Raw genomic sequence first — 90,408 nt, 5'->3', positions numbered from 1 at the left:
GGCACCGCCCGGCCCGGGGCCGCTCCCGTCGTCGGCCGCGCCTCATCTCCAGAACCCGCATAGGATCACCGGATGACCCGCACGATCTACCTCACGGGGGAGGCGAAGTCCCCGAGCAACAATCCGATCACGACGCAGTGGGGATTGTTCTTCGTCGGCCTCGTCGTCGATACTGAGACCCACGTCATCCAGGCAGCCGACTGCACCGCCACACTGACGCTCACGGTCGAGTTCGTCCGCGAGCTGGTGGTCGGTCGATCCCTGCTCGAGGAGGACGCCCTGGTGGAGTCGATCACCGACAGGTACCACGGGTCCTCGCAGAAGGCTCTCGCCGCCGCCGTGCGCAGCGCCGCCGCGAAGTACCGCGACCTGTCGGCCCTCCCCGACCAGGAGTCATAACCGCATACACGCAGCCGTCCGCCCGGAACCTCACCGAACCGGATCCCGTCGGAAGCACCGCACCGCGCCTCGCCCGAGGCGCCGGTTCCCGGTGCTTCCGATTTTTTGTCCCCGGAGCCGCCGGGGGCACGGCCGCATCCCCTTCCCCACTCACCGAGGAGACCCCGTGATCACCGACGGACTGCTGATGCTCGGCGTCCTGCTGGCGCTCTCGTGCGCCCTGATCGTGCTCGAGCGCACCACCGGCTGGAAGCTGTTCAAGTACGTGCCCGGCATGGTGCTGATGTACCTGCTGTGCGCGGCGCTGAACTCCCTGGGGGTGTTCGGGCAGGACGACGCGACCCGCGCCCCCATCGCCGCCGTGAAGGACGTCGTCCTGCCGGCGATGATCCTCCTGTTCCTGTTCGGCTGCGACCTGCGCCGCATCATCAAGCTCGGCCCGCGGCTGCTGCTGACCTACGCCGTCTCCGCCGCCTCCCTGTTCGTGGCGATGGTGGGCGTGTTCCTCGTCTTCCAGAGCGCCCTGCACCCGGAGGCGTGGAAGGTGCTCGGCGCACTGCTGGCCTCCTGGACCGGCGGCAGCGCGAACATGGTCGCTGTGCAGGACATCCTCCAGGCGCCGGAGAACATCTTCGGCTACGCCCTGATCACCGACACCCTCATCTACTCGATCTGGCTCACCGTCGCCTTCTCCTCCGTCGCCGTCTCCGGCCGCTTCGACCGCTTCACGAAGGCCCGCTCGACGCACCTGACCGACCACGGCGACGACCTCGAGACCGAGCAGTCGCCGATCACCGTGCAGTCCCTCGCGACCGTCGTCTTCGGCTCGATCTTCGTCTCCGTCGTCGCGACCTGGATCGGCGGCCTGCTCCCGGAGCTGGGCGACGTCGTCAACGCCACCACCTGGACGATCGTCATCGTCTCGGTGCTCGGTCTCGTCATCGCCCAGACGCCGCTGGGCCGGATCGGCGGGTCCACGGAGATCGCGACGCTGATGCTGTTCGTGGTGATCGGTCAGATCGCCTCCGGCTCGGACTTCTCCGCGCTCACGCAGGCGCCCCTGTACCTGCTGATCGGCCTTCTGGTCGTGCTCGTGCACCTGGCGATCATGGTCGTCTACGCCAAGCTCACCCGCACCGACCTGTTCTCGATCGCTGTCTCCTCGACCGCGAACATCGGCGGGATCGCCTCCGCGCCGGTCGTGGCCAGCGCCTTCAACCGCCAGCTCGTGCCGGTCGGCGTGCTGATGGCGCTGATGGGCTCGTTCCTGGGCACCTTCCTCGGTCTCGCCGCCGCGCAGATCATGTCCGCCCTGTGACCGCCGGGACCACGGAGCACGGCGCCGACCGGGCGACGCTCGAGGTGGTGGCGGTGCGCCGCCACCGCCACCGGGCGCCGCTGCGCCACCCCTTCGTCACCGCCGCCCGCCGCACCGAGGCGGTCGAGTACGTGGTCGCCGAGGTGGAGCTCGCCGGCGGAGCGGTCGGGCAGGGCTCGGCCGCGGAGACCGTCGCGGTCACCGGAGAGGATGCCGCCAGCATCCTCGCCGCGCTCGACGGGCCGCTCGGCGCCGCGCTGCGCGGCGAGCGGGGCACGATCGGCGAGCTCTCCGCCCGGATCGCGGGGGCGATGCCCGGGGCGACGAGCGCGAAGGCGGCGCTCGAGGTCGCCCTCCACGACGCCTGGGCCCGTGCGGCGGGCCGGCCGCTCGTGGAGCTGCTGGGCGGGAGCGCCGAGGCGACGATGCGCAACGACATGACCGTCTCCCTCGAGGAGCCGGAGACCATGGCGCAGCGGGCGCGGGAGGCCGTCGCGGCCGGGCACGAGATCCTGAAGATCAAGCTCGGCCACGACATCGCCGAGGATCGCGAGCGGCTCGCCGCGGTCGTCGAGGCGGCCCCGTCGGCGCGGCTGCGGCTGGATGCGAACCAGGGCTGGCTGCCCGACCAGGCGGTCGAGATCATCACCGGGTTCGAGAAGGACGGACTGCCCGTCGAGCTCGTCGAGCAGCCCGTCGAGGCCGGCGACGTGGAGGGGCTCGCCCGCGTCACCGCCGCGACGTCGCTGCCGATCATGGCCGACGAGGCCGTGTGGTCGGCGGCCGATGCGCACCGGCTCATCGAGGCGCGGGCCTGCGACCTGTTGAACATCAAGCTCGCCAAGACCGGCGGGCTGCGCGGCGCGATCGAGGTCGCCGAGGCGGCACGTCGGGCCGGGATCGACTGCATGCTGGGGGCCATGATGGAGCCGCGCATCTCGATCACGGCCGCCGCGCACCTGGCGCTCGCGCACCCGGCGATCACGATGATCGACCTGGACCCGCCGGCCTGGTTCGCCTCCGCGCTGCCCCGCGGCGGGATCGTCCAGGAGCACGGCGTGCTGCGCCTCGCGGGCGGGCCCGGGCTCGGCCTCGAGCTGCTCCGCCCCGACGAGGACGCCGAGGGAGGTGATCGGTGAGCAGCCAGATGTCCGACCGTCCCCGATCCCTCACGCCCCTCCCCCGTCGGCGCCCCGGCGCCGACCCCCTGAAGGAGATGCCATGACCATCCGCCGATTCCCCGACCTCACCCGACGCGACGGGCTGCGCCTGGCCGCGACCGGCACCGCCGGCCTCGCCGTCGCCTCCCTCGCCGCGCTCGGTCCCGCCTCCGCCGCCCCCGCGCCGCGGCCCGCCGCCGGCACGGCGCCCGCGCCGGGCGATCGCGCCCATGTCGCCGTCTCCGCGACGACGCTGTGGGTCGATCCGCGCACGAACCGGCCCGGGATCGACGACCCGGCGGTGTCGGCCCCCGTCGACCTCGACGCCTGGAACGCGAACATGGAGGACACCGAGACCCGCCGCTGGCTGACGGGCGAGCTGGAGAGCCAGGCGGTGCTCGGCAGCGAGGTGATCGTCGACGAGATCGACGGGGAATGGGCCCACGTGGTCGTCACCGCGCAGTCCACCCCGCGCGATCCGCGCGGCTATCCCGGCTGGGTCCCGGTCTCCCATCTCGTGGTCGACGAGGGCTTCGCCCGCCGCGCCGAGACCTCCCAGACCGCGACCGTCACCGCGCTGACCAGCACCCTCACCGGGACGCCGTCCGGGAACCATCCCGGGATCGACGTCTCCTTCGACACGATCCTGCCGGTGCTCGGCCGCACCGCGAAGGCCGTGAAGGTCGCCGTCCCCGGCGGTCGTCCCGCCTATCTCCCGGCCGCCGACGTGGTGGTGCGGGCGCAGGGCGAGCAGCCGCCGGCACCGACGGTCGAGGACGTGATCGCCACCGGCGAGCGCTTCCTGGGCCTGCGCTACCTGTGGGCGGGCGTGAGCGCCTGGGGCTTCGACTGCTCCGGGTACACGTACACGCTCTTCCACCACCACGGCATCTCGATCGCCCGCGACGCCGGGGACCAGATGAACCACTCCGGTCTCGCGGAGGTGGCGCGGGAGGACCTGCGCCGTGGCGACCTGGTGTTCTTCGCGACGGAGCCGGGCGGCGACTCGATCCGCCACGTCGCCCTGTACCTCGGGGACGACCTGATCATGCAGGCCCCGAACGCGGCGCGCAGCGTGGAGATCATGTCGCTGACCGAGTACGACCCGACCGGGGAGTACGCCGGGGCGCGTCGCGTGATCGACGCCTGAGCCGCGTGCGGCCTGCCCTCGAGCTCCGCTCTCAGGCGGTGAGGCCGGGCAGGAGCTCCCTGGCGAGAGCCACGATCCGCGCATCGGCCTCGTCCTCCGCGAGTCCCGCGGTCATCACTGCGAGGATCCGGCGCCCGGCCCCGGCGGGATCCTCGACGTCGGCGACGTCGTGCCGGTAGCCGTCGACCCACCCGGACTTCGACCCCCATCGGACACCGTCGCGCAGCACGGTCCCGATGATCGGGATCGTCTGGGCGTGCAGGGTCGCGAGGGCGAGCTCGCGGGAATCGGCGGCGAGGCCGGTGCCCGCGACGAGGTGGTGCATGGTGCGGGCGAGGTCCGCGGCGGAGGTCTCGTTGGTGAGTCCCCGCTCGAGGGCCGCGGCGTCCCCGATCAGCCTCTCGACCCGGGTCGCCCCGAGCCCCAGCTCACCGACGACCGCCGCGATGGCATCGAGGCCGACGAGCTCGAGCAGCTGGTCGGTCGCCTCGTTGCTGGAGCGGTCGATCATTCTCGTCGCGAGATCGCGGAGCGCGATCGGGGCGCCGGGCTCGGGGTGGGTGGGATCGACGTGCTCGCCGGACAGGGTGAACTCCTCCCCGTCGGCGCCGGTGAAGGTGCGCGTCGCGGGCAGCTCCGCGTCGAGGTCGAGCTCGCCCTGCTCGGCGGCGCGCAGCACGGCCAGCAGCAGGTGCAGCTTGATGGTGCTCGCGGCGTAGAACGGCTCGTCGGCCCTCGCGGCGGAGAGCACGGCGCCGTCGGCGTCGAGCAGGCAGTGCGCGAGGCGCACCTCGGTCGGGGCGGCGGCGGTGGGCAGCGACATGCCCCGAGCCTACGACCCCGCCGGGTCAGCCCCGCTCGCGCAGCGTCACGGTCCGGGTCTCCCCGTCGGCGGTGGTGATCTGCGCACGCACCTCGGGGTGGGGGTCGGAGTCGTCCTCGATCGGCCACCAGGCGGCGAAGCGACCTTCGGCGAGACTTGCCTCGACCGGCCCTGCGCCGGTCTCGAGCACCACCCGTGTCACGTCCTCCCCGACGTCGCCGGCGACAGCCGTGGATCCCTCGGCCTGCCACCCGTTCTGCGGCATGGCCTCGTCGAATGTCGTGACGACGAAGGTCGTCGAGACCTCGTGCGGCGCGAGCCGGGCGATCGGAGGGTCCTCCACCGAGGTCCTCCCGCCGATCGGCTCCTGCCCGTCCCTCAGGGTCGCGGTGCACAGCAGCTCGCGGCCCTGATCGTCGGCGGCGAGGACCAGGGTGGTGTCCCCGCGGCGCTCCTGCAGGACCGGTCGGAGCTCGGAGGACTCGACCTGCCACCACTGCTCGCACTGCTGGACCCCGGGAGCATCGGCGGGAACTGCCTCCCCCACCGGTGTCCATGTCGCGGAAGCCGTCGTGGGCCGCAGGATGTCGACTCCGACCACGCCCGTCGTCACCATCAGCGTCGCCGCGGCGACGGCGACGAGCCCGGCGCGCCATCGCGCACGTCGAGGACGGCCGACGAGCGGGCGGGCGCCGACGGCAGGACGGTCGCCGACAGACGGGTGATCCGAGCGGCCGCCGCCGTCGCGCGGGGTGGCGAGGATCCGGTGGAGATCCGCATCGGCCCGTGCGGGGCGTCCGTCGCCTGTCGGCGGAGCCGGATCGAGCGTCCGCAAGGTGTTCTCGAGCGTCGTGGTCCTCATGAGGTCGCCTCCCAGGCGGTGTCGGCAGGGCGTGCGGTGCGGTCGGCGGCGGTACGGGGGCTCGGCAGAGGGCCGCCCTCCACCAGGCGACGCAGCCGTCGCCGGGCGCGGGAGAGCCGCAGCCGGTAGGCGACCGGAGTGGTGCCGAGAACTCGGGCGGCCTGCCTCGAGGTGAGACCGTCGAGCACGGTGAGCGCGATGACCTCCTGCTCCGTCTGGGTGAGGTGCGTCCAGGAGCGGCCGACATCGAGCCGCAGCGTCGCCGCGTCGTCGTTCGCCTGCCCGGCTCGGGCGTCATGGCCCGCGAGCCGCACACCGAGCGCGTCCCGGCGACGATCGCTGCGCCGCGAGTTCGCGAGCGTCCCCCGCGCGATGCCGAACAGCCAGGCCCGGGCGTCGCCGGGATCCTCGGGCAGGTCCTCGAGCCTGCGCCAGGCGACCAGGAAGGCCTCGGCGACGACGTCCTCCGCGCCCTCATCCCCGTGCCGACGGCAAACGAAGCGGAGGACGTCGCCGTATGTGCCGTCGAACAGCGCGATGAATCGCTGCTCGGGATCGGGACTCTGCGGTGTGCTCACATCCCTCTCCTGTCCGGCACCGGCACCGGTGTGTCAGAGCCCGACCCTAAGGCTGCGCCGCCCGCAACTTCTGTGACGCCACGACTCATGTCAGGGCGCAGATGAGTCCTCACGGCAGCAAAACCCTCCGCGGCCGGGCTCGTGGAGGCGGCCGGGCGGCGAGGGCATCACCCCGGCGGAGCCGTCCTCGCCGGGACCCGCCCCGCACGACGACGCGCCGCGCCTCCCTGCGGGGAGACGCGGCGCGTCGTGGCGTGCGGCGCGGCCGCGGCCGTACGGGTCGAGCTCAGGCGCCCTGGTGACCGGCGAAGGTGTCGGGGTCCGGGCCCTGGCGGCCGGCGGCGCCCTTGTCGAGGGCGGCGATCTTCGCGATCTCGTCATCGGTGAGCGTGAGCTCGAGGGAGGCGAGGTTCGCGGCGATCCGCTCGGGGGTGACGGACTTCGAGACCACCACGTTGCCGAGCGCGAGGTTCCAGGCGAGCAGCACCTGGGCGGGGCTCACGCCGTGCGCCTCGGCGACGGCGGTGACCACCGGGTCCTCGAGCTCGCCGCCGCCCTGGCCCAGCGGCGACCAGGCCTCGGTGACGATGCCCTTCTCGGCGTGGAAGGCGCGCAGCTCGGCGTTGCCGAGGTACGGGTGGACCTCGATCTGGTTCAGGACGGGCAGCACGCCGGTCTCGGCCTCGATCGTCTCGATGTCCTCGCGGCGGAAGTTCGAGACGCCGATGGAGCGGATCCGGCCCTGCTCCTTGAGCTCCACGAGCGCCTTCCAGGTCTCCAGGGCCAGGCCCTTGGACGGGGCGGGCCAGTGGATGAGGTAGAGGTCGAGCTCGTCGAGGCCCAGGTCCTCCATGGTCGCGTCGAAGGAGCGCAGGGTCGCGTCGCGGCCCTGGTCCTGGTTGGGGACCTTCGAGGTCACGAAGACCTCGTCGCGCGGGAGGCCGGCGGACTTCACGGCCTGGCCGACGCCGGCCTCGTTGTTGTAGCCGCGGGCGGTGTCGACGTGGCGGTAGCCGGCCTCGAGGGCCTTGACGACGACGTCGGCGGCGACCTCGTTCTCGACCTGCCACACGCCGTAGCCGAGCTGCGGGATGGAGCGGCCGTCGTGGAAGTCGATGCGGGGCGAGGTGGTCATGGGGCTCCTTGCTCTCGGGTCGCGGCGGACTCGACCGCCGCTGGACACTCCCCCAGGCTATCGCTCGCTCAGCTGCGGCACACTCCGAGGCTGAACGGTCGGGAGCCGGGGTCCTGCTCGAGCCAGCTGGCGAGCTCGGGCGGGTGGACGACGTGCTCGCCGAGCCGGTCCAGCGCCAGCCAGGCGGTGCCGGCCTGGCCGGGGTCCGGCTCGGTGCCCTCCCCGGGCTCCTCCCCCTCGGCCAGGCCGCACCAGTAGGCGATGTTGACCTGGTGGAACGGCGGGATCGGGGCGCCGTCGACCATGCGTCGGTCCATCATGATCTCGAACAGACAGGCGGGCTGGTGCACCTCGACCTCGGCGCCGATCTCCTCGCGGCACTCGCGGACCATCGCCGCGGTCTGGTCCTCGCCGTGCTCCTGCCCGCCGCCGGGAAGGGCGAACACCTCCCGACCGTCCGGTTCCAGGTAGCGGTTCATCAGCACCTGCCCCTCGCGGACGATCAGCGCCTTCACTCCCAGCCTGGGGTTCCTCATGCGATCTCCTCCTCGTCCTCGGCACGCCCCAGCAGCGCCTCGGCCCGTGCCCGCAGAGTCTCGGCGTCCTCGGCCTCGAGCAGCGCGGCGACCGCCTGCTCGTCCTGCAGCAGGCCCATCAGGCGCTGCAGGGCGGCGAGGTGATCGCGCGCGTCGGTCAGCAGCGGCATGGCCAGCAGCTGCACCGGGACCTCCCCGCCGCCGGCCCCCATCTCCCCGAAGGCGACGGGGCGGGCGAGGGTCGCGAGCGCCAGGCCCGGGACGAGCACGTGCTCGGGGTCTGCGTGCGGGATCGCGGTGGGGATCGGGGTGGGCAGGCCCGTCGGGTAGCGCTGCTCGCGCGCCTGCAGCGCTTCGGGGAAGGCGTCGGTGACGGCGCCGTCGTCCAGCAGGTGCCCGGCGAGGGTGCGCAGCGCGTCGGCCGCGTCGGCCGCCTCGAGGCGGGCGAGGACGAGGCTCAGCGCGAGCGGTGCGCGGGGCGTGCGCGGATCTGTGCTCATGGTTCCTCCCGGACGGCGACCCCCTGATTCTGGCACCCGTCGGCGCTCACCTGCGTACGCTGGACTCGTTCCGTCCGGCGCGTCTCGCGCCGCCGCCCGCCAGGAGAGCCCATGCCCGCCCCTCGAGACACCGCCCTCGTGGTGCGCGCGGCGCGCCTGTATCACGAGCAGGGCCGCTCGCAGACGGAGGTGGCGAAGGAGCTGGGACTGTCCCGCTCGAACGTCTCGCGGATCCTCTCCCAGGCCCGGGAGCGCGGGATCGTCGAGATCACGATCCACGACCCCGACGGCCCGCCGCGCCGCGACGTGGCGCTCGAGGCAGCGCTGCGGGCGACGTTCTCGCTGCGGGAGGCGCATGTGGTCTCCGCGCCGCGGGCTTCGGCGATGGAGTCGGTCGCGCGACAGGGCGCGGCACTGATCGCGGAGCGCGCGGGCCGGGTGCGCAGCCTCGGCGTCTCCTGGGGGCAGACGGTCCAGAGCGTCGTCGCCGCCCTGGACTCCCTCCGCCTCCGGCCGACGCCGACGGTGCTGCCGCTGGTGGGCGGGCACAGCGCCCTGGACCAGTTCGACTCCGGCGAGTCCGTGCTGCGGGTGCTCGCCTCGCGGCTCGGAGCGACGCCGCGGACGCTCTACGCCCCGGCGGTGCTGGAGTCCGCGACGGCGGTCGCCACGCTGCGGGCGGAGTCCTCGATCCGCACCGTGCTGGAGGCGGCCGCGCAGGTCGAGCTCGCGGTGGTGGGCATCGGCTCGCTCGGCGTGCACTCCTCCCCGCACGTGCTGGACCTGATGGCGCTCGGCGAGGAGGAGCGCGAGGCCTTCGAGGCGCAGCGCCCGGTGGGCGATGTGTGCGGCCGGTTCGTGGACGCCGACGGGATCCCGCTCGGGGCGCCGACGGATCAGCGGGTGCTCGCGGTGACCTTCTCGGAGCTGCTGCGGATCCCGGAGGTCCTGGGCGTCGCGGCCGGTGAGGAGAAGGCGCCCGGGGCGGTGGGGGTGCTGCGCAGCGGCGCGATCGACACCCTGGTGGTCGATGTCGACCTCGCCCGCGAGGTGCTCGCGCTCAGGTCCCGCGCCTGATCAGATCCCGCCCTTGAGCACGCGCTCGAAGCGGGCGGTGAGCTCGGCGTCGACGGGCAGCTCGTGCTCGTCGAGGTGGGTGATCGGGGCGGCGAGGCGGGTGGAGGACAGCAGCCAGGCGCCGTCGGAGCCCTTGACGTCCTCGATGGTCATGAGCTCCTCACCGGTGGCGAGGCCCTGCTGCTCGCGCAGCCATTCGAAGAGGGTCGCGACAGCGGTGCCCGCGAGCACGCCGGCGCTCGCGGGGGTGGTGAGGAAGGTGTCGCCGCGGCGCACGAGCAGGGTGGAGGTGGGGCCCTCGAGGGCGTAGCCGTCGCTGGAGACGAAGAGGACGTCGGCGGCGCCGCGGCGCTTCGCCTCGCGCACCGCGGCCATGTTCACGGCGTAACTGAGGGTCTTCGCGCCCTGCAGCAGCCAGGGGCTGGTCTCCGCGGCGGTGGTCGCCAGGCCCCGGTCCAGCACGGCCACCTTCATCCCGGCCCGGTACGGGCTCCAGTCGTCGGAGGCCTTGGCGTGGATCCAGCAGGTGGGCGTGCCGGTGCCCTCGACGCCGCGGGTGTACATCACACGCACGCTGAGCTCGGCGACGGCCTCGTGGGCGGCGATCGCGGCGTCGACCGCCTCGGCGAGCAGCGCCTGGTCCGGGGCGGGCAGGTCGATCATCTCGGCGCTGCGGGCGAGGCGGGCGAGGTGAGGGCCGACGTTGACAGGGCTGCCGTCGAAGGCGCCGATGGTCTCGAAGACGCCGTCGCCGCGGGTGGCGACGAGGTCGGTGACGGAGAGCTGCGGGACCGTGGGGTCGGCGAGGCGGTAGCCGGGTCCGCCGCCCGACGGGGCCCCGGTCGCGCCGGGGACGAGCACGAGCACCGGGGCGGGGGTACGGGGGCTGGTCGCGGTCATGTCACTGCTCCTTCACGGGGCCCGCAGGGGTGCGGAGCCGTCTCACCAGGGTAGACCTGCCGCGCCGACGGCTCAGCCCCAGCCGATCCCCTCGCCGATCGCCGAGGCGCCGCGCGGGCTCGGGGCGTCGCCGCCGGTGGCGCCGCCGAGCATCTCTCCGATCATGGCCACCAGGCGCTCGAACAGGGTGCCGTGCTCCTCGGCGCCGGGCGCCTCGAGCCGCCCCGCGGGCAGCGAGCCGGCGCTCTGCGCCGGGCCGTCCACGAGTCCCTGCAGACCCATCGCGCCGCCCTGCGCAGGGGCCTCGCTCCCGGTCCCCGCAGCACCCGCCTCGGCGCCGCCGGATCCACCGGCCCCCTCGGCACCGCCCCCGCCGGACCCGCCGCCCGACGACGAGCCGCCGTCGGAACCACCACCGGACCCGCCCCCGGCCCCGCCGGACGCGGACTCCCCCGCACCGCTCCAGGACCCACCGGAACCACCAGCACCCTCTACGCCGGCTCCAGCGCCCGCACCGGCTCCTCCACCGGCAGCGCCGTCGGCGCCACCACCGGCACCGCCACCGGACCCCTCACCCAGGCGCCCCTCCTCCCCGATCAGGTTCCCGAGCCCGCCGCCGGCGCCGAGCCCGGCCAGCAGCTCCTCGAGCAGCATGCCGAGGGCGAGACCGCGCAGGACGAGGTCGGCGAGCAGCCCGCCGAGCAGGCTCCCGAGGAAGGCGCCGAGCAGCGCGGCCCGCCCCTCGGGGGTGGCGAGCGCCTCGCGCAGCATGTCGGCGAAGCGGCCCGCGGGCCCGCCCTCGCCGCCTAGCGCGCCGCCGCCGAGCAGGTCCCGCAGCATCCCCTGCGCCCTCCGCGCCATGTCCGCGAGGAACTCGCCAGGGTTCGACCAGGGGCCGCCGAAGCTGTCGGGGCTCGAGGCGGCCTCCTGCTCCTCGGCGTGCTGGGCGAGGCGTCGCGCCTGCTGGCGCAGCTCGAGACCGCGGTCCTGGAGACCGGGGCGCACGCTCCCGGACCAGTCGGCGCGGAACCGCTCGGCGTCCTCCCCCACCCACTCGACGGTCTCGATCACCGCGGAGAGCCGCCCCTCGAGCTCGTCGAGCAGCTCCGCACGCCGGGCGCAGAACGCGCCCATCGTCCGCAGGGCCTCGGCGTCCGCCCCCCAGAATCCGTTCATGCCTCCCCGTTCCCCTCGCAGTGACCGTGTCGCAGTCCCCGCCTCGTGCCTCGCCGGGCACGCCCCCGAACCTATGCGTCCCGGCCCTCACCCCGCCATGGGGAGGACTCCCCATCACGGCCGCGACCGGCGGAGTCGGGGGTCTCCTAGGGGGACGCGCGGTGCTCGTCGGAGGTCCCGGACGTGCGCGATCCGCCCCTCGCCGTCGGTGTCACAGGTGCCGTGCCTGGGCGTCACCGCGCGCCCGGCTCAACCCCCGTGCACGGCGAGCACGAGGCCGTGCTCGCGCCAGCGCAGATGCATCTCCAGCGGGTCCCCGTCGGTCTCGACCTCCACCGGGTCCACGCGGGTGCCGAGCGCGGCGCCGCGCAGGTCGGCGAGCGCGAGCGCACCGTCCGCCTCCCCCGCGGCAGGGGCGACGAGCTCCGCCTCGGCCACGTCCTCGACCATGCCGAGGATCGCCGCGAAGAGGTGGGCGTCCATGAGCTGCTCGGCGGCCTCGGCGCGCTCGCCCTCGGAGTCGTCCTCGGCGGGGCCGCGGGAGGAGAGCTCGGCGAGTGTCGCCTCGAGCGCATCGGTGAAGAGGCCCAGGTAGGTGGGCAGGTCCGGGGCGGCGAGCTGCAGGGCGAGGTCCTCGCCGATGCCGTAGACCGCCCCGGGGGTCCCGAGCTCGTCGAGGGTCAGCACCACGGCGGTGTCCGGGGTCTCGTACAGGGGGTAGTAGCTGGTCGCCTCGCCCAGCAGCGTGTACGGCCCGACGTCGGTGCGGTTCTCGACCAGCAGGGTCAGCACCGGCAGGCCGCGCAGGGTGATCCCGCCGAGCTCGTCGACGAGCTGCTCGAGGGCGGGCGGCGGATCGGCGGCGACCTCCTCCTCGGTGACGGCGAGGCCGGGCACCATGGCGACGTCCTGCTCGTGGACGGTGACGAGGGAGGCCAGGCGGTCCAGGACCGGGCGCAGCGGGGCGATCGGCAGCACCTCGGCGCCGTCGGGCCAGGGCAGGGAGGTGTTCATCGGCGTGCTCACCCGCCCAGTCTGTCACGCGCCGCCGGGCCGGATCCTGCTCTCGAGCGCGTCGATGTACAGGTCACCGGCCTGGGACCGGGTGATCAGCTCCCGCGCGGCAGGCACCGAGCCCCAGGTGTTCCACAGCGGCACGGCCTCCACCACGCCCTCGTCGAGACAGTGGACCACCGCGGCGCGGTGCTCCTCGCCCCGCAGCGCGGGACCCGCAGTCCACCACGGCAATCCCGTCCCCGGATGTGCGCCATCTCCCGCGGGGCGGATGGACCCTGCCGCACCGCCCCCGCACGTGCTTGGATGAGCGAGCACACCCGTCAGGACCGGAGGTCACCCCCATGGGACGCGAGATCGGCAGCACCGAGTACACCCGTTCCCAGCGCACCCGCTATCGGCGGGAGCTGCGACGGAATCTCGACCTCTTCGAGAGCTTCCTGGACACGGCCGAGTTCGTGGACGAAGGGACCGTCGGCGTCGAGCTGGAGATGAACCTCGCCGACCGCGACTCGATGGCCCCGGCGCTGATCGCGGACACCCTGCTGGAGGACCTCGGCGACGAGCAGTACGTCCACGAGATCGGCCGGTTCAACCTCGAGGCGAACCTCCCGGTGACCCATCCGACGGGGACCGGGCTGCGCGAGCTGGAGACGGCGCTCGGCGCCGCCGTCGACCGGGCCGACGAGGCGGCGCAGGCCCGCGGGGCGCGCGTGGTCCCCGTCGGCCACCTGCCCACGATCTCCGAGGACCTCTTCGCCGACGAGGCGTGGCGCGCCCCGGGCGCCCGCTACGAGGCGCTGGAGTCCAGCGTGATGGAGGCCCGCGGCGAGAAGATCACCCTGCGGATCGAGGGCGAGGGCCGCGGCGTGGACACCACCTTCGACTCGGTCGCGCCGGAGAGCGCGTGCACCTCGATGCAGCTGCACCTGCAGGTGCCGCCGGAGCAGTTCGCGGCCGCCTGGAACGCGGCGCAGGCGATCGCAGGCCCGCAGGTCGCGCTCGCCGCGAACTCCCCGTTCCTGCTGGGCAGGCGGCTGTGGCACGAGACCCGCATCCCCACCTTCGTGCAGGCGCTGGACACGCGCCCGCCCGAGTACGCGGCGCAGGGGGTGCGGCCGCGGGTGTGGTTCGGGGAGCGCTGGATCACCTCGATGTTCGACCTCTTCGAGGAGAACGTGCGCCTGTTCCCGGCGCTGATCCCCGAGTCGCGGGAGATGGCGGAGGAGCCGCTGCTGACCGATGGCCACTCCCCCCGCCTGCACGAGCTGATGCTCCACAACGGCACGGTGTGGCGCTGGAACCGGCCGATCTACGACCCCGGCACGGACCTGCCCCATCTGCGGCTGGAGAACCGCCTGCTGCCGGCCGGCCCGACTCCCGCGGACATGGCCGCGAACGCCGCGTTCTTCTACGGCATCGTCCGCTCGCTGGTGCACGAGCGCCGGCCGCTGTGGTCGCGGATGAGCTTCGAGCAGGCCGACGAGTCCTTCCAGCAGTGCGCGCGCTGGGGCCTCGAGGCGCGGGTGCGCTGGCCGAAGGTGGGCCGGGTGCGGGTCGCGGACCTCCTCCAGGAGCATCTGATCCCGCAGGCGATGCAGGGGCTGCGCGAGCTCGGCGCCGACGCACAGGTGATCGCCCGCTACCAGGAGATCCTCACTGAGCGCGCCCGCACGGGCCGCAACGGCGCCCGCTGGCAGATCGACACCGTCACCTCGCTCGAGCTGCGTGGCGGCACCCGTGAGCAGGCGCTCGCGGAGATGACCCGCCTCTATCGCGCCGCCGTCGACTCGGGTGAGCCGGTGCACGCCTGGCAGGTCCCGGCGCGCCAGCGGGGCTGACGGCCGGCACGACCACCAGGCGTCCACATCTCGGACAGCCGTCTCACAGGGCAGTACAGTGCTCCCATGAGCACCCAGACCCCCTCCCCCGCGCCCGCGAGCACCGCGCGCGCCTCGGAGGACCGCTCCGCGCGCATCGCGGTGACGGTCTTCCCCGCCCTGATCCTCGTCGCCGCGGCGATCGGCTTCCTCGCCCCGCCCGTGGGCCAGGCCCTTGCGCCGTTCACGAGCATCTACCTGGGCGTGATCATGTTCGCGATGGGACTCACCCTCACGCTCCCGGACTTCGCACTCGTCGTGCGCCGCCCGCTACCGGTGCTCATCGGCGTCGTGGCCCAGTACGTGATCATGCCGCTGATCGGGCTCGGGGTCTCGCTGCTGCTGCAGCTGCCCCCCGAGCTGGCCGTTGGCGTGATCCTCGTGGGCTGCGCCCCCGGCGGCACCAGCTCGAACGTGATCTGCTATCTCGCGAAGGCGGACACCGCACTGTCGGTGACGATGACCTCGATCTCGACCCTGCTCGCCCCGCTGTTCACCCCCCTGCTGACCCTCTGGCTCGCCGGCTCGTACCTCCCCGTGGACGCGGGCTCGATGGCGCTGTCGATCGTGCAGATGGTGCTGATCCCGGTGGTCGGCGGCCTGGTGGTGCGCCTGATCGCCGGGAAGCTCGTGGACCGGATCCTGCCGGCCCTGCCGTGGGTCTCCGTCGCCGGCATCTCGCTGGTCGTCGTCTCCGTGGTCTCCGGCTCGACCGAAGCGATCGTCTCCGCCGGAGCGATCGTGCTGCTGGCCGTGGTGCTGCACAACGGCCTCGGCTACCTGATCGGCTACTGGGCCGCCCGCCTGCTGCGCCAGGGCGAGCGCGCCGCCCGCACCACCTCCGTCGAGGTCGGGATGCAGAACTCGGGCCTCGCCGCGACGCTCGCCGCGGCGTCGTTCAGCCCGGCCGCCGCGCTGCCGGCCGCGATCTTCTCGATCTGGCACAACCTCTCCGGCGCGGTGCTGGCGATGTACTACCGCCGCAGCGCGGGACGCCACCAGGTCGACCCCGCCTGATCCTCGGACGGGTCGGGCGCCTCAGCGCGACACGTCCCGCCCGTCCTCCGGCAGCGCCGCCCGTGCGCTGCCGGTGCGGGCCGGCAGCGTCCCGGCATCGGGCGCCGTGTCGAGCTCGACCTCCTCGATGTCCTCGTAGATGTCGCTCATGACCGGCACCTCGGTGGTAAAGGTCGGCTCGACGACGTAGTCGTCGGTGTCGTACTCCTCGTCCTCCTCGCGCCGCTCGTACTCCTCGGGCGGCAGCACCTGCGCCCATTCGCGGGTGCGGATCTGCGGCAGCTCGCCGGCGTCCTCCTTCAGCGCGCGCAGCAGGGCGTACATCTGGAACCAGCCCATGATGAAGAACGGCAGGCCGACGAGGATGATCGTGGACTGCAGTGCGGTCAGACCGTCCTCGCCGGAGAACACCAGCAGCGTCGCGGTGATCAGCCCGATCGCGACGCCCCAGAAGATGCGCTGGCCCAGCGGGTTGTAGTCCTCGTGACCGTTGGCCATCGAGTCGGTGACCAGGGCCGCGGAGTCCACGGAGGTGACGAAGAAGATCACCACCACGATGATCGCGATCATCGAGACGAAGAACGCGGCCGGGTAGTTGTCCAGGAATGCGAACAGCGCGCCGGGGATGTCCCCGTCGCCCACGACGCGGTCCACGAGCCCGCCCTCGCCGCGCAGCTCGATGTCGAAGCTCGCGTAGCCGAAGATCCCGAACCAGATCACGGAGAAACCGGCCGGCACCGCGAGCACGCCGGAGACGAACTGGCGGATGGTGCGGCCCTTGGAGATGCGGGCGATGAAGATGCCCACGAAGGGCGACCAGGTGATGGTCCACGCCCAGTAGAAGACGGTCCAGGTGTTCTGCCAGCCGGAGTCGGCCTGGGTGTCGTTCCACAGCGCGAGCTCCGGCAGGGCGACCAGGTAGTTGCCGAAGGACTCCAGGGTCCCCTTGATGACGAAGAGGGTCGAGCCGCCGGCGACCAGCACGAACAGCAGCAGCAGCACGGCCATGACGATGTTGAGGTTGGAGAGGACCTTGATCCCCTTCTCCAGGCCGAGGGACACCGAGATCAGCGCCAGCCCGCTGACCACGCCGATGATGACGAGGTTCCATACCGCGTTCTCCGGGACCCCGAACAGCTGGTTGAGGCCGCCGTTGATCTGCAGGGTGCCCAGCCCCACCGAGACCGCGACCCCGAAGACGGTGCCGATGATCGCGATGATGTCGATGATCTTGCCGATCGGCCCGTGGATGCTCTCGCCGAGCAGCGGCTGGAAGATCGAGCTCACGCGCGGGGGCAGGTTCCGCTTGTGGATGAAGTAGGCGAAGCACAGGGCGGGCAGGGTGAAGATCGCCCAGGTGTGCAGTGTGAAGTGGTAGTAGGTGAAGTTCATGGCGTCCCGGGCGGCGGCCCAGGTGCCGGCTTCGAGGCCGAGCTCGGTGGCGCGCGGCGGGTCGCCGAAGTGGCTGATCGGCTCGGCGACGCCCCAGAACATCAGGATCGAGCCGATGCCGGCGGCGAAGAGCATGGCGAACCAGGCCGTGCCGGAGTGCTCGGGCGGCTCGTCGTCGGGGCCGAGCTTGACGCGGCCGAAGCGACCGACGGCGATGAAGATCAGGAACGCCAGGAACACGGTGACGCCGAGGATGTAGAACCATCCGAGGTTGGTCATCAGCCATTGCGAGGCGCTGTCGGTCGCCGCCCCCATCGGCTCGGTGAAGGCGATCGTGGCGATCACGAAGGCGAGGATGATCGCCGCCGAGCCGAAGAAGATCGTGGGGGAAGTGCGCAGTCGCAGCGCGTCGTGGAGTCTCGTCAGCACGGTGCTCGTCTCCTCCTCGGACGGCACCGTCGCTCGGGTCTCGCTCGTCGGTCGTGCCGCCGCAGGGTGGGCTGGTCGTCGGACGCTCACCAGTATGGCGGATCCTCGGCCCGGGGTCCGACGGGGAGTCCTCCCCATCGCGCCCCGCCCGGCCCCGGGATAGCGTGGTCCACGACGCTCCCGGCAGAGGTGGAGGACCTTCATGAGCACCCCGTACGGCATGCCGCCGACCCCGCCGACCGGAGCGCCCCCGCTCCCGCCCGCGAAGAGCCGCACCCCGCTGTACATCGCGCTGGCCTGCGGCTGCGTGCTCGTGCCGCTGCTGGTCGTCGCCGGCATCGGCGTCGGCCTCTATCTCGTCGGCCAGGACGGCGGCGAGGAGCCGACGTCGCCCCCGACCTCGATCGTGGACCCTCCCCCGAGCGAGGACCCCTCCGACGATCCCACCGACGACCCGAGCACTCCCACCTCGGAGGCGCCCACCGAGATCGAGACCGACCAGCCGGTGGACAAGCCCACCGAGGGCCCCTCGGCCGATGCCACCTCGCCGAGCGACGAGATCTTCACGCTGACGGTCTCGAAGCCCGAGGAGGGGACCACCCTCGAGCTGGGCGGCGAGACGAAGACCCCGGAGAACGACAAGTTCATCGGCGTGGCGGTGACGATCCAGAACAGCAGCTCTGAGTCCATCGGGCTCGGCGCCGACCGCTTCCGCCTCTACGACGACTCCGGCGCGGAGATCGACATCCGCTACGGGGCCTTCTCGACCTCCGGCCCGGAGATCTCGGCCGGCGAGGAGGCGGAGGCGCAGCTGTACGCCGACGTCCCCGAGAGCACGGTGCTCGCGGAGATCAGCTACACCGACGAGGTCGGCACCGGCGGCAGCGAGTTCCGCGTCCCCGTCGGCGGCTGAGAGCGCACCACCGTCACCACCAGCACCGTGAGCGCCGCGGCGACCGCCAGCATCGTCACCACCACGATCAGCGGCTCGCTGCGCAGCAGCTGCGGGATCAGCCGCACGGGCACCAGCGCCGCGAAGGCGAAGGCGCTGAGGGTCCCGAGATAGGAGCCGACCATGAAGCCGCGGTGCACCTCGACGCTCCCGCTGCGGATGCCGACGATCGCCGCGACGAGGCAGACGAGGGTCCAGACCGACAGCCCGTGCAGCCAGCTGAGCCCGTCGTCGATCATCCCGAAGCTCGACAGGCAGGTGACCACCATCGCCGCCGCCCACACGCCGCCGAGGATCCGGTGTGCGCGGTCGCGGCGCCGACGGAGGATCTGGAGGGGCCCGAGCAGCAGGATGACGAGGGCGGAGACGGCGTGGAGGGCGAGCATCGGCGTGAGAGCGTCCATGCGAGAGACGATAGTGTCGCTATCCACGCCGGCGCCATCAAGATAGTCGCTGGTCGGCGCACTATCCGAGGGGAGAACGGGTCATGCTCCTGCACGAGCTCGCGGAGGCGACGGGGGTCTCCGCCGCCTCGATCAAGTACTACCGGCGCGAGGGGCTGCTGCCGCCGGGCGCGCGGATCACGACGACCCGGCAGGACTACGGCCGTGCCCACGTCGAGCGCCTCGAGCTGATCCAGGTGCTGCGCGAGGTCGCTGGCGCCCCGATCGCGCGGATCGCGCGGGTGACGGCTCTGCTCGACGATCCCGACGTGCCGCTGATCGAGGTGCTCGCCGAGTCGCAGACCCTCGCCCTGGGCCTCGAGGATCCGACCGACGGGGAGAGCGCAGCGGGCGGGGAGGACGGGGCGCAGGCGGCGGGCGGCGAACATCCCTCGATCGCCCCGCTGCTCGCGCACCTGGGCTGGCCGGACGTCGACTCCGCCCCGCGCCGTGCGCTGGATCGGCTGCTGCGCTCCCTGGAGGAGTGGGAGGCGCCGACGGATCTGGGGATGCTGCTGCGCTACGCGGAGCCGATGGCGCAGATCGCCCGTTCGGACGTGGACTGGATGAGCACCGGGGCGGTGCCGGCGGGCACCGGGCCGTCCGTCTCGCAGGACGTGGCGGTGATGCGCGCGGTGGCGGGCGCGATCGCCTTCGACCGACTGGTCCGGCTGCTGCGTCTGCTGGGGCACGCGAGCTTCTCGATCCTCGATGCGATGCAGGTCAGCGAGGACTCCGGGGCGTCCGTGCCCCGGATTACCAGGGAATGAACAGCCTCGGCACAGTGCTTTTCCCGGCAGCGCGTGTTCACTGTTCTCAACGCGTCACCGGAGGAACCCGCTGACTGAGGAGGAGGCGGGATCCGCTGATCCGGGACGCGGGGGAAAGGGATGGCCCCGGCTCGTGGGGACGAGCCGGGGCACTTTCCTGTGCGGGCCTCTCAGCGCCGCAGGTCGATGCCGAAGACGCGTCGGATCTGCGCGACGGCGTGCCGGGTGAAGCGGCGGTCCGAGGGGGTCGAGGCGAACGGCAGCACGAGGCCGGGATGGTCGGGATGGGTGACGCGGCCGTGCGTCGCCCCGGGGGTGATGACGAACCCCGCCTGCTGCATGCGGCCCAGCAGCTCGCGGCGCGAGGTGGGGTGGCGCGTGCCCTGCCCGCCGCGGGTGGAGGGGCCGGCGGCGTCCTCGGCGATGTCGAGGGCGGGCTCGTACTCGTCGGGGCGCACGCTGAGCGCGTAGCGGGCGGAGAACAGGCCGATCACGGCGTTGTCCGCGCGGCGCACCTGCACGACGAGATCGCCGCGGAGGAAGTGGTCGCTGGTCCCGGCGTCGGCGGTCCACGCGTCCTCGGGGTCGGCGACGGCCTGCACGATCCGCTCGCCGTCGGCCCCGGTCACGCCGACGGCGCGGATGTCCTCGTCGCGGATCCGCAGGGGTCGTGGGAGCGGTCGGGGATCGTCCGCGTCGAGCGTGTGCACGGCATCGCTCGGAGCGGCCGACGCGGCCCGCGGCAGCGGGACCGTCCTGGCCCGTCGGCGGGGCAGCGGGGCGGAGGGCAGGTCGGCCTGCTCGGGCCGCGCGGCCGGGTCGGGCCGGCGCCCCGGCACGGCGGTCCAGTCCACGGGCCGCACGGAGCGGGCGGGGTCCCTGCGTCCGGCGAGCGCCTTCGGGCTCGGGACGGGTCGCTCGGGCCTGCTCGTCATCGGTCCCTCCTCCGCGTGCTCGTCATCGCCCACCGGCCGGGCTCCCCCGATGGTGCCACGAGGGCACCGGTCCGCTAGCGTGTCGCCCGTCTCGTCCCGTCCTGCCGTGAGGATCCCCGTGGCCGTCACCGTCGCCCGCCGTTCCCGCTCCGCACGCTTCGCCGCCGTGCTGGCCGCCGTGCTCCTCGCCGCCGGGTGCAGCGGATCCCCCGAGGAGGAGAGCTCCTCCCCCGCCGCCCAGGGCACGACCGCCGAGGAGCCCGCCGCCTCGGACGGGGACGACTCCGCCGGGGACGACTCCGCCGGGGGCGCCTCCGACGAGGGCGGGAAGACCGCGGCCGTCGTGCCGCAGGAGTCCTACGAGGTCACGCCCGCACCGGACGGCTTCGTCCCGCCGGAGCCCTGCACGGGCGAGGGCGCCTTCTACGCGGAGCTGGGAGGGGAGGCGAACCCGGGCCTGCCCGAGCGCGGCGGGGAGTCCCTCACCGTCTCCCTCGAGAGCATCGAGGGCGACAGCGCGCAGCTCATGGCGCAGGTCGGCGACAGCCCCGCCCGGGAGATCGGACCGATCACCCTGGGCGAGACCGTCGCCGTGGACCTGTGGACGCTGTCGGTGACGAGCGTGTGCGCCGACACCGAGCAGGTCGAGTTCGACCTCATCGACTGAGGCGCGACCTCCGCACCAGGGATGATGGGGGCATGACGGACCGCGCCCCTGCCCTGCACCGCTTCGACCTGGACGTCGTCGGGGCGGGGCTGCCCGTCGCCGCGGCACGGGAGGAGCTCGGGGCCGCGGCGCGGACGGGCGCGATGGTGGTCACCGCCCCGCCCGGCACGGGCAAGACGACACTGGTGCCGCCGCTGGTCGCGAACCTCGTCGGCGGACTGACCCTGGTCACCCAGCCGCGCCGGGTGGCGGTGCGCGCGGCCGCCCGCCGTCTCGCCTCCCTCGACGGCAGCCCGCTCGGCGGCCCCGTCGGCTTCACGGTCCGCGGCGAGCGGACGATCGGGAAGGGCACGGCCGTCGAGATGCTCACCCCGGGCGTGCTGCTGCGGCGACTGCTCGCCGATCCGGAGCTGCCGGGCGTCTCGGCGGTGGTGCTCGACGAGGTCCACGAGCGCTCCCTGGAGACGGACCTGCTGCTGGGGATGCTCGCCGAGACGCGGCAGCTGCGGGAGGACCTGCTGGTCGGGGCGATGTCGGCGACGCTCGACGCGCGGGCGGTCGCGGAGGTGCTGGACGGCGCGGCGATCGTGGAGGTGCCGAGCGCCCTGCACCCTCTGCGCACCGAGCACGCCCCCTCCCCGTCCCCGCGCCTGGACGCCCGCGGCGTCACCCGCGAGTTCCTGGACCATCTCGCCCGCACCGCGGCCCGCGCGCAGCGGGAGGAGGGCTGCGACGCCCTGGTCTTCGTGCCCGGCGCCCGCGAGGTCGACGAGACGGTCGCCCGCCTGCAGGGACTCGTCGACGGGGTCGAGGTCCTCCCCCTGCACGGCCGGCTGCCCGCCGCCCAGCAGGACCGCGCGACCGGCGGGCGCCGCGCCGGGGAGCCGCCCCGGATCGTGGTCTCCACCGCGCTCGCCGAATCCTCCCTCACGGTGCCCGGGGTGCATCTGGTGGTCGATGCGGGGCTGTCCCGCGAGGTGCGCCGGGATCGCGGGCGGGACATGTCGGGCCTGGTCACGGTCAGCGCCTCGCGGGCCGCGATCGAGCAGCGCGCCGGCCGTGCCGCCCGTCAGGGCCCGGGCCGGGCGGTGCGGGTGTTCTCCGAGGCGGAGCTCGCGGGGATGCCGGCCCAGTCCCCGCCGGAGATCACCGCCGCGGATCTCACCGACGCGGCGCTCTGGCTCGCCTGCTGGGGGACGCCGCGCGGGGAGGACCTGCCGCTGCTGACCCCGCCGCCGGCCGCGGAGATCCGCGCCGCCGAGGAGACGCTGCGGGCGCTGGGCCTGGTCGACGAGGAGGGCCGCCCCACCCCAGCCGGTCGCCGCACCGCGAAGCTCCCGGTCGGGGTGCGCGAGGCGCGGGCCCTGCTCGCGGGCGGGCCGTCGGCCACCGAGGTCGTCGCCGCGGTCTCCGACGACCACCGCCCCACGGGCGCCGATCTCCCCCACCTCCTCGCCGATCTCCGCGCAGGCCGTGCCCCCGGCGCCGACCGCTGGCGCCGGGAGCGCGACCGCCTCGCACGGCTGGCCGGCTCCGGCGGTGGCCCGGCCTCCCCCGGCGCCGTCCTCGCCCTCGCTCGCCCGGAGCGGATCGCGCGGCGGGTGGCCGACGGCTCCCGCTCCTATCTCCTCGCCTCCGGCACGCGGGCGGCCCTGCCCGAGGGCAGCGGCCTGCTCGGCGCGCCGTGGCTCGCGGTCTGGGAGGTCCAGCGCGCGGAGGGGCGGGCCGCCGACGGCACCGGCGCGGTGATCCGCGCCGCCGCCCCGCTCACGGAGGACGAGGCCCTCGACCTGGGCGCCGGTCTGCTCGTCGAGGAGCGCACGGTGCGGCTCGAGAACGGCACCGTCCGTGCCCGCCGCCGGCGTGCACTCGGTGCGATCGAGCTGTCCTCCACCCCGGTCGCGACGACGGCCGAGGACACGGTCCCGGCGGTGCTCTCCGTGGTCCGCGAGAGGGGCCTGGAGGCGCTGACCTGGTCGGACACCGCCCGCAGTCTGCGAGGCCGGCTCGCCCTGATCCACCGCGAGCTCGGTGACCCGTGGCCGGCGATGGACGAGGACGCACTCCTGGCCGCGCTCGAGACCTGGCTCGCCCCGCACGTGAGGGCCCGCCTGGACGGCATCGACCTGGTCTCGGCGCTGCGCACCCTGCTGCCCTGGCCGGAGGCGTCCGAGCTCGATGCCCTCGCCCCCGAGCGGCTCCCTGTCCCCTCGGGATCCACCGCCCGGATCGACTATCCCGCGCCGGACGAGGAGGGCGGCCGACCCGTCGTCGCGGTGAAGCTGCAGGAGCTGTTCGGCCTCGCCGAGACGCCGCAGCTGGTGCGGGGCAGGGTGCCGGTGCTCTTCCACCTGCTCTCCCCGGCCCGTCGGCCGCTCGCCGTCACGGACGACCTGCGCTCCTTCTGGGACGGGCCGTACCGGGAGGTGCGCAAGGAGATGCGGGGCCGCTATCCGAAGCACCCCTGGCCGGAGGATCCGTGGACGGCGCCGGCCACCGCGCGGACCACGGCGCGGCTCAGGTCGAGCTGACCGTCGTGACCACGGTGGCCGCGGCGGGAGAGGTCAGGCAACCTGCCCTGCAGGGAGCCGAGGGCCCGTGCGATCGTCGCACCCCGCCCCTGCTCCCGGGTGGGATCCAGCGGGCCTCTGGCACCATGAGGACCATGCGTCTGATCCGGACCCCGTCCCGCCTGTACCGTCTGCTGGCCCTGGCCGAGATGGTCACCTGGACCCTGCTGCTGCTCGGCATGCTGCTGAAGTACGCGCTGCAGGTCACCGAGGTGGGGGTGCGGATCGGCGGGAGCCTGCACGGCTTCGTGTTCCTGTCCTACGTGGTGGTGACGGTGCTGGTCGCGGTCGATCAGCGCTGGAGCCTCGGGCGCCTGGCGATGGGCCTGGGCTCCGCCCTGATCCCCTATCTCACCGTCCCCTTCGAGCGCTGGGCGCACCGGAAGGGCCTGCTCGGGGACTACTGGCGGCTGCGCGAGGACGTCCCGCGCTCGTTCCCGGAGAAGGTGGTCGCCCTCGCGCTGCGCCGCCCGCTGCTCGCCGGCGTGATCGCGATCGTCGTGGTCGCGGTGGTGTTCTCGGTGCTGCTGCAGCTGGGCCAGCCCACGGAGTGGTTCGCCTGATCAGCCCGGCGAACGGGGTCAGCGCGGCCTGATGAGCGGGTCGATCCGCACGCTCCCGCCGCCGCGCAGGTGCAGCCGGCCCAGGTGCGTGACGGGCACCGCCTCCGCCAGGCGCGGCACCTGTGGCTGATCCGGCTCCGGCGGCAGCGCCTCCCCGAAGCACACCCCGCAGCCCAGCATCGCGACGGCCTGCGCACGCCGCGCCTCCCAGTCGAGCTGCGCCTCCTGCGAGGCACGGATCCAGGGGCCGCCGACGGGCCGGCAGGGCCCGCAGCCGTCCTCGCCCTGCAGCGGGCACTGCGCAGGCCGGGCCGTGACCTGCAGCGGGAGCCCCTCCAGCACGGGGACCCGCGGGTCCGCGCCGGTGGGGTGGACGTCGAGCCCGTCCGGCCCGATCCGCAGCACCGCCACCTGTCCGAGCTCCCGCGCGGCCGCCAGCGCGCTCTCGAGCGCCTGGTCCGGATGGGCGCCCAGCAGGTCCTCGCGCGTCGCGACGGCCGGCTCGTACCACTCCCGGCGAGGGCCGACGAGCGCTCCGCGACCGACGATCCCGCCCCTCGCCCGCAGCGCCGTCGCCACGGCGGGGACGCGGAACCAGCCCCAGCGCGGGGAGAGCGGACGCCGCCGAGGAGCCCCGATCGGAGCCCCGACCTCCGCCCCTTCCCGGCTGGGACGGGCCGGCGCAGCGCTCTCGCCCTGCACCTCCTCGGGCGGTCGCCGGCCGGACAGGTCGCCGACCAGCCCCACGCCCGCCTCCTCCACCGGCAGCACGGGCCCGAGAGCGGGCACCACCAGCCAGGCGTGCTCGAGCACGAGCGGCGGCCGTGCGGCGAGCGTGCGGCGCACCGTCTCCCGCGCCGGAGGCACCGTCGGCTCCCGCCGCCGGAATCCCTCGGCCGGCGCGCCGTCGGGCGCGGTGTCCGTCGGCCCCGTGTCCACCCGTGCCGTCACCGCCCCGACCCCGGGCAGGGACAGCTCGACGAGCTGGTCGCGCCAGGTCGCCGCGTGGTCGTCGAGATGCATGCGAATCACCTTCCGAGAAGGGCCCGCGGAGGCCCCGGGCCATCTGACCGGATGGGCGGACGCCCCCGGCCGGGTCTTCCTCGACGGGCACCGGGTTCGGTTCCGGTTGCCGCGCGGCCTCTGTCGAGGGAGTCCGGCCGCGTCTCGTGACCCGTCGGCGACGGTAGCGCGGGGGTGCGACAGCCGACGGCCGGGCTCGTAGACTCCTGGGGTGCGGTGCCACCACTTCGACTCCGGCGCGTGCAGGTCCTGCACGCTGCTGGACCTCCCCCGCCCACGGCAGGTCGCCCGCGGCCGCGAGCGCGTCGAGCAGCTGCTCGCCCCGCATCTCGCGCCGGGCACGATCTGGTCGGAGCCGATCGTCGGCGCGGAGCAGGGCTTCCGCGCCCGCGGGAAGATGGCCGTCGGCGGCACCGCCCAGGTGCCGCTGCTGACCCTGCCCGGGCAGTCCGCGGGCACCGACCTGTGCGACTGCCCCCTCTACCCGGACGGGGTCGAGGAGGTGCTCGAGGGGGCGAAGGCCCTGATCCGTCGGGCGCAGATCCCGCCCTATGACGTCGCCCGCCGCCGCGGCGAGATCAAGAACGTGCTGGTCACCAGCTCCCCGGACGGGGAGCATCTGCTGCGCTTCGTGCTGCGCAGCACCGCGGCGCTGGAGCGGCTGCGGGAGCACCTGCCGCGGCTGCTCGAGGCGCATCCCTCGGTCGTGTCGGTCAGCGCGAACATCCACCCCGAGCACACCACGCGCGTCGAGGGCGAGGAGGAGATCCCGCTGGCCGGGGCCGGTCGTCTCGCCGTGCGCACCGGGGACGTCACGCTGTTCTCCCGCCCGCAGTCCTTCCTGCAGACCCACACCGAGGTCGCCGGCGCCCTGTACCGCCAGGGCGCGGAGTGGGCGGGCGAGATCGCGGGGGCGCGGGCAGACCAGGAGACGGGCCCCGGCCTGCGGATCTGGGACCTGTACTGCGGTCTCGGCGGCTTCGCCCTGCATCTCGCCCTCGCCCTCCCCGCCGCGCGGGTCACCGGGGTGGAGGTCTCCGCCCAGGCGATCGACGGGGCGCGCGAGGGCGCGGAGGCCGCGGGCGCCCGGGTCCGCTTCCTCGCGGCCGACGCGACCGCCTGGGCCATCGAGGAGGCCGCCGGCCCCGCAGGCCCGCCCGATATCGTCGTGGTGAACCCGCCGCGCCGCGGCCTCGGGCCGGAGCTCGCCGGCTGGCTCGAGCGCTCCGGGGTCCGCGACGTCCTCTACTCCAGCTGCAATCCGGCGAGCCTGGCCGACGACCTCGCCGCGATGCCCTCGGTGCGCATCGTCGCCGGCCGCTACGTCGACATGTTCCCCCACACCGAGCACGCCGAGGTGATCGTGCGTCTGCGACGCATCGCCCCCGGCGAGGAAGGCCTCTCATGACTCCCACCCCCACCGCCCAGCTGACCGCCGTGACCCGCACGGTCACCCCTGCGAAGACCGGGAACACGGTCGCCCTCTCCCAGACCTTCGACGCCGCCCCCGAGCAGCTCTGGGAGGCGCTGACCACGGCCGAGCGGCTCGCCCGCTGGTTCGGCACCGCCAGCGGCGACGTGGTCCCCGGCGGGCGCTACGAGCTGCCCGAGATGGAGACCAGCGGCCGCCTGGTCGAGGTCGAACCGCCGCATCGTCTGCTGCTGACCTGGGAGTTCGGGAAGAGCTCGAGCGATCTGGAGCTGCTGATCACGGCGGCGGAGGAGGGGACGGACGGCGACGGCGGGGGCAGCACCCTCACCCTGCGCCACACCGTCCCCGCCGACGCGCACTGGGCGACCTTCGGCCCCGCCGCCACGGGCTGCGGCTGGGACGCGGCGCTGTACGCGCTGGCCCAGCACCTCGAGGATCCGGGCAAGGACCTGATGCGTCGCCTGGGCAGCTTCGCCGGCTCCCCCGACGGCGCGGAGTTCACGCGCGCCACGGCCGAGGCCTGGTACGAGGCGCACGTCGCCGGGGGCGCGGACCGCAAGCCTGCCCGCAAGGCCTCGGTGCGCACCGCCGCCGCCTATCTCGGCGAGGAGATCGAGACCGAGTGAGCGCCTTCGTGGAGGTGCTCTCCCTCGGCGGCACCATCTTCATGACCGAGGACGCCCGCGGCGAGAGCGCCCGCCCGGACCACGACACGGGGGCGCGGCTGCTCGCCGCCGTCGGCGGGGACGTCGAGCTGCGGCCCCGAGCGCTCGCGAACATCTCCTCCTCCGATGTGCGCCCGCACCACCTGCGCGCCGTGCTGGAGAGTGCGCGAGCCGCGGTCGATTCCGGCGCGGCCGGCGTGGTGCTCACCCACGGCACCGACACCCTCGAGGAGACGGCGTTCCTGCTCAACCGGTTCTGGGACCGGGAGGCGCCGCTGGTGGTGACCGGGGCGATGCGTCCGGCGAGCGCGCCCGGCGCCGACGGGCCCGCGAACCTCCGCGACGCGGTCCGCGCGGCGACCGCTCCGTCGGCCCGCGGCCTGGGCGTGCTGGTCGTGTTCGACGCCCACGCGCATCTCGCGGACCGGGTCGTGAAGGCCTCGTCCCGCGGGGTCTCGGCCTTCGCCTCGGAGCCCTCGGGGCCGCTCGCGATCGTCGGCGGGGAGGACCTGCGCCTCCTCCATCTCCCGCTGCCGCGTCCGGCCCGTTCCGGCGGACTCCCGCCGGACCGCTTCCCGGCGGTGCCGCTGCTCACCGCGGGCCTCGACGAGGACCTCGCGCTGCTGGACCACCTCCCCGCCGAGGCGCTGGCGGGGCTGGTGATCGACGGGGTCGGGATGGGGCACGTCTCCCCCTCCGCGATGCCGCGCCTGCGTCGCCTGCTGGGCGAGAGGGTGCCTGTCGTGGTCGCGGCGCGGCCCTTCGGCGGCGGCACCTCCACGCACCACTACGGCTATCCCGGCTCCGAGGTGGACCTGCTGAATGCGGGCGCCGTGATGGCCGGGCTGCTGCCCGCCCCGAAGGCCCGCCTGCTGCTGCAGGTGCTGCTGGCCTCCGGGGCGTCGGCCGACGGCATCCGCGCGGCCTTCGAGGCCTACGCGTCCTGACGCACCGCGTCCTGGTGCACGGGCGCGGGCCGCAGGATCTCCTCGAGCACGCGGCCGTCGGCGTCCGGGATCTCGAGGCCGAGCAGGTGCGCGAAGGTGACGGCCTCGTCGGTGACGGTGCAGCGGGTGATGCGGAGCCCGGGCTCGATGCTGGGTCCGGTCATCGCGAACACGGCCTGGATGTCCTGTTCGGGGAGGTGTCCGTGCTGGGAGAGCAGGAACTCGTACTCGGGGTCGAAGCGGTCGATCAGCCAGCGGCCGTCCCAGAGGTTCTGGAAGGCGGTGCCGCTGACCCCTTCGAGGATGCCGAGGAAGGGGCCTGACCAGCCGTAGTCCTCGTGCATGTCGGTCAGCGGGTGGAAGGCCTGGACGGGCACCTCGGGGTCGGCGACCCAGTCCTCGACCAGGGCGAGCACCTTCTCGCGCGTGGTCTCGTCGGCCTCGGGGTGCAGGTGGAGCTGGCCGGTGAGACCGCAGCCGTGCACCCAGGCGTCCCAGCTGCTGACCTCGCCGTCGGCGTCGAGGCGCACGAAGCCCTGCCGGGCCAGGAGCGCGTTGGCGCGCAGCACGCGCCCCACCTCGACGTGGCCGTGGTCGGAGACGATCGCGATGTCGGTCTCGGCGGCGGTGCCGGCGTCCTCGAGGGCGGCGAGGAGCTCGCCGAGCCAGCCGTCGACCCGCTCGAACGCCTCCTTGACCTCGGCGGTGAAGCGGCCGGTGGCGTGGCGGGCGGAGTCGACGTCGACGAGGTGGAGGAAGAGCACGTCGGGCGCGTCGGTGCGGAGGATGTCGGCGGCGACGGCGGTGTTGAAGCGGCCGAAGCGGTGCTTGCGGTCCCAGCCGATCTCGTGCGCATGGCGGTCGACGTACTCGCGGCCGCGCAGGGTGGCGGCCTCACGCAGCACGGCGAGGGTGGGCTCGAGGCCGGCGCGGTCCCAGATCTCGGGGACGGCGATGTCGAGCGAGGGCGACCAGCCGGTGGCGGGCCAGCCGACGGCGGCGGTGGTCAGGCCCTGCTCCTTGGCGAGGTCGAAGAGGGTGGGGCAGGCGATGTCGCGGGCGTCCCAGAACCAGTCGGGGATCCGCTCCCCGGGGGTGACCTTCTCGTTGGCGTAGATGCCGTGGCCGTCGGCGGTGCGGCCGGTGGTCTGCGAGGTGTGGTTCGGGTAGGTGACGGACGGGTAGATCGCCTCGGCGCTGCCCCAGCTGCCCTCGAGGATCCGGGCGAAGTGCGGGAGGGTGCGGGCGAAGGGCACGTCCACGACGCTCATCGCGTCGACGGAGATGACCAGGAGGCGTCGTCGGGGGCGGGCGGTCTCGGTCATGGCGGGGCTCCTCCGGGCAGGTGATCGTGGCGCCCTCACGCTAGGAGGCGCTCGTCTCCGCCTCCGGTCGCGGCGGTGAACCGCGGGCGAACAGCACGGTCGGCGCCGTTCATGGTCGACCTGGCGCCGCGGCGGGGCGTCCGGATCAGTACACGGCAGTCAGAACGACGGGTGGTCCACGTCGAGCGGCGGCCCGGGCGGGATGACGCGGCGCTTCGTCCGCACTCTGGTGAACTCGTCCTCGAGCTGGATCTCGGCGAGATGGTCCTCGGCCTCGTCGAGTGCTCGGCAGCGGGGCTCGTCGGGTCCGCGCTGCCTGGCCTCCCGGGCGCGGCGGTGCGTCCTCTCAGCCTGGTCGAGGCGGCGGGTCATCCGCGGGGTGAGCAGATCGGTGTTCTCCGCGGTGCGCACCCGGAGGTCCTGCTCGAGCTGCCAGGTCGTGACCAGCGGTTCGGCGCTGGTGCTGCGGTCCCCGCGGTCGGGGTCGTCCTGGGGATCCCTGGCAGGGTCGATCAGCCCGGCGGTCTTGAGCTGATGGTGGCGCCGGCACAGCCGGTGGAGGTTCCAGAGGGAGGTCGGGCCGCCTCGGGCGGGATCCTGGTGGTCGTACTCGATGATGTGGTCGTCCTCCGCGGCGAGCGCGGTGGGGCGGGTGCATCCGGGCGCCGCGCAGACGGGGTGGCGCAGCCGCAGCTGCATGCGCTGCTGTGCGTCGGGTCGGTAGGTGTCGATCCGGGCGGGGAGGTGGGTCCCGCAGATCGGGTCGGTGAGGATCCGGTACCAGACGGAGGAGGTCGCGGCGAGGTCCCGGGCGAGCTCGGCCGGGATCGGGGTGAGCCCGTCGAGCATCGCCGGGGAGTCGTCCATCCCGAGCAGGGTCGTCACGGGTACGGTGACGAGGATCTTGAACGGCTGCGCGGTCTCTTCGACCGGGTCGAGGTCGAGCATGGTGCGGGTGAGGATCGCGTAGCGCAGGGCCGACAGGCTGAGGGGGCGCTCCCGGTCGCGGACGTCGCCGTCGAGGTCGAAGGGGATCGGCTCCTCCTCCCCTGCCTCGAGCGCGACGCGCTGGGCGCGCTGGACGGCGCGGGCACTCGCGTCGAGCCGCAGGCCGAGGCTGCGGATCTCGGGGATCGGGCCGGTGATCGTGATCCAGGCGACGCCCTGCTCGGAGTCGACACCGTCGATCCGCACCTCGCGCGCCTCGCGGGGCGGCTTCAGCTCGTTCCCGACCGAGGCCACGGCCAGTCGCACCTGGGCCTCGAAGGTGCTGCGGGGGATCGAGGGGATCTCCACGCCGGCCAGGTGCTCGTCGACCAGGCGGATCTGGTCGGCGTCGAGCCGTCGCACCTGGCGCAGCAGGAAGCGGTGGTAGTCCTCCGGCAGGTCGCCGGCCTCGAGGTGCGCGAACATCCGGGGCAGGTCGACGACGGCGTGGTGGGCGTCGCGGATCTGCGAGGTGGCCTGCGTGATGGAGCAGCGCAGTCCCACGGCGACCTTCATCGCGGTCATGTCCGCGTCGACCAGCGAGCCCTCGTTGTCCGTGTCGACGGCGAAGAAGTCCGCGAGATGGCGGAGACGGCGGGCGTGGAGCTGCGCCTCCTCTCGCATGAGGGAGTGGAGCGCGAGCACGCGGCCCGCGTTCTTCCCCTCGATGCCGCCGACCTCCTCGAGGATCAGCTCTTCGGTGAGCTCCCGACGGGCGCGCACGCGCCATTCGCGCGCGGGACGGGCGGGAGCGGCGGGGCTCGACGGGCCCGGCCCTGAGGAGGCATCGCTCGACGGGGACTGTCGCGCGGTCTCGGACGATGCGTCGCGGCGCGCATCGTCGTCGATGTCGTCGAACTCCCCCACTGCCGCCACCTCCCCCGCTGTCCGGGCACTCACCGATGAGCGCTTCTTCGAATACCTGGACTCTACCGACCACACGCCCATTTCAGAACCCCCAGATCGAAATGTGGATCGATTTGTGGATAACCACCCCGCGGGGAGGAGAAGTCACTGTGGACGAGCCCTCCGCGCGAGGATCGAGCGGGGACTCATCCACCGGAACACACCCCGCTGTGGACGACGATGCTTCTTTGTCGCACCCTCCTGCTAGGCGCTCGACCTGCACTCTCCCCCGATTCCAGGTCGACGCATCCGGCGCCGAGGGCGGACCCTCGAGACGCACTGGACGCCATGCGCCACGACCACGGAAGGCCAGGCGACAGGCCACGAGAGGCGGCGGGCAGAAGGAATGGACGACACCCCCACCGAATACATCGAAGTCTCGGACGATTCAGAGAACCAGCATTTTTGAATTCCCCTCACCCTTCACCTGACGTCATGACGAAAGGCGACTCCCGAGGACGCACACAGGACCCTCGGCCGTGTCGGCACAGCACGGCGTCGGCCGCTCCCGGCGCCAGGGGGATCCTCGTCGGCCCCGCATCCCCGCCGGCCGCCCATCCCCGTCGGCCGCGCATCCGCGTCGTCCCCACCGCGCCGATCCCTTCACGACGCAGAGCGCCCCTCCGTGATCACACGGAGGGGCGCAGGGGCGGGAACCGGCGACGCGGGGGCGAGACCCGGCGACGCCGGCTCGTCAGGCGGCTGTCACACGGACCCAGTCCTCAGGCCGTCAAGCACAGGCAGAAGGGGTGTCCCGCAGGGTCGAGGTAGACGCGGAAGCTGCCCGAGGCGGAGGGCTGGTGCTCGTGGACGGTCGCGCCGAGGGCGAGTGCCCGGGGCTCGGCGCGGTCGATGTCGGTGACGGAGAGGTCGAGGTGGAACTGCTGGGGGTGGTCGCCGTCGGGCCAGGTGGGGCGGCGGAAGTCCGGCACCTTCTGGAAGGCGAGGGAGGCCTCGCCGTCGGGGTCGTCCTCGCTGCGACGGCCGCGGGGCGGGATCAGCTCCGCCCAGTCGGAGTCGCTGCCCTCCTCGACCCGCCAGCCGAGCAGCTTCGCGTAGAAGGTGGCCAGCTGGAGGGCGTCGGGGCAGTCGAGGACGGTGAGATCGAGGGTGGGGATGACGGGCTCTGTGTCCAGGTCTTCCATCATGGGGCCACCGTAGGAGCACGGACCCCGCGGGGGAAGCACATCGCGCGTGTCCGCGCACAGCGTCATCGCCGGATCCCCACTGCGCGCACGACGGTGACAGACTGGGGGCATACGTCGTGCGATATCGACCGTCGAAAGGTGAACTGATGACCATTCCCGCCGATCCGACTCCTTCCCTGCAGGACTACGCCCACCCCGAGCGGCTCGTGACCACGCAGTGGCTCGCGGACCGGCTCGCCGCGGGCGAGACCGAGGGACTCGTGGTCGTCGAGTCCGACGAGGACGTGCTGCTGTACGAGACGGGGCACATCCCCGGCGCGGTGAAGATCGACTGGCACCTCGACCTCAACGACCCGGTCACCCGCGACTACGTCGACGGCGAGGGCTTCGCGAAGCTCATGGACGCCTCCGGCATCACCCGCGAGACCACCGTGGTGATCTACGGCGACAAGTCGAACTGGTGGGCCGCCTACGCGCTGTGGGTGTTCAGCCTGTTCGGCCACGAGGACGTGCGCCTGCTCGACGGCGGCCGCGCCGCCTGGGAGGCCGAGGGTCGCGAGATGACGACCTCGACCGAGGGCCGCCCCGCGCCGACCAGCGGCTATCCCGTCATCGAGCGCGAGGACGCCCCGATCCGCGCCTACCGTGAGGATGTGCTGGACTTCCTCGGCGGGCCGCTGATCGACGTGCGCTCCCCGCAGGAGTACTCCGGTGAGCGCACCCACATGCCCGACTACCCGCAGGAGGGCACCGTGCGCGGCGGCCACATCCCCACCGCGCGCTCGGTGCCGTGGGCCCGCGCCGCCGCGGAGGACGGCCGCTTCAAGTCCCGCGCGGAGCTCGAGGCGATCTACCAGGGCGAGCTCGGCTTCGAGACCGGGACGCCGACGGTCGTGTACTGCCGCATCGGCGAGCGCTCCGCGCACACCTGGTTCGTGCTCACCCACCTGCTCGGCTTCGACTCGGTGCGCAACTACGACGGCTCCTGGACCGAGTGGGGCAACGGCGTGCGCCTGCCGATCGCGCAGGGCACCGAGCCCGGCGGGGTCCCCGCCCGATGAGCCCGACGCACAGCGCCGACGCCGCGACCTCCGCGCTGCCCGAGGGCTTCGCGGAGATCGCCGACGACTTCCACGCGCTCGGCGGGAAGGATCGCCTGCAGCTGCTGCTGGAGTTCTCGCAGGGCCTGCCCGAGCTGCCCGAGCGCTACTCCGAGCACCCGGAGCTGCTCGAGCCGGTGCCCGAGTGCCAGTCCCCGATCTTCCTGGCCACGGAGGTGGAGGGGCAGGGTCGCGAGGCGACCGCGCACCTGTTCTTCTCCGCCCCGCCGGAGGCGCCGACGACACGCGGCTTCGCCGCGATCCTCGCCGAGGCCCTCGACGGTCGCACCGTGGGCGAGGTGCTGGACACCCCGGACACGGTCACCGGCGAGCTGGGCCTGGCCGAGGTGGTCAGCCCGCTGCGGCTGAACGGCATGTCGGGGATGCTCGCGCGGATCAAGCGCCAGCTCTCCGAGAAGGCCGGGGTCTGAGCAGGCCCCTCCCGCAGCACTGCGGCGCCGTCCCCGAGGGGGCGGCGCCGCAGTGCGTCGAGGGGTGGGGCGACGTGCCGATCCGCCGACGGCGGGCCCGACCGATGGGCCCGGCCGACAGGTCCGGCCGCTGGGCCCGACCGACGCCCGATCAGTCCGATCGTGGGTCGTGCACCGTCTGCTCGGCTGTGCGGTGCTCGCCGGCCTGCTGCCCGCCCATCCGCTGCTTCCGGGCCCGGTCCGCGGCACCTCGCTCATCCCTGCTCCGCGCCTCCCCGCCCCGCACGTCCCCGCCGTCGTCCCCTCGGCCGTAGCGCTCGAAGGCGCGGCCGGCGCCGCTGCGCAGGGCGCCGAGGGCGGCACGACCGGCCTCGGCACGCGCGTGGTCCATCGCCGAGCGGGCGCGCTGCGAGAGGGCCTCGCGGGCGGCGGCGCCGGCACCGCTCGCGCCGCTCCCCGCCCCGCCGGCAGTCCCAGCACCCGTCCCGGCTCCGTGCGCGGTGCCCGCGGGATCGGGGGCGAGGCCGCTCGCGATCCGGTGGTGGCGCTCACGGGCGCTGCGCAGCTCGAGCGGCACCCGCACCAGGCGCACCAGCGCGCTGCGCATGTCCTCGCGGATCTGCCGCTCGTGCCGGTCGAGATAGGCGTCGAGGTCGCGCTCCTCGTCGCGCAGCAGGAAGGCGCGACCCAGCAGGTAGGACGCGAGATCGGAGGCGACCTCGGGCGAGAGTCCGTAGGCGTCGGACGAGGCGCGGGCGTCGCGCAGCGCGACCGCGTCGTCGCTCTCCAGCGGGCTCGGCACGATCTCGACGGCGCTGAGCACGTCCTCGACGACCGCGTGGAAGGCCGCGTCGGAGGCGAGGTCGGCGCGTCGCAGCTCGGCCCGTCCGGTCGCCTCGGGGACGGGGATCCTCGTGATCCCCTCGCGGGCGAACTCGTCCTGCGCGGCGCGCCGCACCAGGCGTCGGGCGGCCCGCTCGAGGTGGCCCGCATCGGCGTCGCGCGGCAGCTCGGGGACCACGGCCCGCGCCTGGGCGAGGACGTCGGCGCGGGCGCCCGCGATCTCGGCGCGTCGGCGCGCGGCGTGGAGCCGGTCGCGCAGCTCGTCGACGGGTCTCATGGGCGCTCCTTCCGCAGGGGACGCTGACGGGGCCATCGTACGGGGCAGGAGGGAGGACCCTGCCGGCGGCAGCGGGTCGAATGAGAGGATGGAGGGGAAGGATCCGCACGTCCCCGGCGCCGCCGCCCGGCCGCCGGGACCCGACCACGACTAGGAGCACTCATGACCGACCTCAGCTACACCGTCCCCGGCCTCGGCACCGACGACTCCCGCCGGCTCGTGGAAGCGCTGCAGGACCGCCTCCACGCCCTGAACGACCTGCACCTCACCCTCAAGCATGCCCACTGGAACGTGGTGGGCCCGCAGTTCATCGCGGTGCACGAGATGCTCGACCCGCAGGTGGAGCTCGTGCGCGGCTACGCCGACGAGGTCGCCGAGCGGATCGCGCAGCTGGGCGCCTCCCCCGTCGGCACCCCGGGTCGCCTCGTCGCCGAGCGCGGCTGGAGCGACTACGAGACCGGCAGGGCCGGCACCCAGGAGCACCTCGCCGCGATCGACCAGGTCTACGACGGCGTCATCGCCTCCCACCGCAAGGCGATCACCCTCGCCGGCGAGCTCGACCCGATCACCGAGGACATCCTGATCGGCCAGTCCGCCGAGCTGGAGAAGTTCCAGTGGTTCGTGCGCGCGCATCTCGAGCGTTCACAGTCCTGAGCCTCTTCCCTCGGGGCCGGGTACGGTGAACGGACCCGACCCCGAGGAGGACCCCGGCATGCCGATCGCCGCCCCCACCGCCGACGAGCTCGCCCTGCTGCAGGACGAGGCCGTGCGCTTCACCCGCGAGCTCATCCGGATCGACACCACGAACTTCGGCGGCAACGACCCCGAGACCTGGGGGAAGGGTGAGACCGAGGCGGCGGAGTACGTCGTCGAGCGGCTGCACGAGGTGGGCCTCGAGCCGCAGGTGGTCGAGTCGCACCCCGCCCGTCCCAGCGTGCTGGTGACCATGCCGGGCGAGGACCGCGAGCGCGGCGGCCTGATCCTCCACGGCCACCTCGACGTGGTCCCGGCTCGCGCCGAGGACTGGTCGGTGGACCCCTTCGGCGCCGAGATCATCGACGGGATGATCCACGGCCGCGGCGCCGTGGACATGAAGGACATGGTCGGGATGATCCTGGCCGTCGCCCGTCACCTGGCCCGCAGCGGGCAGGCCCCGCCGCGCGATCTGATGTTCGCCTTCTTCGCCGATGAGGAGAATGCGAGCGTCTGGGGCGCCCAGTGGCTGGTGGAGAACCACCCTGAGCTGTTCGACGGCATGACCGAGGCGATCAGCGAGGTGGGCGGCTACTCGATCAGCCTGCCCGAGGAGTCCACCGGCGAGGACGTGCGCGCCTATCTCGTCCAGACCGCCGAGAAGGGCCTGGCCTGGGGGCGGCTGCGCGCCACCGGCCGCGCCGGGCACGGCTCGGTGCCGAACGACGAGAACGCCATCGTGCGCCTGGCCCGCGCGATCACCGCGATCGACGAGCACGAGTTCCCGATCGAGTACATCGCCAGCGTCCGCGCGCTGTTCGATGGGATCACCGAGATCACCGGGCAGGGCTGGGACGAGCAGGACATCGACCGCTTCCTGCCCCTGACCGGCGGGGCCCGCCACTTCGTCGCCGGGACTCTGCGCGACTCGGCGAACCTGACGATGCTCGAGAGCGGGTACAAGGTCAACGTCATCCCCCAGACCGCGGAGGCCGGCTTCGACTGCCGCTTCCTGCCCGGGCACCAGGAGGAGCTGCTGGCCCTGCTGGACGAGCTGACCGGCGAGCACGTCGAGGTGGTCGTGGACCACATCGGCGTCGCCGTCGACTCCCCGCGCGAGTCCCCGCTGGTGGACGCGATGACCGCGGCGGTGCAGGCGGAGGACCCGGGCTCGAAGGTGCTTCCCTACTGCCTCAGCGCCGGTACCGACAACAAGCCGCTCAGCCTGCTCGGCATCGCCGGCTACGGCTTCGCGCCGTTGCAGCTGCCCGCGGACCTCGACTTCGCCCCGCTGTTCCACGGCGTGGACGAGCGGGTGCCGGTGGACGCGGTGCGCTTCGGCGCGCGGGTGCTGCTGCGTCTCGTCGCGACCTGCTGAGTCCGCCCGCAGGGGGCTGCTCCGCTCGGCGCTCAGTGCTGGTCGGCCGCGTCCTCGCCGTAGGTGCGGGCCGAGGCCAGCAGCTCCGCGGCCGGGATCGGCTCGTCGACGCCGAGGCCGATGTACCAGGACGGTGCGGTGGCGAGCATGACCTCGAGCAGCTCGGTCGCATCCAGCTCCTCCCCGGCCCTCGCCGCCTCCTCGGTGGTGACGAGCCAGTGGTCGGCGTGGACGAGCTCCCCGCCGGTGAGGCTGCGGGCGAGGGCCTCGATGCCGGGACGTGGCGGGAGCCTGTCGGGCATGCGCTTGAGCGCCTCGACGTGCAGCGCGGCCATCGTCCCGGTGAGGATCATGTAGGTGCGGTGGCTGGACTTCCAGTCCAGCGCGCCGCGGAGGAAGGCATGGTGCCGCTCGATGTAGGCGGCCATCATCGCGTAGCCGTGCTGCACGTGCTGCTCGATGGTGTGGCCGGCGGCGCCGTTGGTGCGTCCGCGCTCCCAGGCGGCGTCGAACATCTCCTGGAGCATCGCGCCCAGCAGGTCGTCGAGCCCGGTGAAGTGGCTGTAGAACGCGGCGCGGCTGACGCCGGCGCGCTTGGCCAGGGCGTTGACGGTGACCTCGCCGTCGTCCGCGCTCAGCTCGCGCGCGGCGGTGAAGATCGCGGCGCGGGTGCGGGCGGGACGGGGATCCGGGGCGCGTTCGCCCGAGGAGTTCGAGGAGGTCATTGCGTCATCGTAGTCCAGCACCCGGGGGCCGCCCGGCGGCTGGAGCGTGCGGCAGGCTGGGTGCGTGCGTGCCTTCCTGTCCGGCCTGGCCGGGTCTCCCGGCCCCGATGGCCGACGGGGCCACGGGACCCGCGCTCCCCTCGCGGACCTGATCGGGCACAGGATCGTTCACGCCCGGGTCACCGCCCGCGGCATCTGGTCCGTGACCGCCCGCGGCAGCGTGGTCCTGCATCCCGGGGACGTGGTCGAGGGGATCTACGCCTCCGGCGCGCTGGGGATGTCGAGCTATGACTCCCCCCGGGTCGTGGGGCCGTTCCGCTGAGACGGCCAGGTACGCGGCTCCCCCGAGCGCGTCGCCGCTCCGTCACCCCTGACGGCCTGCACCACCGTAGCGCCCGCCGACGCCCCCGAACGCACTTCTCGGACGGATGTCAGGGAATCTCCACCTGTCGGAAACCTCTGTGAACGGCGCAGTAACACCGGATGAACGCCCGCGAGGACACTCCGCGGCGCTACCCTGGGTCGACCATGTCGAGAAAGGCCTGCCAGATGTCAGCACGAACCGTGAAGGTCGCGAGCGCGAGCGGCCTCCATGCCCGCCCGGCGGCACTCTTCTCGCAGGCCGCGTCCGAGCAGCCTGCCGCCGTCACCATCGAGACCGCGGACGCCGGCCCGGTGAAGGCCTCGAGCATCCTCATGCTCCTCACCCTCGACGTCGCCTTCGAGGACGAGGTCACGCTGCGCGCCGAGGGCGAGGGCGCCGAGGAATCGCTGGACGCCCTCGCGGCGCTGCTCGCGACGAACCTCGACGAGGAGTTCCAAGAGAGCTGATCGCCCCCGCCCGCCGCATGCACGAAGGCCCCCGCCGGATCGGCGAGGGCCTTCGTCGACCGGGAGGAAACTCCAGGTCAGGGGCGGTAGCGGCGGGATTTGAACCCGCGGTGGCTATGAACCACACATCATTTCGAGTGATGCACCTTCGGCCGCTCGGACACGCTACCGTCGAGCAGAATAACCGCACGGACACCCTGCGTTCAAACCGGTGAGCGTCGGACGCGAGTCACGTCACGTCCTCGTGCGCCGCCGTTCAGCCCTCGGGGCCGTGGCGGACCACGGTGACATTGCCGGTGGCGTGCAGCACCGTCGCGTGGGCGGTCGAGCCGAAGCGACCCCGACCCAGCCCGCGATGGCCGAGGACCAGCATCCGCGCACCGGCCGCCGCGTCCAGCAGCCCCTCCGCGGCGGTGCGGGCCTCGAGCATCCGCGACTGCACCTCGACCCGCGCCTGACGGGCGCGCGCCCGGACCACGCCCTCGTCGAGCAGGACACGGGTGCCCTTCCCCGCTTGCCAGGCCTCCCCGCCGCTGTCGTAGGGGGCCTGGGGGACGGTGCGCACGTGCACCACGCGCAGCGTCGACCCCCAGGCCGCGGCGAGGTCGGCGGCGACGTCGACCGCCTCGCCGGCGGTGTCGGAGCCGTCGTAGGCGACCAGCACCGGGCCCGCCCGGTGCTGGTCCGAACGGATGATCGCGACGGGGCAGCCGGCGTCGTGGAGCAGCCCGCGGCTCACGGAGCCCAGCAGTGTCCCGAGCACCGCGCCGAGCCCACGGGTCCCGACGACGAGCAGGTCGGCACCGGCGGAGGCCTCCTCGAGCACCTCGCGCGGCATGCCGGCGACGAGCTCGGCGGAGACCGGGACGTCGGGATGGCGGGCGGCGATGCGCTCGGCCGCGTCGTCCAGCAGGCGGCTGGCCTGGTTGCGGGGTCCGGCGGGGTCGAGCACGGGGATGCCGGCGAGGCCCTGGCCGAGCAGCGGCCAGGTCCAGGCGTGCAGGAGGCGGATCCCGGCGCCGGTGTCATGGGCGAGCTCGGCGGCCCAGCGCACGGCGGCCATCGCGGCGCTGGTGTCGTCATATCCCACCAGGATGCTCCGAGCTGACGGCTCCATGTCCCGCACCTCCCCGTGCGACCGTGCTGTCACCCGAGGATACGCCGTGGTCACCCAGTCAGTACAGGTCGTCGAAGTCCTCGTCGAAGCCGTCGTCGACTCCCCAGGACCAGCGCAGGCCGAAGGTGCCGGGCCCGAAGCGCGCCTCGCTGATCTGGAGGCGGTCGCGGTGGTCGAGCCGCAGGGAGGAGACCGTCTCCCCGGCGTCCGTGCGCCGGTAGCGCTCGCAGTCCAGGGGGCGGCGCGGGCCGCGGAACTCGACCTCGAGCAGCACGTCGTTCGCGGGTCGGGGGACGGAGTACATGCTGCCCGTGACGTCGGTGGCGCTGGCGTGCAACTCGACCCGGTAGGCGAAGGTGGCGACCTGGCCCGCGTCGAGGCGCCCGTCGAGCAGGAACTCGACCCCGTAGGCGCGGCGGCGGGGCCAGGCCACGCGCCTCCCGATGGTGCAGCCCTCGGTCGGGATGTAGCGGGGGGCGATGTTGGGCTCGTTCTGCCCCAGCACGTGCACCGCCGGGAGCCGGCAGGTCCCCGACTCCAGCGCACGCACGATCATGCGGTGCTCGAGTCGCTGCACCGACCGGGTCGAGTCGATGATCGCGAGCTGGTGGATGACGCGCTCGTGCGCGTACTGCTGCGCGCTGGCGAAGCCGAGCTCATCGAGCGCCTCCTGGAAGACCTCGCGGCTGGACGGCCGCCCGACGAAGCTCATCTCCTGCACCGCGCGCCCCTGCAGTCGCGGCCCGCCCACGAGATCCGCGAGCGAGTCCGGGGGCCGCCCGAGCAGCTCCTCGAGGGCGGCGACGACACCGAGGGACTGGTCGCCGCCGGGCAGGCTCCGACCCGACTGCCAGTTGCTGAGTGTCGCGACGCTCACGGGACGGTTGCGCGCGCGCAGACGCTGGGAGATCACGGTGAGGGTCAGCCCGCTGCGCTTGATCGCCGCGCGCAGCTCAGGAGCGAACCTCCCGTGGTCATCCGTCGCCATATCGCCTGGTCCTCCTCCAGCCGTGCTCCGTCGATCATCCCCCACCGAATGCGAGCGCACCCGTTTTCAGGACTTTTCACATACCTGTAAAACACCGAGCGTAACGTGCATGACGCATGTCGCAGAACGACATCACAGCACGGCTCTGCGGCCGTCCCACGAGCTCCGAGGAAGGGAAGGGTCCCGACGGTGAACGGCACGCCGGCGCCCCAGGCGCTCTCCGCTCCTCGTCATGTCCCCCTCGCCCCGGCCCTGCCCGTGCACGCGGGCGGACCGCTCACGGTGGCGCCGTCGCCGTCGGCCGGCTCGGTCGGGTCCCGACTCCGGAGAGCTGATCACCCGCAGTGCCCCGCCGTGACCAGTCCGGCCGAGAACACCACCGAACCGGATTTCGCCCCAACCGGCCGCCCCCCCCCGAGAGGAAAGCCGCTCCGATGACCGATCACCTCGTCCCCGCAGCCCCGCACCCCCCGCTGCGCTCCGCGGAGTCCCTCCTCGCCCCCCGTCCGGCGCCCCGCACCGCGCAGCGCATCCTCTTCGGCGACTCCGCCGAGCTGCCGTTCCGCTGGCTGCGCGACTTCCGCTCCGACGAGGTGCGCCAGCACCTCACCGCCGAGAACGCGCACACCGACCGCGCCACCTTCGCGCTCGCGCCGCTGCGTGCCCGCCTCGCGGAGACCCTCGAGGACGAGGTGCCGCAGGAGCTGTCGGTGCCGGTGCTGCTGGACGGCTGGTGGTACATCGACCGCACCCACCCGCTGGACGGCGTCACCTTCTCCCGCGTGCGGGACTCCGAGGCCGTGCGCGGCCCGTCCGGCGTGCCCGTCCCCGTCCCCGGGCAGCTGCTGCCCGGCGAGAGCGTGCTGGTGGAGGACTGCCGGAGGGTGCTGGGCATCGCCCTCTCCCCCGACCACCGCCTGCTCGCCCGGGCCGAGGCCGCCGCGGGCGGCTGCCGCCTCGTGGTTACCGACGCCGAGACCGGCGTGGTCGTGGACGACTCCGTGCACGGCGCGGGGCCGGATGCCGTGTTCTCCGCGGACTCGACCGCGCTGCTCCACACCCGTCTGGACGACCTCGGGCGGCGCGCCGAGGTGCGCCGCCACGTGCTGGGCAGCGACCCCTCCACGGACCCGGTGCTGCTCGAGGAGCCCGACCACTGGTCCGAGCTCGCCCTGAGCCGCTCCCGGGACGGGTCCGCCGTGATGATCCGCTCGACCTCGCCGGTCGCCGCCGAGGTGTGGACGCTGGACCTCGCCGCGCCGACGGCGACGCCCATCCAGGTCACCGACCGCCTGCCCGGCAGCTCCACGGTCGTGGAGCATGCCGGCGACCGGCTGCTGCTGCTGCACGCGGACCCCGTCACCCATCGCTGCGTGCTCGCCGAGGCGCCGCTCGGTTCGGGGACGCTGCCCGGGAGCGCGAGCCCCCTGCTGCACGCGCAGGAGGGCGAGAGCTTCGAGTCCGTGGAGGCCTTCGCCGGCTTCGTCGCGCTGCAGCTGCGCGTCGGCGCCCTGCCGGCGGTGCGGATGATCCCGCGCCGGGCCGACGGCTCCCTCGACGTCGGCGCCGTGCGGGAGATCGTCACCGGCGGACCGCTTGACGCGGTGCGGCTGGAGCACACCCCCGACTGGGAGCAGCGCTCGATCCGCTGCCGGGTAGACAGCTTCCTCACCCCGCCGACGATGATCGGCGCGTCCCTCGACGGCGGCGACCCGTTCGTGCTGAAGCGCGTCGAGGTGCCCGGCCTCGACGCCTCGCGGTACGTCGAGAAGCGGCTGTGGGCGACCTCGCCCGACCGCACCCGCGTCCCGATCTCGCTGATCGCCCGGGCCGACGTGGTCGCCGACGGCACCGCCCCGGTGCTGCTGCACGGCCACGGAGTGTTCGGCCAGTGCCTCGACCCGCTGCTGCAGCCCGAGGTGCTCGCGCTCGCGGACCGCGGCGTCGTCGTGGCCGTCGCGCACGTGCGCGGCGGCGGCGAGCTCGGGCCGCAGTGGCACCACGACGGCCGTCGCCAGCGGCGGATGCACTCGGTGGACGATCTCGTCGCCTGCGCGGATCACCTGGTCGTCTCCGGGTGGGCGGCTCCGGACCGGATCGGCGCCGTGGCCACCGGGGCGGGTGCGATGGTCGTCGGCGCGGCCGCGAACCGGGCGCCGGAGCTGTTCCGGGCCGTGCTGGCGGAGACCCCGTTGGTGGACCCGCTGGAGACTCTGCTGGCCCCAGAGGTGATGCTCACCCTCGAGGAGTGGACCGAGTTCGGGGATCCGGCCGAGGACGAGACCGCCTACCGGACCCTGCGCGCCTGCAGCCCGGCGGAGAACATCCGCGAGACCGAGTACCCCGCCGTCTACGCGTTCACCGCGCTCGAGGGCACGGACATCCCGCCGGCCTGCGCCGCGATCTGGGTGGCGCGGCTGCGAGAGCGGGTCACGTCCGATCCGGTCGAGCGGCCGATCCTGCTGCGGGTCGCCGACTCCCTCGCGGACGGCGTGGACCTCCGTGTCGAGGGAGTCGCCTGGCTCCTGGACCAGCTGGGCGCCGCCGACCTCGAAGGATGACTACTCTCGAGGGATGACGAGCCAGCATCCGGACGCCCCCTCCCCCGAGCGACGCCCCACCGAGCGGATCCACCACGGCGATGTCGTGGTGGATCCGTACGAGTGGATGCGCGACAAGACCGATCCCGAGGTCATCGCGCACCTCGAGGCGGAGAACGCCTACGCCGACGCCCGCACCGCGCACCTCGGCGCGCTGCGGCAGCGCCTGGTCGAGGAGTTCGTCGGTCACACGCAGGAGACGGACCTGTCGGTGCCGGTGCGTCGCGGGGACTGGTGGTACATCACCCGCACCACCGTCGGAGACGACTACCCGAGGTTCACGCGCGTCGCCGACGCGGGCGCGATGCCGCAGGTCGAGCCCGGGGTGATGCTCGCGGGTGAGCAGGTGCTGCTGGACGCCCAGGCCGAGGCCGTGGGGCACGAGTTCTACTCCCTCGGCGGGCTGACTCTCTCCCCCGACCACAACCTCCTCGCCTATGCGGTGGACACCGCCGGGGACGAGCGGTTCACGCTGCGGATCCTGGACCTCTCCGCCGGCGAGGTGCTCGACGAGTCCGTGACCGGCACCGGCTACGGGATCGCGTTCTCCACCGATCAGCAGTGGCTGTTCTACGCGCGGGTCGACGACGCGTGGCGGCAGCACCAGGTCTGGCGCCATCGGATCGGCGGCGATCCGGCCGAGGACGTGCTCGTGCTCGAGGAGGGCGACGAGCGGTTCATGATCGGCTTCGAGCGCTCCCGCGACGAGACGACCCTCGTCATCCAGTCCGCCTCCACCACGACGGCGGAGGCGTGGCTGCTGGACCTCGCCGCGCCCGAGTCCGCGCCGGTGCCCGCGGGCGGGCGGCGCGACGGCGTGGACTACGCGGTCGAGCACGCCGGGGACCGTCTGCTGGTGGTGCACAACGACGGGCACACCGGCTTCGCGCTCGCGCAGGCGCCGCTGGCGGCCCCGGAGCAGTGGGAGGAGCTGCTGGTCGCCGGTGAGGGCGAGCGGCTGCTGGCGGTGGAGTCCTTCGCGGGCTTCGTCGCGCTCGAGCTGCGCGCCGGCGGTCTCGCCTCGGTGCGGATCATCCCGCGGGCGGCCGACGGGTCGCTGCGGCTCGATCAGGCCGAGGACCTCACCCACGGCGGGGAGCTGGACACCGTCGAGCTCGACGCGAACCCGAACTGGGACCAGCAGGCGGTGCGCTACGAGCTCACCAGCCTGCTCACGCCGCCCACCGTCGCCGAGCGGGAGGTCGCCACCGGTGCGACCGAGGTCCTGCGCGTCACCCCGGTGCCGAACTTCGACCCCTCCCTCTACGTGGAGCGGCGCGAGTGGGCGAGGGCGGCCGACGGCACCGCGATACCGCTCAGCGTCGTCGCGCGCAGGGAGGTCGCGGCCGACGGGACCGCACCCGGGTATCTGTACGGCTACGGCTCCTACGAGGTCTCGGTCGACCCGTCCTTCGTGCCCACGCGCCTGTCCCTGCTGGACCGGGGCGTGGTCGTCGCGATCGCGCACGTGCGCGGCGGGGGCGAGATGGGCCGGGTCTGGTACGACCACGGCAAGCTGCTGGAGAAGAAGAACTCCTTCAGCGACTTCGTCGCCGCGGCGGAGCATCTCGGCGCGAGCGGCCTCGTGGACCCGGCCCGGCTCGGGGCCGAGGGCCGCAGCGCGGGCGGGCTGCTGATGGGCGCGGTCGCGAACCTCGCCCCGGAGCGGTTCCGGGCGATCATCGCCGGGGTGCCCTTCGTGGACGCGCTGACCACGATCCTGGATCCCTCGCTGCCGCTGACCGTCGGTGAGTGGGAGGAATGGGGCGACCCGCTGCACGACCCGTCCGTGTACGAGTACATGAAGGCGTACACGCCCTACGAGAACGTGCAGGCGGTGGAGTACCCGGCGATCTTCGCCTCGACCTCGCTGAACGACACCCGCGTGTTCTTCGTCGAGCCCGCGAAGTGGGTGGCCCGCCTGCGCGAGACGGTCACCTCCGACCAGGCCGAGCGCCCGATCGTGTTCCGCTGCGAGATGGTCGCCGGGCACGGCGGCCGCTCGGGCCGCTACCGCAAGTGGGAGCAGCGGGCCAACGAGCTGGCCTGGCTGCTGGATCAGCTGGGGGCGACGGAGCTGCTCTGAGGCGAGCTCTTCCGCGCCGCCCCGAACGCACCGACGCCGCGCTCGCCCCTCGTGGGGCGGGCGCGGCGTCGTCGTTCCGTCGGCCGGCGTGCGGCCTGGAGCGCTCGGGCTCAGAAGGCCGGGATGACCGAGCCGTCGGTGTAGGTCTCCTCGATGAAGGAGCGGACGTCGTCGCTGTGGAGCAGCTCGTCGAGCTTCACGAGGGCCTCGTTCTCCGCGTCGGCGGTGCGCACCACCATCATGTTCGCGTTCGGGTTGCCCTCGCCCTCCTCGATGACGATGGCCTCCTCGGAGGGGTTCAGGCCCGCCTCGAGGGCGTAGTTGCCGTTGACCACGGCGATCGCGAAGTCGGCGAGGGAGCGCGGGATCTGCGCGGCCTCGAGCTCGGTGAACTGCAGGTTCTTCGGGTTCTCGGCGATGTCGCCGGTGGTGGCCGAGGTGGGGGCGACGCCGTCGGCGAGGGTGATCACGCCGTTGGCGGCGAGCAGGTCCAGGCCGCGGCCGCGGTTGGTGGGGTCGTTCGCGATCGCGACCTCGTCCCCGTCCTTCAGCTCGTCGAGCGAGGTGAGGGTCTCGGAGTAGACGCCGAGCGGCTCCACGTGGACGCCCTCGAAGGCGTGGAAGTCGTAGCCCTTCTCCGACATCTGCCCCTCGAGGAAGGCGGGGGTCTGGTAGAAGTTCGCGTCGAGGTCGCCGTCGTTCAGCGCCTGGTTGGGCAGCTGGTAGTCGGTGTACTCGCTGATCTCGAGCGCGAGGCCCGCGCCCTCGGCAAGGTTGTCCTGGACGAACTGGAGGATCTGGGCGTGCGGGGCCGGGGAGGCGCCGATGCGGATCGTGGTCACGCCGTTCTCCTCCGACGGCCCCTCGGTGCCGCCGGCGCCGCAGGCGGCGAGGGCGAGCGCGGCGAGGCCCGCGCCGGAGGCGAGCAGAGTGGTGCGGCGGGAGATGTGGGTCATGGGGATGTCCTTCTCGACGAGGGTGGGATGAAGCAGGTCAGCGGGCCGCGGCGCGGTGGTCGACGGCGCGGGAGAGGGCGGAGCCGAGCGCCTGGACGGCGATCACGATGACCACCAGCACGACCACGGTCGCGACCATGACCACGTTGTCGTAGCTCTGGTAGCCGTTGCGGATCGCGAGGTCGCCCAGTCCCTTGCCGCCCACGGTGCCGGCCATGGCGGTGTAGCCGATGACGGCGATCGTGGTGGTGGTGAGGGAGCCGATGATGCCGGGCAGCGCCTCCGGCAGGAGGACCTGTCGGATGATCTGCCAGCGCGTGGCGCCCATCATCTGCACCGCCTCGACCTTCCCGGCGGAGATCTCGCGCAGGTTGATCTCGATGAGACGGGCGAGGAACGGGATCGCGGAGATCACCAGCGCGAACATCGCGGCGTTCGGCCCGGTCACGCGGCCCACGATGAAGCGGGTGACGGGGATCAGCGCGATGATCAGGATGATGAACGGGAAGGACCGCCCGACGTTCACGACGAAGCCGACGACGCGGTTCACCCAGCGGGCGAGACCGCCGCGGGCGCCGGAGGTCTCGAAGAGCAGCAGACCCAGCGGAACACCGATGAGGGTGGAGAACAGCATGGTCCCCACGGTCATGTACAGGGTGATCAGGGTGTTGGACCACAGCGAGGTGTTGGAGTCCCAGGTGGTGAAGACGGGGTTGTCGAGCCACTCGATCATGCGGTCACCTCCTTCGCGACGACGCCGGCGCTCTCGAGCTCGGCGAGGAAGTCATCGAGCCCCTGGCGGGAGATCGGCTGTCCGGAACGGTTGCGCAGGGCGAGCTGGACCCGCCCCACCTGCCGGCCGCCGATGGTCTCGATGGTGCCGGCGACGAGGGTCGCCTCGGCCTCGTACGTCTCGGCCAGACGGATCAGGTCATCTGTGGTGCGGAAGCGCTCGGAGTCGCCGTAGTCGCAGTTCACGACCAGCGCCTCGATGCCGGTAGGAGCCGGCGGCAGCGGGATCAGCTCGGCGCTGAGGGGGCCGTGCGGATCGGCGGCGACCTCGAGCAGGTCGCCGCTCTGGGTGATCCGCCCGTCCTGGAGCAGGGTGACGGTGTCGCACACCTCGCGCACCACGCCCATCTCGTGGGTGATGATCACCACCGTGATGCCGAGGCGCTCGCGGAGGTCGGCGAGCAGGCGCAGGATCTGCCGGGTGGTGGCGCCGTCCAGGGCGCTGGTCGGCTCGTCGCACAGCAGCACCTTCGGCTCGGCGGCGAGGCCGCGCGCGATGCCGACGCGCTGGATCTGCCCGCCCGAGAGCTGCGCGGGATGGTTGTGCTCGCGGCCGGTGAGCCCCACGAGCTCGACCAGCTCGGCGACGCGGCGCTCGCGCTCGGCGCGGGGCACCCCGGCGATCTCGAGCGGGTGGGCGATGTTCTGGGCGGCGGTGCGGGAGTCCAGCAGGTTCGCGTGCTGGAAGACCATCCCGATGTTCCGCCGGGCGGCGCGCAGCGGGGCGCCCTCGAGCGCGGCGATGTCGGTGCCGTCGATCTCGACCCGGCCCGAGGTGGGCTTCTCCAGCCCGGTCAGGCAGCGGATGAGCGTGGACTTGCCCGCCCCGGAGCGGCCGACGATCCCGTGGATGCGGCCCGGCCCGAGGTGGAGGTCGATCCCGTCGAGCGCGACGACGGGGTCCCCGCCGCCGGGTGCGGGGAAGACCTTGCGCAGTGCGTCGAGAGTGATCACCCCGGAATTCAAGCATCGAGCGCCCCGCACGCCGAGCACGCGTTCATCTGCCGCAACAAACCTCACAGACCTGCAGGTCCCCATGTGGACGGGGTCACGCCGTGCGGTCTGACATCTCTCATCGGCGGGCCGTGAGAGACGCATCCCGGTCGATGACACCGCGCCCTGCCGCGCAGCGCCGTGCACGGGGAGGCTGGAACCATCATCAACCCGGAAGGACCCCACCCATGTTCCAGGACCTCCTCGTCCAGCTGCACGACCTCGTCTCCGGCCTCGCGCCGTGGCAGCAGGTTCTCGCGCTCGTCCCCGCCGGAGCGGTCCCCTTCATCGAGAGCTATCTCGGCTCCTTCCTGGGCACCACCCTCGGCATCCACCCGGCCCTCGCGATCCCGGCGGCGGTGCTGGGAAACCTGGTGGCGACCTTCGTGGTGATCGCGCTGGCCGGCCGCACCCGGGACGCGATCGCCCAGGGTCGTCGGATGCACGGGGTCCGCTCCCCCGTGGAGCCCAGCCCCTCCCGCTTCCGGACCAAGGTCGCCGCGGCGCTGGAGAAGTACGGGATGCCCGGGGTGTGCCTGCTGGGGCCGTTCGTGGTCGCCTCACAGATCTCCGGACCTGCACTGATCGCGCTCGGCGCCGCGCGCGACCGGGTCTACCTCTGGATGGGCATCTCCATCGTCCTGTGGGGCATCGTCTTCGGCGCCTTCGGCGGCCTGTTCCTCGCCGCGATCGGCTGAGCGGATACGCTTCGCCCCAGCTCGACGACCGTTCCCACGCCGAAGGGAGAACCGCGGTGAAGACCCGCACCACACGCCAGTGGAGCGTGTTCTACGCCTACACGGCGTGGTCGGTCGTGCTCATCCAGGCGATCTTCCCGCTGGGGGTCCTGCTCGCGTTCGGCACCCCGGTGCCCGCGCTGCTGGCCGAGGCCCCTGCGGCGACCGCGGTGCTGATCGTGCAGATGGTGGTCGGCGCCTGGTCCGGACACCGAGCGCTCGCACTGTGGTCGGCGGCGGCGCTGCCCGAGGCGCGGGACCGCTGAGACCTCCCGCAGGTGGGCAGCATCCCGGCGGACCGCTCGCTGATCGCCACCGCGGTGCCGTCAGCGGTCATCGTGCTGCTGCAGCTGCTCGGCCTCTCCCCGGCCCCCGTGCTCGCCGCCTCGCTCACGCTGCTCGCCGCCGCGGCGCTCCTGCGATGGCGCTGGCAGATCGGGGCGGCGGTGGCGGTCGCGACGACGGTGATCGCGATGGCGTTCGGGCTCTCCGCCCCCGTCGCCCTCCCCACCGGCGCGCTGCTGCTCGCCGTGGTGCTCACGGTGCGGATGTCCCTGTGGCTGGCGGCGATGGTGCGCGAGCTCGACGACGCCCGCGAGGCGCAGGCCCAGCTCGCTGTCGCCGAGGAGCGGCTGCGCTTCGCCCGCGACCTGCACGACGTCACCGGGCGGGACCTCTCCGTGATCGCCGTGAAGACCGAGCTGGTGGCGCAGCTGGCCGAGCGCGGCGACCCCCGCGCCGCGGAGCACGGCCGGGAGGCGGCGCAGATCGCCCGCACCTCGCTCGCCGAGATCCGCTCGCTCGTGCGCGGCTACCGCGAGGCGGATCTCGCGACCGAGCTGCAGGGCACTGCATCCCTTCTGCGGTCCGCGCACGTGGAGGTCACGGTCCGCGGCGCGGCCGAGGACGTCCCCGCGGCCCGGGCCGGCACCGCCGCCTGGGTGCTGCGAGAGGGCGGGACGAACATCCTGCGCCATGCCGACCCGTCGGCCGTGGAGATCACCCTCCGCGCGGACGGCGTCACGATGGTCAACGACGGCGCGCCCGAGGAGGCCGAGATCCGGGAGGGCAGCGGGCTGACCGGGATGCGGGAGCGCCTGGACGGCGAGGCCCGCCTGGACGTGCGCCGCGAGGGTGGCACCTTCACCCTCGACGTCCGCTTCGATCCCCCGGGAGGGTCCCGATGACCGGCACCGCTCCTCCGGCCGCGCTGCGCGTGGTGCTCGTCGACGACGAACACCTGATCCGCTCGGCGCTCGCGACGATGCTGTCCCTCGAGGAGGACCTCGAGGTGCTCGGCGAGGCCGCGACGGTCGCCGAGGGCGCGCGGCTGATCGCCGAGACCACGCCGGACATCGCCGTGGTGGACCTGCAGCTGCCCGACGGCGACGGGCTCGAGCTGTGCGAGCAGATCGCGGAGGCCTCCCCCGCGACCCGCTGCCTGATTCTCACCTCGCATGCGCGGCCCGGCTATCTCAAGCGCGCCCTCGCACAGGGCGTGCTGGGCTTCCTGCCGAAGACGACCTCGGCCGAGCAGCTCGCTCGCGCCGTGCGCTCGGTCGCGAACGGGCGCCGCGCGATCGACCCCGAGCTCGCCGCGGAGACGATCTCCTCGGGCGACTCCCCGCTCACTCCGCGCGAGGCGGACGTGCTCGAGTTCGCGGCCGACGGCGCCCCCGTCGAGCAGATCGCTCGCCGCGCCCATCTGGCCCCGGGGACCGTGCGCAACTACCTCTCCAGCGCTCAGGCGAAGCTGCATGCCGCGAACCGGCACGAGGCCGCCGCGATCGCCCGCCGCCAGGGCTGGATCTGAGGCCCGCGGAGGCGACTCAGCCCGCCGCGGTCTCCGCGAAGCTCGCGTCGACGATGCCGGCGATGTCCAGCGGCTCCGTGTAGGTGATCTGCTCGGCGTCGATCCACACGGACTGCATGGCCTCGAGCTGCTCGGGCTGCGGGGCGAGGTCGGGGAGGTAGGTGTACATCGGGGAGGCCTTCAGCACCTCGACGTCCTGGCCGAGGGTGTCGGCGAGGATCTGGTAGACCTCGTCGGTCTGCTTCCCGTCGGCCGAGAGCTCCTGGGCACCCTTGGCGAGCGCGGTGAAGAAGCCCTGCGCGAGCTCGGCGCCGACGAAGGTCTCGGAGTACATCACGCCCGTGCCGGTGGTGCCCTTCGCGGGGACCGCGAGCGGGGAGGCGATCCCGGCCTCCTCGATCGAGGAGGAGAAAGGGGCGGACGGAGTCGCCGCGTCGACGGAGCCGTTGGTGAGCGCCGGCTCCTGGTCGGGGGTGGCGAGGTTGGAGATCTCCACGTCGTTCAGGGTCAGCCCGCCCTCCTCGAGCATCGCCGCGAGCAGGTAGCCGCCGGTCGCGCCGGGACCGCCGGCCACCCCGATGGTGCGGCCCCTGAGGTCCGCGATCTCGCTGACGGTGCCGTCGTCGAGGAGGTCCTGGCGCACCTCGAGCGCGGTGGGCGAGTTCGCCGGGTCGCCCGGGGAGATGCCCATGGAGCCGACGACCTTGAAGGCCACGCCCTGCTCGAGGGCGTTGAACATCCCGGCGCTGAATCCGGCGACCATCACGTCGAGCTGGTCGTTGGACAGCATCGGCACGCCGTCCTGGCCGGACTTCAGGGGGGTGAGCTCGAGGGTGATGCCCTCGTCCTCGAAAAAGCCCATGGCGTCCGCGACGTACAGCGGCGCGAACAGGGCCGAGGGCAGGTGGCCCACGCGCACGGCGCCGGAGGCGGAGCCGCCGTCGGCGCCGCCCGAGCCGCTGGAGGAGTCCTCGCCGGTGACGGCGGAGCCGCAGGCGGTCAGGGCGCCGCCGAGGGCGGTGGCGGCGGTGAGGGAGAGAAGGGTGCGTCGTCGCATCGGTGCTCCTAGGGGTGCGGGGTGGTGTGGTGCGGGGTAGGGGTCAGCGCTCGCGGCGCCAGGGCAGCAGCAGCTTCTCGGAGCGGCTGAGGATCGTGGTGACCAGGGCGCCGATCAGTCCGATGACGACCAGGCCCACGTAGAGCTTCTCCGGGATGAACAGCTGCCAGGAGTTCCAGATCAGGTAGCCGAGGCCGGTGGTGGTCGCGCCGGTGAATTCGACGGCGGTGACCACCACGACGGCGGTGCCGGTGGCGGTCTTCAGCCCGGAGAACACGAAGGGCATCGCCCCGGGCAGGATGACGTGGCGGAAGCGGGCGAGGCCCGTGGCGCCGTAGGCGGCGCCGGCCTCGAGCAGCTTGCGGTCGATCGCCCATACGCCGGAGACGGTGTTGATCTGCATGATGAAGAAGGTCGTGATGAACACGGCGATGATCTTCGGCAGCTCGGTGGGCCCGAAGATCATCAGCAGGATCGGGAAGATCGCGATCTTCGGCAGCGGGTAGAGCGCGGAGAACAGCGGGCCGAGCGCGGCGTTCAGCGCGCGCGAGGAGCCCATCAGCAGGCCGACCACGATCCCGGTGAGCGCGCCGAGGCCGCCGCCGACGGCGAGTCGCATCAGGGTGGGGGCGGTGTGCTGCCACAGCTCGCCGCTCAGCAGCATCTCCCAGCCCGCAGCGACGATGCGGGTGGGCGGCGGGAAGAAGCGCGGGTCGATGATCTCCACGCGCGCACAGAGCTCCCACAGCACCAGCAGCAGGATCGGCGTGGCGATCGAGAGGACCAGGTCGCGGGTGGCCAGGCGTCGGTCACGGGCGCGCTGCTCCCGGGCGGCGAGGAGGGTGCGCTGCTCGCGGCCGTCGGCCGTGGTCGCGGGGCGGGGGGCGGGGGCGGGGGCGGTGCTCATGCGGTCTCCTCGGCGGTGCGCGCGTCCTCGCGCAGCAGGTCCCAGATGCGCGAGCGCAGCGCCGCGTACTCGGGGTCGCGCTCGATCTCGAAGGAGCGCGGACGGTCGAAGGGGACGGTGATGTCCTCGCGGAGGGTGCCGGGACGTCCGGACATCACGATCACGCGGTCGGAGAGGATGATCGCCTCGTCGATGTCGTGGGTGACCATGAGGACGGTCTTGCGCTCGGCCTCCCACAGGGCGATGAGCTCCTCCTGCATGAGCATGCGGGTCTGGGCGTCCAGTGCGCCGAGCGGCTCGTCCATGAGCAGCACCGGGGAGCCGGTCGCGAAGGCGCGGGCGATCGCGACGCGCTGGCGCATGCCGCCGGAGAGCTGGTGGGGGTAGGAGTCGGCGAAGTCGGTCAGGCGCACCCGGGCGAGCCAGTCGTCGGCGATGCGTCGGCGCTCGGCCGTGCCGGTGCCGGTCATCCGCAGGCCGAAGGAGACGTTCTCCCGCACGGTCATCCAGGGGAAGACGCCGTGCTCCTGGAACACGAACGCGGCGGGGATCCGGTGGCCCTCGTCCGGCATCGTCACGGAGCCGACGGTGCGCTCCTCGAGCCCGCCCAGGATGCGCAGGAAGGTCGACTTCCCGCAGCCGGACGGGCCGACGATGCAGGTGAAGGAGCCCGGCTCGAGGGTCAAGGAGAAGTCCTCGAGCGCCCAGACGGGGTCGGTGCCGGAGAAGAAGACCTTCGAGACGTCCTCGGCGACGACGGCGCCGGGCGGTGCGGCGGAAGAGGCGGTGTGCATGCGTGCTCCTGGTCCCGGGTCCGGCGGCGGCGACCGGCGGGCGTGCGGGGTCGATCGGGGCGGGACGGTGCGGGCGGGCCCGCGGGGCCACTCTAGACGGCCGTCTCGGAGTGCGGACCCTCGATCTCGCACGACGGACCTCTCGAGGTGGCGGCGACATGCAGTCTTCGGCGGATCCGCTCTCGCGGGGGCGTCAGCGCTTCCGACGGGCGCGGAAGAAGTCGCGCAGCAGGTCGCCGCACTCCTGCCCGCGCACCCCGGTGGTGAGCTCGACGCGGTGGTTCAGCCGCGGCTCGCGCACCAGGTCGTAGAGAGAGCCGGCGGCCCCTGCCTTGGGATCCATCGCCCCGACGACCACCCGCTGCACGCGGGAGAGCACGATCGCGCCCGCGCACATGGTGCACGGCTCGAGGGTGACGAGGAGGGTGGCACCGGTGAGGTTCCAGCGCCCGGTCGCGCGTGCCGCGGCGCGCAGGGCGAGGATCTCGGCGTGGGCCGTCGGATCCTCGTCCGCTTCGCGACGGTTCCCGGCGGTTGCGAGCACCTCGCCGTCGGCCCCGAGCACGACGGCGCCGATGGGCACGTCGGCGGGCTCGCGCTCGGCGGCGGCGCGGGCCTCGGCGAGCGCGAGGCCCATCAGCTCGTCGTCGCTCGGAAGGGATGCCGGGAAGCCGGGTGGTGTCGGGGTGGCCGGGGCGTCGGTCATGCGCTCATTCTCCCGCGCTCCTTGCCCCGAGCAGCCCGGGGCGCGAGACCATCCTCTCCCCCGGGCCGCCGGTCGGCCCTGCGCGGCGTGGCACGGGGCACGCTCCGGTAGATTCCCTCCCATGCGCGTTCTGGAGATCGACCACCCCCTCGTCGCCCACAAGCTGTCGGTGCTGCGCAATCGCGCCACCCATTCCTCGGTGTTCCGCCAGCTCGCCGACGAGCTGGTGACCCTGCTGGCCTACGAGGCGACCCGCAACGTCGCCACCGCGCCGGTGGAGATCGAGACGCCGGTGACCACGATGACCGGCACCCGCCTGACGAACCCCAAGCCGATGGTGGTGCCGATCCTCCGCGCGGGCCTGGGCATGCTGGACGGCCTCACCCGCCTGCTGCCCACCGCCGAGGTGGGCTTCCTGGGCATGGTCCGCAACGACGAGACCCTCGAGGTCACCACCTACGCGAACCGTCTGCCCGAGGACCTCTCGGGCCGTCAGTGCTTCGTGCTGGACCCGATGCTCGCCACCGGCCACACCCTCATCGCCTCCTGCGAGTACCTCCACGAGCGCGGCGCGAAGGACATCACGTGCGTGACGCTGCTGTGCGCCCCGGAGGGCCTGAAGGCGCTCGAGGTGCAACTGGACCCCGCGATCGACCTCACCGTCGTCACCGCAGCGATCGACGAGAAGCTGAACGAGAAGGGCTACATCGTGCCCGGCCTGGGCGACGCCGGCGACCGCCTCTTCGGCGTCGTCGACTGAGAACGCGGCCACTGACCTGCACGAAGGCCCTCCGCGAGGGCCTCGACGCAGGACCCTGACGCCCCGTCGCCGTCCCGAAATGTGAACAGGCGCTTGCCCCTCGGGACGGGACGGGGCATGCTCGTGGACATGACCTCGATCGCCGCGCACCGCGAGACCGCCCCCCGGGTGGTCCGCTCCGGCATGCGCGCGATGATGTTCATGATGATGATGCCGATGATGCATCGTCAGCCGAGCCTCTGAGCGCTCACGACCTCTCCGAGATCGGCTGACAGGAGCCGGCCGGAGGGCGCGGGCTCCAGGTGCCACCGGGAGCACACCCCTCACCGATCCGCCCCAGGCGTCGATCACCCAGGGATCCCGGGCCCACCGCCCGCCGCGCAGGACGCGCCGCATCTCGGAGAACTCTCATCATGACCATCGCCCTGGATCGCCCCACCACCAGCACCACCGCCCCGCACACCCGGTCCGCCGCGCCCCGCCTGCAGCGGGTGGGCGGGACCGCCTCGCGCCCCGTCGCCGCCGAGGACGCCGTCACCATCACGGTGTCGGTCTCCCTGCCCGCCGGGACCGGCGACGTCGAGGCCGCGCTCATCGCCGACGAGCTGCGCACCCGGGCCCAGCGCCTGGTCTCCGCCCGCGGCGGCCGCACCACGGTCTCGGTGGACAGCCCCCGCCCCTTCGCCGCGACCGGCCGCGGCTCCGCCGCACGCACGCTGCCGCCCCGTGCGCAGGGCGCCGCCGCGGTCAGCCCGCTGCGCCCGCGCCGCAAGGGGATCGTCTCCCCGAACTCGCCGGCCCGCCGCGACGCGGAGGCCGCGCGCCGCCGCCAGCTGCAGGCCACCGCTGTGAGCCCCGCGAGCCCCTCGCTGGCCCCTGAGGAGTCGCTGGTCATCGACCTGTTCGGCCGCCGGGTGCGGATCGACGGGCAGGACGTGGACTTCACCCACAAGGAGTTCGAGCTGCTGGCCAAGCTGGCCCGCGACTCGCGCCGCACCATCTCCCGCACCGAGCTCATGGAGTCGGTCTGGGCCGATGCACCCGAGGACACCGGTGAGCGAACGGTTGACGTGCACGTGCGCCGCGTGCGCACCAAGCTCGGCCGCTACCGCCGCCTGATCTCGACGGTGCGCGGCGCCGGCTACCGCCTGGACCCGGGCAGCGACGTCGCGGTCCTGGGGTCCTGAGGCGCCGGGCCGGGCGGGGTCGTCCCCGCTCCGGGCCCGGCGTGCTCCGGCCGCGTCGGCTGCGCGCCGACCGGACCTGCCGTGCTCCGGCTGGGTCGCCGGTCGCGCGTGCAGCGCTCCGGCCGCGACGTCGGCCGTGCGGGATCAGCGGCGAACCGCCATGGAATGCGACGAGCGGCCCGGAGCTCTCAGCCGACAGTGTCGGGGGCTCACGGACCGCTCGTCAGGCCTGTCGTCCGTCAGGGGTGGGTGCGGGCGAACAGGCTGGACGGGCTGCCACAGGTGGGGGAACCTGGCATTGTCGCCCGTCCGGCCGCTCCCCATGAGGGGGGTCTTGAGGAACGGCACATCTCTCAAATTTTCAATGTCTTCCGACGCTCGGAACACTACCAGCCGAACGCGGGGGTTTCATCCCGCGAAGACCGACTCCGTACGTTCTTCGCGTCACGCTCCCCGCTGGGGCTCGCGACCCCTTCCCGAACGACGTCGTGACAGCGAGTCTAGGCCCTGGATCGCCGTCTGTAAACGCACGGGGATGCCCTGTTCTTGCAGGTGACGTGCAGGAAACATAGTTCGGACGACACGCCGGGAAAAGGTCGAGCGATCCCCATGAAAGCGTCAAGAGACGCGGTCGGAGGGCACTTCGCGAACGCGGCGCGGGCGCCCGGCCGGATGGTCGGCGCTCCGGTCGCCCTCGACGTCGGCCCTGCGCTCCCACCGCGCATGCACGGCTCTCCCAGCTGCACCTCAGGAGCGATTCGTCCGACATTCCCGCTCCTCCGCGACGGGAGATCGGAGATGGAGGGTGAGCGAGGTCGCGTCGTCGTGGCGCTTGCGCGGCGCCCGCTCCGGGTCCAGCGCGTCCTCCGCTCGCCGGATCGAGGAGATCACCGCCCGCGGATCCGCGGAGAGGGCGTGAGCGAGCGAGACGTCGTCGTGCAGCCCCAGCAGCTCCACCGCCCGGGTCACGCCGTCGCTGAGCAGATGGACGGCCGCGAGGTCCGCGAGCGGGACCCGGCCCGTCAGCGCCTCGTCCGCGGCCGCCGGCTCGTGGCGGGCGACCCAGAATCCGCCGGGGGCGTTGCGGCACGCCTCGATCGCCTCGGCGCCGCGCTCGCGGCGCACCACCTCCTCGATGCGCCGGTCGGTCAGGCGCACGACGGAGCCGTCCCGATGCTCCAGGAGCAGGGAGGCGTCGCAGAGCACGAGGTGCTCGAGGTGCGTCCCGGTGCGGCGCACGGCGGCCACGGTGGCCGAGGGGCCGCCCGCCTCGAGGTCGCACTCGTGCTCGTGCAGGGAGCGGACCTCGCCGATCGCGGCGGCGAGGGCGCCGGCGAGCGGGAGGGAGGGGTCCTGGGCGCGGGCGAGGAGGCGCGCGGCGAGGGTGTGGGAGAACCAGGCGACGCCGTGACGGCAGCCGGAGCGGAAGCGGGCCGGCACCCCGGCCCCGTCCAGGACCACGGCGACCTCGCCCAGCACCCCCGCCGCGTCCTCGTCCGCGCCGGGCACGGCCGGGTCGCTGAGGGACGTGATGTGCACGCCGCCACTGTAGGCGCGGGAGGGGCCGCCGCGCCCGTACAGTGGTCCCGGACCTCTGCCGCGGACCTCGTCCGGCGGCGCTCAGCATGGAAGGGATGACCAGATGATCGCGCAGGCGCGCATCACCTCCGAGACGACCGCCACGGTGCATCTCGCGGACGAGTCCGTCGAGGTCTCCGGGGCCGACCTCCCCGAGATCCGGGACCGGGTCAAGCAGGTCTTCATCACCTCCGCCAAGAGCGCCGACGAGGAGCTCGACGTGGTCATCGTCGAGCCCGACGTGCGTCACCACCTGCGCGTGGAGCCGAGCGGCCGGATCTCCCCGCGCGAGGCCGACGACCGCCCGCTCTTCGGCCCCGGGGCCGACGAGCCGCTGGTCGCGCCGCCGCTCATCGTCACCGGAGAGCATCCCGCGGTCGACGCCGAGGGCGCCTCGGCTGCGCGTCCGCATCGTGCGCGCCGGCGCCGGGCCGCCGCGAAGCCGCCGAGCACCGTGCCGGGCTCCGCGAGCGGTGCCGCCGAGTCGACCGGGGAGCATGCGGCGGTGACGACGGGCGAGCACGCCCGCATCTCACCATTCGCTTCCGAGGCCGGCGACGTGACGGTGGCCGGTGTCGCACCGTCGGCGGCCGCGTCGATGGCGTCTGCACCGTCGGCTGTCGCGCCCGTCTCGAGCTCCGCGGCCTCGGCCGCCTCCGCCTCCTCGGCGGCCTCCGCGCCGTCGGCCCGCTCGGCCCGCTCCGCGCCGTCGGCCGTCTCCGCCCCGTCCGCGCCCTCGGCCGTCTCCGCACCCTCGGCCGTCTCCGCGCCGTCGGCGCCGTCGGCCGCTCCCGCACCGTCCTCCCCCGAGGTCCCGACGCCGGCGTCGTCCGGCGCCGAAGCGACCGCCCCGGCGGCGAAGCGGCCGCTGCCCTCGCGCGCGGCGGTGCCCGCCGACGGCCGTCCCACCCTGCAGGACCTGCAGTCCTCGACCGCGAAGCACCGGAAGGTGAAGGCCACCCGCGGGTTCCGCGGCGTCATCACGCGGGCCACCGGCGGGGTGATCTCCCCCGGGCCCGGGAGGAAGGAGCGCCTGGAGATCGAGCGCCTGGAGCGGATCCGTCGAGCCCTGGACGGCCCGCGGAACATCGCGGTGGTGAACCTCAAGGGCGGCGCCCACAAGACCACCGCCTCCCTCATGATCGCCGCGACCCTCGGCGTGAGCCGCGGCGGCAACGTCCTGGCCTGGGACAACAACGAGACCCGCGGCACCCTCGGCTGGCGCGGCGTGCCCACCGAGCACCACCGCACCGCCGTGGACCTGCTGCACGACATCGAGACGCTCCGCTCCCCCTCGGCGAGCAACGCGGACCTGGACCCGTACGTCCGGCCGCAGGGCGAGATGCGCTTCGACATCCTCGCCTCCGACGAGGACCCGGGCTCGGCCGCGCTGATCGACGACCGCGCCTTCGGCGAGCTCGACGAGGCGCTCTCGCGCTTCTACCGCATCAAGGTGATCGACACCGGCAACAACGTGCGCGCCTCGAACTGGCTGGCCGCCGTGAAGAGCGCCGATCAGCTGGTGATCATCTCGACCGTCCGCGAGGACACCTTCAACGCCGCGGCCTGGATGATCGACGAGCTGCGCGCGACGGGGCTGGGCGAGCAGGTCGACCACGCGGTGACGATCCTGTCCCACTCCTCCAAGGGGAAGTTCGACCCGACGCTGCGCTCGCGCCTGCTCGCGCACTTCGGCGCGCACACCCGCGCGGTCGCCGAGGTGCCCTACGAGCAGCAGTTCGTCGACGGCACCCACCTGGACTGGAGCCGGGTCTCCAAGGCCACCAAGAAGGCCTGGCTGGACGCGACCGCGCTCATCGTCGACGGGCTGTGAGCCGTCGGGCGGTGAACGGGCGGGCGGTGGACGGGCGGGCCGCGAGCAGGTCGGCCCAGCGCGGTCGGGCCGCGCCGGGGACGTCCCCGCGGCCGTCCGGACCTCTCCTCCCCAGCGTCCCGCCCCGCGCGGCCATCCACAGCGCGACGCCGACCGGCTCGTCCGTCGGCGCCGACGCCTAGGGTGGGCGCCATGCCCGATCGCCGCCTCCACCTCGTCGTCGACGAGGACCTCGGGCCCGCGCTGTGGGTGGCCGAGCAGACCGGCCCGCGCCGGTCCCGCGCCCTGGAGGACCTCGCCGGCCTGCGCGCCGACGCCCCCGCCGCGATCGCGGCGGCGCTCGAGGACGCCCCCGACCAGCTGCGCCACCGCGTGCGGATCCCGGGCAAGGGCGGGGACCGTCGGCTGCCCGCGCTGCCGCTGTCCGGCACGGGCCTGACGGGCCTGGTCGGAGCCGCGACCGCCCTGCTCGAGGCGCGCTTCGGGGACGAGCTGACGGACCGGCTGGCCGAGCTGCTCGCCGACGGGACCGCCGCCCGCCTCGCCGACTCCCTGATCGCGATGCCGAACCTGCTGGCCGCCTGCGTGCTGGACCTCCGCGCCCAGGAGCTGCTCGCCGCACGGCACCTGCGCGCCCGCGCGACCGAGCTCTACGGCCGGCCCGTCATGCAGTGGCGCGCCCCCGATCCTGAGGCGCCGCCGCTGCTGCACGCGCTGGTCGACGGGCACGCTCGCACCGCCTTCGCCGAGCACCTGCGCAGCGCCCCGCCGCCGTCCGCCGATCCGACCGGGGTGCTGTGGGCGCTGGCCGACGACGGCGAGCTGCGCGCCGATCCGCCCGCCCAGCGCCGCCTCACCACCGCCTTCGACGCCTTCGTCGACTCCGGCCGCCCCGGCGTGCGGCTCGGTCCCGGGGACAGTGAGCTGGTGGTGCGGCTGTTCCAGCCGCCGGTCGGCACGGCCTGGCCGCTGCAGACCTGCCTGCGCGAGGACGACGGGACCGTGCACCCCGTCGCGGACCTGCGCGCCGTCGGCGACCTCACCGCGGCCGGCGCCGCCGAGGCCTCCGCCGCCGTGCTGCGGCTGGCCCCCACCGTGCGCAGCGCCGCCGTGGACGACACCGGCGTGGACTGGCTGCTGACCACCGAGGAGGCCTCCGCGTTCCTCGCCCTGGACACCCCCGCGCTCGAGCAGGCCGGGGTGACGGTGCTGCTGCCCCGCGACTGGACCGCCCAGCGCACCACCCTGCGCCCCCAGGAGGCCGAGGAGGAGCCCGGCGAGCGCAAGGGCTCCGGGGTGGGGCTCGGGGCGATGGCGTCCTTCCGCTGGCGGGTCGCCGTCGGCGACACCGAGCTCACCGAGGAGGAGATCGCGCAGCTCCGCGAGGCGCAGGCCGAGATCGTGCAGCTGCGCGGCCAGTGGGTGCGCCTGGACCCCACCACCCTCCGCGCCGCCGAGCGGTTCCTCGACGCGTTCAGCCGCCGCACCCGCAGCAACCGGCTCGCCGCCGGCGAGGACGGCCAGGTGCAGGACGGGCACCGCGAGGAGGCGGAGCGAGCCCGCGACGCCCGGCGCAGGCCGGACCGCCCCGCCGCACCGGCGCTGCCGCCGCCCGCACCGGTCCCCGCCGAGATGGAGGGGCGTGCGCCGTGGATCGAGATGTTCTCGATGATCCTCTCCCCCGAGGTCGCCGACGTCGACTTCGGCATGTCCGCCCTGGTCTCCGGCGGCAGCAGGGGCCTCGCCCGGCTGCTGCCCGGCGCGGAGGGCCCCTACCCCTATCCGCAGCCCGAGACGCTGCAGGCCACGCTGCGGCCCTACCAGCTCGACGGGCTGAACTGGCTGTGGGCACTGGATACGCAGTCCCTCGGCGGGATCCTCGCCGACGACATGGGGCTCGGCAAGACGATGCAGGTCCTCGCACTGCTGTGCCGGGAGCGGGAGGGGGTGCGCAGGGAGCGCCTGGTGGACAGCCCGCTCACGGACCGTCGCGAGATCCCGCCCATGCCCGTCGGCCCCACCCTGCTGGTGTGCCCGATGTCCGTGGTGGGGGCGTGGCAGCGCGAGGCGGAGAAGTTCGCGCCCTATCTCTCGGTGCACGTGCACCACGGCGGGGACCGGCTGCGGGACGAGTCCTTCGTCGACGGCGCCTCCGATCTCGACCTCGTGATCACCACCTATTCGCTGCTGGCCCGGGACCTGCCGCTGCTGCAGGCCGTGCCCTGGCACCGGATCGTGTTCGACGAGGCCCAGCACGTGAAGACCCCCGGCACGCAGGTCACCCAGGCCGCCCGCGCGCTGCAGGCCCCGCACCGCTTGGCGATGACCGGCACCCCGGTCGAGAACCGGCTCGGCGACCTGCACTCCCTGATGGAGGCGGTGAACCCGGGCCTGCTGGGCAGCGCGGCGAGCTTCCAGGAGCGGATCGCCACCCCGATCGAGGAGGACGGCGATGCGAGCGCGATCAGCCGCCTGCGCTTCGTGACCTCGCCGTTCATCCTGCGACGGGTGAAGACGGATCGCTCGATCATCCAGGACCTGCCCGAGAAGATCGAGCTGCAGCGGGTGGTGAACCTGACCCCCGAGCAGGCCGGACTCTACGAGGCGATCGTGAACGAGCTGATGGTCCAGCTCGACGGGGCCGAGCAGAACAAGCGCCGCACCCTCGTCGTCTCCGCGATCACCCGGCTGAAGCAGGTGTGCAACCATCCCGCCCACTATCTCGGGGACGGCTCGCCGCTGGTGCGCGGCGGCGAGCACCGCTCGGGCAAGCTGGAGCTGGTGGACGACCTGCTCACCTCCGCCTTCGAGAAGGGCGAGAAGACGCTGCTGTTCACGCAGTTCACCACCTTCGGGCACCTGCTGGTCCCCTACTGGACCGAGCGCTTCGCCGAGCTCGGCATCGACTCGGTGCCCTTCCTCCACGGCGGGGTCGCCAAGCGTGACCGGGACCGGATGGTCGCCGAGTTCCAGGAGCAGCGGGACCGGCCGGGGCTGATGCTGCTGAGCCTGCGCGCCGGTGGCACGGGCCTGACCCTCACGGCCGCGAACCATGTGGTGCACCTGGACCGCTGGTGGAACCCGGCGGTGGAGAACCAGGCCACCGACCGTGCCTTCCGGATCGGCCAGCGCCGCGACGTCACCGTGAACACGCTGGTCAGCGCCGGGACGGTCGAGGAGAAGATCGACACCGTGCTCGAGGACAAGCAGGCCCTGGCCGACCTCACGGTGGGTCACGGGGAGGACTGGCTCGCCCAGCTCGACGACGACCGTCTGCTGGACCTGCTCTCCCTGGACGAGACGGACGAGGACCGAGGGGAGGGGACCCGATGAGCATCCAGCTGCGCTCCCGCCGGGGACCGATCGGCACCGCCTGGCAGGCGGTCGCCCTGCGCGAGGCCGCCGAGCGGCTGCTCGGATCGGGCAGGGCCGGCCGCGGCCGCGCCGATGCGCGCGCCGGCCGCGTGCAGTGGCTCGAGGTCGAGCCGGGCGCCGCCCGCGCCGCGGTCGAGGACCTCGACGGCGGCCTGCACCAGGCCCGTCTGGACCTGCCCGCCTATCGCGACGGGGACCGGGAGGTGTTCCTGCAGGTCGCCCGCGCCCACCCCGAGCTGCCCGCGCGGCTGGCCGCCGGCACCTATCCCGAGCAGATCGAGGCCGAGCTCGCTCCCTCGATGCTCTCGCTGCTGCCGCGGGACGCCGCCGAGCTCTCCCACGACTGCGACTGCTTGGACTGGCCCGGTCCCTGCCGTCACGTCTCCGCGCTCGTGTACGTGCTCGTGGAGGCGGTGGACGAGCATCCCGTGCACCTGCTGACCCTGCGCGGGTTCCGGCTCGAGGAGCTCGTCGCGCCGGTGGCCCCGGCGGCGGGCGCCGCGGGCCCGCCCCGCGGCGAGGACACGGACGACGCCGGGGACGGGGCGCCGGACGCGTCGGACGAGGGGGAGGCGGCGCCGGAGCCTGCGCCCTACGACGCGCGGCACACCGATCCCGCGCGCCTGGCCGAGGTGGTCGGCGAGGAGGCCGCCGCGATCATCGCCGCGTTCTACCACGCGGGGACCGCGGAGGCATCGAGCGGAGGCCCGGGCGGGGAGCTGGTCGACGGGACGAGCGGGGAGCCTGTCGACGGGACGGGCGAAGACCCGGAGCGGGGCTGAGCGCCCGCAGCGCGGCCGCGATCGGGCCGTCCACAGCGGCAGCGCATCCGGTCGGCGCGGTCGCCGCGCCGCACTACAGTGGAAGCCATGCCGTCCAGCGCCGAGAGCCCCCGTCCCCACGTCCCCGCGGAGGCGGTCACCGCCATCGCCGCCCTCGCCGAGAACGCCGTCGCCGAGCACCGCACCTCGGGCGTGACCTGGGCGATCATCGGCGGCCACGCCCACGATCAGGCGATCCTCACCCACGGCGCGGCCGGGCACCGCGAGCTCGCGGACGGCCGCCCGGCCCCCGGCTCCTCCCCGATGGACCGCGCGACCGTCTCCCGCATCGCCTCGATGACGAAGTCCTTCACCTCCGCGACGATCCTCGCCCTGCGCGACGAGGGCCGACTGACCCTGGACGACCCGATCTCCGCGCACGTGCCCGAGGCGGAGGGTGCGTTCGAGCTCGCGGACGACGACCGCGAGCCGACCCTGCGCCGCCTGCTGACGATGGACGCCGGGCTGATCACCGACAACCCCTGGGGCGACCGCCAGGAGGCGATGACCCGCGAGCAGTTCGCCGCCGTGCTCCGCGGCGGGCTCGGCCACGTGCACCGCCCCGGCGGCGGGTTCGAGTACTCCAACACCGGCTACGCGCTGCTGGGCCGGGTGATCGACGAGGTCACCGGCTCGGACTACGCGACCGAGATCCGTCGCCGCTTCCTGGACCCGCTCGGCCTCACGGCCACGGGCTGGTCCGCCGGCGAGATCGACACCGGCCGTCTCGCGACCGGGCACCGGCTCGCCGACCGCACCGACGCGACCCGCTTCGAGGCCGTGCCGCTGGACTCCCCCGGCGTGTACGGGGCGATGGCGGGGCTGTTCTCGAGCGTCGACGACGTGGCGACCTGGGTGCGCTTCCTCTCCGCCGCCGACGCTCCCGACAGCGCCTCGCGCGGGGCGGGACCGCTCGCGACCGCCTCCCGCCGGGAGATGCAGCAGCTGCACCGCCATCAGGCGCTCGCGCCGCTCCCCGCCGGACAGGACGGGATCTCCCCCGGCTTCGACCGGGTGCGCGGCTACGGCTTCGGCCTGGTGATCGAGCACTTCCCGGACCTGGGCGAGGTGATCTCCCATTCCGGCGGCTATCCGGGCTACGGCTCGTTCATGGTCTGGCACCGCGACTCCGGCGTGGGCGTGGTGGCGCTGGCGAACTCGAAGTACGCCCCGGCCACTCCCCTGTCGATGCAGGCGCTGCGGATCCTGCAGCGCGAGGCGCCGGAGCTGCTGGCCGGTCGCGCGCCGGAGGCGGCGCCGCGCACCCTCGAGGCGGCCCGCGCGGCGCTGGACTGGATGCGCACCGGCGAGGACGGCCTGGCCGACGCCTGGTTCGCGGACAACATGGACCTGGACGTGCCGCGGGCGGAGCGACGCCGCCGGCTGGAGAAGGCGCTGGTCGCGACCGGGCTCGACACCTCGGCGCTCGAGGGGCTGCGGGTCCGGGACGCCCAGGTGCTGAGCCGGGCGCGGCTGCGCTGGACGGTGCCCGCCCGGTGCGGCGCAGGCTCGGCGAGCGGCGCGGGCTCGGCGGGGAGCGCGAGCGGCGGCGGGGCGGCTGCCGGTGCTGCCAGGTCCGTCGGAGGTGTCGCGCCCGCCGACGGCGCCGCGACGGCGCCGTCGGCGCTGCAGGTGGAGCTGCTCATGGACCCGCGGCGCGAGGGGCTCGTGCAGTCCCTGGACACCATCGCGCGCTGATCGTGGCGCGGGGACGGGGGCCCGCCTCAGGGCGGGCTCCTGCAGTCCGTGTCGGGCCCTGCCGCTCCGAAGGAACGCCGGGTGCGAGTCCGGGTGTCAGTCCGCGGGGTGCTCGTCGGCGGCGGGGAGATCCCCCGCAGCCTGGACCGGGCCCTCAGCCTGGGAGACCACCTGGGCGATGACGGTCCCGTCGGCCGCCGGCCCCTCCGGCAGGGCGGTCGCGTTCCCGTCGAAGACCACCAGCAGCACGATCGCGACGATCACGCCGAGCACCAGCGCGGAGCCGGCGCCGAGCCCGATCGCGATCATGGTGCTGCGGTCGCGCGGCGGGCGTCCGCCCGTCGGGCCGCCGATGGTCGTGGTGGTGCCGGCGAAGGTGTGGGGCGAGGTGCCCGGGCCGGGCTGGCCGGGGCGGGTGCCGGGACCGCCCGCGCCCTGTCCTCCCGGCCCCTGTCCTCCCTGCCCCGGACCGGCCGCGGTCGCACCACCGGGTCGCTGCGCCCACTGCGGGCCCGTCTGCGGCGAGGCCGAGCCGACGGAGAAGCCCTGCTGGACCTGACCGGCGCGGATCGCCTCCATCGAGGAGGGCGCGACCTGGGCGGCGGGCCGCTCGGGACGGACCGCGCCCGGGGCGTTCGGCGGCAGCGGGTCCAGGGTGTCCTGGAAGGTCAGCGGCGCGCCGTCGGCGTGGGTGAGCGGGTAGCCGGGCGGCACGCGCGGGAGATCGCGGCGCACCGCGTCGGCGTCCTGGTAGCGGTCCTCGGGCTGGGCGGCGACCAGGCGGCGGATCACGGCGGAGAGCTTCGGGGTGACGCCGCGCAGCAGCTGGGTGAGCTCGTCGGGGCGGAAGGCGCCGTCGTGCAGCTTGATCGGCCCGTTCAGCGCGACCAGCGCGACCACGCCTGCGGCGTAGAGGTCGTGGGAGGGGGCCGGCTCCGCCATCGCGAACAGCTCCGGCGCCATGTAGCCGGGGGTGCCGTTGACCATGCCGACATGCGTGAAGCGCACGTCGGTCTCGTGGACGGCGATCCCGAAGTCGGCCAGGCGCGAGACGGGGAACTGGCGCCCGCGGGGCTCGAACATGATGTTCGCGGGCTTCACGTCGCGGTGGATCCAGCCCTCGGCGTGCACATGGGAGAGCCCGTCCAGCAGCTGGTCGAGGATCACCACGACGGCGGGCTCGGCGAGCTTGCCGCGAGTCTTGATCACCGACTCGAGCGTCCCTCCGGAGACCAGCGGCATCGCGATCACGACGTGCTCGTCCTCGGCGCCCCAGCCGTAGGGGGTCAGCAGGTGCGGATGGTCGAAGCTGACGCCCTTCTCGCGCACGAAGCGCATGAGGTCGGCGGAATCGCGCTGACGCAGGACCTTCGCGGCGCACAGCTCCTGGGTCTTCGAGTCCCAGGCGCGCCACACGGACCCGGACCCGCCCTTGGCGATCAGGTCGATGAGCGCGAAGCGCCCGACAATAACGTCAGCCATGATTTCCCAGCATAACCTCAGCGCTCGGACCGAGGTTATGCTGACGGGGATCCCTGCCGCCCGGGCGCGTGCCCGGCCCGACCGTCCCGACCTGAGGGGGTGCCCGTGGACGCGCTGCTTCTCGCCGCACCGCCTCACGCAGCCCCGGCGGAAGGCTCGTTCTGGGACCCCGTCGCGGCGACCTGGCCGCTGATGGCGCTGCTGGGCGCGGGCTGCCTGCTGCTGACCATCGGCTTCGTGGTGTGGCTGGTGCTGCAGCCCGACGAGCCCGAGCAGGACACCACGCCGCTCGTGGACAGGGCCGTCGACCGCGACCGCGGGCGCGCCGCGCTGATCCGGCGCCGCCTCGACGCGGACTCCGGCCGCGCGGACGTCTCGGACCCCGAGCTGCGCTGACCTCCCTCGGGACGGTCCGCCGCGCGATCCCAGGCGACCTGCCGCGCAGGTCGCCTCCTGTTCACCTCGCGGTGACCGCCTGCTCATCCACGCCCCGCACCGCGGCAAGACTGCGCCCCTAGGGTTCCCGTCACGGCGACGGACGACACTCGGGGGTGCACATGGATTCGGGGCGGACCCTGATGATCGCGGTCGACGGGCTCGACGAGCAGGACCTGGCCGACTGCGCACGCTCCGAGCACGGGTCGAGCAATCCGCTGGCGGCGCTCGCGGCCGCCGCCTCGCCGCTGCGGATCCGGGCGGGCGGCCCCTCGGAGCCCGCCCCGGCGCTGGCGACCCTGGTCGCCGGCACCACCGTCGCGCGCACCGGCGTCGCGACCGAGCAGCCCTTCGACCCCGAGCGGCCCGAGAGCCGCTCCACCTGGTACGCCGAGGCGATGGCGACGCCGAGCCTCTTCACCGCCGCGCGACAGGCCGGGCTGCGCACCGCCGCGCTGCAGTGGCCCGCGACGGCCGGCGGCGACATCGACCTGTGCCTGCCGCTGGTCGAGGACCTGCGCCGCTACCGCAACCGCTGGGACATGACCGAGCGCACTAGCTCGCCGCGGATGGTCGCCGACCATCTCGCGCCGCGGCGCGAGATGGGCGTGCAGCTCTCCCAGGCCGTCCCCGACGAGCTCGTCTCCGAGATCGCCGTCGAGGCCCTGGCCCGCGACCGCATCGACCTGCTCGCCGTGCGGCTGAGCCGTCTGGGGATCGCGCGCCGCGCCGCCGGGCTCGACGCCCCCGCCGCGACGCGGGCGCTGCGCGAGGCGGCCGAGGAGATCGAGGCGATCCTCGGCGCCTTCTCCCCCGGTCCCGAGGACCGCGTGCTCCTGGTCCCGGGGCGCCGGCTGGTGCCCGCCGCGCTGCTCGTGCACCCCAATGCCGTGCTCGCCGCGGAGGGGCTCGTCCGCACCGAGGGCACCCGCCTGAAGGACTCCCGCGTCCTGGTCTGGCCCGACGGGCCGCGCGGCGTGGTGCACGTGCGCCACGGCCAGGGGACCGCGGTGCGGGACATCGCCCTCGAGGCCCTCACCAGGCTCGCCGCGCACTCGCGCCTGCAGCTGCGTGCGGTGGACGACGGGGTCGGCGCGACCGCCGAGACCGACGTGGTCGCGGTGCTCGAGGGCACCTCGGGCACGGTCTTCGGCCTCTCCGCCACCCATCGTCCGCTGGTCGAGGGCGATGACCCCTACTACGCGGGGCCGCGCGCGGTCAGCGACCCCTCCGCCCCGGCGGTCGCCCTGGCGCAGGGGCCCGGGCTGCCGCCGGCCGGGGTCGAGGGCTCCTGGGCGGATCTCGGCGTGACCCTCGCCGCGGCGATGGGGCTCACGCTGCCCGGCGCGACCGCCGCGGGGATGTGCCCGGGCCCCGGCGCGGACGGGACCGGCGTGCACGCCTCCGCCCCGCTCGTCGAGAGCAGCTGACGGGGAGCGTCAGGCCCCGGAGCGCCGGGCGCCTCGGTGCATCAGGCGCCCCGGACCGACAGACATCCCGGGGCGTCAGGCACGTCGGTGCGCGAGGCTCGCGCGCATCCGGCCCAGCACGCGCCGCAGCGGGCTCGGCGACGGCTCGGCGACCCGGTCGCGCAGGTCGTCGAGCGCGGGCGCGTGGTGGTGGATGTGGAAGTCGCCGTCGTGCAGGGCGTCGGGGGCGGGATCGTCCTCCAGCTCGCCCGGGGAGACCTCGACCTGCAGCATCAACCTCACCTCGCGGCGGCCGTCGCGGTCCAGCACCACCTCGAGTGAGTCGACCGCAGAGGTGAGCTCTTCGGCGATGTCGGCCCGCAGCTGGGCCAGGGCGCCGTCCAGCGCGGCGGAGGCGGCGGCATCGGCCCGCACCGCCTCCCGCACCGGGTAGGCGACGAGGTTCCCGCCGACATCGAGGATCGCGTCGATGACCTCGTGGACGCCGACCTCGCGCCCTTCCTCGTGGAGGGCGAGCTGCTGGACGACCAGGCGCAGCGTCCCGGTCGCGGCATGCCCGACCACCGCATCGCGCACCCGCGCGACCGCCCGCGGACTGCTGTCCCAGATCACGTTTCCGCCGACCCCTCGGTCTGCTCCGCTCATGGCGAGAGGATAACCCCTCTCCCGCGAGGAATTCTGAACAGCGTCATGTTTTGCGCGGGTGCCCTGGAGGCCGACGCGCACCGCCGGCCGGGCGGGTGCTGTCGCGGCAGGTCAGCGGGCGGCGCGTGCGTCGATGCCGAGGACCGCGCGAACGGCCGCGATCTGGAAGCGTCGCGCCTCCTGCGCAGCTGGACCGTCGGCCGCGACGGCGACCTGGTGGCCGCCGCCGGGCAGCTCGAGGACCTCGTGCTCGGCGCCGGCCTCGGCGAGGGCGGCGATCAGGCGCCGGCAGTCGTGGACCAGCGGGTCGCGGTCCCCGCCGACGAGGTGCACGGGCGGCAGACCGGAGAGGTCCCCGAGCGCGGGGCTGAGCCGCGGCTCGGTGCGGGGCACGGCACCGGCGTAGAGGCGGGCGGCGACCTTCAGGCTCTCCTCCCCGTGGTCCTCGCGCGAGAGGTCCGACCAGGGCGACTCGAGCAGCAGCGCGGCAGGGGCGTCGACCCCGGTGGCGGCGAGGATCTGCGCGACGGCGAGCGCGAGCCCCGCCCCGGCACTGTCCCCGGAGAGCACCCAGCGATGCGGGCGCAGCACGGTCTCGCGCTGCATGTCGGCCAGCGCCCGCAGCACGTCGTCGACCGCGGCCGGGTATCGGTGGCGGGGGGCGAGGCGGTAGTGGATCATCGCCCCGGCGGTGCCTGCGCGGCGGGCGACCTCCTCGAGCCACTCCCAGGTCTGGCGGGACTCGCCCTGCACGTAGGCGCCGCCGTGCAGGTGCACGATCGTCGCGGTGCTCGCGAGGTCGGGATCGATCCAGGTCACGGGCACGTGGTCGTAACGCACACGGCGCACCCGCGAGGGGTCGGCGACGGAGCGAGGGGGCAGGGACGGCCGCTGCGAGGCCAGGATGCGCAGGGTGCGGACGAGGCTCATGGGGGCATCTTCCCACGGGATCCGCGGCGGCGCGTCGGAGCGCCCCGAGTTGCCGGGCGCACCGGCGGGCGGGCGGCCGGTCGGCCCTCGCTCAGCCGGCCAGCTCATCGTCGACGATCCGGGGCAGCCCGGCGCGGAAGCCCGCGATCGCGAGCAGCACGCCGGTGCCGGCGAGGAACCACAGCACCACCGCCGCGGAGCCGGTCGCGTCCAGGAGCACGCCCGCGAGGATCGGGCCGATCGCGGCGAGGAGATAGCCGACGGGTTGGGTCGCGCCGGAGAGGCGGGCGGTGATCTGCGGGGAGCGGGTGCGGGCGGGCAGCAGCGCGATCGCGGTGGGGAAGGCGAAGCTGCCGATCCCGAGCACGCACGCCCACAGCAGGGGGCTCACGGTCGGGGCGAGCAGCAGGCCGAGATAGCCGATCGTGGTCAGCGCGCCGAAGCTCGCCACGACGAAGCGCAATCCGGGGGCGCGGGCGATGACCGTCGGCATCACGAGCCCGCCCACGAGGCCCCAGCCGGAGATCACGCCGACCAGCATCCCGGCCCTGGCGGGGCTGATCCCGGCGTCGGCGAGGATCTGCGGGAGCATGCCGAACTGGGTGTAGGCGTTCAGCGACTGGAGCGCGAACATGAAGGTCAGCGCGATCGCGGTGGGCGAGCGCAGCAGGGAGGCGCGGGGCGCGCCGTCCCGGCCGGCGCTCGGCGGGGCGGGCGGGAAGTCGTGCCCGGTGCGGGTGAGGACCACGGCCCACACCACGATCGGCAGCGCCATCACCGCGCCCCAGAACAGCAGGGAGCCGCGCCAGCCGTCGGCGGCGCCGCCCGCGAGCGGCACGGCGAGGGACGCCCCGGCAGAGCCGCCGATCGCGAGGACCACGCTGTACAGGGTCATCAGCCCCACGGTGCGGCGTCCGCCGTGCAGCTTGATCCACGCCGGCACCAGCACGTTCCCGAGCGCGGGCCCCATCAGGGCCAGCACGGACAGCGCCACGAACAGCCAGAACACCTCGGTGCCCGGCCGCAGCAGCAGCGCGACCCCGGAGAGCACGAAGGCGGCGACGATCGAGCCGGTCAGGCCCAGGCGGCGCGAGATCGGCACGGCGAGCAGGCCCAGGGCGCCGAAGGCGAGGCAGGGCAGGGCGGTGAGCAGGCCGGAGGCGGCCGGTCCCTGCCCGTAGGCGGCGACGATCGGCTCCATCAGCGGTCCGACGCCGGTCGCGCCGGGGCGCAGGTTCACCGCGATCGTCGCGACCGCGAGCAGGGCGAGCACCGCGCCGACGGAGGTCGTCGAGGACGGGTCGTCGGACTGCTCGGGGGTGCTCACCCCTCCCTTGTACCCCTCCCCGCCGCGATCGGCCAGGGCGTTGTTCCATCCGGTGCCATCGATCTCACGTCGGCCCTCGCCGCGCCGGTCAGGGGCCCGATCGGCCCTCGGAAGGGCCGGTCGCGGGCCGAACGGGGAGGCCGCGGCCGCCCGCCCCGGCCTACGCTGGTGCGCGGCCCGGTGCGCCGGGCCCGCCCCCACCCCTGCGTCGGCCCCTCGCCCGACGGATCCCTAGGACGCCCATGACCTCCGCCGCCGCCCCCGCCCCGGACGCGACCGCCCCTCGCGCCGTGCACCCCGTCGACCAGGTGCCGCCGCCCGGCCGGCTCACCGTGCTCTCGATACAGCACGTGCTCGCCTTCTACGCGGGCGCCGTGATCGTGCCGCTGCTGATCGCCTCGGGCCTCGGCCTCACGCCCGAGCAGACGATCCACCTGATCAACGCGGACCTGTTCACCTGCGGCATCGCCACCCTGATCCAGTCCGTCGGCTTCTGGAAGGTGGGCGTGCGCCTGCCGATCATCCAGGGCGTGACCACCACCGCCGTCTCCCCGATCATCGCGATCGGCCTGGCGGCCACCGGCGGCGAGGGCGGTGCCGAGGGCCTGCCGATGATCTACGGCTCGATCATCGTCGCGGGCCTGTTCACCTTCCTGGTCGCGCCGTACTTCGCGAAGATCCTGCGGTTCTTCCCGCCGGTCGTGATCGGCACCGTGCTGACCACCATGGGCATCACGCTGCTGGGCGTCTCCGCCGGGGACATCACCAACTACGCCGAGGGCGTCCCCGCCACCCGCGACATCCTCTACGCGCTCGGCACCCTCGCCGTGATCGTCCTGGTCCAGCGGTTCTTCCGCGGCTTCCTCGGCACGATCGCGGTGCTGCTGGGCCTGGTGATCGGCACCGCCGTGGCCGTGCTGCTCGGGGACACCTCCTTCAGCGGCGTCACGGAGGCCTCCGCCTTCGGGGTCACCACCCCCTTCTACTTCGGCATCCCCACCTTCTCGCTCACCGCGATCATCTCGATGATCATCGTCATGCTGATCACGATGGTGGAGACCACCGGCGACGTCTTCGCCGCCGGCGAGATCGTCGGCAAGCGCATCCGGCCGAAGAACATCTCCGAGGCGATCCGCGCCGACGGCCTGTCCACCCTGCTGGGCGGCGTGCTGAACTCCTTCCCCTACACCTGCTTCGCGCAGAACATCGGCCTGGTGCGCCTGACCCGCGTGAAGTCCCGCTGGGTCGTCGCGGGCGCCGGCGTGATCATGATCGTCCTCGGCGTGCTGCCGAAGGCCGGCGCGGTCGTCGCCGCGATCCCCTCCCCCGTGCTCGGCGGCGCCTCGCTCGCCCTGTTCGCCTCGGTCGCGCTGGTCGGAATCCAGACCCTGTCGAAGGTCGACCTGACCGACAACCGCAACTCCGTCATCGTCGGCACCTCGCTGGGCCTGGCGATGCTGGTGAGCTTCAAGCCCGACATCGCGGGAGTGTTCCCCTCCTGGGCGCAGGTGTTCGTCTCCTCCGGCGTGACCGTCGGCGCGCTCACCGCGATCGTGCTGAACATCCTGTTCTTCCACCTCGGCCGCCAGCGCGGCGCGAACGTCGCCACCGACGCCGCCGGCCGACGGATCGGCATCGAGGACGTCAACGCCATGGACCGCGACGCGTTCGTGGGCACCTTCGGCACCCTGTTCAACGGCGCGACCTGGCCGCTCGAGCGGGCCTGGGAGGCACGCCCCTTCGCCGACGCGCCCGCGCTGCGCGCTGCGATCGAGGACGCGGTGCTGACCGCCGAGCGCTCCGAGCAGGACGCGCTGGTGCGCGCCTATCCGGACATGGCCACCCTGGTCACGGCCGACGAGGAGCAGGCCGGCAGCATCAGCCAGGACGTCGGCTCCCTCGCCCTGGACAGCCTCGCCGAGGAGGACGTGGAGGCACTGCGCGACCTCTCCGCCCGCTACGAGGAGAGGTTCGGCCTCCCGTTCGTGGCCTACCTGGGCCGCACCGACTCCTTCCGCAAGATCCTCGAGGACGGGGTGCGGCGCCTCGCCCACTCCCCCGAGCACGAGCGGCGCGTGGCCCTGACCGAGGTCGCCGAGATCGCCGGGGACCGCTTCGGGATCATGGTCGCCGACGCGAACCCCATCGGCTCCGCCTGGGCGAGGAAGTTCGAGTCGCTGCAGTGAGGTGAAAGGGCGCGGGCGGACGGACCCGTCGTGCGCCCCCGCCCCTGCTGACGGCCGAGGCTCCCCGGGCAGGCATCGACGTGGGCGCGGGTCCGGGCTAGCGTGAGGGAGAGCGCCCTCGTGAGCGCGGGGGCGACCCTCGACCGAAGGAGTCACCATGCCCCGCACCGTCGTCAGCACCGCCTCGACCGCCTGGAACGGCGACCTGATCTCCGGCTCCGGCAGCACCACCCTGGAGACCTCGCAGCTCGGCACCATGGACCTCTCCTGGAAGGCCCGCTCGGAGGACGCCGAGCAGGGCACCACCTCCCCCGAAGAGCTGATCGGCGCCGCGCACAGCGCCTGCTACTCCATGCAGTTCTCCAACATGCTCGCCGAGAACGACACCCCGCCCACCTCGATGAACACCTCCGCGAAGGTGTCCTTCAACGCGGGCGAGGGCGGCATCACCGGGATCGCCCTGACCGTCACCGCACAGGTGCCCGGCATCGAGGACGCCGACTTCCAGCGCCTGGCCGAGGAGGCCAAGCAGACCTGCCCCGTCTCCAAGGCGCTCGCGGGCGTGGAGATCACCCTCGAGGCCTCGCTCGGCTGAGCGAGACGGTCGCACCGCCAGCGGCCGCACCGGTCCGTCCCGTGCCAGCTGTCGGGATCGGTGCCGGTTCCGACAGTTGCCATGGGATGGCGCCGGTACGGCCGACGCCATGGAACCGATCCCCCGCCACTGGGCCGCCGTCCGCGAGACGCACACCTTCCCCGGGCAGGGCCCCTTCGCGCTGACGATCCACGGCTCCTCCGACGTCTCGGTCGAGGACGCCCGGCGCGATGCCCGCGAGCGCATGGACGCGCTCGTCGCCGCGGGCGGCCCCGAGCAGGAGCACGACTCGGGCCTGGAGTACTACCCGAGCCGCCGCCTGCCGGAGGAGCTGCTCGAGGAGGTCCATGGCGAGGACGGCACGCTGATCGCCGCGGTGACCCGCAACCGCTACGGCACGGCCGTGCTGAACACCGATGCGCTGCTGATCTGGGACGTCGACCTCCCCCAGGAGGATGCCGGCCGGTCGCGGTCGAGGATCGGCCGGGCCGGGAAGCGGCCCGGACTGCTCTCCCGACTCCTCGGCGGCGGTGCGCAGCGATCCGCTGTACATGCTGCTAAGCCGGGTCCACGACACCTATCGCGCCCTCCTCACACCGAAGCCGTGGCGCGTGGAGATCGACCGCTTCGAGTCGCTCGGCACCCGCACCGCCACAGCCCCCGAGCATCAGGACTGGGTGCGGCGCTACCGCGATGCCTCCGCGCAGGTCGCGGTGTGCCGCCTGCTCGAGGTGACCGGCCCTGCCCCGTCGGCCGAGGAGCAGCGGATCATCGACCTACACGACCGAGCGACCCGCCCGGAGTCCGGGCTGCCGCTCGCCTGAGAGCTCGGTCTCGAGGTGCTCAGCGCCGGGCCGCCCCCGGCCATCCCATGTCAGCTGTCGGTATCGGAGCCCTTTCCGACAGCTGACATGGGATGGCGACCGGTGACCGGAGGGGACGAGCACCGCGCACGGCCCGGGCGGGGCACCGAGAGGGGTGCTCCGCCCGGGCCGTACGTCGGATCTCGAGGCTCAGTGCGGCTGGGTGGCCTTCTCCGCGCCGGCGCCGGTCATGGAGCGGACCTCCATCTCGGCCTGCTTGAGCTCGTCGTGCTCCGAGGAGGTGACCGAGCCGAGCCAGCCGAGGAAGAAGCCCAGCGGCACCGAGATGATCGCCGGGTTCGTCAGCGGGAACCAGGCGAAGTCAACCCCGGGGATCATCGCCGTCTCGGAGCCGGAGACCACGGGGGAGAAGGTGATCAGGATCAGCGCGCTGCCGAGTCCGCCGTAGATGCTCCACAGCGAGCCGCGGGTGTTGAACCGCTTCCAATACAGCGAGTACAGGATCGAGGGCAGGTTCGCGCTGGCCGCGATCGCGAAGGCGAGCGAGACCAGGAAGGCGACGTTCTGCTCGGCGGCGAGGATGCCGCCGATGATCGAGACGCCGCCGATCACCACGGCGGTGCGCCGGGCGACCCGGACCTCCTGCGCCGAGGTAGCGCTGCCCTCCTTGATCACGCCGTTGTAGATGTCGTGCGCGAAGGAGGCGGAGGCGGTGATCGTCAGGCCCGCCACGACCGCGAGGATCGTCGCGAAGGCGACCGCGGAGATGATGCCCATCAGCACGGTGCCGCCGAGCGCGTAGGCGAGCGCCGGTGCGGCGGAGTTCGAGCCTCCGGGCAGGGTGCCGATCACGTCCACGCCCACCATGTACGCGGCGGCGAAGCCGAGCACCATGGTGCACAGGTAGAAGAAGCCGATCAGCCCGATCGCCCAGACCACGCTGCGACGGGCCTCCTTCGCCGTCGGCACGGTGTAGAAGCGCATCAGCACGTGCGGCAGGCCGGCGGCGCCGAACACCAGCGCGATCGCCAGGGAGACGAAGCCGAGCTTGGACGCGCCGGAGGAGCCGTACTGGTGCATCGGCTCGAGGATCGCGGCGCCGTCGGGATGCTCCGCGACGGCCCTGCCGAGCACCTCGGAGAGGTTGAAGCCGTTGAGCGCCAGGATCCACACCGTCGCGACGCCGACGGCGGTCACCAGCAGCACCGCCTTGATGATCTGCACCCAGGTGGTGCCCTTCATCCCGCCGATCAGCACGTAGGCGATCATCACGACGCCCACCACGGCGATCACGATCGACTGGCCCACGCGGCCCTCGATGCCGATCAGCAGCGAGACGAGCGCGCCGGCGCCCGCCATCTGGGCGAGCAGGTAGAAGAAGGTGACGGCGAGGGTGGAGGTCGCCGCCGCCGTGCGCACGGGGCGCTGGCGCATGCGGAAGCTCAGCACGTCGGCCATCGTGTACTTCGCGGTGTTGCGCAGCGGCTCGGCGACCAGCAGCAGCGCCACCAGCCAGGCGACGAGGAAGCCGACGGAGTACAGCAGCCCGTCGTAGCCGTAGAGCGCGACGGCGCCGACGATGCCGAGGAAGGAGGCGGCCGAGAGGTAGTCGCCGGCGATGGCGATGCCGTTCTGCCGGCCGGAGAACGCGCGGCCGCCGTGGTAGAAGTCGCCGGCGGTGACGTTCTGCTTGGAGACGCGGATGACCACGGCGAGGGTCACCACCACGAAGGCGAGGAAGATCGCGATGTTGAAGAGCGGGTTGCCGAATTCCATCAGTGCTCCCCCTCCAGCTCATCGCGCAGCTTCTCCGCGATCGGGTCGAGGTTCCGGTTCGCGTGGCGGATGTACAGCCAGGTGATCAGGAAGGTCATCAGGAACTGGCTGATGCCCATCAGCAGGCCGAGGTTGAGATTGCCCAGCACCGGGGTGGACATCAGGCCCTCTGCGTAGGTGGACAGCAGCACGTAGGCGAAGTACCAGACCAGGAACGCGACGGTCATCGGGATCGCGAAGCTGCGGAAGCTCGAGCGCAGGCGGCCGAACTCCTCGGACTTCTGGACGGCCCGGAACTGCTCAGGGGTGGGGGAGGGCGGGGCGCCGGGATGCGGCGCCTGGCCGCGGTCCGGCGAGGAGCCCGGCTCGGGCGAGGGGCCGGAGGCCGCAGAGGGCGGGGTGGTCACGGACACAACTCTTTCGTTCTGTTCGTCGCCCCGGCCCGGGGAGCAGGACCGGCGCTCCCGGAAACCGTAGCAGGTGTGATCCCAGTCATAGGCAGAGTGCGCGATGACCAGGCGTCCGATCGAGAGGTCGGGACCCTCGTGCCGGTCCGGGCCACCGCGTAGGGTGAGGAGGTGCTCGACATCCTGGACCGCGCCCGGGAGCGCCTCGCCCGGCCCTCCGATCCGGTCCCCTGCGCCGTCGCGACCATCGTCTCCGCCCAGGGCTCCGTGCCGCGGCCCGTGGGCACCTCGATGCTGGTGGGCACCGATGGTGCACTGCACGGCTCGCTCTCCGGCGGCTGCGTCGAAGGGGCGGTGCTCGAGGCCTGCCGCGAAGCGCTCGAGACCGGGAGGAGCAGCGTCCGGAGCTTCGGGTTCAGCGAGGAGGACGCCTTCGCCGTCGGGCTGATGTGCGGGGGCTCGCTCGAGGTGCTGATCCAGCCGTTCGCTCCCCCGCCCCCGGGGACCCAGAGCCCCCTCGGCACGGTCGACGACCCCGCCCCCGCCGCCTACGTGACCCGGCTGCCGCACGGGCCCGACGCTCTATCGGCGGTCGCTCCCGAGGGCGACGACGCACGGTGCCCGGCCCGGTCCGAGGGCGAGGACGCCGACGGTCCGCACGCTGTCCTGCTCGCGGGCGACGGGGCCGAGGAGATCCGCGGCGCGCTCACGGCCCTGCTCCCCCCGGAGATGCTCGAGGCGGGGAGCGCCCGGGTCGCCGCCATGCTCCGCGAGGCGCGCACCGGCACCCTCCGCCTCCCCGCGGGCGCCTCGACGATCGATCTCTTCGTCGAGTCCCGCATCCGGCCCGCGCACCTGGTGGTGTGCGGGGCGAACGCCTTCGGGCAGGCGCTGGTGGAGGCGGCGCGGCCGCTCGGGGTGCGGATCACGCTGTGCGACCATCGGCCGGCGTTCACCGATCCCACGGCGTTCCCGGGGGCGGAGGTGGTGCGTGCCTGGCCGCACCGGTTCCTCGCCGCGGCCGCAGAGCGCGGTGACCTCGATGCCCGCAGCATGGTCTGCGTGCTCACGCACGATCCGAAGGTCGACCTGCCGGTGCTCGCCACCGCTCTGCGGCTGGACATCGCCTACGTCGGTGCGATGGGGTCCCGGCGCAGCGATCACGATCGGCGCACGGCGCTGCGCGAGGCCGGGGTGGACGGGGAGGCGCTGTCGCGGCTGCGCTCCCCGATCGGCCTCGACCTGGGGGCGGGGAGCCCGGCGGAGGTGGCTATCGCGATCCTCGCGGAGATCCTGGCCGTGCGGGCCGAGCGCCGCACGGTCGAGCCGCTGCGCGACGGCAGCGGTCCGCTGCATGCGCGCACCGCTGCGCGCGGCTGAGAGGTCAGCCCCGCACGTCCAGCCGCCACAGGTCCTCGGGGAGGTCGAGGTCCGCACCGTCGTCGAGATCCGTGCAGTCCACGAGCTGCACGTGATCCCGCCGGGTGCGGAGCAGGTCGCGGGCGCCGACGTCCGCGTGCGCGGCCTCCGCGGCGGCGGTGGTCCAGGCGGCGTCGAGCAGCACCGGATGGCCCCGTCGGAGCCCGCCGGAGGCCTCGCGGTGGGCGGCGGCGGTGATCCCGCCGGGGCGGTGGGCGGCCAGCACCCGGGCCACCTCTGCCGCGCACGTCCCGGGGCGGTCCACCGGTGTGACCAGCACGTCGCGGCCCGGGCCGATCGCGGTCAGGCCGGTGCGCAGGGAGGTCCCCATCCCCTCGTGCCAGCGCGGGTTCTCCTCCGTGCGCGCCCACGGCATCCCGTCCACGACGGAGCCCACCCGCTCGGCGTCCGCGCCGGTGACGACCACGACCTCGGCGCAGCCGCCCTCGCGAAGGGCGCGCGCGACGTGCTCGACCAGGGGGGCGCCGCGCAGGAGCAGCAGTGCCTTGGGGCCGCGGCCCAGGCGCCGTCCGGCGCCCGCGGCGAGGATCAGGCCGGCGGGAGACGCGGCCGCCGGCCGGGGGCCGTCGAACGACGCGTCGCTCACCGCGCCAGGAGGTCGCTGCCGAACACGGGCAGGTCCCGCACCCGCACCCCGGTGGCGTGGTGGACGGCATTGGCGATCGCCGCAGCGGCACCGACGATGCCGATCTCGCCGATGCCGCGCGCCCCGAGCGGCCCGGCCTGGGGGTCCTCCTCGTCCAGCCAGTACGCCTCGAGGGAGCGGATGTCGGCGTTGACGGGCACGTGGTACTCGGCGAGGTCGTGGTTGACGACGTGTCCGAAGCGGGGGTCGAGCTCACCCTTCTCGTGCAGCGCCATCCCCACCCCCATGGTCATCCCGCCGAGGAGCTGCGAGCGGGCGGTGCGGGGGTTGATGATCCGCCCTACGGAGAACACCCCGAGCATGCGGTCCAGACGGATCTCGCCGGTCTCCTCCTGGACGCGGACCTGGGCGAACTGGGCGCCGTAGGAGTGCATGGCGAACTGCTTCTCGGCGGGGTTCTCCGCGGCCTCCCCGATCGCCTCGACGCCGTCGGCCGGGGCGGTGCCGTGCTCGCGGCGGAAGGCGTCCGCGGCGGCCAGCACGGCCGCGCTCCAGCTGGCGAGCCCGGTGGAGCCGCCGGCGACGGTCGCGTTCGGCAGCGCGGTGTCGCCGATCCGCAGCGCGATGCGGTCCGGGTCGACCTCGAGGGCGTCGGCGGCGACCTGGGTGAGGGCGGTCCAGGTGCCGGTGCCGAGGTCTGCGGCGCCGATGCCCACCTCGTAGACCCTCGCCTCGTGACGGATCCGGGCCTTCGAGCCGGGCTGCCGGGATGCGGGATAGGTCGCCGAGGCGACGCCGGTGCCGATCAGCCATCCGCCCTCCCGGCGGGCGCGGGGCCGCGGGTCACGGTCGGCCCAGCCGAAGCGGTCGGCGCCCTCGCGCAGGCAGTCGATCAGCCGGCGTCGGTTGAAGGGCATCCCTGTGTCGGGGTCATGCTCCGGCTCGTTGCGCACCCGCAGCTCGATCGGGTCGAGTCCGCAGGCCTCGGCGAGCTCGTCCATCATGATCTCCGGGCCCACCATCCCCGGTGCCTCGCCGGGGGCGCGCATCCAGGAGGGGACGGCGATGTCCAGCGGGAGCACGCGCTGGGTGATGCGGCGGTGCTCGCCGGCGTACATCTGCCGGGAGGGTTTGATCGCCACCTCGGGGAACTCCTTGGTGTGCGAGGAGCTGGAGACCGCCTCGAGCCCGAAGGCGGTGATCGTGCCGTCGGCCCGGGCCCCGATCCGGAAGCGCTGGGAGGTGGCGGGCCGGTACCCGGTCAGCGCGAACATGTGCTGGCGGGTGACGGCATGCTTCACCGCGCGGCCGGGCACGGCGTGCGCGGCCAGCGCCGTGAGCATCATGTCCGCATGGGGCAGGCCCTTGGAGCCGAAGCCGCCGCCGACGTGCGGGCTGATGATCCGCAGCTGCTCGGGGTCGATGCCCAGCATCGGGGCGAGGGTCTGCCTAGCGGGGTGCACGCCCTGGGTGGAGGTCCACAGCGTGAGCTCCTCGCCGTCCCAGCGGGCGATGGTGGTATGCGGCTCCATCGGGTTGTTGTGCTCGAGCGGGGTGGAGTACCGCTGGTCCACCACGATGTCCGCGGCGGCGAGCGCGGCCTCGAGGTCACCGGTGTCGATGTCGTCGGCGCCGCCCTCGGGTTCGCGCACAGCGGGGTGGTCCGGGCGGAAGACGGCATCGTGCGGTGCGGCCTCGGTGGTGACCACGACGAGGTCGGCGGCCTGGCGGGCCGTCTCCGGGGTCTCGGCGAGGACGGCGCCGAGGTACTGGCCGCGGAAGCCGATCCGGTCGTCCTGGAGGATCGCGAGCTCGCCGTCCTCGGTGTCGGCGAGCCGGAGGGCGTTCTCGTGGGTGATCACGCGCACCACCCCGTCGAGCGCGAGCGCGGCCGTGGCGTCGATGGCGGTGACGCGGCCGAGCGCGATCGTCGAGCACAGAGGGAAGAGATGGAGCGGATCCTCGACCGGGTGCTCGTAGGCGTAGGGAGCGAGGCCGCGCACCTTGTCGGGCCCGTCCAGACGCACCCGGGGGGTGCCGATCGAGGAGGCGCGCAGGAGGTCACTCATCACGGGGCTCCTCGTTCTCCTCGCCCAGGCCGGCGAGCTCGGCGAGCACGCTCACCATCACGCCCTGGGCCATCGTCACCTTGAACTCGTTGCCCTCCGCAGGACGGGCCTGCTCGAGCTCGGCCGCCGCGGCCCGGCGGAAGCTCTCGCGGGTGGCGGGGGCCCCGGCGAGGAGCTGCTCGGCGCGGCGCGCGCGCCAGGGGGCGTGGGCGACGCCTCCGAGGGCGATCCTCGCGGAGAGGATCGTGGGCCGCGCGGCGTCCGGGTCGAGCTCGAGCACCGCGGCGACCGAGACCAGGGCGAAGGCGTAGGAGGCGCGGTCGCGGATCTTGCGATACGTGGAACGGGTGCGGGCTGCGCGGTCCGGCGGGGGCAGCTCGACGGCGGTGATCAGGTCACCGTGCTCGAGGACCGTGTCGCGCTCGGGCTCGTCCCCCGGAAGGCGGTGCAGCGCGGTGAGGGGCAGGCGCTTCTCGCCGTCGCTGCCGAGCACCACCACGGTCGCGTCCAGGGCGGCGAGCGCGACCGCCATGTCGGAGGGGTGGGTGGCGATGCACGCGTCGGAGGCGCCGAGGATCGCGTGGTAGCGGGTGTAGCCCCCGAGCGCCGAGCAGCCGCTGCCCGGGGCGCGCTTGTTGCAGGGGGTGGTGGGGTCCTGGAAGTAGACGCAGCGGGTGCGCTGCAGCAGGTTCCCGCCGGTGGTGGCGGCGTTGCGCAGCTGGCCCGAGGCGCCGGAGAGGAGGGCGCGGGAGAGCATCGGGTGGTCGCGGCGCACGCGCGGATCGGCGGCGAGATCGCTGTTGCGGACCATGGCGCCGACGCGCAGACCGCCGTCCGGCAGCTCCTCGATGTCCGCGAGGTCGAGACGGCCGATGTCGACCAGCAGATCGGGGGCGGTGATGCCGAGCTTGAGATGGTCGACGAGGTTGGTGCCGCCGGCGAGGTAGGTCGCGCCGGGTCGTTCGGCGATCGCGGCGACGGCGCCGGCGGCGTCGTCCGCACGTACGTAGTCGAAGGGTCTCATCGGTCCGTCCCCTCGCTCGCGGTGCTCGCCCCGGCCGCCTGCTGGACGGCGGCGACGATGTTGACGTACGCGCCGCAGCGGCACAGGTTCCCGCTCATCCGCTCGCGGATCTCGTCCTCGGTGAGCTCGATCGGGTGGTCGTGCCCGTGGTCGTCGGTGACCACGCTGGGGTGTCCGTCGGCCGCCTCGCGGAGCACGCCGGTCGCGGAGCAGATCTGCCCGGGGGTGCAGTAGCCGCACTGGAAGGCGTCCTGCTCGAGGAAGGCGGTGTGCAGGGCGGAGAGTTCTCCGTCGGGGGCGAGGCCGTTCGAGGTGAGCACCTCCGCGCCGTCGAGGGACACGGCCAGCAGCAGGCAGGAGTTCAGCCGCCGCCCGTCGACCAGCACGGTGCAGGCACCGCACTGGCCGTGGTCGCAGCCCTTCTTCGGGGACATGTTCCCCAGGTGGTCCCGCAGCGCGTCGAGCAGGGTGGTGCGCGGGTCGACGGTCAGGTCGTGCGGCTGACCGTCGATGACGAGGTGCAGTGGATGGCCCATCGGACGCCTCCGGATCAGGTCGGGATTCGAACGTACTGGCCGCCCGAGGACTCGGCAACCGGATCCGCCGGCCACCGACCGATCGTTCGCCTGCGCCGAGGGGGACGGTCTCCGCAGTGGCAGGACCGGCGCGGCCGCGTTCGCGGCTCCTCCATCGACCCGCGGGTGTTCACCCGGTACCGCCGGGCCGAGCTGCTGGACGGGGCCCGCTCCCCGGAGGCGGCGCTGAGGGATCTGCTGCGGGGGTGAGGGGAGGTCCTCGACGTCACCGCACGTGTCGTCCCTGCAGGGTCGGCGCCGCGGTCCCGTCGTCGCTGCGACACCGTCGGCGCCGCGGGTCAGCCGCTGAAGCCGCCGGAGTGCGCCATGTCCTTGAACCGCGAGTAGTGGCCCTCGAAGGCGACGGGGATCGTCTTGGTCGCGCCGTTGCGGTGCTTGGCCACGATCAGGTCGGCCTCGCCGGCGCGGGCGGACTCCTTCTCGTAGTAGTCCTCGCGGTGGATCAGGAGGATGACGTCGGCGTCCTGCTCGATCGACCCGGACTCTCGCAGGTCCGACATCATCGGGGTCTTGTCGGTGCGCTGCTCGCTGCCTCGGTTCAGCTGCGAGATCGCGATGACGGGGCAGTCGATCTCCTTGGCCAGCAGCTTCAGGGCCCGGGAGAACTCCGAGACCTCCTGCTGACGGGACTCGACCTTCTTGCCCGAGCTCATCAGCTGCAGGTAGTCGATGACCACGAGACGGAGGTCGTGCTTCTGCTTCAGGCGGCGGCACTTGGCGCGGATCTCCATCAGCGACATGTTCGCGGAGTCGTCCATGAACAGGGGCGCATCGGCGATCCGGCTCATGGCGCGGGCCATGGACTGCCAGTCCCGGTCGTCCATCGAGCCGTCGCGCATGCGGTTCATCGGCACCTGCGACTCGGCAGAGAGCAGGCGCATGGTGATCTCGGTCTTGTCCATCTCCAGGGAGAAGATGACCGACGTCTGGCCGTTGTGGATCGAGGCGGAGCGCAGCACGTCCATGCCGAGGGTCGTCTTGCCCATGGCGGGGCGGCCCGCGAAGATGATCATCTGCCCGCCGTGGAGGCCCTGGGTGAGCTCGTCGAGCTCGGCGAAGCCGGTGGGCACGCCGGTGACCTGGCCGCCGCGGTTCTGGGTCGCCTCGATCGCGTTGAGGGTCTCGTCGATCACTTCGCCCAGCGGCAGGAAGTCGTCGCTCTGGCCGCGCTCGGTGACCGCGTAGATCTGGGCCTGCGCCTCGTTGATGACCTCGTCGACCTCGCCGCCGTCGGCCGCATAGCCGAGCTGGACGATGCGGGTGCCGGCCTCGACGAGGCGTCGCAGCTGGGCACGCTCGACCACGATCTCGGCGTAGTAGCCGGCGTTCGCGGCGGTGGGGACCATGTCGATGAGGTCCGCGAGATAGGCGCCGCCGCCCACGCGCTGCAGCTCGCCGCGCTTGGAGAGCTCGTCGGAGACGGTGACCAGGTCCGCGGGTTCGCCGCGGCCGTACAGGTCGATGATCGCCTCGTAGATCATCTCGTGCGCGGGGCGGTAGAAGTCGTTGCCGCGCACGGTCTCGACGACGTCGGCGATCGCGTCCTTGGACAGCATCATGCCGCCCAGCACGCCACGCTCGGCGGCGAGGTCCTGGGGCGGGGTGCGCTCCAGCGCGCGGTCGGATCCGGCTTCGAAGGCTTCGGTGGATGTCACCGAGCCAGTCTAGGAAGTCCCGCGGACGGACGGGACGTGATCCTTCCGTCGGTGGAGGACGCGCCGATGGGGAGGAGAGGTCGGACGGCGGATCGGCCGACGGGCTCGCGGCGCGCCGGCCGCTCCCGGTCGGTCCCCGTCGGCGCCGGTGGGTTCCGGTCGCTTTTCAGATCCGCCCCCGCCACAGCGGCCCCGGATCCCGAGAGGGAATGAGGCGCATCCCTCGCCGGGTCACTCAAACCTTGAAGTCAGGGTTGCTCCTCCTCTACGTTCGCCGGGCACTCTCCCCCGACGGAAGGACCCCCATGGCCGCCTCGTCCCGCACCGGAATGGCCTCTGACCTCGGCCTGCTCGTGGCCCGCATCCTGCTCGGCGCGATCTTCGCCGCGCACGGCTACCAGAAGCTCGTCACCTTCGGCCTCGCCGGAGCGACCGAGAGCTTCCGCGGCATGGGGGTGCCGGCCCCCGAGATCGCCGCTCCCGTCGTCGCGATCGTCGAGCTCGTCGGCGGCATCGCGCTGATAGCCGGCGCCTTCACCGGCATCGTCGGACTGCTGCTCGCGATCGACATGCTCGTCGCCGCGCTCCTGGTGCACCTCCCCCAGGGCGTCTTCATCGACGCCGGCGGCTGGGAGCTGGTCGGCGCGCTCGGCGCCGGTGCGCTCGCGATCGCCGCGGTCGGGGCGGGACGCCTCTCGCTCGACGCCCTGCTGCGCGGCCGACGCGGCTCCCGCAGCCGCGCCTCCTCCGCCGCCGCAGCGGCGGCCTGACCCGGGAGGTTCCCGCTCCGGCGTCCCCGGCCGCCATCACCTGTGCCCGGCACCGGCCCCAGACGGGGGCGGTGCCGGGCACAGCGCATTCGGCTCGGGCTCAGCCGCGCTGGGGCATCCCGAGCACGTAGGAGGCCTGGGCGAGGTGCTGGATCGCGTCGTCGACGATGCTCACCAGGCGGGCACCACGGGAGACGGGCGGGTCCCAGGCCTCGTCGACGATGTCGCCGAGGTCGAAGGCGGCGAGCTCGTCGAGGTAGTACTCCAGCGCATCGAGGGAGGCGAGGACGTAGTCCAGCAGCCCTTCGCCGTCCTGGACCTCGATCGCGCGGGCCTGCTCGGGGCTGTGGCCGTAGCCGACGGCGTCCCCCTCCGCGCCGAGCCCGAGGCGCTCGCCGAAGTCGCCCCTGGCCCACACCTCCTCCTGGCCGGTGAGCGCGGCGAGCTGGACATCGATCTCGCGCCCGGTGTGCCACAGCAGCCAGGCGATCGAGTTGGGGTGCCCGCCGGGGTGGGCGGCGAGCTCCAGGGGCCCCAGTCGGCCGCGCAGCGAGTCGGCCACGTGACGGGGGCGGGAGGCGAGTTCGCGGAGCAGGTCGATGGCGTCCATGGTCCGACGGTACCCGTCGGCGCGCCCCTCGGTCCGCCGGTCGCCGAGGATGGCCTCAGCAGGTGCGGGCTCCGCGCCAGGACCAGGACCCCGGTTCGGCACATCAGGATGCCAGCGTGCCGGAGCGCCGGCGGGGCTGCGGCGTGGTCAGGTCACGGCACATGGCGTGCCACTACGGCTATATAGGCATACAGGTACGCCATGCGCCACTATTCGACCAGGGTCCCCTACGGCGGGGCGAGAGCAGGGCCGGGAGGGGCGGGGCCAGGCGAGAGCCGCGATGGGCCGGGCGAGCAGGGGCGGGGCCAGGCGAGAGCCGGCGGAACAGGTCCGTGCGAAGGGGAACGGGGCAGGGTCGAGCGCGAGCCGAGCGGGCGCAGGAGCCTGCTCGGGAAGGCGCGGCGCAGGTGGGGCGCGGCCCGTGCGGTGTTCAGTCCTCGGCAATGACGCCGACGGCCTGATCGGGGTGGCGCTGCAGCCAGCTCTCGAGGAAGGGGCAGATCACCAGCACAGGGAGGGCGGCGGCCCGCGCCTCGGCGAGCACGGTGCGCACGAGCACGGAGGCGACGCCCTCGCCGCGGTGCTCGGGGTCGGTGACGGTGTGGATCAGCTCGACCCGGCGCCGCGTGCGCTCGTAGATCATGATCCCGACGACCTCACCGCCCCGGACCGCCTCATAGCGTCCGGCCCGGGCGTTGTCCCTCACGGCGATCGTCTCCCCGGGCCCATGCACGTGCTCCTCGGGGAGGCCGTCGGCTCCGATCGTCATGGCGGGGCCCCCTTTCGACCGGTGCCTCCACGCTACGCCAGGCGGACGTCCCTGTCAGGACCGAGCAGGCGGGTCGCCCCGCCCGGCCCTCCCGTCGGCCGCGCGCGTGCGACCATGCTGGACGTGATCCCGGACCCCGCACAGCCCCTCACCCCCTCCCCCGCTCCCGACGCACCGGCACCGCAGAGCACGGCCCCGACCGCGGAGGACTCCGCCTTCTCCCGCGCCGCGGACGCGCTGCAGCGCCACCGCGAGCCCTCGGAGGTCTGGGGCGACGAGCGGGAGGCCGTGAGCCTCGCCCTGCGCTGGGCGGCCGCGCACACCACCGTCGCCACCGACCCCAAGACCACCGCCCGCAGCGCCGAGGAGCTGCAGGCCGAGGTGGGCGCGACCATCACCGAGGACGGCATCGGCGCCGCCCGCGCGATGGAGCTGTTCGACGAGGTGCTGCTGCCGGCGACCCGCTCGAGCGAGGACCCGATGAACCTCGCCTACATCCCCGCCGCGCCGACCCGGGCCGCGGTCGCCTTCGACACCGTCGTCTCCGCCGCGAACGTGTTCGGCGGGATCTGGGAGAACGGCGCCGGCGCGATCTTCGCCGAGAACCAGGTGCTGCGCTGGCTCGCGGACCTGCTGGGCTGGCCGGCGGACGCCGCCGGGGTGTTCGTCTCCGGCGGCACCCAGGGGAACCTCTCGGCGCTCGCGACCGCGCGCGACCACGCGCTGCGCGAGCGGGGCCGACGCCCAGGCGGCGGCTGGGCGCTGGCCTGCGCCTCGACCGCCCACTCCTCGGTCGCCTCCGCCGCGCGACTGCTGGACATGGACGTGGTCACGGTCCCGGTCGACGACCGCGGACATCTCACCGGCGCCGCGCTCGAACCGCTGCTGGCGGAGGATCCGCGGATCTGCGCGGTGGTCGCCTCGGGCGGCACCACGAACGCCGGGATCGTCGACGACCTCGCCTCCGTGGTCGAGGTCGCGCACCGCCACGGCGCCTGGGTGCACGTGGACGGCGCCTACGGCGGCGCGGCGCTGGCCTCGCCGAGCGCGCGGGAGCGCTTCGCGGGCATCGAGCAGGCCGACTCCTTCATCGTGGACCCGCACAAGTGGCTGTTCGCCCCCTACGACTGCTGCGCACTGCTGTACCGGGACCCGCGCCCGGCGGCGGCCGCGCACTCCCAGCACGCCGCCTATCTCGACTCGATCGACCGCGGCGAGTCCAACCCCTCGGACCTCGCCGCCCATCTCTCCCGCCGCACCCGCGGCCTGCCGCTGTGGTACTCGCTGGCCACCCACGGCACCGCCGCCTATGCCGCGGCGGTGGACCGCTGCCTGGACTCCGCCCGCACCGTCGCGGAGGCGATCCGTGCGAGCGAGCACCTCGAGCTGCTCATGGAGCCGGAGCTGTCCGTGGTGGTGTTCCGTCGGCCGGGATGGACGCCTGCCGCCTATCGCCGCTGGTCGCAGCGCCTGGCGAAGGACGGGACGATGCTGTGCGTGCCCACCGCGTTCCGGGGCGAGATCGCGCTGCGGCTCGCCTTCGTGAACCCGGCGACGGATCCGCGGGCCGTGATCGCGGTGCTCGAGGAGACGATGCGGGAGGCCGACGGGAGCTGAGCGCTCAGGCGCTCGCCGCCCGCTCGTCGCCGCCGTCCTCGCAGTCGCGCCCGGCCCGCACGTCGGCGTCGCCTTCCGCCCCGTGCCCGGCCCGCACGTCGGCGTCGCCTTCCGCCCCGTGCCCGGCCCGCTCGGCTCCGCCCCCGATCTCGCGAGCCGCCTCCAGCTCCGCCGCGAGCCTCGCGACCCGGGCGGCGTCCTCGTCCCGGCCCAGCGCCTCGTAGGCGGAGCGGGCCCGGCGGGCGGCGCGGCGCGCGGCTGCGGTCTCGCCGCGCCGGGCGAGCAGGTCGGCGTGGCGGTCGTCGAGATAGGACGCCCAGTAGCGGGCGCGCGCGTCGTGCCCCTCGGGCATCCGCCCGATCGCGTCGAGCACCTCGCGGCGGCGAGCCTCGTAGCCGGCCTGGTCGGTCCCCTGCTCGCCGCGGGCGAGCGCATCGCCGGCGACGATCAGCACCCCCATCCGGGCATCGACCAGGTGGTCCCACAACAGCTCGGGCGGCAGGTCCCAGCCGGAGTCGGGGCGGGTGCGGCGCTCGATCTCGCGGGCGGCGACGTGCACCGCCCCGGAGCGGCCCAGGTCCAGCGCCCGCCGCATCGCCAGGGCGTTCGCGCTCAGCTCGGTGCGCAGCCTCTCGGAGCGCTCCTCGCGCGGGGTGTCGAGGTCGTCGACGAGCCAGCGCGCCGCCGCGGCCAGGCGCTGCAGCTCCCCGAGGGAGGCGGCGTGGTCGCCGGCGCGCTCGTGGAGGCTCGCGGCCAGCCGCGCCGCCTCGAGCAGGGAGCGGTGGTCGCGGTGCTCGCGGGCGAGGGCGCGGGCCTGCTCGAGCGGCACCCACGCCGCGTCCAGCCGCTCGGCCTGGAGGCGCTGGGCGGTGACGGCCAGGAGCGGGGCGATCCGCAGCCGGTCCTGCTCGAGGGTGCGCTGCAGGGAGAGCAGGCGCCCTGCGGTGAAGCCGGCGAGATCCGTCGCGCCGGCCGCCATCAGCGCCTCCAGCAGGGAGGTGATCAGCCCGATCCGCAGCGGGGGGTCGTCCACGTCGGCGAGCCCGCCGAGCGCCTCGAGGGCGTGGTGCGCGGCGACGACGGGCCGCTCCTGCCGGAGCAAGCGGGCGAGGAGGGCGTGGGCCCCGGTCTCCAGGCGCCACGGATCCGCGGGGGCCTCGCCGCGCTCCGTCGCCTGCTGCGTGGTCAGCTCGAGCACGTCGAGGGCGAGGCTCACGGCCCCGTCGACGTCGCCGACGGCCTCGAGGGCCTGCGCGAGGCGGAGCCGCAGCTCGCGCTCGGGATCCTCGAGCAGCGCGTCGCGCACCTCGGGAAGGACGGCGAGCGCGGCACGGAGCCGGGCCACGGCGCGGCGCGGGTCGACGGTGCCGCCCCGCCCCCCGTCGGGGCCGGGCAGGGAGCTGGCCTCGAGGGCGCGCACGACGGCGAGCATCGGGGCGGAGGCGCGGAGGGCCTCGCCGCGGCGTCGGCCCCGGGCCC

84 protein-coding genes and 1 tRNA gene are annotated in these 90,408 nt (G+C 73.7%); 41 read left to right on the top strand and 44 right to left on the bottom strand.

Features of this window, described 5'->3' with window-relative positions; all coding sequences use genetic code 11:
* Positions 1–72: 72 nt before the first annotated feature.
* The 4 genes from L3K22_RS08600 to L3K22_RS08585 all read left to right on the top strand — a co-directional run bounded on the left by L3K22_RS08600 (position 73) and on the right by L3K22_RS08585 (position 4,027).
* Entirely contained in the window at positions 73–399 is a 327-nt protein-coding gene (locus tag L3K22_RS08600; RefSeq protein ID WP_053917318.1) for a DUF3870 domain-containing protein, read from the top strand.
* A 166-nt stretch (positions 400–565) separates the two neighbouring features.
* Positions 566–1,717 carry a DUF819 family protein gene (locus L3K22_RS08595; RefSeq protein ID WP_263311005.1) on the top strand — a complete coding sequence of 384 codons (1,152 nt, stop codon included), beginning with the start codon at positions 566–568 and terminating at the stop codon, positions 1,715–1,717.
* A complete protein-coding gene (locus tag L3K22_RS08590) occupies positions 1,714–2,856 on the top strand; it encodes a dipeptide epimerase (RefSeq protein WP_263311004.1) in 1,143 nt (380 codons plus the stop codon). The genes L3K22_RS08595 and L3K22_RS08590 overlap by 4 nt, the downstream gene beginning before the upstream one ends.
* An 82-nt stretch (positions 2,857–2,938) precedes the next feature.
* Positions 2,939–4,027 carry a C40 family peptidase gene (locus L3K22_RS08585; RefSeq protein WP_263311003.1) on the top strand — a complete coding sequence of 363 codons (1,089 nt, stop codon included), beginning with the start codon at positions 2,939–2,941 and terminating at the stop codon, positions 4,025–4,027.
* 31 nt (positions 4,028–4,058) lie between these two features.
* Here L3K22_RS08585 and L3K22_RS08580 read toward each other — a convergent pair whose 3' ends face one another.
* The 6 genes from L3K22_RS08580 to L3K22_RS08555 all read right to left on the bottom strand — a co-directional run bounded on the left by L3K22_RS08580 (position 4,059) and on the right by L3K22_RS08555 (position 8,461).
* The gene (locus tag L3K22_RS08580) at positions 4,059–4,850 is read right to left on the bottom strand and encodes a serine hydrolase (RefSeq protein WP_263311002.1); all 792 of its coding nucleotides are present in this window, start codon (positions 4,848–4,850) and stop codon (positions 4,059–4,061) included.
* A 25-nt stretch (positions 4,851–4,875) separates the two neighbouring features.
* Positions 4,876–5,712, bottom strand: a complete 837-nt coding sequence (locus L3K22_RS08575; RefSeq protein ID WP_263311001.1) for a hypothetical protein — start codon at positions 5,710–5,712, stop codon at positions 4,876–4,878.
* On the bottom strand, positions 5,709–6,290 hold the full coding sequence (locus tag L3K22_RS08570) for an RNA polymerase sigma factor (protein ID WP_263311000.1): 582 nt from the start codon (positions 6,288–6,290) through the stop codon (positions 5,709–5,711). Before L3K22_RS08570 ends, L3K22_RS08575 begins: the two co-directional genes overlap by 4 nt.
* Positions 6,291–6,576: 286 nt before the next feature.
* Positions 6,577–7,425 carry an aldo/keto reductase gene (locus L3K22_RS08565; protein ID WP_263310999.1) on the bottom strand — a complete coding sequence of 283 codons (849 nt, stop codon included), beginning with the start codon at positions 7,423–7,425 and terminating at the stop codon, positions 6,577–6,579.
* 68 nt (positions 7,426–7,493) lie between these two features.
* Entirely contained in the window at positions 7,494–7,961 is a 468-nt protein-coding gene (locus L3K22_RS08560) for an NUDIX domain-containing protein (RefSeq protein ID WP_263310998.1), read from the bottom strand.
* On the bottom strand, positions 7,958–8,461 hold the full coding sequence (locus L3K22_RS08555) for a PTS sugar transporter subunit IIA (RefSeq protein ID WP_263310997.1): 504 nt from the start codon (positions 8,459–8,461) through the stop codon (positions 7,958–7,960). Before L3K22_RS08555 ends, L3K22_RS08560 begins: the two co-directional genes overlap by 4 nt.
* A gap of 111 nt (positions 8,462–8,572) precedes the next feature.
* Between L3K22_RS08555 and L3K22_RS08550 the strand changes: the two genes are divergently transcribed.
* The gene (locus L3K22_RS08550; protein ID WP_263310996.1) at positions 8,573–9,538 is read left to right on the top strand and encodes a sugar-binding transcriptional regulator; all 966 of its coding nucleotides are present in this window, start codon (positions 8,573–8,575) and stop codon (positions 9,536–9,538) included.
* Here L3K22_RS08550 and L3K22_RS08545 read toward each other — a convergent pair whose 3' ends face one another.
* From L3K22_RS08545 to L3K22_RS08530, 4 genes are all read right to left on the bottom strand, one after another.
* Positions 9,539–10,438 (bottom strand): aminodeoxychorismate lyase, encoded by a 900-nt coding sequence (locus L3K22_RS08545; RefSeq protein ID WP_263310995.1) that lies wholly within the window; start codon positions 10,436–10,438, stop codon positions 9,539–9,541.
* A 72-nt stretch (positions 10,439–10,510) separates the two neighbouring features.
* The gene (locus tag L3K22_RS08540; protein ID WP_263310994.1) at positions 10,511–11,614 is read right to left on the bottom strand and encodes a hypothetical protein; all 1,104 of its coding nucleotides are present in this window, start codon (positions 11,612–11,614) and stop codon (positions 10,511–10,513) included.
* Positions 11,615–11,863: 249 nt separating this feature from the next.
* The gene (locus L3K22_RS08535; RefSeq protein ID WP_263310993.1) at positions 11,864–12,640 is read right to left on the bottom strand and encodes a hypothetical protein; all 777 of its coding nucleotides are present in this window, start codon (positions 12,638–12,640) and stop codon (positions 11,864–11,866) included.
* Between the two features lie 12 nt (positions 12,641–12,652).
* A complete protein-coding gene (locus tag L3K22_RS08530) occupies positions 12,653–12,862 on the bottom strand; it encodes a hypothetical protein (RefSeq protein ID WP_263310992.1) in 210 nt (69 codons plus the stop codon).
* Positions 12,863–12,972: 110 nt separating this feature from the next.
* On the opposite strand from L3K22_RS08530, the gene L3K22_RS08525 reads away from it, so the two are divergent.
* Together L3K22_RS08525 and L3K22_RS08520 are read left to right on the top strand one after the other, a co-directional pair.
* Complete coding sequence (locus L3K22_RS08525) at positions 12,973–14,469, top strand: glutamate-cysteine ligase family protein (RefSeq protein ID WP_263310991.1); 1,497 nt, start codon at positions 12,973–12,975, stop codon at positions 14,467–14,469.
* A 66-nt stretch (positions 14,470–14,535) separates the two neighbouring features.
* Positions 14,536–15,525, top strand: coding sequence for a bile acid:sodium symporter family protein (locus tag L3K22_RS08520; RefSeq protein WP_263310990.1), 990 nt, complete (start codon positions 14,536–14,538; stop codon positions 15,523–15,525).
* A gap of 21 nt (positions 15,526–15,546) precedes the next feature.
* Here the strand turns inward: L3K22_RS08520 and L3K22_RS08515 are convergent, their stop codons facing one another.
* Complete coding sequence (locus tag L3K22_RS08515) at positions 15,547–17,346, bottom strand: BCCT family transporter (protein ID WP_263310989.1); 1,800 nt, start codon at positions 17,344–17,346, stop codon at positions 15,547–15,549.
* A gap of 202 nt (positions 17,347–17,548) precedes the next feature.
* On the opposite strand from L3K22_RS08515, the gene L3K22_RS08510 reads away from it, so the two are divergent.
* Positions 17,549–18,259 (top strand): DUF4352 domain-containing protein, encoded by a 711-nt coding sequence (locus L3K22_RS08510; protein WP_263310988.1) that lies wholly within the window; start codon positions 17,549–17,551, stop codon positions 18,257–18,259.
* Here the strand turns inward: L3K22_RS08510 and L3K22_RS08505 are convergent.
* Positions 18,202–18,702, bottom strand: a complete 501-nt coding sequence (locus L3K22_RS08505) for a DUF2306 domain-containing protein (protein ID WP_263310987.1) — start codon at positions 18,700–18,702, stop codon at positions 18,202–18,204. The genes L3K22_RS08510 and L3K22_RS08505 overlap by 58 nt on opposite strands.
* Before the next feature lie 83 nt (positions 18,703–18,785).
* On the opposite strand from L3K22_RS08505, the gene L3K22_RS08500 reads away from it, so the two are divergent.
* Positions 18,786–19,511 carry a MerR family transcriptional regulator gene (locus L3K22_RS08500; RefSeq protein WP_263310986.1) on the top strand — a complete coding sequence of 242 codons (726 nt, stop codon included), beginning with the start codon at positions 18,786–18,788 and terminating at the stop codon, positions 19,509–19,511.
* A 170-nt stretch (positions 19,512–19,681) separates the two neighbouring features.
* Here L3K22_RS08500 and L3K22_RS08495 read toward each other — a convergent pair whose 3' ends face one another.
* The gene (locus L3K22_RS08495) at positions 19,682–20,446 is read right to left on the bottom strand and encodes a hypothetical protein (RefSeq protein WP_263310985.1); all 765 of its coding nucleotides are present in this window, start codon (positions 20,444–20,446) and stop codon (positions 19,682–19,684) included.
* Positions 20,447–20,552: 106 nt separating this feature from the next.
* Here L3K22_RS08495 and L3K22_RS08490 point away from each other — a divergent pair, with 106 nt between their 5' ends.
* The 3 genes from L3K22_RS08490 (at position 20,553) to L3K22_RS08480 (ending at position 24,246) form a co-directional block, all read left to right on the top strand.
* Positions 20,553–21,113: a hypothetical protein gene (locus tag L3K22_RS08490; RefSeq protein WP_263310984.1), complete on the top strand. Its 561-nt coding sequence runs from the start codon at positions 20,553–20,555 to the stop codon at positions 21,111–21,113.
* Positions 21,114–21,145: 32 nt separating this feature from the next.
* A complete protein-coding gene (gene hrpB / locus L3K22_RS08485) occupies positions 21,146–23,644 on the top strand; it encodes an ATP-dependent helicase HrpB (protein WP_263310983.1) in 2,499 nt (832 codons plus the stop codon).
* Positions 23,645–23,778: 134 nt separating this feature from the next.
* A complete protein-coding gene (locus L3K22_RS08480; RefSeq protein WP_263310982.1) occupies positions 23,779–24,246 on the top strand; it encodes a DUF3817 domain-containing protein in 468 nt (155 codons plus the stop codon).
* Between the two features lie 18 nt (positions 24,247–24,264).
* On the opposite strand, the gene L3K22_RS08475 is transcribed toward L3K22_RS08480, so the two are convergent.
* Complete coding sequence (locus L3K22_RS08475; RefSeq protein WP_263310981.1) at positions 24,265–25,269, bottom strand: hypothetical protein; 1,005 nt, start codon at positions 25,267–25,269, stop codon at positions 24,265–24,267.
* Between the two features lie 211 nt (positions 25,270–25,480).
* On the opposite strand from L3K22_RS08475, the gene rlmC reads away from it, so the two are divergent.
* From rlmC to L3K22_RS08460, 3 genes are read left to right on the top strand one after another with little or no spacing between them, the layout of a single operon-like run.
* Complete coding sequence (gene rlmC, locus L3K22_RS08470) at positions 25,481–26,677, top strand: 23S rRNA (uracil(747)-C(5))-methyltransferase RlmC (RefSeq protein ID WP_263310980.1); 1,197 nt, start codon at positions 25,481–25,483, stop codon at positions 26,675–26,677.
* The gene (locus tag L3K22_RS08465; protein WP_263310979.1) at positions 26,674–27,327 is read left to right on the top strand and encodes an SRPBCC domain-containing protein; all 654 of its coding nucleotides are present in this window, start codon (positions 26,674–26,676) and stop codon (positions 27,325–27,327) included. The genes rlmC and L3K22_RS08465 overlap by 4 nt, the downstream gene beginning before the upstream one ends.
* Positions 27,324–28,313: an asparaginase gene (locus tag L3K22_RS08460; protein ID WP_263310978.1), complete on the top strand. Its 990-nt coding sequence runs from the start codon at positions 27,324–27,326 to the stop codon at positions 28,311–28,313. The genes L3K22_RS08465 and L3K22_RS08460 overlap by 4 nt, the downstream gene beginning before the upstream one ends.
* Here L3K22_RS08460 and L3K22_RS08455 read toward each other — a convergent pair.
* From L3K22_RS08455 to L3K22_RS08445, 3 genes are all read right to left on the bottom strand, one after another.
* Positions 28,301–29,638, bottom strand: coding sequence for an alkaline phosphatase family protein (locus L3K22_RS08455; protein ID WP_263310977.1), 1,338 nt, complete (start codon positions 29,636–29,638; stop codon positions 28,301–28,303). The two genes, L3K22_RS08460 and L3K22_RS08455, sit on opposite strands and share 13 nt — an antisense overlap.
* A 159-nt stretch (positions 29,639–29,797) precedes the next feature.
* Entirely contained in the window at positions 29,798–31,525 is a 1,728-nt protein-coding gene (locus L3K22_RS08450; RefSeq protein WP_263310976.1) for an HNH endonuclease signature motif containing protein, read from the bottom strand.
* A gap of 728 nt (positions 31,526–32,253) precedes the next feature.
* A complete protein-coding gene (locus L3K22_RS08445; RefSeq protein ID WP_263311006.1) occupies positions 32,254–32,676 on the bottom strand; it encodes a VOC family protein in 423 nt (140 codons plus the stop codon).
* Positions 32,677–32,825: 149 nt separating this feature from the next.
* On the opposite strand from L3K22_RS08445, the gene L3K22_RS08440 reads away from it, so the two are divergent.
* Together L3K22_RS08440 and L3K22_RS08435 are read left to right on the top strand one after the other, a co-directional pair.
* On the top strand, positions 32,826–33,740 hold the full coding sequence (locus L3K22_RS08440) for a sulfurtransferase (protein WP_263310975.1): 915 nt from the start codon (positions 32,826–32,828) through the stop codon (positions 33,738–33,740).
* Positions 33,737–34,210 (top strand): SufE family protein, encoded by a 474-nt coding sequence (locus tag L3K22_RS08435; protein ID WP_133677114.1) that lies wholly within the window; start codon positions 33,737–33,739, stop codon positions 34,208–34,210. Before L3K22_RS08440 ends, L3K22_RS08435 begins: the two co-directional genes overlap by 4 nt.
* 151 nt (positions 34,211–34,361) lie before the next feature.
* Here the strand turns inward: L3K22_RS08435 and L3K22_RS08430 are convergent, their stop codons facing one another.
* Positions 34,362–35,330 carry a hypothetical protein gene (locus tag L3K22_RS08430; RefSeq protein ID WP_263310974.1) on the bottom strand — a complete coding sequence of 323 codons (969 nt, stop codon included), beginning with the start codon at positions 35,328–35,330 and terminating at the stop codon, positions 34,362–34,364.
* 162 nt (positions 35,331–35,492) lie between these two features.
* Here L3K22_RS08430 and L3K22_RS08425 point away from each other — a divergent pair, with 162 nt between their 5' ends.
* Positions 35,493–35,984, top strand: coding sequence for a Dps family protein (locus tag L3K22_RS08425; RefSeq protein ID WP_263310973.1), 492 nt, complete (start codon positions 35,493–35,495; stop codon positions 35,982–35,984).
* A gap of 58 nt (positions 35,985–36,042) precedes the next feature.
* Positions 36,043–37,401 carry a M20/M25/M40 family metallo-hydrolase gene (locus L3K22_RS08420; RefSeq protein ID WP_263310972.1) on the top strand — a complete coding sequence of 453 codons (1,359 nt, stop codon included), beginning with the start codon at positions 36,043–36,045 and terminating at the stop codon, positions 37,399–37,401.
* 32 nt (positions 37,402–37,433) lie between these two features.
* Here L3K22_RS08420 and L3K22_RS08415 read toward each other — a convergent pair whose 3' ends face one another.
* Complete coding sequence (locus tag L3K22_RS08415; protein ID WP_263310971.1) at positions 37,434–38,126, bottom strand: TetR/AcrR family transcriptional regulator; 693 nt, start codon at positions 38,124–38,126, stop codon at positions 37,434–37,436.
* A gap of 64 nt (positions 38,127–38,190) precedes the next feature.
* Here L3K22_RS08415 and L3K22_RS08410 point away from each other — a divergent pair, with 64 nt between their 5' ends.
* Together L3K22_RS08410 and L3K22_RS08405 are read left to right on the top strand one after the other, a co-directional pair.
* On the top strand, positions 38,191–38,448 hold the full coding sequence (locus tag L3K22_RS08410) for a hypothetical protein (RefSeq protein WP_263310970.1): 258 nt from the start codon (positions 38,191–38,193) through the stop codon (positions 38,446–38,448).
* Positions 38,449–38,675: 227 nt separating this feature from the next.
* The gene (locus L3K22_RS08405) at positions 38,676–38,957 is read left to right on the top strand and encodes an HPr family phosphocarrier protein (RefSeq protein WP_263310969.1); all 282 of its coding nucleotides are present in this window, start codon (positions 38,676–38,678) and stop codon (positions 38,955–38,957) included.
* An 84-nt stretch (positions 38,958–39,041) separates the two neighbouring features.
* Here L3K22_RS08405 and L3K22_RS08400 read toward each other — a convergent pair.
* From L3K22_RS08400 to L3K22_RS08390, 3 genes are all read right to left on the bottom strand, one after another.
* Positions 39,042–39,127: transfer RNA gene (locus L3K22_RS08400), tRNA-Ser, on the bottom strand.
* Positions 39,128–39,213: 86 nt separating this feature from the next.
* A complete protein-coding gene (locus tag L3K22_RS08395) occupies positions 39,214–40,047 on the bottom strand; it encodes a universal stress protein (protein WP_263310968.1) in 834 nt (277 codons plus the stop codon).
* An 85-nt stretch (positions 40,048–40,132) separates the two neighbouring features.
* Complete coding sequence (locus L3K22_RS08390; RefSeq protein ID WP_263310967.1) at positions 40,133–41,062, bottom strand: helix-turn-helix domain-containing protein; 930 nt, start codon at positions 41,060–41,062, stop codon at positions 40,133–40,135.
* A 434-nt stretch (positions 41,063–41,496) separates the two neighbouring features.
* On the opposite strand from L3K22_RS08390, the gene L3K22_RS08385 reads away from it, so the two are divergent.
* Positions 41,497–43,623 carry a prolyl oligopeptidase family serine peptidase gene (locus tag L3K22_RS08385; protein WP_263310966.1) on the top strand — a complete coding sequence of 709 codons (2,127 nt, stop codon included), beginning with the start codon at positions 41,497–41,499 and terminating at the stop codon, positions 43,621–43,623.
* A 13-nt stretch (positions 43,624–43,636) separates the two neighbouring features.
* Positions 43,637–45,748: a S9 family peptidase gene (locus L3K22_RS08380; RefSeq protein WP_263310965.1), complete on the top strand. Its 2,112-nt coding sequence runs from the start codon at positions 43,637–43,639 to the stop codon at positions 45,746–45,748.
* Positions 45,749–45,858: 110 nt separating this feature from the next.
* Here L3K22_RS08380 and L3K22_RS08375 read toward each other — a convergent pair whose 3' ends face one another.
* The 3 genes from L3K22_RS08375 to L3K22_RS08365 are packed head-to-tail and all read right to left on the bottom strand — an operon-like array spanning position 45,859 to position 48,450.
* The gene (locus tag L3K22_RS08375; RefSeq protein ID WP_263310964.1) at positions 45,859–46,704 is read right to left on the bottom strand and encodes a MetQ/NlpA family ABC transporter substrate-binding protein; all 846 of its coding nucleotides are present in this window, start codon (positions 46,702–46,704) and stop codon (positions 45,859–45,861) included.
* Positions 46,705–46,741: 37 nt separating this feature from the next.
* The gene (locus L3K22_RS08370) at positions 46,742–47,437 is read right to left on the bottom strand and encodes a methionine ABC transporter permease (RefSeq protein ID WP_191459523.1); all 696 of its coding nucleotides are present in this window, start codon (positions 47,435–47,437) and stop codon (positions 46,742–46,744) included.
* Entirely contained in the window at positions 47,434–48,450 is a 1,017-nt protein-coding gene (locus L3K22_RS08365) for a methionine ABC transporter ATP-binding protein (RefSeq protein ID WP_263310963.1), read from the bottom strand. Before L3K22_RS08365 ends, L3K22_RS08370 begins: the two co-directional genes overlap by 4 nt.
* Positions 48,451–48,677: 227 nt before the next feature.
* Here L3K22_RS08365 and L3K22_RS08360 point away from each other — a divergent pair, with 227 nt between their 5' ends.
* From L3K22_RS08360 to L3K22_RS08345, 4 genes are read left to right on the top strand one after another with little or no spacing between them, the layout of a single operon-like run.
* On the top strand, positions 48,678–49,187 hold the full coding sequence (locus L3K22_RS08360) for a hypothetical protein (RefSeq protein ID WP_263310962.1): 510 nt from the start codon (positions 48,678–48,680) through the stop codon (positions 49,185–49,187).
* A gap of 56 nt (positions 49,188–49,243) precedes the next feature.
* On the top strand, positions 49,244–49,492 hold the full coding sequence (locus L3K22_RS08355) for a hypothetical protein (protein WP_263310961.1): 249 nt from the start codon (positions 49,244–49,246) through the stop codon (positions 49,490–49,492).
* Positions 49,493–49,504: 12 nt separating this feature from the next.
* On the top strand, positions 49,505–50,413 hold the full coding sequence (locus L3K22_RS08350; protein ID WP_263310960.1) for a sensor histidine kinase: 909 nt from the start codon (positions 49,505–49,507) through the stop codon (positions 50,411–50,413).
* Positions 50,410–51,039 carry a response regulator transcription factor gene (locus tag L3K22_RS08345; RefSeq protein ID WP_263310959.1) on the top strand — a complete coding sequence of 210 codons (630 nt, stop codon included), beginning with the start codon at positions 50,410–50,412 and terminating at the stop codon, positions 51,037–51,039. Before L3K22_RS08350 ends, L3K22_RS08345 begins: the two co-directional genes overlap by 4 nt.
* Before the next feature lie 16 nt (positions 51,040–51,055).
* Here the strand turns inward: L3K22_RS08345 and L3K22_RS08340 are convergent, their stop codons facing one another.
* The 4 genes from L3K22_RS08340 to tadA form a co-directional block, all read right to left on the bottom strand.
* Positions 51,056–52,096 carry an ABC transporter substrate-binding protein gene (locus tag L3K22_RS08340; protein WP_263310958.1) on the bottom strand — a complete coding sequence of 347 codons (1,041 nt, stop codon included), beginning with the start codon at positions 52,094–52,096 and terminating at the stop codon, positions 51,056–51,058.
* Between the two features lie 43 nt (positions 52,097–52,139).
* Entirely contained in the window at positions 52,140–53,003 is an 864-nt protein-coding gene (locus L3K22_RS08335; RefSeq protein WP_263310957.1) for an ABC transporter permease, read from the bottom strand.
* Entirely contained in the window at positions 53,000–53,797 is a 798-nt protein-coding gene (locus L3K22_RS08330; RefSeq protein WP_263310956.1) for an ABC transporter ATP-binding protein, read from the bottom strand. Before L3K22_RS08330 ends, L3K22_RS08335 begins: the two co-directional genes overlap by 4 nt.
* Before the next feature lie 193 nt (positions 53,798–53,990).
* Positions 53,991–54,434 (bottom strand): tRNA adenosine(34) deaminase TadA, encoded by a 444-nt coding sequence (gene tadA / locus L3K22_RS08325; RefSeq protein WP_373318015.1) that lies wholly within the window; start codon positions 54,432–54,434, stop codon positions 53,991–53,993.
* A 190-nt stretch (positions 54,435–54,624) separates the two neighbouring features.
* Between tadA and upp the strand changes: the two genes are divergently transcribed.
* A complete protein-coding gene (gene upp, locus L3K22_RS08320; protein WP_263310954.1) occupies positions 54,625–55,263 on the top strand; it encodes a uracil phosphoribosyltransferase in 639 nt (212 codons plus the stop codon).
* A 413-nt stretch (positions 55,264–55,676) separates the two neighbouring features.
* Positions 55,677–56,450 carry a winged helix-turn-helix domain-containing protein gene (locus L3K22_RS08315; protein WP_263310953.1) on the top strand — a complete coding sequence of 258 codons (774 nt, stop codon included), beginning with the start codon at positions 55,677–55,679 and terminating at the stop codon, positions 56,448–56,450.
* Between the two features lie 747 nt (positions 56,451–57,197).
* Here L3K22_RS08315 and L3K22_RS08310 read toward each other — a convergent pair.
* Positions 57,198–57,989 (bottom strand): protein phosphatase 2C domain-containing protein, encoded by a 792-nt coding sequence (locus L3K22_RS08310; RefSeq protein WP_263310952.1) that lies wholly within the window; start codon positions 57,987–57,989, stop codon positions 57,198–57,200.
* Between the two features lie 103 nt (positions 57,990–58,092).
* Here L3K22_RS08310 and L3K22_RS08305 point away from each other — a divergent pair, with 103 nt between their 5' ends.
* The 4 genes from L3K22_RS08305 (at position 58,093) to L3K22_RS08290 (ending at position 65,756) form a co-directional block, all read left to right on the top strand.
* Positions 58,093–59,862: a MinD/ParA family ATP-binding protein gene (locus L3K22_RS08305; protein WP_263310951.1), complete on the top strand. Its 1,770-nt coding sequence runs from the start codon at positions 58,093–58,095 to the stop codon at positions 59,860–59,862.
* Between the two features lie 192 nt (positions 59,863–60,054).
* Positions 60,055–63,195 carry a DEAD/DEAH box helicase gene (locus L3K22_RS08300; protein WP_263310950.1) on the top strand — a complete coding sequence of 1,047 codons (3,141 nt, stop codon included), beginning with the start codon at positions 60,055–60,057 and terminating at the stop codon, positions 63,193–63,195.
* A complete protein-coding gene (locus L3K22_RS08295) occupies positions 63,192–64,019 on the top strand; it encodes an SWIM zinc finger family protein (protein ID WP_263310949.1) in 828 nt (275 codons plus the stop codon). The genes L3K22_RS08300 and L3K22_RS08295 overlap by 4 nt, the downstream gene beginning before the upstream one ends.
* Positions 64,020–64,106: 87 nt before the next feature.
* Positions 64,107–65,756 (top strand): serine hydrolase domain-containing protein, encoded by a 1,650-nt coding sequence (locus tag L3K22_RS08290; RefSeq protein WP_263310948.1) that lies wholly within the window; start codon positions 64,107–64,109, stop codon positions 65,754–65,756.
* A 96-nt stretch (positions 65,757–65,852) separates the two neighbouring features.
* Here L3K22_RS08290 and L3K22_RS08285 read toward each other — a convergent pair whose 3' ends face one another.
* Positions 65,853–67,238 carry a serine/threonine-protein kinase gene (locus L3K22_RS08285; RefSeq protein WP_263310947.1) on the bottom strand — a complete coding sequence of 462 codons (1,386 nt, stop codon included), beginning with the start codon at positions 67,236–67,238 and terminating at the stop codon, positions 65,853–65,855.
* A 105-nt stretch (positions 67,239–67,343) separates the two neighbouring features.
* Between L3K22_RS08285 and L3K22_RS08280 the strand changes: the two genes are divergently transcribed.
* Both L3K22_RS08280 and L3K22_RS08275 read left to right on the top strand, forming a co-directional pair.
* On the top strand, positions 67,344–67,634 hold the full coding sequence (locus tag L3K22_RS08280) for a hypothetical protein (protein WP_263310946.1): 291 nt from the start codon (positions 67,344–67,346) through the stop codon (positions 67,632–67,634).
* Positions 67,635–67,795: 161 nt separating this feature from the next.
* Positions 67,796–69,103, top strand: coding sequence for an alkaline phosphatase family protein (locus L3K22_RS08275; protein ID WP_263310945.1), 1,308 nt, complete (start codon positions 67,796–67,798; stop codon positions 69,101–69,103).
* A gap of 75 nt (positions 69,104–69,178) precedes the next feature.
* On the opposite strand, the gene L3K22_RS08270 is transcribed toward L3K22_RS08275, so the two are convergent.
* From L3K22_RS08270 to L3K22_RS08260, 3 genes are all read right to left on the bottom strand, one after another.
* The gene (locus tag L3K22_RS08270; RefSeq protein ID WP_263310944.1) at positions 69,179–69,748 is read right to left on the bottom strand and encodes a hypothetical protein; all 570 of its coding nucleotides are present in this window, start codon (positions 69,746–69,748) and stop codon (positions 69,179–69,181) included.
* 111 nt (positions 69,749–69,859) lie between these two features.
* Entirely contained in the window at positions 69,860–70,678 is an 819-nt protein-coding gene (locus tag L3K22_RS08265) for an alpha/beta hydrolase (RefSeq protein ID WP_263310943.1), read from the bottom strand.
* A 91-nt stretch (positions 70,679–70,769) separates the two neighbouring features.
* Positions 70,770–72,005, bottom strand: a complete 1,236-nt coding sequence (locus L3K22_RS08260; RefSeq protein WP_263310942.1) for an MFS transporter — start codon at positions 72,003–72,005, stop codon at positions 70,770–70,772.
* 242 nt (positions 72,006–72,247) lie between these two features.
* Here L3K22_RS08260 and L3K22_RS08255 point away from each other — a divergent pair, with 242 nt between their 5' ends.
* The 3 genes from L3K22_RS08255 to L3K22_RS08245 all read left to right on the top strand — a co-directional run bounded on the left by L3K22_RS08255 (position 72,248) and on the right by L3K22_RS08245 (position 75,610).
* Positions 72,248–74,191 carry a solute carrier family 23 protein gene (locus tag L3K22_RS08255; RefSeq protein WP_263310941.1) on the top strand — a complete coding sequence of 648 codons (1,944 nt, stop codon included), beginning with the start codon at positions 72,248–72,250 and terminating at the stop codon, positions 74,189–74,191.
* A 157-nt stretch (positions 74,192–74,348) separates the two neighbouring features.
* Positions 74,349–74,786 (top strand): OsmC family peroxiredoxin, encoded by a 438-nt coding sequence (locus tag L3K22_RS08250; RefSeq protein ID WP_263310940.1) that lies wholly within the window; start codon positions 74,349–74,351, stop codon positions 74,784–74,786.
* Positions 74,787–75,316: 530 nt separating this feature from the next.
* The gene (locus tag L3K22_RS08245; protein ID WP_263310939.1) at positions 75,317–75,610 is read left to right on the top strand and encodes a hypothetical protein; all 294 of its coding nucleotides are present in this window, start codon (positions 75,317–75,319) and stop codon (positions 75,608–75,610) included.
* A 189-nt stretch (positions 75,611–75,799) separates the two neighbouring features.
* Here L3K22_RS08245 and L3K22_RS08240 read toward each other — a convergent pair whose 3' ends face one another.
* Both L3K22_RS08240 and L3K22_RS08235 read right to left on the bottom strand, forming a co-directional pair.
* Entirely contained in the window at positions 75,800–77,386 is a 1,587-nt protein-coding gene (locus tag L3K22_RS08240) for a monocarboxylic acid transporter (protein ID WP_263310938.1), read from the bottom strand.
* Entirely contained in the window at positions 77,386–77,793 is a 408-nt protein-coding gene (locus L3K22_RS08235; RefSeq protein WP_263310937.1) for a DUF485 domain-containing protein, read from the bottom strand. The genes L3K22_RS08240 and L3K22_RS08235 overlap by 1 nt, the downstream gene beginning before the upstream one ends.
* A gap of 171 nt (positions 77,794–77,964) precedes the next feature.
* On the opposite strand from L3K22_RS08235, the gene L3K22_RS08230 reads away from it, so the two are divergent.
* Entirely contained in the window at positions 77,965–79,173 is a 1,209-nt protein-coding gene (locus tag L3K22_RS08230; protein ID WP_263310936.1) for an XdhC family protein, read from the top strand.
* 4 nt (positions 79,174–79,177) lie between these two features.
* Here the strand turns inward: L3K22_RS08230 and L3K22_RS08225 are convergent, their stop codons facing one another.
* From L3K22_RS08225 to dnaB, 5 genes are all read right to left on the bottom strand, one after another.
* Entirely contained in the window at positions 79,178–79,819 is a 642-nt protein-coding gene (locus L3K22_RS08225; protein WP_263310935.1) for a nucleotidyltransferase family protein, read from the bottom strand.
* Positions 79,816–81,888: a xanthine dehydrogenase family protein molybdopterin-binding subunit gene (locus L3K22_RS08220; protein ID WP_263310934.1), complete on the bottom strand. Its 2,073-nt coding sequence runs from the start codon at positions 81,886–81,888 to the stop codon at positions 79,816–79,818. The genes L3K22_RS08225 and L3K22_RS08220 overlap by 4 nt, the downstream gene beginning before the upstream one ends.
* Positions 81,881–82,912 (bottom strand): FAD binding domain-containing protein, encoded by a 1,032-nt coding sequence (locus L3K22_RS08215; RefSeq protein ID WP_263310933.1) that lies wholly within the window; start codon positions 82,910–82,912, stop codon positions 81,881–81,883. Before L3K22_RS08215 ends, L3K22_RS08220 begins: the two co-directional genes overlap by 8 nt.
* Positions 82,909–83,448, bottom strand: a complete 540-nt coding sequence (locus L3K22_RS08210; RefSeq protein WP_263310932.1) for a (2Fe-2S)-binding protein — start codon at positions 83,446–83,448, stop codon at positions 82,909–82,911. Before L3K22_RS08210 ends, L3K22_RS08215 begins: the two co-directional genes overlap by 4 nt.
* A 338-nt stretch (positions 83,449–83,786) precedes the next feature.
* On the bottom strand, positions 83,787–85,163 hold the full coding sequence (gene dnaB / locus L3K22_RS08205; protein WP_010550821.1) for a replicative DNA helicase: 1,377 nt from the start codon (positions 85,161–85,163) through the stop codon (positions 83,787–83,789).
* Between the two features lie 305 nt (positions 85,164–85,468).
* Here dnaB and L3K22_RS08200 point away from each other — a divergent pair, with 305 nt between their 5' ends.
* Complete coding sequence (locus L3K22_RS08200; RefSeq protein WP_263310931.1) at positions 85,469–85,933, top strand: DoxX family protein; 465 nt, start codon at positions 85,469–85,471, stop codon at positions 85,931–85,933.
* Positions 85,934–86,033: 100 nt separating this feature from the next.
* On the opposite strand, the gene L3K22_RS08195 is transcribed toward L3K22_RS08200, so the two are convergent.
* Positions 86,034–86,543, bottom strand: a complete 510-nt coding sequence (locus L3K22_RS08195; protein ID WP_263310930.1) for a mycothiol transferase — start codon at positions 86,541–86,543, stop codon at positions 86,034–86,036.
* A gap of 430 nt (positions 86,544–86,973) precedes the next feature.
* Positions 86,974–87,312 (bottom strand): GNAT family N-acetyltransferase, encoded by a 339-nt coding sequence (locus L3K22_RS08190; RefSeq protein ID WP_263310929.1) that lies wholly within the window; start codon positions 87,310–87,312, stop codon positions 86,974–86,976.
* Between the two features lie 123 nt (positions 87,313–87,435).
* Between L3K22_RS08190 and L3K22_RS08185 the strand changes: the two genes are divergently transcribed.
* Entirely contained in the window at positions 87,436–88,929 is a 1,494-nt protein-coding gene (locus tag L3K22_RS08185; protein WP_263310928.1) for a pyridoxal phosphate-dependent decarboxylase family protein, read from the top strand.
* Positions 88,930–88,933: 4 nt separating this feature from the next.
* Here the strand turns inward: L3K22_RS08185 and L3K22_RS08180 are convergent.
* The coding region (locus L3K22_RS08180) for a hypothetical protein (RefSeq protein ID WP_263310927.1) at positions 88,934–90,408 on the bottom strand (1,475 nt) is incomplete at its 5' end.

This window comes from Brachybacterium atlanticum (genome assembly GCF_025669985.1).
GTDB lineage: Bacteria > Actinomycetota > Actinomycetes > Actinomycetales > Dermabacteraceae > Brachybacterium > Brachybacterium conglomeratum.
The sequence above is the reverse complement of the archived record's forward strand: the minus strand, read 5'-3'. Positions and strand labels throughout refer to the sequence as shown.

Bases quoted from the DNA above. Each gene is read 5' to 3' on its own strand.
- L3K22_RS08600 (WP_053917318.1), top strand. From the start codon at position 73: ATGACCCGCACGATCTACCTCACGGGGGAGGCGAAGTCCCCGAGCAAC.
- L3K22_RS08585 (WP_263311003.1), top strand. From the start codon at position 2,939: ATGACCATCCGCCGATTCCCCGACCTCACCCGACGCGACGGGCTGCGC.
- L3K22_RS08580 (WP_263311002.1), bottom strand. From the start codon at position 4,850: ATGTCGCTGCCCACCGCCGCCGCCCCGACCGAGGTGCGCCTCGCGCAC.
- L3K22_RS08575 (WP_263311001.1), bottom strand. From the start codon at position 5,712: ATGAGGACCACGACGCTCGAGAACACCTTGCGGACGCTCGATCCGGCT.
- L3K22_RS08565 (WP_263310999.1), bottom strand. From the start codon at position 7,425: ATGACCACCTCGCCCCGCATCGACTTCCACGACGGCCGCTCCATCCCG.
- L3K22_RS08560 (WP_263310998.1), bottom strand. From the start codon at position 7,961: ATGAGGAACCCCAGGCTGGGAGTGAAGGCGCTGATCGTCCGCGAGGGG.
- L3K22_RS08555 (WP_263310997.1), bottom strand. From the start codon at position 8,461: ATGAGCACAGATCCGCGCACGCCCCGCGCACCGCTCGCGCTGAGCCTC.
- L3K22_RS08550 (WP_263310996.1), top strand. From the start codon at position 8,573: ATGCCCGCCCCTCGAGACACCGCCCTCGTGGTGCGCGCGGCGCGCCTG.
- L3K22_RS08545 (WP_263310995.1), bottom strand. From the start codon at position 10,438: ATGACCGCGACCAGCCCCCGTACCCCCGCCCCGGTGCTCGTGCTCGTC.
- L3K22_RS08540 (WP_263310994.1), bottom strand. From the start codon at position 11,614: ATGAACGGATTCTGGGGGGCGGACGCCGAGGCCCTGCGGACGATGGGC.
- L3K22_RS08525 (WP_263310991.1), top strand. From the start codon at position 12,973: ATGGGACGCGAGATCGGCAGCACCGAGTACACCCGTTCCCAGCGCACC.
- L3K22_RS08520 (WP_263310990.1), top strand. From the start codon at position 14,536: ATGAGCACCCAGACCCCCTCCCCCGCGCCCGCGAGCACCGCGCGCGCC.
- L3K22_RS08510 (WP_263310988.1), top strand. From the start codon at position 17,549: ATGAGCACCCCGTACGGCATGCCGCCGACCCCGCCGACCGGAGCGCCC.
- L3K22_RS08505 (WP_263310987.1), bottom strand. From the start codon at position 18,702: ATGGACGCTCTCACGCCGATGCTCGCCCTCCACGCCGTCTCCGCCCTC.
- L3K22_RS08500 (WP_263310986.1), top strand. From the start codon at position 18,786: ATGCTCCTGCACGAGCTCGCGGAGGCGACGGGGGTCTCCGCCGCCTCG.
- L3K22_RS08495 (WP_263310985.1), bottom strand. From the start codon at position 20,446: ATGACGAGCAGGCCCGAGCGACCCGTCCCGAGCCCGAAGGCGCTCGCC.
- hrpB (WP_263310983.1), top strand. From the start codon at position 21,146: ATGACGGACCGCGCCCCTGCCCTGCACCGCTTCGACCTGGACGTCGTC.
- L3K22_RS08480 (WP_263310982.1), top strand. From the start codon at position 23,779: ATGCGTCTGATCCGGACCCCGTCCCGCCTGTACCGTCTGCTGGCCCTG.
- L3K22_RS08475 (WP_263310981.1), bottom strand. From the start codon at position 25,269: ATGCATCTCGACGACCACGCGGCGACCTGGCGCGACCAGCTCGTCGAG.
- L3K22_RS08465 (WP_263310979.1), top strand. From the start codon at position 26,674: ATGACTCCCACCCCCACCGCCCAGCTGACCGCCGTGACCCGCACGGTC.
- L3K22_RS08455 (WP_263310977.1), bottom strand. From the start codon at position 29,638: ATGACCGAGACCGCCCGCCCCCGACGACGCCTCCTGGTCATCTCCGTC.
- L3K22_RS08445 (WP_263311006.1), bottom strand. From the start codon at position 32,676: ATGGAAGACCTGGACACAGAGCCCGTCATCCCCACCCTCGATCTCACC.
- L3K22_RS08440 (WP_263310975.1), top strand. From the start codon at position 32,826: ATGACCATTCCCGCCGATCCGACTCCTTCCCTGCAGGACTACGCCCAC.
- L3K22_RS08435 (WP_133677114.1), top strand. From the start codon at position 33,737: ATGAGCCCGACGCACAGCGCCGACGCCGCGACCTCCGCGCTGCCCGAG.
- L3K22_RS08430 (WP_263310974.1), bottom strand. From the start codon at position 35,330: ATGAGACCCGTCGACGAGCTGCGCGACCGGCTCCACGCCGCGCGCCGA.
- L3K22_RS08425 (WP_263310973.1), top strand. From the start codon at position 35,493: ATGACCGACCTCAGCTACACCGTCCCCGGCCTCGGCACCGACGACTCC.
- L3K22_RS08420 (WP_263310972.1), top strand. From the start codon at position 36,043: ATGCCGATCGCCGCCCCCACCGCCGACGAGCTCGCCCTGCTGCAGGAC.
- L3K22_RS08415 (WP_263310971.1), bottom strand. From the start codon at position 38,126: ATGACCTCCTCGAACTCCTCGGGCGAACGCGCCCCGGATCCCCGTCCC.
- L3K22_RS08405 (WP_263310969.1), top strand. From the start codon at position 38,676: ATGTCAGCACGAACCGTGAAGGTCGCGAGCGCGAGCGGCCTCCATGCC.
- L3K22_RS08390 (WP_263310967.1), bottom strand. From the start codon at position 41,062: ATGGCGACGGATGACCACGGGAGGTTCGCTCCTGAGCTGCGCGCGGCG.
- L3K22_RS08385 (WP_263310966.1), top strand. From the start codon at position 41,497: ATGACCGATCACCTCGTCCCCGCAGCCCCGCACCCCCCGCTGCGCTCC.
- L3K22_RS08380 (WP_263310965.1), top strand. From the start codon at position 43,637: ATGACGAGCCAGCATCCGGACGCCCCCTCCCCCGAGCGACGCCCCACC.
- L3K22_RS08375 (WP_263310964.1), bottom strand. From the start codon at position 46,704: ATGACCCACATCTCCCGCCGCACCACTCTGCTCGCCTCCGGCGCGGGC.
- L3K22_RS08370 (WP_191459523.1), bottom strand. From the start codon at position 47,437: ATGATCGAGTGGCTCGACAACCCCGTCTTCACCACCTGGGACTCCAAC.
- L3K22_RS08360 (WP_263310962.1), top strand. From the start codon at position 48,678: ATGTTCCAGGACCTCCTCGTCCAGCTGCACGACCTCGTCTCCGGCCTC.
- L3K22_RS08345 (WP_263310959.1), top strand. From the start codon at position 50,410: ATGACCGGCACCGCTCCTCCGGCCGCGCTGCGCGTGGTGCTCGTCGAC.
- L3K22_RS08340 (WP_263310958.1), bottom strand. From the start codon at position 52,096: ATGCGACGACGCACCCTTCTCTCCCTCACCGCCGCCACCGCCCTCGGC.
- L3K22_RS08335 (WP_263310957.1), bottom strand. From the start codon at position 53,003: ATGAGCACCGCCCCCGCCCCCGCCCCCCGCCCCGCGACCACGGCCGAC.
- L3K22_RS08330 (WP_263310956.1), bottom strand. From the start codon at position 53,797: ATGCACACCGCCTCTTCCGCCGCACCGCCCGGCGCCGTCGTCGCCGAG.
- tadA (WP_373318015.1), bottom strand. From the start codon at position 54,434: ATGGGCCTCGCGCTCGCCGAGGCCCGCGCCGCCGCCGAGCGCGAGCCC.
- upp (WP_263310954.1), top strand. From the start codon at position 54,625: ATGCGCGTTCTGGAGATCGACCACCCCCTCGTCGCCCACAAGCTGTCG.
- L3K22_RS08315 (WP_263310953.1), top strand. From the start codon at position 55,677: ATGACCATCGCCCTGGATCGCCCCACCACCAGCACCACCGCCCCGCAC.
- L3K22_RS08305 (WP_263310951.1), top strand. From the start codon at position 58,093: ATGATCGCGCAGGCGCGCATCACCTCCGAGACGACCGCCACGGTGCAT.
- L3K22_RS08300 (WP_263310950.1), top strand. From the start codon at position 60,055: ATGCCCGATCGCCGCCTCCACCTCGTCGTCGACGAGGACCTCGGGCCC.
- L3K22_RS08295 (WP_263310949.1), top strand. From the start codon at position 63,192: ATGAGCATCCAGCTGCGCTCCCGCCGGGGACCGATCGGCACCGCCTGG.
- L3K22_RS08290 (WP_263310948.1), top strand. From the start codon at position 64,107: ATGCCGTCCAGCGCCGAGAGCCCCCGTCCCCACGTCCCCGCGGAGGCG.
- L3K22_RS08285 (WP_263310947.1), bottom strand. From the start codon at position 67,238: ATGGCTGACGTTATTGTCGGGCGCTTCGCGCTCATCGACCTGATCGCC.
- L3K22_RS08275 (WP_263310945.1), top strand. From the start codon at position 67,796: ATGGATTCGGGGCGGACCCTGATGATCGCGGTCGACGGGCTCGACGAG.
- L3K22_RS08270 (WP_263310944.1), bottom strand. From the start codon at position 69,748: ATGAGCGGAGCAGACCGAGGGGTCGGCGGAAACGTGATCTGGGACAGC.
- L3K22_RS08265 (WP_263310943.1), bottom strand. From the start codon at position 70,678: ATGAGCCTCGTCCGCACCCTGCGCATCCTGGCCTCGCAGCGGCCGTCC.
- L3K22_RS08255 (WP_263310941.1), top strand. From the start codon at position 72,248: ATGACCTCCGCCGCCGCCCCCGCCCCGGACGCGACCGCCCCTCGCGCC.
- L3K22_RS08250 (WP_263310940.1), top strand. From the start codon at position 74,349: ATGCCCCGCACCGTCGTCAGCACCGCCTCGACCGCCTGGAACGGCGAC.
- L3K22_RS08240 (WP_263310938.1), bottom strand. From the start codon at position 77,386: ATGGAATTCGGCAACCCGCTCTTCAACATCGCGATCTTCCTCGCCTTC.
- L3K22_RS08220 (WP_263310934.1), bottom strand. From the start codon at position 81,888: ATGAGTGACCTCCTGCGCGCCTCCTCGATCGGCACCCCCCGGGTGCGT.
- L3K22_RS08215 (WP_263310933.1), bottom strand. From the start codon at position 82,912: ATGAGACCCTTCGACTACGTACGTGCGGACGACGCCGCCGGCGCCGTC.
- L3K22_RS08210 (WP_263310932.1), bottom strand. From the start codon at position 83,448: ATGGGCCATCCACTGCACCTCGTCATCGACGGTCAGCCGCACGACCTG.
- L3K22_RS08200 (WP_263310931.1), top strand. From the start codon at position 85,469: ATGGCCGCCTCGTCCCGCACCGGAATGGCCTCTGACCTCGGCCTGCTC.
- L3K22_RS08195 (WP_263310930.1), bottom strand. From the start codon at position 86,543: ATGGACGCCATCGACCTGCTCCGCGAACTCGCCTCCCGCCCCCGTCAC.
- L3K22_RS08190 (WP_263310929.1), bottom strand. From the start codon at position 87,312: ATGACGATCGGAGCCGACGGCCTCCCCGAGGAGCACGTGCATGGGCCC.